Source organism: Shewanella sp. JNE2, from assembly GCF_023159115.1.
Lineage (GTDB): Bacteria > Pseudomonadota > Gammaproteobacteria > Enterobacterales > Shewanellaceae > Shewanella > Shewanella putrefaciens.
This window is the reverse complement of sequence record NZ_CP096169.1, coordinates 173,015-288,357: the sequence shown is the minus strand read 5'-3', so window position 1 is coordinate 288,357 and position 115,343 is coordinate 173,015. Positions and strand designations below refer to the sequence as shown.

Sequence of the window (115,343 nt, the reverse complement as noted above, 5' to 3'; positions counted from 1 at the left end):
AAAAAGCCACCACCACAGAACGCTTCTCTTTAGTGCGCCAGATATTATTAAGCGACTTATCGATAGCGGAAATCAGCATAATCGCCACCACAACAAGTGCCGCAATACCGACTGCGGTGCCCTTAGAAGCATTTCCTACAAATTCATTGATATAGATTTGCACTGTATCGCCAGCAGCGGGGAGAAAGTTCTCATAAACAAAGGCTTCAATCTGTCCACGTATTCCCTTAAATACAGGGAAGGCCGATAGCATAGACATAGTCACCGCCACCAAAGGAACAAGTGATAGCAAAGTGACATAGGCTAAATGTCCCGCCCGAATATTGATTTGATCTTCCACTAAGCGCAGCCTTAAATGCTGTAAAAAGCGCCAGATCCCAAGGAACAAGACTCGAATTTGTGCTACTTCTATCTTCTTAGTCACGGGTTTCTCTTGATTCTGTTGGTATAGACTCGTTATCTTCGTACAATAAACACTTAATTTACAAGTCTAAGGAGTGAATTGATGTCTCAACAAGGATCCGCTGGTAATGTTATCGCTGCCATCGCTAGTCTGTTTTTCCCCGGATTAGGCCAACTGCTACAGGGCAGAATAATAGCTGCACTGCTATTTTTTGTGATTACCGTTGTAGGTTACGCCCTGTGGTGGCTAATCGTACCCGCCGTTATAGGGGCAATCTTTCACCTATGGGCTATTATCGATGCGGCGAAATTTAAGGCTGACTAAGTTCACTTCGCAATAGTATAACCACTGAAAAGACTAATAACGTCAGTCTTAACTCAAAAGACAAACAAATCGAACAGCTATAATAAAGCTAAAAATCAATAAGTTAATAAATAAACATTAAATCCAAGCTGTTAGTTTCAAACCAAAACTAACGGCTTAGTCTGATCCATTTAAGGGCAAAAATGGATTGGTAAATAATCAAAACAATGAGTAACACTCTAGCCTCTAGCCTCTAGCCTCTAGCCTCTAGCCTCTAGCCTCTAGCCTCTAGCCTCTAGCCTCTAGCCTCTAGCCTCTAGCCTCTAGCAAATAAATTAGCTTTTCTCCCCCTGCAACTCATGTTGCTTTTGTGCAACCCTAAAATGCATAGCTTTGTGAGCTATCACGCGCTTTAGTGGGTTGATGGCGTAAATTTTGGATCTGCTGCACAATTTCGTTTAGTACTCAAAAACTTATCTTCCATCCACCCCTCATAGTTTGTACTTGTAACTTATTCGCTGTATTCATCACTATGACTTTTATCGAATCACTCACGTTGATGTTGGCATTGATGTATCTCGCTTCTCTTAGTTATTGGAGCGGCCAAAAGTGGGGAGCTATCGCCACCCTCTTGTGTAGTTTAGCTACCGTCGCCATTAGCCTATATTGGCCCTTAGCTCTAGGTTTACTGATTGCATTACCTGCGGCTTTTGCCGTTAACAAATTTGCACCAGACTCCTTAAAGCAAGAAATTAAAATCAATACCTTGCGTGAAGGTACTCAGCATCTTTTAGCACTGTCCTTACTCTTGGTCGCTATCCAATACACCATTAACACGATATTACTGAAACAAGGCATAACACCTTGGCTAATGCGTCCCGATGTGGTGGATGCTTTCTTACCCATAGCGGGTGGCATTGAGCTTAAGGCCATTATTAGTCTCAATTTGTGGGATCAAACCCATCCTGCGGCGGCGGTTATGTTGGCTGCAGTCTTAGTCACGGGTTTGCTCTGCAAGCGAGCATTTTGTGGATGGGCTTGCCCATTAGGTTTAGCAGGGGAATATCTCTATGCATTTAGAAAACGCTTTATTAAAGCGGAATTAGCCCCACCCGCTTGGCTCGATTGGCCACTGCGAATGCTCAAGTATCTCTTATTGTTCGCACTCTGCTATATCGTGATCGGCATGCCAGCCCAAACCATACCCTACTATCTTGAAGGGAATTACCATAAAATCGCCGACTTAAAGATGGCACTGTTTTTTATCACGCCAGGACTTGTCACCCTGTTATGCTTTGGATTGATCCTCGCGTTAGCCGCATGGCGTCGTCAGGGATTCTGCCGTTATTTGTGCCCCTATGGTGCCATGCTTGGGATTTTAAGCTTTGCAAGCCCACTTAAAATCCGCCGAGATACTCAGCACTGCTTGATCGACGCCAAAGGAATGAAATGTGATAAATGTACCCGCGCCTGCCCTGCAAATATCATAGTGCACACTAAAACTACGGTTCGCAGTGATGAGTGTCAGGCCTGTATGCGCTGCGTTGCCGCCTGCCCTAAATCAGCGGCGCTTGGCTTGAGTCTCAAATCTGGCCACCGATTGGGCCATAAAGGATTACTCGCACTGGTACTACTGGCATTATTTGCATTACCACTTGGGGCCTATTTAGGCGGTTTTTGGCATAGCCAAACTCCAGATAATATTCGGATGGAACTTATTAAAGTCATAGATAGAGTCGGGCATTAAGCTAAGTTTGACATAAAAAACAAGGTGCAGCTCAACTGCACCTTGTTTGTTTTATCTCAATACTCAGCCATTAAGCGAGGTCAAATCTGTCGGCATTCATCACCTTGGTCCATGCATTCACAAAGTCATGCACAAACTTCTCTTTGGCATCGTCTTGAGCATAAATTTCAGCGTAGGATCTCAGCACCGAATTAGAACCAAATACAAGATCGACTCGGGTAGCAGTCCATTTCACTGTTCCGGTTTTACGCTCAATAATCTGGTACAGATTATTGCCAGCAGGTTTCCAGTTGTAAGACATGTCAGTCAAATTAACAAAAAAGTCATTACTGAGTACACCCACACGATCCGTAAACACACCATGCGCGCTACCTGCATAGTTGGCACCTAATACCCTCATGCCACCAATCAACACTGTCATTTCGTGGGCTGTGAGTCCCATAAGCTGAGTGCGATCTAACATAAGTTCTTCAGGTTGAACAACATAATCCTTTTTCTGCCAGTTGCGATAGGCATCGTGTAAGGGCTCAAGCACGGCAAATGATTCTATATCCGTCATCTCCTGTGAAGCATCACCACGGCCAGAAGCGAATGGTACTCGAATATTCACCCCTGCATCTTGGGCCGCTTTTTCTACGGCTGCGGTTCCACCCAATACAATTAAGTCGGCAATACTGACTTTTTGACTCAAACCAGTCTGAATATCGGTTAGCACTTTGAGTACTTTTTGCAAACGGACGGGTTCATTACCTTCCCAATCCTTTTGTGGTGCGAGACGAATGCGGGCACCATTGGCACCACCGCGATAATCAGAGCCGCGGAAAGTGCGTGCGCTATCCCAAGCGGTTGTTACAAGCTCAGCAATACTCAATCCTGATGCCAAAATTTTCGCTTTTAATGCGGTAATGTCATCATCAGAGAGGCGGTAATCCACCTGTGGAATCGGGTCCTGCCAAATTAAATCTTCTGCAGGCACTTCTGGGCCGAGATAACGGCTTTTAGGACCTAAATCGCGGTGGGTCAATTTGAACCAAGCACGGGCAAAGACTTCAGAGAAATAAGCAGGATCTTTATAGAACTTCTCAGAAATTTTCCGATATTCAGGATCCATTTTCATCGCCATGTCGGCATCTGTCATTATTGGATTGTGGCGAATCGTCGGATCTTCAACATCGACAGGTTTATCTTCTTCTTTGATATTAATGGGTTCCCATTGCCACGCACCTGCAGGGCTCTTTTTCAGTTCCCAATCATAACCAAGTAACAATGAGAAATAGCCGTTGTCCCATTGGGTCGGATGGGTGGTCCAAGCCCCTTCAATACCGCTAGTGACAGTATTACGGCCAACGCCTCGACCGTGCTTATTAAGCCAACCTAAACCTTGGGCTTCAACATCCTCAGCCTCGGGCTCGGGACCAAGATTCTGCGCCTTACCATTACCATGGCATTTACCCACAGTATGTCCGCCCGCGGTCAGGGCAACCGTTTCTTCATCATCCATCGCCATACGAGCGAAGGTTATTCTTATATCTTGTGCGGTTCGAAGAGGATCAGGATTACCATCTACGCCTTCAGGATTCACATAAATTAGCCCCATCATCACAGCGGCCAATGGATTTTCGAGATCGCGCTCCCCAGAATAACGGCTGTTGGGATTATCGCTCGGTGCAAGCCATTGTTTTTCTGAGCCCCAGTAAATGTCTTTCTCTGGATGCCAAATATCGGCACGGCCACCTGCAAAACCATATGTTTTCAAACCCATAGACTCATAGGCAACATTACCTGCAAGTATGATCAAATCAGCCCAAGACAGCTTATTGCCGTATTTCTTCTTGATCGGCCAAAGTAAACGGCGAGCCTTGTCGAGGTTAGCGTTATCGGGCCAGCTATTAAGTGGAGCAAACCTTTGATTACCCGTACCTGCACCACCACGGCCATCGGCAATACGGTAAGTACCCGCAGAATGCCACGCCATACGGATCATTAATCCGCCGTAGTGTCCCCAGTCCGCTGGCCACCAGTCTTGGCTATCTGTCATTAAGGCATATAAATCTTGTTTTACCGCCGCAAGATCGAGCGTTTTAAATGCTTCGCTGTAATTAAAAGTAGGATCCATTGGATCCGTTTTTTTGTCGTGCTGATGCAAAATATCGAGATTTAATGCCTTAGGCCACCAGTCCATATTATTGGTTGTGACGGAGGTATTACCACCATGCATTACTGGGCATTTACCTTGAGAGCTGTGAGTCTTATCCATGAGATCTTCCTTTATTGATGACGAACGAAGGGCGTATAGCCTGAATCATTTTTGTGTAATCTAGACTAATCACTTTCTGCCACCCCCTAAAGCGACTTTAACAGTTTGTATTAATCTGTTTTTATGATTAGTGATACCGTCCATACTCTCGATAAATGGGGAGAATAAACGAGCATCATGACAAAAAAGCCTGAACTTAAGGAATAAAACTAGGTTACTTTCGCGAAAAGACAACACGATAGATCTAAAAAACACCATAACAAATGCGCAAGATCACTATCTGAGCTCCTAGTTTAGTTTTTACAAAACTATATTGATTTTAATCAGACTGCAGAACCATTTTATCGTCAATACTTATTCTATAAGGGTATCGAAAACACGTTATATCCTCTCATTTGGAGTGAGTCTATGCGACAGAGACGCCTGCAACTTATGCAATCACTTTTTGACGAATATATTGAGATGTACTCCTCACGGAATGACAAGCTCACGACGCGTTTTAGCGATAATTTTAGTGGTTATGCGGGCAGTAGTGATGTTCTGATCACGAATAAAGAAGAGTGGATACGAATTACTCGCCAAGACTTTGCACAAGTACCAGAGCGGATCCACATCGAAATGCTAGATTTATCATTGCAGGATCTTGCAGAGGATATCCTTGTTGTTACCGCTTTTTTCCATATACATTTGCCGATCCCTGAATCAATACTCTGCCAAGAAACCGCAAGGTTAGTGCTCATTTTTCATCAAGAAAACAAGGATTGGAAAATTGCCCATAGCGGCATATCTATCTCATATGGTTTAGCCAATAACGGGGAGATCTACCCCATGACGAGCCTAGAAGAAAGGAATCGCGAACTTGAGTCTATGATTGAAGCGCGCACCCGTGAATTGGCAGAAGCAAACAGCCGATTAGAAAAACTGAGTAACACAGACGGCTTAACCAATATTGGTAACCGTAGGCTCTTTGACCATATACTGCAAATGGAATGGAGCCGCGGACAACGCAGCAGTGCACCACTCGCGCTAATCATGCTCGATATTGACCACTTTAAATTGTTTAATGACCACTATGGTCATCTCGCTGGAGATGACTGCCTTAAACTACTGGCTAAGGGGTTATCTCAGTCAGGTCGTCGGGCGGGTGAATTGGTTGCACGCTATGGCGGTGAAGAATTTGTCATTTTACTCCCCAATACAGATCAGCAAACAGCACTCGATACGGCGCAATACATTCATCAACTTATCCAATCGCTTGCTATCCCCCATGTCAAAACCGACCTTGGTACAGTCACTGTGAGTCTTGGTGTCACCTGTATAGAGCCCTCAGAGCAACACAGCGCCTTAGAATTGGTACGCCAAGCAGATGCCGCGCTTTATCTTGCCAAATCGGCAGGTCGTAATTGTATACGTTATATGTCGCCATCAGTGAACAAGCTTGAAACGTAAAATAAAAAAGCCCCGTCAAATTTCTTTAACGGGGCTTTCATAAGGTGGCTCACCGAAGTAAGCCGCTCTTGTTAACCGCGGTTATTGCGCTTACGATCGTTTTCAGTCAAGTGTCTCTTACGAACACGGATGCTTTTCGGCGTCACTTCAACTAATTCGTCATCATCAATAAACTCAAGCGCTTGCTCAAGCGTCATGGTAATTGGCGTAGTCAGCACTTGCGCTTCGTCAGTACCAGAGGCGCGCATGTTGGTTAACTGCTTACCTTTCAAACAGTTAACTGTTAGATCGTTTGAGCGAGCGTGGATACCAACCACTTGGCCTTCGTAGACTTCAGCCGCATGGCCGATAAAGAGACGACCACGATCCTGTAGACCGAACAGTGCGAAGGTCAACGCCTTACCCGTTGCGTTAGAGATCAATACGCCGTTAGCGCGTTGACCAATATCGCCACCTTTATGTGGACCGTAATGGTCGAACGAGTGGTAGATTAAACCAGTACCTGAAGTAGCAGTCATAAACTCAGTTTGGAAACCAATCAAACCACGGCTTGGGATGATAAAGTCGATACGGACACGACCTTTACCATCAAGCTGCATATCTTTCATTTCAGCTTTACGGGTACCCAACTTCTCGATCACTGTGCCTTGATGTTCTTCTTCAACGTCAACGGTCAACGTTTCGAATGGTTCACACAGTTCACCGTCAATGGTTTTCAGAATCACTTCTGGACGTGATACGGCTAACTCGTAACCTTCGCGACGCATGTTTTCAATCAAAATTGATAAATGCAATTCACCACGGCCTGATACGCGGAAGCGATCTGGGCTGTCAGTTTCTTCAACACGCAGTGCCACGTTGTGGACTAATTCTTGTTGTAAACGCTCAAGAATGTTACGTGAAGTCACATACTTACCTTCTTTACCTGCGAAAGGTGAAGTGTTGACTTGGAAAGTCATGGTCAGTGTAGGCTCATCAACAGACAGTGGCGGCAGTGCTTCTACATTACCAGCGGCACAGACAGTATCAGAGATTTTCAGTTCGCCTAAACCCGTAATCGCCACGATATCGCCAGCATTAGCGACCTCAACCTCAGTACGGTCAAGGCCCATGTAACCTAATACTTGGCCCATTTTACCGTTACGCGTCTTACCATCGGCACCGATGATAGTCACTTGTTGGTTAGTTTTGATGCTACCACGATTGATACGGCCCACACCGATCACACCTACATAAGAGTTGTAATCGAGCTGTGAAATTTGCATCTGGAACGCGCCATCGGCGTCAGCATCAGGGAAAGAGACTTTTTCAACGATAGTTTGGAACAGTGGCGTCATATCTTCACTGACGACATCTGGATCTAAAGTTGCAAAACCGTTTAACGCTGAAGCGTAAACGATTGGGAAATCTAATTGTTCGTCGGTCGCACCTAAGTTGTCGAACAGGTCGAACACTTGGTCGATAACCCAATCAGGGCGAGCACCTGGACGGTCAATTTTGTTGATAACAACGATTGGCTTTAGGCCTTGGGCGAACGCTTTTTTGGTTACGAAGCGAGTCTGTGGCATTGGACCATCAACGGCATCAACCAGCAATAATACTGAGTCAACCATAGACAGAACACGCTCAACCTCACCACCGAAGTCGGCGTGGCCTGGGGTATCAACGATGTTGATACGATAATCGTTCCACTTGATGGCAGTATTCTTTGCCAGAATCGTGATTCCACGTTCCTTCTCAAGATCGTTGGAGTCCATCACCCGCTCAGTAGCTTCTCCCCGGGTTGCAAGGGTTCCTGATTGCGACAGCAACTTGTCTACCAGGGTCGTTTTGCCATGGTCAACGTGTGCAATAATGGCGATGTTACGTAAATTCTCTAGCACGGATAAACCTCTTACCATCAAACAAAAATAGGGGATATTACAATATTCGTTACAGCAATCTACGTTGAGTCGCCATAAAAAAGCGTGCCATTCTACTCCAGAGCGGCCTTGGCGCACAGGATTATTTTTGAACACTTATAAAACAATACACCTTGGCAAAGGGCTTCTCGTTTGGCAACACACTAAGCCGAATAGTCTAGTCGCACCGTAAAAGCGCAAATAAATGGCCGTTTTTGGCAAATACTCATAAGTTAAACAGCTGAATTCACTATTCTTCATCTTATGGCGCGCTCACAAGAGTACGCATTTCCATCGCAATATCCAGATACTGTCACACACTATTCCCAAAGATTTTGGAATGCTAAATCCGCAATGGCAGGGTATAGACAACAGATGAGTACACAGGTTAAATACACCGCATCTTTACAACTCGCCTTCCACAACATTTCATCTAAACGCTACTGGCTCATAAGCCATAAACTTATTTCGCTCTAGAGAACGAAGCTAGTGCTAATAACATGATCTTAAACACCTATTATAATTTTGCACACGGCTATGATTAGAACCTTAGCCTGTTACTTTCACATTATTTTATGACATTAATATGGCCAAAAAATAATCTCACAATAGGATTAGAATTAGCGCCCTGTTCTCTGTATGTTATGTGTAAGACCTATCATGCACACTGTCATAAAAGTAAATCTTGTTGTGTTGAGTCGTATTATTGAATGAGTCACTTAGATTCTAACCCGTGTCAGTAACATGCAAAAAAACGACAGTGCCGTTAGCATTAGGGCGTATTGCCACTGCGCACCAAAATAGATTTATGCACCAAAATGCCACACGCAAACGCACCATCATAGTGCATTTGTAAAATCAATTTAGTGCAATGTTTTTTATAGCCATTAATTATCAACACGTTACATTGTTGGCATGGATATCGCTATATAGCTCGTAAGTTTGGCTCAGTAATATACACTTGAGTTAAAAGATTATAAGAAGGGTCATCCCTTTACCCTACCGGAGGCTTGAGAATGTCAGTTAAATCAGTTTTAAAGCAACTTGAAGAATTAGAAGTTAAGTTTGTTGATTTACGTTTTACCGACACCAAAGGTAAAGAGCAGCATGTATCTATTCCTACTCATCAAGTAGATGCTGACTTCTTCGAAGACGGTAAAATGTTTGACGGCTCTTCAATTGCAGGCTGGAAAGGCATTAACGAATCAGACATGGTACTGATGCCAGATCCAACCACTTTTGTACTGGATCCCTTCACCGAAGAAACCACAGCCTTGATCCGCTGTGACATTCTAGAGCCAGGCACAATGACAGGTTACGACCGTGATCCACGTTCTATCGCTAAAAAAGCGGAAGAATACCTACGCTCTACCGGTATCGCTGACACTGTATTGATTGGCCCAGAACCAGAATTCTTCCTCTTTGACGATGTCCGTTTCGGTACTGACATGTCAGGTTGTTTCGTTAAGATCGACGCTAAAGAAGCGGCTTGGAACTCAGGTACAAGCTACGAAGGTGGCAACACAGGTCACCGTCCATTCGTTAAAGGCGGTTATTTCCCAGTTGCACCTGTTGACTCATCACAGGACTTACGTAGCGCTATGTGTTTAGTGCTTGAAGAAATGGGCCAAGTGGTTGAAGCGCATCACCACGAAGTGGCAACTGCGGGTCAAAACGAAATCGCCACTCGCTTCAACACACTGACTAAGAAAGCGGACGAAATCCAAATTCTGAAGTACGTAGTTCACAACATGGCACACGCCTACGGCAAGACTGCGACTTTCATGCCTAAGCCAATCGTTGGCGACAACGGTAGTGGCATGCACGTTCACCAATCTTTATCTAAAGATGGCGTTAACCTGTTCGCAGGTGACAAATACGCTGGTCTGAGTGAAACCGCTCTGTACTACATTGGCGGTATCATCAAGCACGCTCGCGCGCTGAACGCTTTCACTAACCCGAGCACTAACTCTTACAAGCGTTTAGTGCCACATTTTGAAGCACCTGTTATGTTGGCTTACTCTGCCCGTAACCGCTCTGCATCAATCCGAATTCCAGTGGTACCAAGCCCTAAAGGCCGCCGTATCGAAGCACGCTTCCCAGATCCACATGCAAACCCATACTTAGGTTTTGCTGCACTGCTGATGGCAGGTCTTGACGGTATCCAAAACAAGATCCACCCAGGCGAAGCGATGGACAAAGACTTGTACGATCTGCCAGCCGAAGAAGCGGCTGAAATCCCACAAGTGGCCACTTCATTAGAAAACGCCCTTGAAAACCTGCAAGCAGACCATGAGTTCTTAACCCGTGGCGGCGTATTCAGCGAAGATTTTATCCAGTCTTACATTGCACTGAAAACTGCTGAAGCTGAGCGTGTAGCACGTACAACTCACCCATTAGAGTTTGAAATGTACTACAGTCTGTAATGGCTAGCGCTATACAACCAGCTCGCTTTATGTAATTGATACAGAAAATATAAAAGCCTCGATAGCAACGCTATCGGGGCTTTTTGTATTTTGAAGGTATATACAACTTTGATTCTGATTCAATCATCGCGTTGTTCTCTAAATAGGCATCATCGCCAACCACTCTTTATCATTCAGAGAAGGCACGCCAGACACCGCGGCAACAGTAGAGATAGATGGTTAAAAAACAATCTAAATTAAACGGGTGTGCGGCATAAAACCACCTATATAGTCGAAAGTTAACTACCGCGCCATTGTTGTTAAGTGTCCACGCTTTATTCAACTAGGCTGGGGATTGTCAGGGGCGAAATCTGACAGTTGGGCAGGTTCGCCTGACTCAAATGACGCAAATGGTACGCCATCTAACACGCGCTCATTTTTAAATACACGGATTTCAGAATCAGGTAACTGCGTCATCAGCAATGACAAGATAGTGTGCATCTTATCCAATGGGCAATGAAGACGAATACTTGCACGTAAGCCCATTGTTCGTACATCCGATTGGCAGGCAATAAATGGACGATTCCGCGTTACCTTAATCAAATGACGATGCCCATTTTTTATAGGACTCTCGTAAGTAGTCTCTACATTTTTAAAACCAGTAAAGAAAAATGCCATCACGGCAAAACTACCTGCACCGACCAAGGCGGCCGGGCCTAAAAAGGCCACCCAGACAATACAAACCACCACTCCAAACCAAGCCAGCCCCCGCACTACCGCGTAGGCGGCATCCGGTATAACGTCATGATAGGTAGTAACTAAACCCTCGGTGGTAAGCCGATAATGGTACTGTTTGTCGGCCAACCAGAGGTAGCGGATAAATGGCGCAAAAATCAGTGCCATGAAAAAAAAACCATACCATTGGTCAGACTCATACCAGTACGCCACCAAGCCAATCAGCACCATTATCCCGCAGGGAATAATGACAACGAGCCACCCCATGGCATACACGGTCGCTACCTTAATATCCCACTCATAGAGGGTGGGCGCCTCGCGAACCCGCTGCTGACGTAGCTTATTGAGCCGGTCTTGCTCCTCTTGGGGTAATTGCAGGAACTCACTGCGCGGCAGGTCTTCATACCGACTGTCGTTCAACGGTTGTGTGTCTTGCTCTGTCGACGCCGACTGCTGCGGCGCTGCTCTCTTATTCATATAGCTATTCCTTTGCTGTACCCACAGACTGCACGGTCATCGTTAACCTACCCACACAGCTCGTACTTAATGTTTTCTCACTCTTGACGATCTTGCCGCTATAAGGCCTGTTAGCATCTTGGTGGCAAAGCTGCCACTGATGACACCGAATCTCACACCAATAACAGGCGCGAAAGAAAGCGTTAGACGGCATGGGTATTCTCAGGGGCAAAATCTGCCAGTTGGGCAGGTTCGCCTGACTCAAATGACGCAAATGGTACGCCATCTAACACGCGCTCATTTTTAAATACACGGATTTCAGAATCAGGTAACTGCGTCATCAGCAATGACAAGATAATGTGCATCTTATCCAATGGGCAATGAAGACGGATACTTGCACGTAAGCCCATTGTTCGTACATCCGATTGGCAGGCAATAAATGGACGATTCCGCGTTACCTTAATCAAATGACGATGCCCATTTTTTATAGGACTCTCATAAGTTGTCTCTATATTTTTAAAACCGGTGAAGAAAAATGCCATCACGGCAAAACCACCCGCGCCGACTAAGACGGCTGGGCCTAAAAAGGCCACCCCGACAATACAAACCACCACCCCAAACCAAGCCAGCCCCCGCACTACCGCGTAGGCGGCATCCGGTATAACGTCATGATAGGTAGTAACTAAACCCTCGGTGGTAAGCCGATAATGGTACTGTTTGTCGGCCAACCAGAGGTAGCGCATAAATGGCCCAAAAATCATCACTATGATGAGAAAATAATACCATTGCTCAAATCCATACCAGTATGTCACCAACCCAACTAGAGCCGTAATCCCGCACGGAATAAGGACCATGATCCACCCAATGCCATACACAGTCGCTACCTTAATATCCCACTCATAGAGGGTGGGCGCCTCGCGAACCCGCTGCTGACGTAGCTTATTGAGCCGGTCTTGCTCCTCTTGGGGTAATTGCAGGAACTCACTGCGCGGCAGATCTTCATACCGACTGTCGTCCAACGGTTGTGTCTCTTGCTCTGTCGACGCCGACTGCTGCGGCGCTACTTTATTGTTCATCCTGTTACCTCTCGGTAGACTCTACTTGTAGCGTGGCCATCGCCAAACAGTAAATCCAGCCATCCATTTTAAATCAGCAACATAATATGCTCTCGGCCTACCCTCAAACGAATATTTACTGAAACAGTTTTAAGGAAAGTAATAAAAGTCGCTAGATGGCCAGCGAGGGAAGTAGAGACTGATTTTAAAGAGTATGTTCAAAACTTATCAAAGTTCTGCGAGGGCGCGGCAAACAAACCTCCATGATTAATACCAATCGTATTAAATATCTGTTCATTCAGCGGGAGTTCAACGCACTTTAGACAAGGCGAAGGCTTGAAGGCATAGTGGTGCTCTGTCGAAAGCCTTAAACGCAGTATAAAGCGCGTTGAAACCCGCCCTTCGGGAGCCACACAAGCATCCCACTCCGGTGTTGCATTGACTTAAAAGGGAATACCATTTCTGCGTCAATGCGCCTTGGATTGAGATGCTTGTGAGGCTCTGAACTGATGAGATATTTAATGTGATTGGTATAATACTTATCCAAAACAAGAGTCGCCGTTAACAACTAGGTTATTGAGCTTGGTTGTCTCTCGTTTCTGTTGATGAATAATTGACAGATATAATCATATAGTTAGAATGCCAAGTTGTTGAAACAGAAAAGATTGGCATCGAATGAAATCAGATCTGGTTCCACACCACTGACGCTCTCAGTTGATCAAGTGAGTAGATCATACCGAAGCAATGCAGTTTTTCACATATAAACAATGGAGTGGTTATGCGTTGGTTGATTTGGTCGGTCGTGTGCTGTTCTCTGACTGGATGTGCGACAATAACATCGAGGATGGGAGAAAATTCAACTTGGGGTCATTCTTTCTCTAGTGTTCAGACGGCTGTTGATAATGGCGAGGAGTGTATGGTTATCTCCGCGTTGGCGGCCCCGCCCTTGCTGCTCTTTACCATCCCGCTGACTCTGGTGGATATGGGCAGTGCGCTGCTCGTCGACGCTGTTATGCTACCTGCAGATTTAGCGATCACGCCCAGCGATCCCAAGCTCCACACCCCACGACCTATGGTCTGCCGCTATGACTACAAGATTTAAGCATGATCGCACCCAATAAATAACCTCAAATCCAAGCACCGCTGCCTGTGTGACGATGAGTTAACGCCGCCATTTTAAATCATTTACGTTAGCGATGAGCCTTGATCACACTCAATAGCAACTGAATATCGGCTTTATCATTATAAATATGCGGCGAAATACGTATCCCCATACTACGAGCATCCACACTGATATTTGCCTTGGCAAGGGCTGCCATTATTTGCCCTTGTTGTTCACCAAATTGCAAAACTAAGGTGCCACTGCGTTTTTCTATCTCTCTAGGTGATACAAACTCTTGATCTAGCGCCTCGGCAACGATATCAATCAATAGCTGGTTCCCTTTACGCAATTGTTCAACCCCTATATCGGCAAAATAATGAATACTGTGGGCGGCAATGGCATAGGGCGCAATAGAGGGCGTTCCACCCCAAAAACGCAGTGCCGAGTTGTGATAACGAAAATCATGGATATTAAATTCAAAGGGATTTTCATGGCTAAACCAACCCACATCCTTAGGTTGGCAACTGTCTATAATGCTAGGGTTAACCCAAAGGTAAGCGGCTCCGGGGCCAGAGCAAAGCCACTTCACACTCGACCCTATCAAAAAGTCAGGTTGTAACTGAGCTAAATTAAGCGGAATAATTCCAGCGGATTGCGCAACATCGACCACACTTAAGCAGCCATATTGACGTGCCATCGCCAAGATATTCGCAAGCGGAGCCTGCTGCCCAGTATTGGAATATGCATGGCTAACAAACACTAAATCGATATCCGAGCCCATATGGGCATCCCATACATTGGCATCGGTTATATCTAACGTTTTAGGAATAAAACGCACTTCACAACTGGCGGGTAATGCCTTTTTAATAGCAAAACCCATGCTAGGGAAATCAATTTCACTCATCAACACCACGGCATGTTCGCGGTTTAGGCGTGCCAAAGACATCAGGATTTTTGCTAACGCACTCGACAAATTAACCTGAGGGCAAAAATCCTTTTGGTGACCGTTAAATAACTTAGATAAAGCAAAGGTAAAATCATCAATCACGCTTAACCATTGCCCCCAAGGTTCACGCCCAGAGTCCTGCCATGGTGCAAAAAATGCTTCTTTAAAGACTTGTTCGGTAGACTTAAGTGGACGCCCTACGGAGTGGCTCAACAAATAACCGGGATTGGCGAGACAAAAATCCTTTTTAAAATCGCTAAACATGGTATTACCTCAAACTCTCTTTTAAACAGTTAAGATCATCATAGCGGGTACGAATATCACTGCGTTTAGTGGCTGCACGCCTATCTCGAAGTTTTTCGAGGGAACCCAGCAGCACAGATAATGGTGGCCCACTTGCAGTGACCTTAGCCAGATGTTGTTGAGCCATAGTCTTAGAAGGCTCGGCAATATATTTAGTGACTAATTGATTATGGTGCTGAATTGCGGTCTCACCATGCAATTCACAAACCTCGATAAAGAGTTTAAGATTTTGCTGATACCAATCTTGGTTAACACTATTCTTTGCCTGCAAAAAATCATCCATTAAGTTAGGGCGGCGCATGCATTCCCGTAGTAGCTGCTGATCTTCTGGCATCATATATAAAAATTTATCCACCAGCATTTGCGAGTAGGAAGACTCGTTGGCAAAACAAAGCCCTAATGTCAGATCAATAACATTAATCCCCGCAAAATCCCCAGCATTTGCCCCACGATAAACAACGGAGCCTACACGATAAGGTTTGTAGTAAGGACGCACACAATAAAAGAAGCGGTCTGTATCTAATCGATTAAATAATTGGGTATTCGATTCAATTACATCCTGTAATGCCTGTTTAGCGACACGCAGTAAATCCAGACTTATTGGATGGGAAATTCCTAGCGGTTGGATCTTCAATAACGCATCCGCGGCACGTTTATAGGCTAAGATCCCCTTAGTGTTATAATCCACAAACAGTTTTTCATCAGGCAAATCGGTAAAACGCTTATAGATACCACGATGAGCACGATTGTGTGTGGTTAAATGCGCGGTGGCAAAGCGTGGCGTAACGCCAATGGAGGCACCAATATGCATCGCCAGTGCAGAGGCTTCGGCCAGTGGTGAGGTGGTTTCCCGCGACGGTTCGGTAATTTCATGGCGACGACAGGCCGCCATATACAGGCCAACATTACCGAGTAAATCAAATGCACTATCAAAGCCTTCATCGGTATTGCCTTCATCGAGCAAGGTTTTTATCAGTTCTCGCCCTTCAGATTCGAGCCGCTGTTTCGCTTCATCGCCGATATTGAGCACATTGGCGCGGTCTGATTGCAGGTAATAAAGCCGTTCAAGCTCGGAGTTTAGCTCGACGAAACGAGTGCGGATCCAATCATCGAACGCTTCGGTATTGTAGGTGGCAGGTTTCACTTGGACATCCTTGGATATTGTTATCGTTATTTTGGATGAGATGTTTTCAGTCTAACGGGTTTACACATTGCAATAAACTGAATTCACCGAGTCAAGTTAACAAGAATGCAACTTATCACCGTATGTTGCTAGAGCTTGGCCAAATTTGCTAAAGATCTAATGCCACTTTTTATTTACACCTTGTACTTAAGTATGAATCTCATCCCGTTAACGCCTTTCCCTAGACGCTCACACACTTAGAGCTTAAAATACTTGGGCGATGTATCTTACTGAATTTCAGATATTAATTTCTTGAGTTTGCCTTGTTAATGATTAAACGTATCTCCATTCTATTTTTGGGTTTAGGTATTCTCCTCAGTCTTATCTATTGTGCCTATCGTCTTATCACCCAGCATAACTTTAATACCAAATACCAAGTGGGTGACGTTATCGACTCCCTCAATGGTGTCGAGATCTATTATAACGGTGGTGTAAATACCAGTGATGGCCGCAATTTGTCTATCGATGGTTATAATTTAGGCATTAAATATCAATGTGTTGAATTTGTGAAACGTTACTTTTATCAGCGTCATCAACACAAAATGCCTGACACCTACGGTCATGCTCGCGACTTTTTTGATAACAGCTTGGCTGACGGTGCGTGGAATGAAAAACGTGCCATGCTGCAATATGTCAATGGCAGTCAATTAACGCCTCAGGCTGATGATCTACTCGTTTTTGCTCCATGGCTTTTTAATCCCTATGGCCATGTCGCTATTATTGCTGAGGTCCATGACCATCAGGTTGAAATTGTTCAGCAAAATCCAGGGCCTTTTGGACCTTCAAGAGAATATTTCCCACTAACTCAACACGATGGGCTCTGGTATATTGATGCTCCTCGGTTAAAAGGCTGGTTAAGATTGCAAACACCGACTATCGCGCCCTCGCTCTTTAGCAACCATGCTGTTGAGGAATAACACCAATGTCAGTGCTCGCTTGGTTTACCAAATGCGTTAACTTGATTAAATCATCCAAGCAAGACGTGGCATTGCCCGAGGTTTTTAATCAAATACAAATGCCCTGTATCACCATACCTCTGCAGCAGACTTATCCACTGGTGATGCCTATGGCACAGGACGATATTTATGATTATCAAATACATTGCTTACTCACACTCGAAGGGAAACAAGCCATCGATACCCTGATAAACAATGCAGGTTTTAAAGCACTGCCGGAGCACTCCGCTCCGTTTAATGGCTTAATAATGCATTCAAACCAATCGAGCTGTGTGTTTTTAAATCAATATGCAGACTTTGCAGGTATTTGCCTGAATTTAATCACTAACGATCAAACCCTACTTGAGCAACTAATTAGCTTCAAGTCACCATTACCTGATCCGTGGAAGAGTTTTCCTGATATCGATCCTGATACTCTCGGTAGCTTGCAAGGAAATCTCGATTTTTGGTGTCATTATTTTTGGCGCCCCTATTGGCTGTCACTCTCACAAAAAGAACGCTTACAATATCCCGAACCTTGGCGAGAGTTCAGCGAGTTCCATTAAAGTCTGAGGCATTTACAGAGGCTTAATTCAGGATAAATAATGAAATTGAAATATGTTGGATTAGCGCTAGTGTTACTGTTAATCAGCGGTTATCTGGTCCCTGAGTCACCCATCATCCCCGTGAAAGGCGCAAGTAGTAAAGATTGGAATAGTCAAACCTTCTGGTACGAGCCTTGGGGAGCTTCTGGCGTACATAAAGGGATAGATATTTTTGCCAAAAAAAATACCGCCGTGATAGCCCCTACACCGATGCTGATCATTTATCGAGGCGACTTCTTCCAAGGAGGTAAAGTCGTGGTAGGTCTTGGCCCTAAATGGCAAATTCACTATTTTGCCCATTTGGCGACAATTGCCACCGATACGGGGTTAATTATAACAAAGGGAGAGACTCTTGGCGCGGTTGGTGATACGGGGAATGCGCAGGGAAAACCGCCACATTTACACTATTCAATATTAAGTTTATTACCTAAACCTTGGTTGATAGATACATCGACTCAGGGATATAAAAAGGCATTTTATCAAAATCCTATCCGCTATTTAGAGGCGCAATAGTCTTTTTAAACAGGCATTAAGCAGCCGCATCACTAGGCTCTGATTCGGGTAACACTGCTGGCACTAATGCTTCCCTGTCTGCCTTAGCAATATATTTGGGTTTATTGCAGGTTTGCAGCTTAGCATTGGCTTTTTTAGCCTTATTCTTCAACGTTTGATTTATCTTCTTTTTGCGATTCATATCGACACCAATACAGCAGAAAGTGGGCAATTATATCCACTAGCTAACACTTGAGACAATCGAAAGAGCCCAAACGATGCTCAGGTGTTGCATCTAAACGTCTAAGCCCAAATAACCACTCGAAATAGTCGTTCATTATTTATAGATACTGCGACATAACAAAACGATTTCATTTACGACACGACTAGACAATCTATTCTTCCTCCCCTAGAATCTCGCCATTAACGAAAATCGTTATCATTTGCAATGTTATTTAACGGAATATGACCCATGCCAAGGAATCCGGTGTAACACTCTTACTCGCCTAGCAGGAAGTTATATGACGTTTAAAAGCTCACTTGTCGCCTTAGCAATATTGACTGCATTAACCCAATCCGCCGCCGCACAAGATGCCTCGGACAACAGTAATAAAGATCAAGAAATTGAAAAAATCACTGTCACCGCAAGCCGCATGGACAAATCCCCAAGTGCTATTCCAAATACAGTCACGATTATTGACCGCCTGCAGTTAGAGGAACAGTTCCGTACCACTAAGGATTTATCAACCATTATCGGTAACTTAGCCCCCAGCTTTTCCCCTAGTCGCCAAAAAATGAGTAACACTGGCGAAACACTGCGCGGTCGTCCTCCACTCATCATGATCGATGGCGTACCGCAATCTAATCCTTTGCGTAGCGGCGGGCGAGAAGGGCAAACCATAGATCCAGCCATGATTGAGCGTATTGAAATTATTCACGGTGCCAATGCAATGCACGGCCTAGGTGCACAGGGCGGGATTATCAACTACATCACGAAGAAACCCTCAGGCCATAATGAGCATGTGGTCAGTTTTGATGTCACCGTACCAGACTCAATGAAATCCAATGGCATGAGTTTTGGCACCAGCTATGCATTTTCTGGGGAGTCAGAATTGGTTGATATGCTAGGTTCGGTGAGTTATCGCAATAATGGCGTTTACTATGACGCTAACCATGATCTCGTGGGAGTCGATACAACACAAGGCGAGTCAATGGACAGCCAAAGTGCAGACTTCTTTATCAAGCTAGGCCATAACTTTGCCGAATCACGTATAGAGTTAATGGTTAACCACTACAACATGGATAACAATGGCGATTGGATGCCCATTGCTGGCGATAAACCTAATGGTGTACCAACAGGTGCAATAAAACAAAACCAACCTTGGGAAGCGGCTAACAACCAAGTGACGACTACTAGCTTAACTTATACCCACGAAAATATTGCAGGACAACAACTCAACCTCCAGCTTTTTAATCAAGACTTTAAAGCTGTGTATGGTGGCGGTTGTTTTGAAAGCTTCTACGATCCAGCCTTCGAGGGCAGCGACCAAGTTATCCAATGCGGCGTTGGTAGCAAAGGTGAAAGCTTGTATTATGACCAATCACGTAATTCTTCGGTCAAATGGGGCTTAAAAAGTGCGTTAATTGCTAAGGATATTGCTGGTTCAGGGATTGATGCGGCCTATGGTATCGACCTTTTCCGAGATACAACGGAGCAAGATTTAGTGAAAACAGGTTTTTCATGGGTGCCTGAAAGCACCTATGACAATATCGCCCCCTATTTACAGTTAGATTATGATTTAATTAAAAATTTAACCCTATCTACGGGCATTCGCTATGAACATGCCGAACTGAGTGTCGATGATTATAAAACCCTATGGGGGGCGGGCAATAAGCAAATCGCTGGGGGAGAAGCCTCCTTTAATAAAACCTTATTGAATATCGGCATATCCTACAAAATCACACCTGATATTCGTATTTATACTAGCTATAACGAAGGTTTTGGTATGCCTGATATAGGCCGCATTCTACGTGATGGTAAAAGCTTTCCTGGAGCAAATCCCAGTATCAGTGACTCACTTGCGCTCACGCCCATCGTTACAGATAACGTGGAAGTCGGTGCCGATTACCAAGGTAAATACCTGCGAGCTAAGATTTCCTACTACCGTTCGGCCACCGATTTCGGCTCACGTTTAGCCTTAAATAGTGATGGTTTTTACGATGTGAAACGGGAAAAAAGTGTTATCGATGGCATTGAAGCCAATGTGACCGCTTATTTGACCAGCAATGACGATTTAGGTATGAATATCGCTATCCAACAGGGCGAATACGATTCTAACGGCGATAATAAAGTGGATACCGATCTTGATGGTGCCAATATTGCTCCAAACCGTATCAACCTCTATTGGACGCATAATTTTGATAATGAAATGTCCACTCGCGTTCAAGCCAACTACTTTATGGACCGCGACTTTAAAAATGCTGCGGGAACGCAATATGCCGAATTTGATGGTTACACTACCGTCGATGCTTCCTTCTCTATGCCACTCTATACAGGCACTTTAAGCTTAGGCCTGCAAAACCTGCTAAATAAGGATTATTTCAACTATTACTCACAAACTATGGGGACAAATGATCGTTATTTCAAAGGGATGGGACGAACAGCGACCATAGGCTATACACTACCTTTTTAAACTGCTCTGATTTTTATCCATCAAAAAGCGCAATAAATATAGGTTGCGCTTTTTGATTGGGATATTGGGATCACTAATCCTTAGTAACAACCCACAGTGCGTGCAATAAACCGGGAAACCAGAAAAATAAACACAGAACGATGTTAATTAACAGATCCTTACCCGCTCCCGCTTTCAAGAATACCGCAACGGGCGGTAAGAGGATCGCAATAATAACTAAAAGTAATTTGTTTGTATCCATAGATAAGCTTGCTCCTGTAGAGGGGAAATCATTACACAGCTAACTTCGCAGGAAGACTCAGGATTTGCAAATACTTTATCCCAAAGCAGACTCATGTTCGCCAGTACTCGCTCTGTAAAGTTACTCCTTAGAGGGCCATGCCAGAGTCTCTGGCTTATGCCAAAGAGCCAGCGCGTCACTTACAGCCTCTAACTGAAAGGCTTCGCCCTGCTGTGATATATTCAGATAGGTATAATCCCGCCAACCAGTTACCGCATCCTGATAGCGGAAATGCAGGCAATAAGCGTGTAAATAGCAACGGTCAGCCACAGCACCACCATATAATTCATCGCCTAAAATCGGTACACCTAAGCTTGCCAATGCCACTCTCAATTGATGGGTTTTTCCCGAATGGGGTTTGAGAAGATAAAGTCGCAATCCATCTCCTACACTGACTGAAAAAAATTGGGTGATGGCAGGGTTTTCTTTGGTTCGCAACAGCTTAAACATACTACGGCGTGACTTTGCCATATCACCAATTACCCAGCCTTGTTTCTTTTTCGGCTTACCTTTTGCGAGGGCGAGGTAATATTTCTGCACTTTATGGGCGGTAAATAGCTCAGTAAATTGTTTTGCCGCGGCAGTACTCTTAGCCAGAATCAATAGACCAGATGTGGGCGTATCGAGTCGATGCACAGCAAAGAGCTTAATCCCTAAATCTTGCTCAACCTGTGCTACTACACCCGCGGTTCCGTCTTGACTGTGAAAGTGCACCTTAGGGAATTTTGAAATAACAAGAAAATCAGCCTCATCAGCTATGATTTGGTACATGGAACTCTCGACGCGGTAGTGCGGATCATTGACTTAGAATTGGATAGTAACGACTAAGCCGGGATGATTATCGCTAAGTTTAATTTGCGCATTGTGCCGTGAGAGAATCGCTTTGACCATAGATAATCCTAATCCTGTGCCCTGTAAATGTCGGCTAGGATCGAGTCGCACTAGGCGCTCAAACACTTTATCTTTACTCTCATCGGGTATCCCAGGGCCATTATCACGGATCTGAATTTGTGCGCCTGATTGAATAATATCAATCCGCGCACCCTGCCCAGAATATTTCATCGCATTGTCGACCAAATTATATAAAGCTTGGAATAATAAGTACTTATCACCCAACACTGTATGGTCTGATAACAAAGATAAACTCAATGTTTGTTCGTTTGACTCGGCAACCGCATCGGCCATTTCCAATAAATCGGTACAAAGTTGAGCTAGGCTTAGCTCCTGCAAGTCGAGAGTCTGCTGACCTTCCTCAATACGGGTGAGCGATAACATAGCATCAAATGTCGCCAAACAATGATCAAGCTCCTCAATTAAAATGGCACAACCTTCGCTGATATCATCATGTGACTTAGTGGCCAATTCTTCTAGCCCAATACGGATATGGGATAACGGTGTACGTAAATCATGGGCAATATTGTCAGTGGCTCCGCGCACTGCCATCAGATTATTTTCGAGAATATCCAGCACATTATTAAATTGCAGCGCCAACATATCAAACTCATCCTGACGCCAACTTAGCGGTAAACGCGTATCGTAATGACCGCGCTCAATCTGTTCACTCAATCGGTTGTACTGCACAAGCCGACGCAAAATGGCCTTAGAAAACAGATAGCCCAACGCTAAGGTTAATACTATAGTCAACATCACCGCGGTTGCAGCAGCACTGATAAATTTGTCGATTAATGTGGCTAAGTTATCGGTGCGAGTCGCAATCAACACTGGGCCGTAGCGGGTCATCACCAGACCGCCAGTGAGGATATGCAGTTTATCCGGGCCACCAGTTAAGATAGGAAAATCCCGCGTTTGCGGCAGCATGGGCATGCCTTCGGGCATAAAGCTCAAGGCACCGACCATATCGTAACTATTACGCCAAGCGATCAGAGCGGTTTGTGGATCGGCTGCGCGGATTTGAGCCGCAAAACTACGGCGATCAACAGTAAGGGCAAGCTGCTGATAGCGTTGGGTTTCAGACTCAAGATACTGAGTGACTTGATACTGCTGCTCGATGATCAGTTGTCGATAAAGCGCAAATAACAACGCACCTATAATCACAGTCACTAAGGTTGAAAAGACAATGGTGATGCGCCAAGCGCTACTTTGGTAAGGCTTAATGCCTTTGGCGTAAGCGATAACCCGCTCCCCTTACGGTTTCAATCAGCTCTCCGTGACCTAACTCCTCAAATTTACGCCGTAATTTTGCAATATGTACATCAATTACATTGGTGCGAGGGTCAAAGTGATAATCCCACACAGCTTCAAATAATAGTGTGCGGCTGATGACCTGATTAGCATGTTCCATCAAATACTTAAGCAACTGAAACTCTTTAGGTTGCAACATTAACTCCTGTCCGTCCAAGGTCACATTGCGGGTCAGTAATTCCATCTTGAGCCCACCAACCACTAAGTCGGTCGAAATGGGCGTGGATTGACCACGTTGCATCAGTTTTTCAGCGCGTACTAACAGTTCAGAAAAAGCAAACGGCTTAGTCATATAGTCATCACCGCCCGCCCGCAAACCTTTAACCCGTTCATCAACATGGGCTAAAGCCGACAAAATCAGCACAGGGGTTTGATTACCCGTAGCCCTTAAAGCCGCTAGTAATTTTAAGCCATCAAGCTGGGGTAACATTCGGTCGAGGATCACCAGATCATATTGACAGCTTGTGGCGAGAGATAAACCTTGGTGGCCATCATTCGCCGTTTCGATATTGTGCCCCTGCTCAAGAAATCCTTTGACGATGTAATCAATCGTCGTCGCATCATCTTCAACTAAAAGTATTTTCATCTGTATGTTGCGCTCCCCAATCGTCACGGATGCTGCGGGCATTAATCCCACTTGAGTAAAGGTAATTGACGTAAATTATCAACATCAAAAGCCAATTTATACTTACCTGTGTCATCCAGTAACTTAAGCTCTAAATAGCTAATGCCTAGATCATGATCCAATTTAGCATCAGTTAAGAAACCTTTATGATCTTTAATTGCCATGGTAATTAAACCTGAAAATGTCTGGTGTTTGCTCGTGATTAAGCGCGTTGCTTCAACTTCGCCTAAATCGTCAGCGCTAACCTTTCCTGCTTTTTGTTTCAATAACTTGCCATCTCGAGCACGATATTCAAAATGAGTAATCGCGTTAGCCAACGGGTTAATCAACTCAAACTGATAGACCAACTCACCTTCCTGCATTTCCATTTCAAACTCGGCAATCACGCCAGGAAAGTCTTTTTCAATCTGCTGCATCACTTTTAGTGGTGGCTGATACTGCCCACTCCCCAACATGGAATACAAGCTCTGGGCAGCAGAGACCGCCCCCGATACCAAGATGAATCCTAGCAACCATAATCTCATGGCCCCTCCATATAAATCAGCTAAGTTTGTATCTTATGAGACAATCAGTTAGAAGTCGATGGACCATATTGTCCCTCTCTTATCTTCCACCCTCACTGCATTAAATCCGTCAAAGATAGCCGCAAAATAGAGATAGTCTACCTAATGGCGACTAAAACACCGATGGAAACAAGATTAACCTTTGATCATCTAAAACATTTTGTGCTTAGAAAGGGACTATTCCAGAATATGAATTTGTTCAGATTTGAGTGCCACTGTGGTTTGCATTCCCTTAGTGAGAGCAAGCTTTTGGGCAAAATGCAGCGAGACTTCGGTGTTAATTTGTAATTGGGTGCCGGCGACATAGCAGATAAGCCGAACAGATTCGCCCATCACCAGCATAGCGTCTATCGTGACAGTTAACTTATTAAAACTGCGGCATAAACGTCCTTTGGATATCGAATTAAAACGAATACCTTGATTGGGGATAACCCAACGGACTCGACTTCCCACTGGGCGATCTTTACCATAATCGCAGGCAATTAACTGCTCACCAAACTTAAGCCAAGTGAGGTTTTTAGTGCTGTCTTGAAATACCACTTCACCATCAAAAATATTTCTTAGCCCCATCTGCCTAGCTACAGCTTCATTACGTGGTCGCGATAACACTTCAAATGGAGCCCCCTGCTGTAACATCTTGCCTTGGCTGATCAAAATCATCGAATCAGCCAGCAGCAAGGCTTCATTTAAGTCATGGGTGACCATAATCACTGGACAAAGTAACTGCTCTTTGAGGCGCGCAAGCTCAAGGTATAAACGCTCACGGGTTTCCCTGTCCACCGCAGAAAAAGGCTCATCCAACAATAAAACCGACGGTTCGCGTGCAAGTGCTCTTGCTAAGGCGACGCGCTGGCGCTGGCCGCCCGATAAATGTGCAGGTAATCTATCGGGTAATCCCTGTAGATTAACCCTTTCGAGCCAATCTTTCGCGCGCGGTATGCGCTCCGCCTTGGGAATATGATCAAGCCCTGCCACCACGTTTTCTAGGGCGGTAAGATTCGGAAATAAGCCAAAATGCTGCGGCATATAACCGATATGGCGTTGCTGCGGGCTTAAGGCGATACGCGCTTTATCATCAAACCAAGGCCGATCGCCAAAGTGGATTTGTCCCGTATCGGGATGATTCAACCCAGCGATCATCCGCAGTAGCGTGGTTTTTCCACCGCCAGATGGCCCTACCACAGCAAGTACTTCACCCGCTTTACAGCGAAAATCAGCGCTCAGATTAATGTGTTTATGATTTTGGATCTGACACTGCAGATCAGCGATGATTTGCGCCACGCTGACCTCCTAAACGCCGCGATAGACTGGTCGTGAGTGCTAAGGCCGTCACGGCAAACAGCAATAAGACTAATGACATAGTGCCTGCTGCATTAAAATCGAATGATTGCACACTGTCATAAATTGCAATCGAAATCGTTTTAGTCTCGCCAGCAATATTGCCGCCCATCATCAGCACAACGCCAAACTCGCCGAGCACATGGGAGAAACACAGCACTAAGGCAGTCAATACTCCCGGCCATACCATAGGCAGTTCAATTTTAAGTAAAATTTTAAGTCGACTCATGCCGCAACAAGCGGCTGCATCGCGAACATCATTAGGTACAGTTTCAAAGGCGCGCTGTATCGGCTGCACGGCAAAGGGAATGTTAACTAATACGGAGGCAATAACCAAACCAGAAAAGTGAAACACGAGTTGCTGACCAATGACTTGTTCAATCCATTGTCCGAGCCAACTTTGACTACCTAGCCCCACCAGCAAGTAATAGCCAATCACTGTTGGCGGTAATACCAAGGGCACCATGATCAGTGCTTCAACCCAGGATTTGCCGACAAATTGGCGATAGGCTAATGCCCGTCCAGCGAGAATAGCTAAGGGGATAAGCACTAAAACAGTGATGCCACTCAGCTTGACTGATAACCAAAGTGCCTGCCAATCCATCATGGTTGCTCTGGTAATGAAAAACCATAATCGGCCAAAATACGACGAGCGCTATCGGCTCTTAAATAATCATAAAAATGCTGGGCTGTTTCATCCGCCTTGGCCATTAATGCCATACGCTGAAACAGCGGAGTATGCATTTTTGCTGGCACTATGGCGTAATCACTCAGTTTAGAAAACGTGGGTGACATAGCTAAAGACAGTGCAATAATTCCACCCTGGGTTGAACCACTAATCGCAAACTGCCCGGCTTGGGACACATTTTCCCCGAGGATCAATTTAGGCTGAATGGCATCCCATAATTGCACAAACTGTAGCGCCTCTTTAGCCTTCTCGCCATAGGGAGCGTGGTCCGGATTGGCAATGGCAAAGCGGGTAATCTTTCCTGCTGCGAGTGCCTCACTTAACCCCTTTAACTCAGGGTCAACGGACAAACTCCCCGCTTTCGGTACAACAATCGCGAGTTGCCCTTGGGCATAAAGCACACCAGCATCGCGGGCGATACCGGCACTGTGCAATTGCTGAATATATTTTTCATCCGCAGATAAAAATAGTTCAAAGGGCGCACCATTTTGAATTTGAGTGGCAAAATTACCCGATGACCCATAGGAAATGTTAACTTTCAACCCCGTTTCATGGGTGAATTTTTGGCTAATCTCATCTAGGGCAAAACGTAAATCAGAGGCAGCGGCAATCGCGGGAACCGATGCGGTACTGGTATTCGTCGCCGCTTGGATGCTCAAAGATAAAGTAGATAATAAACAACAAACAGATAAAAAAACCGAGTTAAAAAAACGAGTTAAACCCACCATGTTGTCAATCTTCCATTAATTTGTGTTAGCAATATACACCTGTTTGTCGCCAGCTTTTATGCCTGCCACAATTTAGCCGCCTGCTCATCGGCATCTTTCGCCTCAACCCAACTTTTACCTTGCTCGCCCGCTTCTAATTTCCAGAAGGGTGCTTTGGTTTTTAAAAAGTCGATTAAGAATTCACAGGCAGCAAAAGCGGCCTTACGATGGGCACTCGTCACGCCGATAAATACAATTTGCTCGCCCAGCGACATAGTACCGACACGGTGGATAACAGTGACCCGATTCAACGGCCAACGGCTACGCGCTTCGGCAACAATTTGTTCGAGTACAGCTTCTGTCATGCCAGGGTAATGCTCTAAGGTTAAGTCAGTCACCGCGGCGCCATCGTTAAAATCACGCACTTTACCGACGAAAGTGACTACGGCACCATCGCTATCATCTTGGGCGAGTTGGCGATATTCGTCAGAAACACTAAAATCGACCTCTTGCACTCGAACTGCGGGTAGTAAACGCATATTAACCTCCTGTAACTGGTGGGAAAAAGGCGACTTCATCACCATCCTTTACCGGTGTATCCCATTGGCTAATGGTCTGATTTACCGCCACCAGCAATTTGTCAGAGGTTAATACTTTGGCCCATTTGTCGTCGGTGGCCGCCAGCGTTGCTCGTAACGCTTCGGCAGTTTGTGTCTGCTCGCTCGCCTCTAGACTTAATTTAGCTGTACCCAATAATTCTCGAACTTGAGCAAAAAACAACACGTTAATCATAGTCTTCTCTCATTTTTGATCCACTAAACCTTAAAATGTCCCGACTTGCCGCCACGCTTTTCCAACAGACGGACTTGGGAGATCACCATATCTTTTTGCACGGCCTTGCACATGTCATAGATAGTTAACGCCGCCACTGAAGCCGCAGTTAACGCTTCCATTTCTACACCCGTTTTACCGGATAATTTACACAGGCTAGTGATGCGCACACGGTTATGTTCAGGCTGCGCCTCTAAATCGACCTCCACTTTAGTGAGCATTAATGGATGGCATAAAGGGATAAGATCTGAGGTTTTTTTTGCGGCTTGGATACCCGCAATACGCGCGGTCGCAAACACATCACCTTTGTGGTGGCTGCCACTCATGATCATCTCGAGTGTCGTGCTCGCCATCTCAATAAAAGCTTCGGCGCGGGCTTCGCGTTCAGTGACGGCCTTTTCGGTCACATCGACCATATGGGCATTGCCATCGGCATTAATATGGGTAAATACATTGCTCATTGGAGCGATCCTTTCATGTGAGGTCAAAACAAAGTGCAAGGAAAATTGGGCTTATACTCGCGCTACATTAGCGATGACAAAACACCTAAATACAGATCTAGCCACCAATAGAGGCAAGATGCTGAGTGACACCCGTGATGCCTTGATGCAAGTAATGGGTTTCTTTCTTCTGGGCTAATTGGCCGTGCAGGCGTTCGATTAATTCCGCTTGCTGATCAGCATGCTGCAGTAGATCACGCAAATCGACACCGGACTCGGTAAAGAGGCATAAATGCAATTTCCCCTTTGCCGATACGCGTAAACGATTACAGGTAGCGCAGAAATTATTGGCATAGGGCATGATCAAGCCAATACGCCCCTTATAATCCGAGTGACTAAAGTTTTGCGCAGGACCATCGGAGGCGCTTGGCGTATCAAATTGCCAACCATCGGCAAGTAATTGAGCCTTAATATCGGCACCCGCTAAATGGTGTGCCTGAAAATACTCACGACCCAAACCCGTTTCCATCAGTTCGATAAAGCGTAGGTCAATTGGCGTGTGTTTAATCCAGTGTAAAAATCGCGGTAAATCTTTATCGTTTAAGCCTTTAAGCAGTACGGCATTAATTTTTACTCGCTCGAAACCTGCCGATAAAGCAGCATCAATCCCCCGCATCACTTCATCGAATTTATTTTCGCCCGTGATCTGGTAAAACATTTTGGGATCTAAGCTGTCAACGGACACATTAATACGACGTAAGCCCGCATCGAACCATTCTTTGGCATGCTTTTCGAGCCTATACCCATTAGTGGTAGTCGCAACAGTGTGAATACGCGGGTTATCGGCCACAACACGAATAATGTCGGTAAAATCTTTACGTAGGGTAGGCTCACCGCCCGTTATGCGGATTTTTTGAGTACCCACTTGGCTAAATGCAGACACGAGGTTTTCTATCTCATTAAGAGATAAGAATTTTGGTTTACCATCAGGATGATAACCATCGGGGAGACAGTAGCTACATTTGAAGTTACAAACGTCTGTAACAGACATCCGTAAATAGTGAAATTTTCGACCAAAGCTGTCTTGTAATTGAGACATGATCACCTTTCCAAGTGTGGGAGGTGAGAGCATTTCTTTACTCACCCCGGTGGCATTATTACCACGGCTACACCTCCATATCTATTGACGTAGGTAGGCAAGCTCGGAGAACCGTCGCTGATGATTATAAGCCTAAAGTCGTCCCTAGCTATACCCCTAAACAGGTATTTATTGGCCTAGATCAAACTAGCGTGAATAATCTGTGACAGTCCTCACCCAAAGATTTGTATTGAATTAGACTAAACAGCAGGTTGATAGACTGTGCCCTAAGCCCTTTTTAAGGTAAGGTGAACATCAGTAATAAAACGCCCGTTTACAAACTACAACACCCAATAAAAATTGGGGAAACGTGAAGGAAGAGGTGAACAGATGGAACGCGAATCAATGGAATTCGATGTTGTTATTGTCGGTGCAGGGCCTGCTGGCTTGGCAACTGCGTGTCGATTAATGCAAATATCACAGGATTCAGGTAAAGAAATCACTGTTTGCGTGGTCGAAAAAGGCTCAGAAGTGGGCGCGCATATTCTATCAGGCGCAGTGTTCGAGACAAAAGTGCTCGACGAGCTATTCAGCGACTGGCGCGAAAAAGATGCCCCAATAAAAACCGCTGTCACCCACGACGAAATCTACCTGCTCAGCTCAGCCACCAACGGCCGAGTCATGCCTAATGCTTTTGTGCCAAAAACCATGCACAACGACGGCAATTTTATTATCAGCGTCGGTAATCTGTCCCGCTGGCTAGCTAGCCGCGCAGAAGAACTCGGTGTCGAAATATTCCCAGGGTTTGCTGCAAGTGAGTTGTTATTTAACGAAGATAACAGCGTTAAAGGCATTTTAATTGGCGATATGGGCATAGGCGCTGACGGCGAGCCAAAAGATAGCTACATGCCAGGTATGGAGTTGCATGCTAAATATACTGTATTTTCTGAGGGTTGCCGTGGCCACTTAGGCAAGCAACTTATCGAAAAATACCATTTAGATAATGGTAAAACACCTCAGCATTATGGCTTAGGCTTTAAAGAAATTTGGAAAGTCCCCGCCGAGCAACACGAGCAAGGCAAAGTCGTTCACACTGGTGGCTGGCCATTAACCGAAGGCGCATCGGGTGGCGGCTTCCTTTATCACATGGAAGACAACCAAATTGCGGTCGGCCTTATTATTGATTTGAACTACAAAAATCCGCATCTGAGCCCATTTGACGAATTCCAGCGCTATAAAACCCACCCTGTGATTGCTAAGTATTTAACGGGTGGCGAACGCCTTAGTTATGGCGCCCGCGCGATTACTAAAGGCGGCTTAAACTCGCTACCTAAGATGAGCTTCCCCGGAGGCCTTATCATAGGTTGCAATGCGGGCACCTTGAACTTCGCTAAAATCAAAGGTACTCACACTGCGATGAAGAGTGGAATCGTTGCCGCTGAAACCTTAGCTACAGCCATGATGGCAGGCGTTGAGGGCGGTAAAGATCTTGACTGTTATCAAACTCACTTCGAAGAAAGCTGGCTGCACGAAGAATTGTATAAATCACGCAACTTTGGCCCTGCAATGCACAAGTTTGGCACCTATTTAGGCGGCGCCTTTAACTATATCGATCAAAACTGGTTTGGTGGAAAGTTCCCTATCACACTGCGTGATGAACACCCTGACTATGCGCAAATGGCACCTGTGAGCACTTACAGCAAGATTGATTATCCCAAACCCGATGGCAAACTCAGTTTCGATAAACTCTCCTCAGTATATCTGTCGAGCACTTACCATGAGGAAGATCAACCCTGCCATTTACGCCTAAAGGACAGCAGCATTCCACTGGGCATAAACCTCACCCAATTTAATGAGCCAGCACAGCGTTACTGCCCTGCCGGCGTATATGAAATTGTCGAAGAGGCGGGTCAGCCGAAGTTTGTGATCAATGCGCAAAACTGCATTCACTGCAAAACCTGCGATATCAAAGATCCCAGCCAAAACATCACTTGGGTTACGCCTGAGGGTGGTGGCGGCCCCAACTATCCGAATATGTAACAAATTAACAAAAAATGTAAACGAAGGCGTTCGATAGGGCGCCTTTTTTTCACCTTTAACACAAACAACTCACTTTTTTTGCTTGCCCTAACTCGCGACATTGGCCACAATTGCCGCACAAAAAGAGTGCGTTAAAAATCACCATTTCATTTCCGTCTATACTCTATATAATTAGATCTACCGCAAGACCAACAGTTTAGGTCAAATAAGTGTTCTATACGCTGTTTTATTCGGCAACTGACCCAGACTAAGGTTAACTTTTAACATTTCTGTCCGATAATAAATGTCGTACAAGAGTGCGTCGACCGATATCTCAAAACGTCCAACACAGGCATATTGATATTTATGATATTGAATAACCTCACTATTAAGCAGAAAATTCTGCTAACCGTGACATTTGCAGTACTGCTGTCGACCATACTCGTTGGAGTATTAAGCCAGAACAGTGCTAAGCGTGTCGTAGAACAACGTATGCTTGGGTCAGAAATGCCCAGCTTAATGATGCAAATCCGTAATAAAATTGAGTTGGATATCTCCAGCTTAATGAACGCCGCTGAACAACTCGCTAGCAGCCGCATGCTGCTTCAATGGCTAGAAAACGATCGACCTCAGGAGCAAGAAGCTCAAGTCGTTGCTCAGTTAAAGGACATCACCCTCCAATATAAGCTGGCACAAGCATCCTACGCCGACAGACAAACGGCGGCTTATTACACTCAGGATGGGTTTCTACGCGTACTCACTCCTGCACAAGACGGTTGGTTTTTTGGTTACCGAGACAGTGGCCAAGAACGTATGCTAAACGTCTTCACAGAGGCAAATGGCGAGGTAAAACTCTTTATTAACTACCAACAACCTAATGGTCGTGGTTTAGTTGGTCTAGCCAAATCCCTCGATGATATGGTGCGTTTGCTTGGATCTTTTAAGATTGAAAAGACAGGTTTTGTTTATCTTGTTGATGCCAAAGGTGAGGTAAAACTGCACCCAGATACCAGCCAAATTGGTAAGAGCACCCTAAACAATCTTTATAAAGATGCGAGTTCAAACTCCTTATTAAATCGCGGCGATTTCAATCTGATCAATACCAAGATCAATGGTAAAGATATGCTAGTTGCCAGTAGTTATATCGCATCTATGGATTGGTATTTAGTGGCACAAGTGCCTGAAGCAGAAGTCTTCGCACTATTAGCAGACGCCGCTTATCAGATCTTAATCTGGACTCTGCTCATTGCTGCTGGCTTTATTGTGCTTGCAATCGCTGTCGCAGGATCGGTCAGCCGCCCAATCGCCCAAGTTGCCGCCATGTTCCGTGATATTGGTGAAGGTGAAGGTGATTTACGCCAACGCTTACCCGTCAATGGTGAAGATGAAATTGCGCAGCTTGCCAAAGGATTTAATAGCTTTATCAGCAAGATTCAGGAGTCTGTCATCGAAGTAGCACAAACCAGCGAACAGCTTGGTTTCTCTGCGAAGGATGTCTCGAATCAGGCGCAGCAAACCTTAGAAGATAGCCACGAACAGAAAGATCGCACCATGATGGTGGTAACGGCGATTAATGAGATGGGGGCGACTGTTAACGAAATCGCCAGCAATGCTGCCCAAGCTGCGGTTGCAGCCAGAGATGCAGATACCGAAGCCAGCAGCGGCCAAGTGGTAGTAACCCGTGCTCGCGATACCATTAACCAATTGTCGAAAGACGTTGGCCAAGTGGGTGAAGTGATTGAGTCCCTCGCGACCCACACTAAATCCATCGGTGGTATTTTAGATGTGATCCGCGCTATCTCTGAGCAGACTAACTTGTTAGCCCTCAACGCAGCCATTGAAGCTGCACGTGCAGGTGAAGCCGGACGCGGTTTTGCGGTCGTGGCCGATGAAGTGCGTAACTTAGCATCACGTACTGCGGCATCGACCAATGAAGTACAAGGCATGATAGACAAGTTGCAATCAGAAGCAACCCGAGCCGTTAATGCGATGGCACAGAGTCGCACACGCTCCCACGAAGGTGTTGTAGCCGTTGATGAGGCAAGCCAATCTTTAGTTGGGATTAGTGATCGTATCGGCTTGATTAGCGATATGAATATCCAAGTGGCCGCCGCAACGGAAGAACAATCCACAGTGGTGGAGGATATCAACCGTAACGTCACTGAAATCAATGATATTACTCAACGTACCGCCAACACCGCACAAGCAGCGGCACAGGCAAGTTTAGCGTTAAACCAATTGGCCCATCGTTTAGATACTTTAGTGGCTAAGTTTAAGGTATAAACTTTATCCCATAAAAAACGCCTTAGATGGATGCATCTAAGGCGTTTTTCTTTGATGTCCAACAACATTAATCCATGGAAATAAATTTAATCGTGAGTGGATAGCGATACACTTGCCCTTCACTGGCTTTAATAATCCCAAGCACTGTACACACTAGATCCAAAATAGCGAGCACAATTAGGAAGATAAACCCAATACCGATAAAGGCCAGCACACCGCTGATAATCACATAAATCAGCAAACTCAATTTAAAGTTCAAACAACTACGACCACATTGATCGACAAATGCGGACTCTTCACGCTTCATCAGCCAAATGATCAAAGGACCAAGAATAGAGCCCAACGGCACTAAATACCCAATAAAACTCGACGCATACACGAGTAAGCCAAAATCTTTATCACTCTTTGTCACGGATTCAATCATAGGTCATCCCTGTTTTATCATTTTGAATATCAATACTTATATACCACTTGGCCCATATAAACGCATTTGCCAATCTTCTACTGTCTGCGAGGCTAAGCGGCGTTGCAAACTATTGATCCAACTCAGTGCCAATCCTTCGCATGAAGCTAAACGATCATAGGCACTGGCATTGAATGTTGGCGAAAAGTACAGTGACATAGCCTCGGCAACGCTGATATCAGTACGACGCTCAATCAATTCAATCCTATCGTGTAACTCAATAACCCCAGGAATTAAAATTCTATAAAACCAACCACATAATTGGCTTTGCTGCATGGCGAGAGCAAATTCTCTGTGACCAAATTGTAGATTCAACTTAAAGCAAGGTGAACGTGGTTGAGTCACTTGCACTTTTACCGCGCCAATCTGTAAGATATCGCCAATATTAACTTGGGTTTCGTTCAGTCCAACGGTACTGATATTTTCTCCCATACTGGGTGCATCTTCGAACTGAGTGATTAAATCCCAACGACGATATTGGCCGTAATGCTCTCGGGGAAAATGATGTAGTACGCGATCAAGCCCGCCATGGTGTTTTGGATCGGCCTGAGCGTCCCCTTCTACATGGTCGATATGCACTAACAGTTGTTGAGCAGCTTGCTTACCATCAATCCCCGTCGCGACTCCTGCGACTTCTTGAAGCTGGGTTCCTAAGTACAATCCTGACAATTTATTAATTAACAGCTTTGACATCTGCAACTCCCAATCCATGACTCCTTTCGCATAAAGTCAAAGTGTAAACCGCGACATAACAGTAGCACAATCAAGCAACGCAATAACCCTAAACGACTCAATATGACTCAAAGCAGCGCCGAACAGCATCATGGATGATTCAATACCACTTGATTTCGACCCGCTGCTTTTGCCTGATACAAGGCCAGATCGGCACGTTTGATAAGATCTTCCGCTGGCTCTTGTGCTTGGTGCTCTGCGACGCCAATACTGGCAGTAATAGAGATGTGCAATCCATTCACTTTGATTTCCCGCAGAGAGATAAGGTCACGGATCTGTTCCGCAAATTCTGCAGCCCGACTTAAGTCCATTTCTGGAAGCAAAATTAAAAACTCCTCACCACCCCATCGACATAGGATATCCTGCGGCTGTAGTAAACCACGTAGCATGTTAGCCATGGTTTTTAACACTAAGTCCCCCATTCCATGCCCATAACTGTCATTCACTTTTTTAAAGTGGTCGATATCCAGCAAGAGTATTGAAATGGGTGATTGTGTCAGCTTCGCTTTATCTAACGCCTGCCTAAAGTACTCCTCAAACACCTGACGGTTAGCGGCGCCAGTGAGCTTATCGGTAGACGCCATCATTTCTAGCTTGCGCTGATAACGACCTAAGGTCATGTTTGAGATAAATAAAATACCCATAGTCACAATCAAACTCAGCGCCAGATTTCCCCAAAAAGTGTTAAGTAAATCTTGCTCTTGGGGAGCATCTTCCTGCTCAACAATCAAATACCATTTAAATTCAGATACTAAACGACTATTGAGATAAACTGTTTTTCCATTTTTCTTATAACTAAATGCCGCACTCGGACTCGTTAAAATACGTGTCGCCAATTGTTCTAGCCCAGTACTGGTCTGGAGTGAATCCGAACCATCATAGGCATCACCATGTAATGTGACATTACCTAATCTATCCGTGAAAAAAACGCGGCGGTTATAACGTTTTTGATAAAGTTCTACCAGTAATTTGACTTTCTCAACGGCTAAGCCAACACCGGTCACCCGAATAAATTTACCTTCAAAATCAAAAACTTTATAGTTTACAAATACAGTTGTCTTACTACGGTCTGCCGTATCGGCATCGATATTAATCTCATAATATTCGGATTCAGGTAAAGATCGCACCCGAAAATACCAAGCATCATCCGGTTCAACATCTTGAATTTGTTTTAAAATACCCGTGGAATGGTAATAGTTTCGACTCTTCTCTGACACAAAAAAACTCGTAACTGTGCCGTATTTTTCTTGAATTTCCTTAAGGTAACGAATGAGTTTTTCAGGCTCTTGTTCATGGTTTAAGGTCCAATCACGGACAAAGGTATCCTGCGCCATCAAAGATGAAATAAAGATCGGTCATAACAAGTCCTGCTGAATTTCTGAGTAAATATTGTCACTCGTCAGAGGTAAAGTATTGCTCTCAATTTGTTGGCTGAGCGAATCGTGAGCCACTTTATAACTGATGCTACTGGTCACTAAAAAAGCAAATAATAACAATATAGATAAAAGCCAAATAAACTTCCTTCGCTCATTCCAAACATTATTGCCCATTCTCAACTCCAACCGCAGCGCGACACTTTGAGTAGCTTATTCTTTTTAACGCTTTTTCAGTTGCATAAATGTATCTCAATTGTGCAAGTACCGCACAACATTTCAGTAATGTGGATGTTCTGCGACAAAATCACTTTATTTTGTACAAAAAAATGCCCCGTTGGGGAAACGGGGCGAAACATGCGTACCACTAAGTGGGAGAGAAACACAGAAAAATGTTAAGGGACAATAGCGAATCGCCACTGTGGTCAAATTTACCAAGCCTAGATGACAAAAAGATGACTAATCCCAATCCATGCATCATTTATGACAAGGAGCCCTTAACCTCTAAATACCCTTTCAGTGCGTCCCCAGGGATAGAACTATCAGTTGCTACCGCAAATGCAGCCCATATAGCGCCCTCAGCCATTGCATCAGTGATCGATTGTCCGGAACACAGGCTGTGAATTAATCCGGCGGCATAAGCATCTCCTGCCCCCGTTGTGTCGACCACTTTTGCGGGGACCGCTTGGACATGTTGTACTTTATCTTTGGTATAAACATTTGCGCCATTAATACCATCCGTCACAATAAAATAACGTAATGAGTCACCGCCAATGCTTTTGCCATATTCCCAAAAGGCGCTATCACAACGCCCTTGCATATCACTCATCGATGCGAGTAGTACATGGCAGGGTCTAGGTCTATCATCTTTCGCTAACTGGGCAACAACGAGACAATGCTCTAACGCTGTCTTTGCCCAACTAACAGTACCCTCGGCCGAAGTATTAAAATACAACGCATCCCACTGCTGCCACTTAGGTGGAACAGACAATTCAAAAATAGGTCTTTGTGGACGAATAATCGTGCGTTCGCCATCAGGAGTCATAACAAGGAGCATTTCACAGGTATTTCCCGATCTTCGTTGCACTAAACGGCAATCGAGCCCTTGGGTGCTCGCTTCAGCAATGGCCCAATCTCCCATCTCGTCGCGCCCGACTTGACTGACCAGCGCCACTCGATGCCCAGCCCATACCAGTCCAAGCCCAGTATTAGCGCCTCCACCACCAAGCCTTTGACCACCATCTTGATAATGAAAGCGTCCTCCTGTTTTGAGTGGTTTATCCAGCAATAAAATTCGATCACAATTAAGATTTGCAACCAGTAAAATATTCGCCATTACAAGGCTCCATAGGACGATAAAGTAAAGCGCCTAAATGCAAGCCCCAATCTAGATCAAAACAGTGATAGGTACAATTCAATCCGTCACTGTGGATTTTACTGCGCCAACAAAACAGCCTAACACTATGACTAACATCGCTTTCGAGCGGCCTAAAACACACTTTCATCAATAAAATAGCCTATGCTCAATACTGGCTAATGGAGATATTGCATAACGAATAAAATCATGAGCGGTCGCGGTAATGATCTGCATGGTCAAAAAGAATATGATATGTCGAATAACAGAAAATAAGCATTTTTATCAATTTGTTAAATAAAACCAAAGAGCAGTCGGTCATAACTAAAGTAAACTAACTGCCCCTTGGAACCATTAACTAATCGACGGATGTGAGTGGCGATAACGAAGTAAACTTGACCTCTAATTGCCAATCAGAAATCGTCATCTCTGAAGGCTGCCAACTATCATCAACCCACTCATAGATTAAACCAGGATCTTCCTCTGCGTTAACCAACAAACGGCGCCCATCCTTCAATACAATTGTATAATCAAGGCCCTGTGCATCAACATTCTCTATATCCCCCAAAACAGCGTGATAAATGCTCGAAATGGCGCCTGTCGCTCTCACGGCATCGATATTTTCTGCACCACTGTAAAATCTTAATGCCCCATTGGTAGTAGGTTTATGAAATATAAACTCTTCAGTAACGCCCACAACGATCGACGGATCAAGTTCATACCAAGCGGGTATCCATAATGCGTTAATTGTCATCCCGTTATATCCTGCATAATAATTTTACGGACAGGTTCATTCTGCCTTAACCTCAACAGAGAAAATACTCTTCTGGGATAAAATAGTTTTTATTATTAAGCTCCGCTGTAAACCACAATTCCGTTATCTCACCTAGATAAATAACCCTTCTCTTAACCAAAACGGCTTATCTCTAAACCACTGGGTACAAACCCATTTATGTCCAGAAGTGACTTCACAGCCACGATGTAATGAGGAAGGAATCGGCTTGCCGGCTTGATCTGTATTGTCAAAAACCAAAATAGAGGCTGCCTCAGGTTTAACTTGAATATATGGTGCCTTGAACTCCGTTTCTCCCCCTTGAAAATCATCGTTAAGATACAAAATAGCCGTTCTAGATCTTTGACCAAAACGCTCCAACTCTGCTTGAATTTCATCCGTATATGCATGTATTGCATCATAATGCCATTGATAGAACTGGCCAGTTTCGTACCTTAGTACAACGATAGGTTCTGCAAATGCCAATTTAATCCCTGCAAATTTCGCAATCACTCTTTCTGCACACGCCAGTGCAATATTGTCATTAGGTATTGGGGTTGGGTAATGCATGTTGTTACGAACCCCTGTTTCGACACTCCCCTTCCCCTGATGTCCATATACAGTAATAGGCCGCAAATGGGGCAACGACAATCTCTTGATATCGTCCAATAAATTCACTGGGAGTTGAGTGTAGGATAGGGTTGCCGATTGCAGTTTTTTCCCTACAGATGTGGGCCTGCGATCAAAAGCTAATAACGCAGAAAACACACGTATCGCATCTGCATGACGAGGGGAGATCGTTTTTAGCCAAGGTAAAAAATAACAAAATTGCGTTTTAAAACTCTGCTCTTGCTGAAGATCTGCCATCACAACATAGGAACCCCAGAATGATTTTAAACTCGCCAGTTCTTCTAATTCCCACTCAGCACTAAAAAATAAGGCAATGGCAAGCTCTCTTTCAGAAACCATACTACGCAGGCAATGAACCAGCCAAAAACGGACAAAATCAGCCGACTCTGTTGCAAACTTGAGCACTAACGCCTCAGGTAACCGATTGAAATAACGCTCTTCTAATAATTGGACAAATAACTGCTGCATATAAAGACCTATTCACAATACAACTCTATTATGCTCATTAATAACTGAATCACACCAACGAAGAAACATTTTATTTACAATCAGCCGTTTTATCGCCTTCAAGTCTATCAATCTTGAGCAGATCTTGGCTTCATCTCAAGCTTGGTTTCTGTTAGCTTGAAAGCCCGAGTAAAGAGCAGCCACATTTTGTTGATAAAGTGATCCTATAACCAACTGTGACGTATTGAGCCTGACAACCCATGGCAACAACAATGGCACCCGCTTGCCCTATGGAGAAATCGAACATGCCTGTTTTGCAAACACTCAAACTTACGGGTGAGAATGAAACATTAAAACGTCAAGAGCTTAAGCAATACTTTAATCAGACATGGGCTTTATATGAGTCACTGTTTGACTTAATCCAAGATGATAGCGCCTATTACCTCAAAGCTGAGCCGCTGCGCCACCCGTTAATCTTTTATTTTGGCCATACAGCCACTTTCTATATCAACAAGCTAAAACTCGGCAAATTTCTCGATGAGCGTGTAAACGACAACTTCGAATCCATGTTCGCCATTGGTGTCGATGAGATGTCTTGGGATGATTTGAACGAACAACATTATCCGTGGCCAGATGTGGCAGAAGTGCGAAGCTATCGCCAGCAAGTTAACGCCGTCGTCAATCGCGTTATTGATGAAATGCCCCTGACGTTACCTATCACTCAAAATAGCCCAGCCTGGATCATTTTGATGGGCATTGAGCATGAACGTATTCATTTAGAAACCTCATCGGTGATCATACGCCAACTGCCGCTGGAATATGTCGCACCCAACCACCTCTGGCCTACGTGCCAAGACACCGCCCCTGCCGAGACCAACAGTTTATTGGCTGTAAAAGGGCAAAAAGTGACCTTAGGTAAAACCGAGCAAGACCAAACCTACGGCTGGGACAACGAATACGGCCATAAAATTTTTAACGTTAACGACTTTAAAGCGGCTAAATTCTTAGTATCAAATCAAGAGTATCTCGAATTCGTTGAGGCTGGCGGCTATCGCTCACCCCAATTTTGGAATGAAGAAGGCCAAGCTTGGCTTGCCTATACCCAAGCACAAATGCCGCGTTTTTGGCGCTTAAGACAAGATAAATGGTGGCAACGTAATTTAGCGGAAGAAATTCCGCTGCCATTAAACTGGCCTGTTGAAGTGAATCAGCTCGAAGCTAAAGCCTTCTGTAATTGGAAAGCCGAACAAAAGCAAAGCAATATACGTCTATTAACTGAAGCTGAGTGGTACATCTTACGCGAGAATGTGCCCGCCGATGCGCCCGATTGGCATGAAGTGCCGGGCAATATTGCTTTGGCTTATTACGCCTCTTCTTGCCCAGTGAATCGCTTCGAACATAATGGCTTTTTCGATATTGTCGGTAATGTTTGGCAATGGACAGAAACCGCAATCGACGGTTTTGACGGCTTCGCCGTACACCCACTTTACGATGATTTCTCCACCCCAACCTTCGATGGCAAACATAATCTCATCAAAGGCGGCTCGTGGATCTCTACGGGTAATGAGGCAATTGCTTCATCACGCTATGCGTTTCGTCGACATTTCTATCAACACGCGGGCTTTCGCTATGTGGAATCCACCCAAAATCCAGCTCAAATGGCCGAGGTCAATGTGTACGAAACGGATGAACTGATTTCCCAATACCTTGAATTCCACTATGGCGCCGAATATTTCGGGGTTGCTAACTTCTGCGTCAATGGTGTGCAGCAAGCGCTCAGTGAAATTCAGCTTAGCCATACCACCAAAGCTCTCGATATCGGCTGCTCCGTTGGTCGCGCGAGTTTCGAACTGGCAAAAGTGTTTGATCATGTTGATGGTATCGACTTCTCGGCGCGCTTTATTCAACAGGCCTATGCGCTGACAGAACAAGGTGAAAAACGTTACACCATACGTACCGAAGGCGACTTACAGGAATTTAAGAGCGCGAGTCTCGCGAAACTGGGATATGAGCTTGAGGCTAAAAAGGTTAACTTTATGCAAGGTGATGCCTGTAATTTAAAGCCCATCTACACAGGTTATGACTTGGTTTATGCCTCAAACCTTATCGACAGGTTGAACGATCCTAAGCACTTTTTAACCAGTATTTCCCAGCGGATTAATCACGGTGGATACCTTGTCATTGCCTCGCCATACACTTGGCTTGAAGATTATACGCCCAAGGATAAATGGTTAGGTGGCGTTAAGATCAAAGGGGAGAACTTCACCACCTTAGATGGCTTGACCGAAACCTTGATCGGCCAATTTGAGCTGGTCGCAGTGAAGGAAATCCCCTTCGTGATCCGCGAGACTAAACGTAAATTCCAACACTCCATTTCGGAAATGACAATTTGGCGTAAGCGTTCATAATTCTTTATTAGATAACTTAAAAGGTAAAAAATATCCGCCAGAGCTCCATTTCTGGCGGATATACAACATCGAGCTCAGTCACATTTACAGCACCAACTAAGGTGAGAACACTGTAAATGCAGCGAAAAATACCTACACCTTAAACTGTGCCGTTGTTAAACCAAGCTGATTTGCTAACCCCAACAGACTCCGCGTACTCGCTGCCACTTGGCTGATAGCCGCACTATTTTCCTCCGCCGCCACGCTTAAGCCAGCAATTCCCTGCGCAATCGTCGCTGAAACCGTTGTTTGTTCTTCCGCAGCGGTTGCGGTTTGAATCATTAATGCCTTTAAGGTTTCTAAGCGCAAAGCAATATCATCCACAGCCGCTTGCATTCCATCGGCATCTTCTGCAGTTTTAGAGGCTTCAGTGGAACACGTTACGCTATGCAACGCCAGCACACCTGACTGTTGCTGAATACCTTTTAACACTTGCCCAATATCCTGAGTTGCTAACTGAACCTTCACCGCTAACTGACGCACCTCATCGGCCACCACCGCAAATCCACGACCATGCTCGCCAGCTCTCGCAGCTTCAATCGCCGCATTAAGAGACAAGAGATTAGTTTGTTCTGCAATCGCATTTATCACCGCCAATACTGAACCGATTTTCTGACTATCCGCCTCAAGACTGCCCACCTGTTGATGAATAGTCGCAAAACTGTTCAAGGTTACTTTTAAGCTTTTACGAGTACTGGCTAAGTTTTGTGAAAGAATTTCACTCGAATGGGTACAGGCAGACACTTCATCGGAGGACCTCATCGTATTGGTGCTGATTTCGGCTGCGGCATAACTCATTTCTTCAACTGCAGTGGCCAACATATCGGTTTCTTTAGCCTGCATCTGAATACTGCAATCGGCTTGACTCATAGCTGCAGAGTTTTGTTCGGCGGCGGATTCAAGTTCATGCCCAACACCCACCAGCTGACTGATGATTTCTTTAAGCTTAGTTTGCATCCGCGCCAACCAACTCATCAGGTGATTATCCGTTTGAATATGCGGTAAATGATGAGTTAAATCACCAGAGGCGATCATACTGGTCAAGTTGCACATGTCCTCAGGCTCACCGCCGAGCGGCTTTAATACAAATCCTGTGACTAACTTAGCGGCAGCGAACGCCAACACTAAGGCGGCCACACATACAGATAAACCAATAAACAGCATGCGGTAGGCGGGAGCTGCAATTTCACTCACATCAATTTCAGCCATCAAACCCCAACGTAAACCAAGCTCAACGACGGGAGAATAAGCAGATAATACAGGATTATTATTGTAATCATTCACTTGCATCACCCCTGTTCTACCTGCCAGCGCCTCTTTGACCGCCTGTGTATCGACACCATTCTGAGCTACCGTTCCCGCAAAAGAAGCCGTAACAGTGCGATTAACTGGGTCGAGAAAAGAATCGGAGCGCATACGATTATTTGGACCTATGAGATAAGTTTCACCGCTTTGCCCCATACCTTCGCGAATTTGCATAACTCGATTAATGCGGTCGATGGATACCTGAGCCGCCACGACTAACCTTTGCTGATTAAACTGAATGGATTGTCCAATAAATGCCGCTGGTTGACCATTTGAAGGCGCGTATGCGGAAAAATCTTGCAACAATACAGTACCCGCCGATCCCAATGCCTTATTAAATAATTGTGCTAATCCAGAATCATGGAAGGGCCCTGTACGCAAATTGGTACCGAAATCAGACTCTTTCTCAACTGTATATAAAACGGTGCCATCATCACGAATAATAAACAGATCATAAAAACCGAGAGATTTATTTAAGGACTGCAAGGTTTGATCTATGTCGGTAAGAGTATCGAGGTTTTTTTGGCTGGCGATTACGGCGCTGACGGCCTGAAGATTATCGGAAAAGTCCTGAAACATACTCACAATTTGCCGCTGCTTGATCTCACGCACAGCCACTAAACGAGACTGAGCCTCGGCAAACAATTCATCCCGAGCAATATAAGTTACTATTGCTGTAGCAAAAATGAGGGGTAATAGGACAATTAATAAACTGATAAGCTGAATTTTACGAGTAAAACCCATGGAGGACTCCTTGTCATGCTTCGAATTCTATTCCTTCGCTCTTTACAGAATCAAACCTGCCATAACACTATAGAAGAATCTCAGCGAAACAAAGTAGTACCGACTATTTTCATCAAAAGCTGACTAAAATGCCTCCAAGTCATTATTTTTAAATGAAAATAATGATTAATAACTTTAAATGACAATCAACTGTCGTCGACCACTTCAACTAAAATAATAAAGTGGGAAATTGGCGATAAACCGGACATTAGCATCAACGTATATTGAATGCGTACATCCACGCGGCAAACAACGCATTGAAATTTATCAAAAATGCATATAAATTCATCTAAAGCCAATTTATAGAGGATTAATAATGAGTTTACTCGAGCAAGTGTCAGTATCGAAAAAAGCCAATATCTACTTTGACGGCAAAGTAGCTAGCCGTAGTGTATTTTTAGCCGATGGCAGTAAGCAAACCTTAGGTGTTGTATTACCCGGAGAATATGAGTTCTCGACTTCCCAAGGCGAAGTCATGGAAGTCACCAGTGGCCGCTTTGAGGTGTTGTTACCGGAGAGCACTGTATGGCAAGAGTTTAGTGAAGGAACGCAATTTGAGCTTGCCGCGAATGTTAGCTTCAAAATCCGCAATACTGCCATTGCTGAATATTGCTGTAGTTACCTCTAATCATCTTAATTAATTTCAATACTAATGGTTAATCGAACGCTCACAGTGAAAATTTTCTCTGCACTGTGAGTATGCTGCTCCACCCGACGATTTATCCTTTCCACAATTTCACCATCTGTATGCCTTATTTATCTGATATGCTATCAATCTGGTTGCTTTATTAAGTAACTGTTTTATTATGCAAAACTAGGTCAACGTAACACTCCCAACGTAAAGCTGGCTAATCGAGCGCGTTAACGTCACCGATAAAACCAATACTAGACGACCGGTCTAATTTGATTTATGCTAGGCGCCATGAAAACTGAAACTCAATCCACTCGCCAGCACATTCTGGACATCGGCTATAAGCTGATTGTACGAAAAGGCTTCTCCTGCGTCGGCCTCTCTTTGCTATTGCAAGAAGCCGAAGTGCCTAAAGGCTCGTTTTATCATTACTTCAAATCCAAAGAACAATTTGGTGAAGCACTCATCACTGATTATTTCGAAAAATATCAGTTAGATTTAGATACATTGTTTAATAACTCAACACTAACAGGCTATGAACGTTTGATGCAGTACTGGCAACAATGGTTGCATGTACAGACAGATGGATGCGTCGATCAAAAGTGTTTAGTCGTCAAACTCAGCGCCGAAGTGGCCGATTTATCCGAAGCCATGCGCCTGGCTTTACTTCAAGGTTCCGCAGGCATCATCGACAGGTTAACCACTTGTGTTCAAGTGGGCATAACCGATAAATCAATCGCCGAGCAAGATCCACAATCGACCGCTGAAATGTTATATCACATGTGGTTAGGCGCCAGCTTAATGAACAAATTAGGCCACAGTCCTGCCGCGCTCGAACGTGCACTCGTAACGACTGAAGCCATTTTAACACCCAAAACGGTTCCTTAATTTAAACCGACTCAAAACTAATATTGGCTGATATCGATTGGCCTAGATTTTTAAAGAATTTATTTTTACGCCCCTAAATTAGACGACTGGTCTACTAATATAAGGGGCAACTTATTAACGAAATAACAGGAATACATCATCCATGCTAAATTTTAACTACTACAACCCGACCCGCATCCGTTTTGGTAAAGACACTATCGCCGAAATTGATTCCTTAGTACCGAGCGATGCTAAAGTGATGATCCTCTTTGGTGGCAGTAGTGCTAGAAAAACAGGCACGTTAGACGAAGTTAAACAATCATTGGGTAATCGTTTCGTTGTCGAGTTCGATGGCATTGAGCCAAACCCAACCTATGAAACCTTAATGAAAGCCGTCGCCCAAGTGCGTGAGCAGAATATCGACTTCCTCCTCGCGGTTGGCGGTGGTTCGGTTATCGATGGCACTAAATTTGTTGCCGCTGCAGCGGTATTCGAAGGTGAACCTTGGGATATTCTCACGAGCTGGGGCGCAAAAGTGACTCAAGCCATGCCTTTTGGCTCAGTGTTAACCTTACCTGCGACTGGTTCCGAGATGAACAATGCCAGCGTAGTGACCCGTAAATCACTACAGGCTAAACTGCCATTCCGTAATGATTTAGTTTATCCACAATTCTCAATACTCGATCCAACGAAAACCTTCACTCTGCCAGAACGCCAAGTGGCTAACGGTGTGGTCGATGCTTTTGTACATATCACAGAGCAATACCTCACTTACCCAGTTAATGCCGCCGTGCAGGACAGATTTGCCGAAGGTCTTTTACAAACCTTGATTGAGCTTGGTCCACAAGTGCTAGTTCAACCCGAAGATTACGACATTCGCGCGAACTTAATGTGGGTTGCCACTATGGCACTCAACGGCACGATTGGCGTCGGCGTTCCTCACGACTGGGCAACACATATGATTGGCCATGAACTGACTGCACTTTACGATATCGACCATGCGCGTACATTGGCAATCGTATTGCCTGCTCTGCTGCAATGCACAAAAGAGGCTAAACGCGAAAAGTTACTCCAATACGCAGACCGAGTGTGGCACATCAACACAGGTACAGATGACGAACGTATCGATGCTGCCATTGCAAAAACTAAGGCTTTCTTCGAAGCCATGGGCATACCGACGCATCTATCTGCCTATGATCTTGATGCCAGCCACGTTGATACTGTCGTAAAACAGCTTGAACAGCACGGTATGGTGGCGCTTGGCGAACATGGCAACATTGACCCAACCATGAGCCATAAGATTTTGACCTTAGCCCTATAACGTCAAATGGTATCCTGATTGCACTAAACCCAAAGCTCACACATATTGATGTGAGAAACTAAGGTAAAGGTATGAAAATGAATATATTAATGGTACTCACGTCGCACGATAAACTCGGTGATACGGGTTTAAAAACCGGCTTTTGGCTAGAAGAATTCGCCTCACCTTTTTATGTTTTTAAAGATAAAGGTTTTGACATTACCTTAACCTCACCACTGGGCGGTCAACCACCACTCGATCCTAAAAGTGATGAGCCAGACTTTCAGACCGAAGCCACTGCGCGCTTTAGCAAAGATCCTGAGGCGCAAGCACTGCTAGCAAATACCACTCGCTTAAGTGCAATCAATGCAGCCGATTATGATGCGGTTTTCTATCCGGGCGGTCACGGCCCACTGTGGGATCTTGCCGAAGATAAACATTCTATCGCCTTGATTGAACAGTTTTATCAAGCCAATAAACCCCTAGGGCTCGTATGTCATGCGCCTGCTGCATTGCTGCACCCTAAAACCAGTGATGGCAAGCCATTGGTCAGCGGCAAGCGTGTTACCGGTTTCAGCAACTCTGAAGAAGAAGCCGTACAACTCACTCATGTCGTGCCATTTTTGGTTGAAGACATGCTGCAGAAAAAGGGTGGCAATTATGTCAAAGGTGATGATTGGACAAGCTTTGTCGTCGCAGATGGCCATTTGATCACAGGCCAAAATCCGGGATCATCCGAAGCCGTAGCCGAAACCATAGTTGCGCAATTGAATGCGAGAGGCTAAGCGATAAATACGCGACGCTCAGCTTAAAATGAACAAAGGCAGGCGCACAAGTGTACTAAATGCGTTAAAAAGGGCTATCGCACCATAATGGTGCGATAGCCAAAATGTACTCTCACTGTTCAAAGAAAAGCCCATGATCACCTTGCACCATCTCAATAAATCACGCTCTAAACGTATCATCTGGTTGCTAGAGGAACTCGGTCAACCTTATGAAATTAAGCGTTATCAACGTGATAGCCAGACTTTCCTCGCGCCACCGGAACTTAAGCAAATTCATCCGTTAGGCAAATCACCCATTATCGAAATAGACGGCCAAATGATCGCCGAGTCGGGTGCGATTACCGAATATCTTATTGAAAAATATGCGGCGGATACCTTAGCCCCCGCCAGAGACAGCGCAGACTATGTATACCCAAGCTACCTGAAGATACGAGTTTCAGAGCGCCTAGGGTGCTTCAATTCAAGGCGCATCAATGAAAGAATGTCGGCCACCTTTTGAATTGATGCAACACGGAAGTGGAGTGCCCTAGGCGCTCCGTCCCGGCGGGTTTTAACGCACTTTATACTGCGTTGGTTATTTTTAACTTAGCCCGCTAGGTCCGCAAATAACCGCCTTGCCTAAAGTGCGTTAAACTCCCGCTGAATTCTGCATCTTCAGGTTGTTTGGGTATAGTTATCTGCAATGGCTGCACTTTGCCGAAAGCTCAGCCATGCTGCCTTTGTTACTGCGTATGTTCGTGCAAAAGGACGGTTGTAAAACCAATTTCCTTGAAGGTTATGCTGCTATAGAAGTCAGTAAGATAAGTCATTACTTCAATGATATGTTGGCCGATAAAACCTACCTTGTTGCAGACAAGCTCACGGGTGCGGATATCATGATGTCCTTTGTGGTAGAGCTACTGGCAAACAGTGGCGTTCTCGATAAATTTGAACACATTCAACGCCATGCTATTCAATTATCTCAACATGCCGCTTGGGTCAAAGCAAATGAGATCGAGAAACAACTCGACGCAAGCCTTTAATCTATAACTCGAGTTCGGGTGCATGGTGCCCAAACTTCACCTCATTCAACCTAGTCAAGTTTCAGCACCTTTCCAGTCTCACTTTACACCTTCCATGTAACGATGCCGTACAACAAAACCATGATATTTGATGGAAAAGGGACTAATCTTGATTAACTCTATCTCAAGGCGACAAGGACTTTAGCATGATGCGTTCACTCACACTCATCGGCTTAGTGCTATTTAGCATGTTAGCGCAAGCGACGGTTTACAAATGGGTCGATAAAGATGGAAAAGTCCACTACTCAGATGAGCCTAGAGCCAATGCAGAAGTCGTTGAACTAAATGAAAAAACACTCAACCAAATTGCCTTACCTCCTGTAAAGATAGGATCAGATAATAACAATCAAGTGATTGAAGACATTCAGTATCAAATCAACATCATCTCTCCGGAAGAAGAAGCCACAGTTAGAGATAATAATGGGGATTTTGAAGTGGTTGCGACTGTCAGTCCAGAAATAAAAAGCCAATTCCTAATGCAGTTAAAACTCAATGGCCAAATCATTGCGCCCCCTCAAGTTGGCGGTAGATTTAAGTTGACCAACATTGATAGGGGCGAACACACCATTATTGTGGACGCCATGACTCAAAACGGCAAAGTCTTTGCATCAAGCTCACCAAGAAAGATATTTCTTCATCAAGCAGCAATGACTCCGCATCCAAAGAAACAACAAAAATCCAATTAAAACATATAATAACAACGGATTAGGTTACTCAGGAAAAATTGAACTGTTTGATGAAGTCGAGTTGCAGCTTGCACCAAATCGGTGCATCATGTTGATGCAACCCTATTTATAGGAACGGTCAATGGATAAAGAGACTCTGCTCAATCATTTAGTTACCGCTGTACTGGTTATAGATAAGGATCTCAAGCCTTGCTATGCCAATGCTGCAGCAGAACAACTACTGGGCGTTGGTAGCCATAGGCTTATAGAACAAGCTTTGCCAGCACACTATCAAATTCTCGGTATTGATACACAATTATTAAGTAGCGCAGTCAAAGCTAGCCAAGGATTAACGGTTAATACCGCAACCTTAGTCACCTTAGATGGTCAACATCACACTGTCGATCTTACCCTAGTACCACTCGAAGATGAGGCAGAGTTAAGTCTGCTCGAACTACGCCAAGTCGACCAGCAAAGACGTATCCACCAGCAACTGAGTCAAGATGCACAGCAACAAGCGGCGCAGTTTTTGGTACGTAACTTAGCCCACGAGATCAAAAACCCCTTAGGCGGCCTTCGTGGGGCGGCGCAGCTGTTATCGCGGGAACTTGACGATCCGGCACAAAAGGAATTTACCACGCTTATTATTGAACAAGCAGATCGTCTGCGTAACTTAGTTGACCGCTTACTCGGCCCCCAAAGGCCGACACAGCACAGCCTGCACAACATCCATAAAGTCGTGCAGAAGGTTTATAAGTTAGTTGAAATGGCGTTGCCCGCTAACATCCAACTCAAACGGGATTACGATCCATCCATTCCCGATATTGAGATGGATCCCGATCAAATGCAGCAAGCTGTGCTCAACATTTTGCAAAACGCAGTGCAAGCACTTGAACATACAGGTGGCGAAATTTTGATCCGCACTCGCACCCAGCATCAAGTCACCATAGGTTCACAGCGTCACAAGCTAGTGTTAACCCTATCGATTATCGACAACGGCCCCGGTATACCGCCTGAGCTAATGGACACATTATTTTATCCCATGGTGACAAGTCGCGAGCAAGGTTCAGGTTTAGGCCTCTCGATTGCCCATAATATTGCTCGTTTACACTCGGGCAGAATCGATTGCCTCTCCAGTGCAGGACATACCGAATTTACCATTTCGTTACCCATTTTAAATGCCAAATAATTTCACAGTACCTACCCATACCGTATGAGGAAGCAAGATGCGAATTAGTGAACAAGTGTGGATCCTCGACGATGATAGCTCGATACGTTGGGTGCTAGAAAAAGCACTTCAAGGGGCCAAACTCAGCACCGCCAGTTTTGCGGCGGCAGAATCCCTGTGGCAAGCCTTAGAAATATCCCAGCCTCGCGTAATAGTGTCGGATATTCGTATGCCGGGCACCGATGGGCTCAGCCTACTCGAACGGTTGCAAATCCATTACCCGCATATTCCCGTGATCATTATGACCGCACACTCTGATTTAGACAGCGCTGTAAGCGCCTATCAAGCAGGGGCTTTTGAGTATTTACCTAAACCCTTCGACATTGATGAAGCCATTTCCCTCGTCGAACGCGCCCTTACCCATGCCACTGAGCAAAGTCCTGCCCCAGTGCAAGAAACACAGGTAAAAACCCCTGAAATCATTGGTGAAGCACCTGCAATGCAAGAAGTGTTTCGCGCTATTGGCAGGTTATCTCGCTCGTCTATAAGTGTACTGATCAATGGTCAATCGGGTACGGGTAAAGAGTTGGTTGCTGGCGCATTACACAAGCACAGCCCGCGTAAAGATAAGCCGTTTATCGCGCTGAACATGGCTGCGATCCCTAAGGATTTGATCGAATCTGAGCTATTCGGCCACGAAAAAGGTGCCTTCACTGGCGCAGCCAATGTCCGCCAAGGTCGGTTCGAACAAGCTAACGGCGGTACCCTCTTTTTAGATGAAATCGGCGACATGCCGTTAGACGTGCAAACACGGTTACTCAGAGTGCTCGCCGATGGCCAATTCTACCGCGTCGGTGGTCATAACGCAGTGCAAGTCGATGTGCGTATTATTGCTGCAACACACCAAGATCTTGAGTTATTGGTACAAAAAGGTGGCTTTAGGGAAGACTTATTTCATCGACTCAATGTGATCCGCGTACACTTACCCCCACTATCACAACGGCGCGAGGATATTCCACAACTTGCGACTCATTTTCTTGCTTCTGCCGCCAAGGAAATCGGTGTTGAACCAAAAATCCTCACCAAAGAAACTGCAGCTAAACTTTCACAACTCCCTTGGCCAGGTAACGTACGACAACTTGAAAATACCTGTCGTTGGTTAACAGTAATGGCTTCAGGACAGGAAATTTTGCCACAGGATTTACCGCCTGAGTTACTTAAGGATCCCGTGAGCATCACTCACGCGACTAAAGTTGGCCAAGACTGGCAATCGGCGCTAACCGAGTGGATAGACCAAAAACTCTCTGAAGGAAATAGCGATTTATTAACCGAAGTACAACCGGCCTTCGAACGCATATTACTCGAAACAGCGCTGCGTCATACCCAAGGTCATAAACAAGAGGCGGCGAAACGTTTAGGCTGGGGGCGAAATACCCTAACGCGTAAATTAAAAGAACTGTCGATGGATTAATGGAGTGTTGATTTATAGCACTCTTCATATTTATCAGTGAAAAGCGATGAATACTCAGGACGGGACACATATTAAATAAAAAGGGATATTTCAATATCCCTTTTTCTATTTAATCTTATCGCCACTAAAATAGTAGCCGAAACAGATTTAGAATTGGTAATGAACACCAACGGCAAATTGCTTAATATCTGTGTCCATATCTTTAATGCCAACATAGCTATGGTCGGCATCTAAATCGCCCGTGGTAACATCATAACTGACTCTGATATTTAAGTGTTCGGTGACGGCTGCATTAATACCTGCACCATAGGTCCAACCAAAGCCGGTGAAATCTTCATCAAATCCAAAACCATCTACATTTACTGCCATAGAAGCGATACCCACTTTCGCATAGACAGAGAAAATGTCGTTGATTTGTGCTGTAAATTTGGGCGTAAAGCTTAGTGCTCCAGCACTCATATCCACATTTCTATCACCCAGATCACCAGTGGCAAACAGGTTGGCTTCTAATCCAAACCACTCATTAAAGTTATAACCACCATACACACCAAAACCCGTACCCGACTCAGAGTCCCCTAAGGCATCAAGTGTCACTCGATTAACAGCACCACCAACATAAAAACCCGTCTTATCTGTTTCGGCTGAAACTTGCGTCGCCACTAATGTTGATAATAGAGAGATAATAACAATTGATAACTTTTTCATCATAATTCCCATAATGATTTAACGAAGGTATTGAACAGCGTGGATATTACAATAAGCAATTTAGAAGTGTCATGGTTTAAATTATCAAAAGACAAACCATACAGGATTGATTCAGCTTGAGTAAAAAATAACGTTATTTTCTTTGCCACTAATCCAATCTGTGACTTTGCTTTTGCATCCATGCCATCATTTGCTCCTATTTTACGTTTCACTCTTCAAGTTTCACCGGATCTTGGTGAATAATGACCTCAGCATCCTCAAATGCAGCCTTGACTCGCAAGCCTGTGGTATCGGCGATACTGTGGGCTTCATTTAAACTTAAATTGCCATCGAGTTCTAAATGAAATTGAATAAAAACAGTTTTGCCTGCTTGACGAGTTCGTAAATCATGTAGCCCTTGCACCCGAGGATCCTCCTTCGCAATCTGCTTAATTTGCTGACGGGTTTCTTCGTCTAATTCTCGATCTAACAGTGCTTGAATTGAACGATAACCTAATCCAAAGGCTTGATGACCAATATAAAATGCAATCAGGACGGCAAATAAACCATCGGCCCACCACCAGCCATATTGGGATAACACTAATGCTAATAACACAGCGGCATTGAGGAATAAGTCGGACTTGTAGTGTAATGAATCTGCTTCCACCACTGTGCTATTAGTTGCGGCAAGCGCCCGTTTTTGCAACATGACCAGCGCCAATGTCAACGCTATAGCAACTACAGAAACCACAACCCCTAGGGTGGCATACTCCACTGGTGCAGGAGTAATAAGGCGTTCTCCGCCATAAAACAGCAACAAAAAGGCTGAACCCATAATAAAGGCTGACTGCGCAAGGGACGCTAAGGGCTCTGCTTTTCCATGACCATATCTGTGATCCTGATCGGCAGGAACGATTGCGTAACGAATAGCAATAAAATTAACAATAGAAGCAAGTGCATCAGCAAAGGAATCCGTCAAGGAAGCCAACATACTGGCAGAGCCTGAATATAACCAAGCTAAGAGTTTGATAATAATAAGGGTCAAAGCGGTAGCCACAGAGGCGCGGCTAGCCAATTTGACCCAAAAATCGTATTGGGAAGTTTGAGTCATAAAGGTCTATATCGGGAAGCGATGATCCTATTGTATATCAGCTTAGACACTTAACCGCGAGGTTCTTTACCAGCTTGTGCTTCAAATCGTGCTTTAAACTTCGCTTGTTGCTCTGGCGTCAGTAGATTATAAATTTGATTCTGAATCTTCATACGTTCAATTGCTTGCGCTTGGCGTTTATCTTGCCGAGCATTGAGTAATGCTTTAGCTTGAGTTTCATCGAAGGTGGCTGCGGTGATAACTGCTTGCATCTCATTACGATGTGCTAACAACTCTTCTTTCGTTGGACGTTCATCTGAACGAGACGATTTTTGCTCTGCAAAAAGTTTTTTAATATCCGCCTTTTGAGCATCTGTTAAATCAAGTCCTTCAAACATTTTATGCATACCGCCATGTTCCATTCTGTTGCCTTTTTTATGGAACTCACCCCTTGAATGATCACAGCCTTGGGTTGGCTCTGCACTGACCGTCGTCGCGAATACGGTTGAACTCGCTAAAATAGCAAATAAACCTGCTTTCAAAGGAGATAATGTTTTCATCATGTTAACCTCAATGTTTAGATAGATAAGACACAGTGACGACCCTTTTTCAAGCCGAATCACTTTCGACCATCACAGTCTATAGCGCTATACGTAAGCGAGGGCGTTGTCTGAGTAAATCACTGTAAAGTTGCGGCAATAACTCTATTCTTTACTTTGGCTTACATTGCTACACAGCAATTGACATCAAAACGGGTATACTCAGCCAAAGTACAACATTGCCAGTGATAAAAGCACATAAAGCCATATCACAAAGATTAAGGAACATTATGAGTCGGATATTATTGATCGATGACGATCTCGGTTTATCGGAATTACTCGGGCAGTTGCTTGAACTGGAAGGCTTTACCTTAACGTTAGCCTACGATGGTAAGAAAGGATTAGATCTTGCCCTCACAACCGATTTTGATCTGATTTTACTCGATGTCATGTTACCTAAATTAAATGGTTTTGAAGTGCTTCGAGCCCTGCGCCAACATAAACAAACTCCTGTATTGATGCTAACAGCCCGTGGCGATGAAATAGACCGCGTTGTGGGTCTTGAAATTGGCGCTGATGACTACCTGCCAAAACCCTTTAATGACCGAGAGTTAATCGCCCGTATTCGTGCAATTATCCGCCGTGCCCATTTAACCGCCCAAGAAATTCATGCGGCGCCAGCCCAAGAGTTTGGCGATTTGCGTTTAGACCCTTCACGCCAAGAAGCCTACTGTAATGAACAACTGATTATTCTTACGGGAACAGAGTTCACGCTATTGCATACCCTAGCATTACACGCTGGTGAGTTAATGAATAAAGAAGAGCTAAATGAAATTGTGCTTGGCAAAAAACTTATGCCCTTCGATCGCAGTTTAGATATGCACCTGTCCAATTTACGGAAAAAGCTCCCCGAGCGTAGCGATGGCAGACCGAGGGTAAAAACCATCCGAGGTAAAGGTTATATCTGGCTACCATAAGGGCGGAATATATTGTGCCTAATCGTTTATTTATCAAATTATTGCTCGGATTCTGGCTCTGTAGCTCACTGATCATTGCTTTGGTCGGCCTGTTGCCATTACTACAACAAAAGCACGATAGAGCACCGATTCCACCTCATCTTGAAAATGCGTTATCCAATATTGCGATACGATTCCAAGAAAATCCTTCCCTGTTCGAGTCTGACTTTTTACGTCGATGGGAAAGACAAAGAAATATGGAAGGAAAACCGCTCCGTATTTATCTCGCGAACAGCGAAGGGCAAGTGATTAATACCCAAAAAATTAGCCGTGGTGTTCGTAGCTTTATGCTGATGACAGATGAAGATAAACGACCCATTAGCCATCAATTTAAAGATGAATTGGTATTTGGCCCTTACCACTTCAATGTTAATGGTGAAACCTACTCATTATACGGCCGCTTGCCGGATCATCATCCACGGCCTTGGTTCTTCTTTTTTGTCGAAAACAAACTGTTAACCTTAAGTCTAGCAATTCTACTTTCGGGGTTACTCTGTGGTTTACTCGCGTGGCATTTAGGTAAAGCGCTAAATTCCCTTAAAAAAAGTGCTAATGCTCTCGCTGAGGGCGATTTAAGTAACCGTGTTGATAAAGCCACAACTAAACGTAATGATGAAATAGGCCAACTCGCCAGTGCCTTTAATAGCATGGCGGATTCTATTGAAACTATGGTTAAAAATCAGCAAAGGTTAATGGGAGATATCTCCCACGAATTACGCACCCCATTGACACGTTTACAATTATCTTTGGCACTTGCGCGCAAAAAAGGCCAGCAAACCACAGAAACTGACCGCATAGGTTATGAGGCCGAACAACTTGAAAAACTTATCGCGGAATTGCTAGAGCTCTCACGAGTCAAACTCAACACCAACGAAACCAAAGTGCGCTTAGGCCTAGCCGAATCCTTAAGCCAAGTACTAGACGATGCGGAATTTGAGGCCGATCAACAGGATAAAAAAATCACTATCGATATAGATGAAGATATTGAGTTAACACACTTTCCAAAATCGCTTTCCCGCGCCATCGAAAACCTGCTGCGTAACGCGATTCGTTATGCCAAAAACGATATCTATATACACGCCAACGCCACGGCTGATGAAGTCTATATCACCATTAAAGATGATGGGCCGGGCATTGATGCCTCTGAGCTTGATGCTATTTTTAAGCCTTTCTACCGTCCCGATTCGGCAAGACAGAGAGAAAGTGGTGGTTGGGGTTTAGGACTTGCCATTACCGAAGCTGCCATTACTGCCCATAAAGGAAAAATTAAGGCGAAGAATAGAGTACCACATGGGCTTGAAGTCAATATTACCCTACCCGTTTAAACCTTAAATCAATCGACATGGGATTAAAGCTTACCCTTATGGCTAAGCTTTAATTCCCATCTGTTTCAACTTACGATACAAGGCATTACGGCTGATCCCTAAGCGTTTAGCGCATTGGCTCACATTGCCATTACAGGCTTGGTATGCCTGCAGGACATTGCTATAAATCGCCTCATTTAGGGAATCCGATTGAACCTTTGTGACATTCGGCTCCACAGCGAACTTACCACTTGGCAGGGGTGATGCAGAACGTTGACGGCTTACCTCTTTAAATTCATCACATAAAGATGCAGCTTGTAACAGGTCTCCTTTTAACGGCTCGCATGTGAGTTTGGCCGCCAGATAATCGGGTAAATGTTGCCAATTGAGGGTATTGTCTCCTTCTGCCATCAAGCAAGCGACTTGCATGAGATTATCCAGCTCACGCAAATTCCCAGGCCAGTCGTATTGCATCATTTTCCCTAACAGTTCTGGGCAGATATCCTGCGCAGCGATACGATGTTTACGATGCAATTTATGGATAATACGCTCGATATCCTGCCGCTCACGCAGCGCAGGTAAACGTACTTGCAGACCATTCAATCGATAGAACAAATCCTGTCGAAACAGCCCTTGAGTCACCTGTTGTTCTAAATCCATATGGGTTGCGGCAATGATTTGGATATCGACTTTAAAGCTTTGATTACTGCCAACGGGTACCACTTCGCGCTCTTGCAATACTCTGAGTAAACGACTCTGGGCCGCCAGCGGCATTTCACCTATCTCATCTAAAAACAAAAAGCCACCGTGGGCTTGGCGAATTTTACCGATAAATCCGGTGCGGTTTGCCCCAGTAAAAGCGCCTGCCTGATAACCAAAAAGTTCAGATTCGACTAATTCAGCGGGCAATGCGGCGCAGTTCACTGCCACTAAAGGCTCGGTGCGACGTGCACTCTGGGCATGGAGCTTTTTAACAAATTGCTCTTTACCCACCCCAGTCTCACCGAGCACCAACAGCGGAATTTGCTTGGTGATCACCTTATTGGCATGTTGCCAAGCGCGTTCTAATTGAGGATCGCGAAACCGAACCCCCAATTGATTGAGCGATTTATTGCTAATCACAACTCGACCCTTAGCGCTGGGAATATTTAGGGATTGAGTCTGTAAATGCAAAGCTAAATGTTGATTAAAACCGCCCACACGGCTCCAATTATCGCCTAAGTACTGTTCGACAGCATCGCCCACCTTGGCATGGTTAAGCAATTGTTTCGCCATGGGATTACAACCCACGATGCGGCCATCGCTATCGGCAATCACTATACCCTGCCAACCCGAATTGAGCAGATTGGGCTGCGCCGCTAAATCGATTCGATAATGGCTATCGGGCAGATGGCACAAAAGCGCGGTCTCGACCTGCTGCGCCAAACTGGACACTAACATCAGCGTCTGCTGGGTGTGCCTTTGCTGCTCGCTGGTGATATCAATCACCCCGAGCATCTCACCTTGGGGGGAAAATATCGGGCAAGCAGTGCAACTCATAAAACGATTCTGGCGAATAAAATGTTGCTCACCCACCACAGATACTGCTTGTTTAGCGGTAAGTGCCGTCCCTATCGCATTGGTGCCCTTGTGCTGCTCAAGCCAATTCACCCCGATATCCAAAGCCACGTCTGCCAGTTTTGTAGAGTAACGGCTCACGCCCCAATGCCTAAGCACATAACCCTCGGCATCGGAGAGCAAGAGTCGGCTATTAGAATGCGCCATCAACTGATTGAACAAAGGCAAGGCATGGGATTGCACTAATGCGATGAGCATTTGATATTGCTCATGTTTCTGCTTTAGTTCACTGGCATCGAGCCTAAGCTCTTGGGGTAACTGAAACTCAGACAAGCCAGCGCCAATGCTGCGCTGCCACGAATCGGCAAGCCACGCCTGTGTCGATGGTAAATGCGGTTTAACTGTCATAACCGTGCTCCCCCGAGCTGTGTTCCGTTTCGGCACAATTGCTGTGTGCCACTCAATGACAAAGTAACCACTGGACACGCTCCTATCCCTGAGTGCCCATACTTATTCAAATCTGCAAAATTAGCTTTTCATCATACTGTTAGCGCAACAAGTGTACAACTCCTGCCAGTTTGGCACTCTCCTTGCGATATCCATTTGTATGCAACGCTAAAGTGTTACGCAAGAGAACACTAAGCCAATCAACAAGAAGGAATGATTCTATGATTTATGCTCAACCCGGAACCGCAGGTGCAATCGTTAACTTCAAAGAAAAATATGCCAACTTTATCGGTGGTAAATGGATCGCCCCAGTCAATGGTAAATACTTCGACAATCGCTCCCCCGTGAATGGCCAAAATTTTTGCCAAATCCCACGCTCCGATGCCCAAGATATTGAATTAGCATTAGATGCAGCCCACGCAGCGAAAGACGCTTGGGGTAAGACCTCAGTCACCGAGCGCTCAAACCTGTTACTGCGCATTGCCGATCGGGTCGAGCAAAATCTCGAATACTTAGCCGTTGCCGAAACCTGGGAAAACGGTAAAGCGGTGCGTGAAACCTTAAATGCCGATTTGCCCTTATTCGTCGATCACTTCCGCTACTTTGCGGGTTGTATCCGCGCACAGGAAGGCAGCGCTGCCGATATCGACGGCAACACAGTCAGCTATCACTTCCCAGAGCCTTTAGGCGTGGTCGGCCAGATCATTCCTTGGAACTTCCCGCTCTTAATGGCGGCATGGAAAATCGCCCCTGCGCTGGCGGCGGGTAACTGTGTGGTACTCAAGCCTGCGGAGCAGACACCGGTCTCGATTCTGGTCTTGCTCGAGCTGATTGAAGACCTATTACCCGCGGGTATTCTTAACGTAGTCAACGGCTTTGGTGCCGAAGCAGGACAAGCACTCGCCACCAGCAAACGCATCGCTAAGCTTGCGTTTACGGGCTCCACCGAAATTGGCTATCACATCTTAAAATGCGCCGCCGAATCCTTAATTCCATCGACCGTTGAGCTTGGCGGTAAGTCGCCTAACGTGTTTTTTGCCGATGTGATGGACCATGAAGACGAATATTTAAATAAGGCCGTCGAAGGCATGTTGCTGGCCTTCTTCAACCAAGGTGAAGTCTGTACTTGCCCATCACGGGTGTTAGTCCAAGAGTCGATTTTTGATCGCTTTATCGAAAAAGTGCTCGCCCGCGCGCAAACCATTAAGCAAGGCGATCCCTTAGATACCGACACTCAAGTTGGCGCTCAAGCCTCTAAAGAGCAGTTCGATAAGATCTTAAGTTACTTGGCTATAGGTAAGGCTGAGGGCGCAGAAGTGCTACTAGGCGGCACACTTTGCCAACTCGATGGCGGCCAAAGTGAAGGTTATTACATCAGCCCGACGATTATGAAAGGCCACAATAAGATGCGTATCTTCCAAGAGGAGATCTTCGGCCCCGTGATTTCGGTCACCACCTTTAAAGATGAAGCCGAAGCCTTAGCGATCGCGAACGATACTGAGTACGGCCTAGGCGCTGGCGTGTGGACGCGGGACATGAACACGGCTCAACGTATGGGACGTGGCATTCAAGCGGGCCGCGTGTGGATTAACTGTTACCACGCCTATCCAGCCCATGCCGCCTTTGGTGGATACAAAAAATCCGGCATCGGCCGCGAAACCCATAAGATGATGCTCAACCATTATCAAAATACCAAGAATCTCTTGGTGAGTTACGATGTGAATCCTTTAGGTTTCTTCTAAGGTTTTGGTGCTCAAACAAGCTGATGTGAGGGAGCTTTTATTAGGTTTTTAAACGTCTTTGTAAGCAAGCTTATAAAACTTTCCGCATGAGTAATAGATACAAGTGATAAACATGAAAGGGCGAATAGCCCTTTCTTTTTTAACTCAATTTAATTCAAACCTCACTCAGTTTATATTATCAATCCGCGCTAAACGCTGAGCTAATTCAGCAAGAGAGGAGGCTGTTTGTGGATCGCTTTGTGGATCGACAACTTCAACCAGTTTAAGTTTTGGCTGAAAAGGTAACCAAGAACTGCCCGTTGTAATCACTAAATCCAGCACAAACTGACCGTAATAGTGCAACCTCAGTCGGTTATCCGTCATAGGCCAATGGGCATAAAGCAGAAAAGAATCGTACATTTGCGCCAAAGAGGTTGTCGCAATGAGCTTAAACCCTTCATCAAGCAGACTAAACTCGGTCGATTCTTCGAAGGGACAATCAAAAGAAGTGATGACCAAATACCCCGAGGTTTTATTGGGTAAAACGCAGCGATATTGGCCTTCAATCACTAGGCCTGCAATAAAAGAGTGAGTAGGTTGGCCATTGAAATACAGGGGTATTTTCAGTGGATTAGGCTCAAACCCATCGGTATGATCTGTTAGCAGTGAAAACCCCGTTATCGGTTGCATCCCTTACCCCACTTATCTCGTCTACCTATCTCGCATTCCTATCCGCGGAAACACATGTCATGCGGCTCTTGCAAATTCAAATCACTAGGACTGACGGCTTTTCCAATAACAGCTCAGTAAGATCAAATAGCCGACAAAATACGCCACGAGATCGAGTGGATCAAAATGGCTACCTATCACTATTCGCGCCAAGCGATTTCCGCCCAAGCCTAGCTTGTCGACTAAACCCCAATACTGACCAAACTCGATAGCAAAGGCAAACAGCAATACCGAAAACGCCAACCAAGGAGTTTGAAAAAAACGCTTCATGCCCTCGCCTGTGTTTTGTGCTAGGGACTTTTCTGCTGGGCTGTCAACCGGAACGACAGCCCGCACCATACAAAACAGTAAGATCACTACTAGTACATCACCCACAAAACCACGAATAAAACCCGCAGGTGCATATAAAGCGATTAAGACTTCAGTCAAAAATAATAAAACGGCATAAATACAAAAGGATTTACGACTCGGATTGCGGCTGATAAAAGCGCGAATAACGGCGGTAGACATAAATAAGTTAATCCCTTCACTCGGTTTAGATGGCAGAGTTTACAGTAATATCAATAGGTTAACAAAAGATCTTACAGCACCTTTGTCATGCATAATAAGCCAACACCAGTGGCACTGCTAGTTCTGTATATCCCATGTAAAACGGTATACTCAGATCAATTTATCTCACTACCACATAGTACAGACAACCAAGTAAACTCAACGAATTGCATCCTTAACTTACACAACCCTAGAGATTTATATGAAAGTTGTCGACCTAAAATCGGCCCCGCAACACATTCCACAATTGGCGGAGTGGCATCATCAAGCATGGGCACATTTGAGTTCTGCGGATGCTTCAGTCACTACGTTGATTGAGGAAATGAACGAGTATTTAACTGACGCCGCCATCCCCAAGATGTTTATCTGCGAACAGGAAAATCAAGTGATGGGATCATCTTCATTAATCGTCGCAGATATGGACAGCCGAACTGACTTAAGCCCTTGGCTTGCCAATGTGTATGTGAATGCAAACCATCGAAATAAAGGATTAGGTAAGTTGCTCGTCAATGCCGTCATTGAGCATGCTAGAGCGATTGGTTTACAGAAAATCTATTTATTTACTGCAGATAAAGCCGATTTCTATCAAGCACTCGGCTGGTCAATGATTTCACAGGAAAATTATAAGGGCGAGATGGTTACGATAATGGAATATCAATTAATGCCCCAAGGAGATAGCAGCACTAATTAGAATATGCCGCCAGTTTTTGCTGGCTCGGCAATTTCCAGTTGTTTTGTTTTTGTGATAACAATTTAAGTTAATAAGGATAAATAAGTTACAAAAGCGCACTTAGTTTCAATATCGCCTACCCCCAGTTTTAGGATTTTTGCCGTTGTTATACTCACCTCGAAAATAAATCAGACGACAGATCCACTCAAGAAACATCATTTATTGATTGAGTTTTGATGATTCCGAGATACGAGTAAAAACGCGACCCTACCTATACCGTCCGTTTTGAACAGATAAACATCATTCCTGCTGGAGGGATAATTTTGAAAACCATAACCACAGATGTGGCGGTCATCGGCGCTGGTGGCGCGGGTCTTCGCGCAGCAATTGCTGCAGCAGAGGCGAATCCAAAGCTAAGTATCGCTCTCATTTCCAAAGTATATCCAATGCGCTCACATACCGTTGCTGCCGAAGGCGGCTCGGCTGCGGTAATTAAAGATGAAGACAGTTTGGATAACCATTTCAATGATACGGTTGCCGGTGGCGACTGGCTATGTGAACAGGACGTTGTCGAGTATTTCGTCGAGAATGCACTACGTGAAATGACCCAGTTAGAACTCTGGGGTTGTCCGTGGAGCCGAAAACCTAACGGTGAAATTAACGTGCGCCGCTTTGGTGGAATGAAGATTGAGCGAACTTGGTTTGCGGCCGATAAAACGGGTTTTCACATGCTACACACCCTTTTTCAAACATCAATGAAGTACAGCAATATCGTGCGCTATGACGAATTCTTCGTGCTGGATCTCATCGTTGTCGATAATGAAGTGCAAGGTGTTATCGCCCTGTGTATTGCTGAAGGCGAGCTCGTTTGCTTTAAAGCCAAATCGGTGATCCTAGCAACAGGTGGCGGTGGCCGTGTCTACCACTTCAACACCAATGGCGGCATAGTCACAGGTGATGGAATGGCGATTGCCTATCGTCATGGCGTGCCACTGCGTGATATGGAGTTTGTGCAATATCACCCAACGGGTTTACCCGGTACGGGGATTTTGATGACGGAAGGATGTCGCGGTGAAGGCGGTATCATGGTCAATAAAGATGGTTACCGTTATCTGCAGGATTATGGTCTAGGGCCAGAACCCCCCGTTGGTCAACCACAAAACAAATACATGGAATTAGGCCCTCGCGATAAGGTTTCTCAAGCATTTTGGCATGAGCAACGTAAGGGAAATACCATCAAACATCCTCTGGGAGATGTAGTTCACTTAGATTTACGCCACTTAGGTGAAGACTACCTCAAAGAGCGCTTACCTTTTATCTGTGAACTAGCAAAGGCCTATGTCAACGTAGACCCAGCGAAAGAACCCATTCCTATTCGCCCTACCGCCCATTACACCATGGGAGGTCTTGAAACCGATCCTCAAACTGAAACCCAAATTAAAGGCTTGTTTGCCGTTGGTGAATGTTCTTCAGTTGGCTTACACGGTGCTAACCGCCTTGGTTCTAACTCGCTAGCAGAGCTTGTTGTGTTTGGCCGATTAGCTGGTGAAACCGCGGCTAAGCGCGCCGCAGAATTTCAAGGATGGAACTACGATGCGATTAATGAACAAGCCGCAGCCGTTGAGGCCCGTCTCGATGCGCTATTAGCTCAGAAAGGTACAGAGAACTGGTCTGATGTACGTATTGAAATGTGTAAGAGCATGGAATCTGGTTGTGGCATCTACCGCGATGAAGCAGGTATGCAAGCAACGATAGATAAGCTCGCTGAGCTGCGCTTACGTTATAAAAACATCCAAATCACCGATAAAGGCAAAGTATTTAATACTGATTTGCTTTATGCCATTGAAGTCGGCTTTAGCTTAGATGTTGCCGAGGCCATGGCACACTCCGCAATTCAGCGCCGAGAATCACGCGGCGCCCATCAACGGCTCGACGAAGGCTGTAACTCGCGTAATGACAAGGATTATCTAAAACACTCCCTTGCACTCTATAACCCTAATTCTGTGCCAACCATCAAGTACAGCGAGGTGAAGATTACTAAGTCTCAACCTCAAGCTCGCCTGTATGGTGATGCCGCAAAACAGCAGGAGAAAGTCTAATGACAGAGCATAATATTCAGACGGTTAATATCCTTCGATATGATCCAGAAAGGGACAATGAACCCTTCTTGGAGACGTTCAAAGTCCCTGCGGATAACACAACCTCCATACAAGATGCATTAACTTACATTAAAGATCATATGGATAAATCTTTATCCTATCGCTGGTCTTGTCGCATGGCGATTTGCGGCTCTTGTGGCGTAATGGTTAACAAAGTGCCTAAATTGGCCTGTAAAACCTTTTTACGCGACTACCCAGAAGGTATCACACTTGAGCCACTCGCTAACTTCGCCATTGAGAAAGATCTGGTGGTCGACAAAGCCCCCTTCCTTGAGCGATTAGAAGCAATGAAACCTTATATCATTGGTAACGATCGCAAACCCGAAGATGGACCAAATCGACAAACGCCAGCACAAATGGCGAAATACAAGCAGTTTGCAGGCTGTATCAACTGTGGTTTGTGCTATGCAGCTTGTCCGCAATTTGGTTTGAACCCAGAATTTATCGGCCCAGCGGCCATTACGCTGGCCCACAGATATAACTTAGATAGTCGCGATCTGGGCAAAGTCGAACGGATGAAGCTTATCAACGGTAAAGACGGTGCTTGGGGTTGTACCTTCGTTGGATATTGTTCAAAGGTATGTCCAAAGCATGTCGATCCTGCGGCGGCCGTAAACCAGAGCAAGGTCGAATCAGCTAAAGACTTTCTCATTAATATGATAACGACAAAGGAGGCATAAGATGCAAAACCGCAAACCCTATGTTCGTCCTATGCAGAGAACTTGGTGGTCCGAGAATAACTTCTTCAGTTGGTATATGGTGCGAGAATTAACCATAGTACCGCTGATCCTATTCACACTTAATCTTTGCGCGGGTTTATTTGCGTTGGTCTCAAGCAGTGATGCTTGGAATAACTGGCTCTATTTTTCATCTCACCCTGTCATGTTACTTATCAATGTATTGGCATTGATCGGAGCACTTTATCATGCAAAGACATTTTTTGGCATGATGCCGCAGGTGATGCCAATTAAGCTGGGTGAAAAAGTCGTGCCAACGGGTGTCATCGTTACGGTTCAATGGCTACTGTTAGTGCTAGTGTCACTCGTGGCGATTGCTTGTATTTAGTAGGAGTACATTATGATCAATTATTCACCAAAACGCTCTGATGAACCCATTTGGTGGGGCCTGTTTGGCGCGGGGGGCGTTTGGTTTGCCATGATTACACCGGTAACCGTACTTCTGATGGGGATCCTGTTGCCCTTACATGGATTTGGAGTAGTGGATATCGGCTACGACAAAGTTTATGCATTTGTCAGTCACCCAATTGGTGGTGCGTTTACCGTGCTCTCTTTATCACTCCCTATGTGGCATGCCATGCACCGAGTTCATCACGGTTTACATGACTTACAAATTCATTTAGGTGCCGTTGGCAAGTATGCTTGCTACTTAGCCGCGGCATTGGTAACAGTACTGGCTACCGTTTGGGTGATACAACTAAGTTAACGATATCGTTAAGTTGATAATTTAAGAGGTATGATAGGCAGAATTTTTCTGCCTATTTCTGTTAACTAAACAGCCCCAAAATGAGATTTTCCGCATTTCGGGGTTGTTTCGTTGTTTAAAAATCCTAATCACAGGCAATAGCTAAGATATTATTGATGTAAACACTCACCCACAGGATGATCTATGCTTTCCACCAATAAGCGATTTGACTTAGTCAAACCGATGAAATTCAAGAAACATTTGATTACCAGTATTTTTATGGCAATGGTGTTGATCTTGACTATTATGGTGGCAGCCACTTTTCATCTCCTCAAATCCACCCATGATGAGAGCCTTAAGCAGCGAGGATTAGAGTTAGCCAGTATTCTTGCATTGGATCCCGTGGTCATTGACGCTGTTGAACGCGCCAATGTTACACCTGAAGTATCTATCCGATCGTATATTGAAAACCTGCGCGCTCAGACTAGTGTCTCTTTTATTGTCGTGGTCAATAAAGAGGGAATACGCTTAAGCCATCCAGAAGAATCAAAACTACACCATCCCTTTGTGGGAGATGATCTCAAACCCGTATTAAGTGAAGGCATTAAAGTCAGTACCTTTGCCGAAGGTTCGCTTGGCCCTGCCATTCGCAGTTTTTCCCCCGTCATGAGTAACGGTAAAGTCATTGGTGCAGTCGCTGTGGGCATTCTGACCAAAGAAGTCAGCCTGCTTTTTCTTCAAAGCCACGCCAATCTGCTTTTTGTCGTTATCTTAGTTTTAACGATTGCTGTATTGCTAATTATCGTAGTGTTATCAAAATTAAAACGTACCATGCAATACCTTGAACCAGAATTAGTGATGAAGCGATTGATGGAACATGATCGTATTTTCAATGCTATCCATGATCCCATTATTTCAGTCAGCAATGATTTTACGATCTCGGCCATCAATGATATCGCGACTCAAGTTTTACCTATGGGTAGCATGAGTAAGCAAGACTATATCGGACAGCCATTGGCACATTTTTCGGCGGCGCTAAGTCAAATAACCAAAGCGAGCCATAGAGAAGCCTCCTCCGAAAGGCTTCGCTTAGGAAAGCTTGATTACCGAGTATGTATATATCCATGGCAAATAAACCAAGAACAACATGGTTATGTGATTATTTTCCTCGCGGATATGGAACTTAACGACCTAAGAAAAGAATTACTTCATTATAAAAACTATTCTGAACAGTTACGTAGTAAAACCCACGAGTATTCAAACAAACTCAATGTATTATCTGGCATGCTACAGTTAAAGCATTATGATGAAGTCATAGAGTTTATTGACCGTGAGAGTAAGGGCCATCAACGTATTATCGGTAATATTGTACGCTCCATTCATAACAGTTTAGTGGCCTCTATCTTGCTGGCAAAATATAACAAAGCAACAGAAACCAACGTAAAATATGTATTAGATGAGGACAATAACCTTCTTAATTACAGTAAGTTAGTCTCTGAAAAGTTAGCCACCATACTGGGGAATCTTATCGACAATGCGATTGTTGCAGCTTGGAATAATCGCAGTAATGTGCCACCAGAAGTGCAGGTTTATGTCAGCGATCGTAGTCAGCATATTATTTTAGAAGTGCAAGATAGTGGTTCGGGCGTAATACCAGAGATAGCCGATACCATTTTTGACTTTGGGGTTACCAGTAAAACCGATCAGGAACAATCAGGAATAGGCTTATATCTGGTTAACGAACTTGTAAAACAGTTTAGTGGTAGCCTCGATTGGGAACGCACCGAGGATAACACCACTTTATTCTCCATTTACATTGAGAAGAGCGAAGTAAAACGCTATGAGGCAGAAAGTCACCACCATGATTATTGAGGATGATCCCAAGGCCAGTTATGCCTTGGAATCCATCATTCACCAACATCCAGATTTTGAAGTCGTTGTCGTCAGTGAAACCTATCAAGATGCTCTGATGCACTATGACCTCTATAAACCCCAGCTGGTTTTTGTGGACATCACCCTACCCGATGGCAGTGGCATAAATGTCATCAAACAACTGCGCAGTCAAGGCGCTAATTGTTATTTTATTATGACCACCGCTGAGCGCGAGGCCACAACCGTTGAGCAAGTCGTGCAACTCGGTGTGAGTGATTACCTTGTAAAACCACTGCGCATGTCGAGGGTTCGCCAAGCTCTTGATGATTACAAGCTGTATCGACAAAAATTGGCATGCCATGAAACCATGGACCAATGTGTGATTGACCATATCCTAGGCAAACGCACAAATCTCCCTATGCGGCGAACACCAAAAGGAATCGATGCCAATACTCTCGATACGCTAAATGATATCTTAAGAAAAGAACAACTCACTGAATTTTCTGGGGATGATATTAGTGATCGAATGAATGTTAGTCGCATCACTATCCGCCGCTATCTGGAATATCTTGAGACAGAGGGGGTGATAAAAATGGTATTGAACTATAAAACAGGTGGACGCCCCAGTAGAGTCTATCAATTAATTGATGTGGATTTGCTTGGCTAATAAAAAACGGTAACCAACAGATGTTTGTCTGTTGGTTACCGTTAGTATTACTTCTAACCGCCTAATTTGCAGGGGTAAATATATTAGGCAGTCATTTCGGCAATTTTGAGTTTCCAGGTTTGTGGCCCGGTTTCGTGCACATTTCCGCCGAGGCTGTCCACGGCGACAGTCACTGGCATATCTTCAACATCAAACTCGTAAATGGCTTCCATTCCAAGATCTTCAAAGGCGAGGATCTTGGCTGACTTAATCGCTTTTGCCACTAAGTATGCGGCGCCACCGACAGCCATCAAATACACGGCTTGATTTTTCTTAATCGACTCAACCGTAGCACCACCACGCTCCGATTTACCAATCATACCCATTAAGCCCGCTTGCTCTAGCATCATATCGGTGAACTTATCCATGCGGGTCGAGGTCGTTGGGCCTGCAGGGCCTACCACTTCATCACCTACAGCATCCACTGGACCGACGTAGTAGATAAAACGATTCTGGAAATCAACAGGGAAGGATTCTCCCCGTGCAAGCATGTCTTGAATGCGTTTATGGGCAGCATCACGACCGGTAAGAATTTTACCTGAGAGTAGGACGGTTTCACCAGAGCGCCACTCAGCGATATCGGCTTTTGTAAGTTTATTTACATCGACTCGGCGCACATTTTTACCGACTTCCCAGGTTACCTCTGGCCAATCGGCAAGCTTAGGTGGCGTTAACTTAGCAGGCCCATTGCCATCTAACGTAAAATGCGCGTGCCGCGTTGCCGCACAATTCGGAATAATACAGACCGGTTTGGATGCCGCATGTGTCGGTGCGGTTTTGATTTTGATATCCACAACAGTGGTCATCCCACCTAAACCTTGCGCGCCAATACCGAGTTTATTAACACGTTCAAAAATATCTAAGCGCAGCTCTTCTTCGGTAGTCTGTGCTCCCCGCGCCTGTAATTCGTGGATATCAACAGAGCCCATTAACGCTTCTTTAGCCATCAATGCCGCTTTTTCTGCCGTACCACCGATGCCAATACCCAACATGCCAGGAGGACACCAACCCGCGCCCATTAGCGGTACGGTTTTTTCCACCCATGCCGCAATATCATCCGATGGGTTTAGCATTGCCATTTTGGTCTTATTTTCTGAACCGCCGCCCTTGGCCGCGATCATAATATCAACCTTATCACCGGGAACCATTTCGATATGGACGACCGCAGGGCCATTGGTATTCGTATTTTTACGCGCGCCAGCGGGATCGGAGACAACCGACATCCGCAATGGATTAGTTACGCAGTTGTAGGCTCTTTTTGTGCCTTCATCAACCATTTCCTGTACCGTCATATCGGTATCCCACTGCACTTGCATACCAATTTTGACAAAACAAGTCACAATGCCCGTATCTTGGCAAATAGGACGCTTACCTTCTGCAGCCATTCTCGAATTAATCAATATTTGAGCAATAGCATCTTTAGCCGCGACACTTTTCTCGGCGTGGTACGCCTTTTCCATCGCACGAATAAAATCCAGTGGATGATAGTAAGAGATGTATTGAAGCGCATCTTCGATACTGTCAATAAAATCGACTTTCTTTATAGTTGTCATAACGTTCCCTTGTATTTATTTACAGCAAGCTAGAGCGGGGGAAAGAGTTACCCCGCCCGACACATGATTAATATAGCCCGATCACTTTCCACCAAATTCCGCCCACAAGGGTCCAAATGGCAATTTGTAAGAGCCCCATGGCAAAACCCACACTCCACCATTTAGGCAGCGACACATGACCCGCGCCAAAAAGGATAGGTGCAGGGCCTGTTCCGTAGTGAGTACCACACGCATATAAATTAGAAGTAAAACCAAAGATAAGCGCAGCTAAAAGACCAGGGGCCCCCAGCTGTATCGCCACAGCAAGAAACACAGAGTAAAGTGCAGCAACATGAGCGGTTGCAGATGCAAAGGCGTAATGGATATAAAAGTAGATTAATACCAACGAAAACAGTGCAACTGGCCAATCTAACCCGCTCAGGTTAGTCGCGATATTGGTGCCGAACCATGTGATTAAACCTAGTTTGTTTAGGAAGGTTGCCATCATCACCAACGCAGAAAACCAAACCAGCGTATTCCAAGCCCCTTTTTCCTTCAGCACATCATCCCAACTCAACACATTAGCAGTGACAAGTATAATTAAACCAACCATAGCAGCCGTTGTACCACTGACACCAAGTGCAGGACCACCAATCCACAGAGCAATCAAGGCAATAAAGGTCCCCAGTGTAACCCACTCAGTTAGCTTCATTTTGCCCATATCAGCAAGCGCTTTTGCAGCAATCTGAGGGGCTTGTGGAGTAGATGTAATGCTCGGTTTATTTAGCATGTAAGCAAATAATGGCATTAATATCAGTGCGATAATTCCTGGCACTAATGCAGCTAACGCCCATTGACCCCAAGTGATCTCCACTCCCATATCCGCAGCTAATTTAGCCGCGAGTGGATTCGCAGCCATACCAGTTAAAAACATAGCGCCAGTGATAGTGGTGCCATGAAAAACTGTTGTCATCAAGAAGCTGCCTAGCTTACCTGACGTCCCCTCTTCCGCTTTTGAACCATAAGCATCTGCGACTGAGTTTGCCAGAGGGAACACAATCCCACCTGTCCGAGCGGTATTAGATGGAATCGCTGGCGCTAAGATCAAATCTGTTAACAGCAAGCCATAGGATAGACTCAGTGTTTTTTTGCCAAGTAATCTCATAAATACAAAACCAATGCGCGCTCCCAGCCCGCTCTTGATAAACGCTCTTGAGATAAAAAAAGCTGTCACAATTAACCAAATAACATCATTAGAGAACCCAGTCAGCGAGTCTTTAATTGTTAATGTTCCAGTCAATGCCGTTATTGTTATTCCCCCGATAGCAACGGCACCCATTGGAATAGGCTCTAGGATAAGACCTAACACAGTTGCAGCGAAAATGGCTAACAAGTGCCAGGCAGTTGGATCAACGCCCGCTGGTACGGGAGTCAACCAAATTCCACCACCTACTGCCAATATAATCAGCCATGAGATGATTTTTTTATTCATGGTAAGCACCAATTTAAATTTATTTGAAGTTATTGCTGCACAATGGTGAAACATCATCGTTTTCCACTGCTACAACATAGGTTTGAGTTACGCTGTAACCTTAACCAAAATCGAAAATTAAATAGGCGAGGGGGAGTTTTATGTAACTTTGTTTGTTTTTTGTTTCTTAAAAGTAGTTATGTAACTTTTTATGAGGATTAAGAAGCCACAATGGCAGCCTTAACATAAAGATAATGCTTACACTTTACTGAATGGATTTTGGATCCTGATCGGGATCATTGGTATTGCAAGGGCCGGTGGGGTTATTCATTGAGATGCAAATAAGGTTGTTATCCTTGATGGTAATAGTGTGATCTATTCTTCGCGTCACAATCAAGATAACTTCAGTAGATTGCTAAAAATAGGCCCACACTCAATCACAGTCTGGGCCCTGAACATTATGACAAAATAATCGCTATGGCTACATTAGTCAATTTCGATATCCACACCGAAACGATTAGATAGTTGACGTTGCTCATGCAGAATTTCAATTCGCCGACGAGTATCTTGAGTCAACTTATCCTTAATCCGCAATCCACTGGCAATAGCGACTTTTTTAGCTTTTTTGCTCTTCATTGGCAAATCAGTTACCGTTACTCCAGTAGGACTCTCAATGACATGTGATTCGATAGACATGGCTAACTCCTTTAATTAAAGCCTCAATCGGCTCTTCCAGTAAATTTCTGCTCTAACGAACAAACAGGTCATTTTCAATGAGTCAACTCATCATTAAACCTTTAATGATTTAATTCGCTAAGAATATGACGACTCATAAACTTACGCCAAACATAACTCACCTAAGCAAACAAGATTGAAGCGCATGCTAACGGTGTACAAATGAACAAAACGTAAGGCATATGAAAAACAGCGCGTTAACTCATTGAGACAAAAGAGCCTTAGACTAGGCTCCAATTCATCGATGAAAAGCGGCATGCTACAGATAAAGAAAAAACAGGTGGTAATGCAGAAAGGTTGACAAACTCGAGCGGCAAAGCCGCTGTTGCACAACAATTAAGCCATGCAACAGTACTACATCTAGCCTAGATTTACGACTTATATGGCATAGCACCAAGGTAATCTTTCTTTCCAATTTCGACACCATTATGGCGCAAAATTGCGTAGGCTGTTGTTATATGAAAGTAAATGTTCGGGATAGCATGCTCAATGGCAAACTCATAACCTGTCAGATATTTTCCTTCCCAACGTGGTTGTGAAACATGAATTACCGCCGCATTAGCAAAATCCTCCGCTTTAAACGTCGCTAAGTAATCTAAAACTGAGCTAATACGTGCTTGTAACTCAGCTAGCGTCGTTTCGCTATCATCATGCTTTGGCACTGTATCCAAGTTATCTGTCAAACGTGCTACGCCAATTTTGGCTGTATCACAGGCAATTTGAACTTGGCGAATAAGGTTAAATTGATCTGGAGCTAAACGGGAGTTTAACAGCACCGCCATATCGACTTTCTTGAGGTTTGCGAAGCATTCGCCCTTTTCAAGAATAACGCTTAAGTTTTTTAGCATCTTGCTAAATTGTACAACCGTTAAATCATAAAGCATGGCATGGACCTCGGTGGTGGACGCTACAAAACTGCAGCACTTCATACTATCTTGGGGCAAATTACTCAATTTCAATTGTCTTTAGAATTTAAGTGTTCACTTAATTATAAAAGCATCAAGATAAACACAACAAAGAAAGCGAAACAATGAAAAGAGTTCGAAACTCACCCAAACCGATATAATCACTAGCTCGAGAAGGTAGAAAAATACAATATCAGCATAACCGATAATACTATCAAGGATAAAAGAGGGAACCTTGGGCACCTTATCGGTGCTCATTTTCATTTATTTTACAACGAAAAAAGCCTCATCTTTCGATGAGGCTTATCTCTTAATGTTGGCGGAGCGGACGGGACTCGAACCCGCGACCCCCGGCGTGACAGGCCGGTATTCTAACCAACTGAACTACCGCTCCTTTAGTCTAACGTTTGCACGTTAAGCTAAATTAGGCGCTTGGCGATGACCTACTCTCACATGGGGAGACCCCACACTACCATCGGCGCGATTGCGTTTCACTTCTGAGTTCGGGATGGGATCAGGTGGTTCCACAATGCTATTGTCACCAAGCATATTCGGTTTTAAACAAGACTCGAGAGCGCACTGCGTGCTGCTAGATTCTAGGTTCTAGGAACTAAAATCTGCTCTTATCTTATTTAATAATTCGGAAAACTGATTGCTTTTTGAGTCCACACTTCATTAAGTGTTTATATTCTGTCTAAGGCTTCTTTGTAAAACCCATCTGGGTTGTATGGTTAAGCCTCTCGAGTCATTAGTACATGTTAGCTCAACGCCTCACAACGCTTACACACCATGCCTATCAACGTCCTAGTCTCGAACGGCTCTTTAGTGGACTTATAGTCCAAGGGATGACTCATCTTGGGGCTCGCTTCCCGCTTAGATGCTTTCAGCGGTTATCGATTCCGAACGTAGCTACCGGGCAATGCCATTGGCATGACAACCCGAACACCAGCGGTTCGTTCACTCCGGTCCTCTCGTACTAGGAGCAACTCCCCTCAATCATCCAACGCCCACGGCAGATAGGGACCGAACTGTCTCACGACGTTCTGAACCCAGCTCGCGTACCACTTTAAATGGCGAACAGCCATACCCTTGGGACCGACTTCAGCCCCAGGATGTGATGAGCCGACATCGAGGTGCCAAACACCGCCGTCGATATGAACTCTTGGGCGGTATCAGCCTGTTATCCCCGGAGTACCTTTTATCCGTTGAGCGATGGCCCTTCCATTCAGAACCACCGGATCACTATGACCTACTTTCGTACCTGCTCGACGTGTATGTCTCGCAGTTAAGCTGGCTTATGCCATTGCACTAACCGTACGATGTCCGACCGTACTTAGCCAACCTTCGTGCTCCTCCGTTACTCTTTGGGAGGAGACCGCCCCAGTCAAACTACCCACCAGGCACTGTCCCTAACCCCGATTAGGGGTCTAGGTTAGAACATCAAAACTACAAGGGTGGTATTTCAAGGACGACTCCATCAGGACTAGCGTCCCAACTTCATAGTCTCCCACCTATCCTACACATGTAGGTTCAATGTTCAGTGCCAAGCTATAGTAAAGGTTCACGGGGTCTTTCCGTCTAGCCGCGGGTATACGGCATCTTCACCGCAATTTCAACTTCACTGAGTCTCGGCTGGAGACAGCGTGGCCATCATTACGCCATTCGTGCAGGTCGGAACTTACCCGACAAGGAATTTCGCTACCTTAGGACCGTTATAGTTACGGCCGCCGTTTACCGGGGCTTCGATCATGAGCTTCTCTTGCGATAACCCAATCAATTAACCTTCCGGCACCGGGCAGGCGTCACACCGTATACTTCCTCTTGCGAGTTTGCACAGTGCTGTGTTTTTGATAAACAGTTGCAGCCACCTGGTATCTGCGACTCCCGTCAGCTTAGAGAGCAAGTCTCATCACCAACAGGAGCGTACCTTCTCCCGAAGTTACGGTACCATTTTGCCTAGTTCCTTCAGCCGAGTTCTCTCAAGCGCCTTGGTATTCTCTACCCGACCACCTGTGTCGGTTTGGGGTACGATTCCCGCTAACCTGAAGCTTAGAAGATTTTCCTGGAAGCATGGCATCAACTACTTCAGTCCCTTAGGACCTCGTCATCAGCTCTCAGTGTATAGCAACCCGGATTTGCCTAAGTCACCCACCTACCACCTTAAACGCGGACTACCAACGCCGCGCTAGCCTAGCCTTCTCCGTCTCTCCATCGCAGTTAGCGGAAGTACAGAAATATTAATCTGTTTCCCATCGATTACGCCTTTCGGCCTCACCTTAGGGGTCGACTCACCCTGCCCCGATTAACGTTGGACAGGAACCCTTGGTCTTTCGGCGAGGGGGTTTTTCACCCCCTTTATCGTTACTCATGTCAGCATTCGCACTTCTGATACCTCCAGCGTGGGTTACCCCTTCACCTTCAACGGCTTACAGAACGCTCCTCTACCGCGCAACCCTAATGGGCTGCACCCGTAGCTTCGGTGGTATGTTTAGCCCCGTTACATCTTCCGCGCAGGCCGACTCGACTAGTGAGCTATTACGCTTTCTTTAAATGATGGCTGCTTCTAAGCCAACATCCTAGCTGTCTAAGCCTTCCCACATCGTTTCCCACTTAACATACACTTTGGGACCTTAGCTGACGGTCTGGGTTGTTTCCCTTTTGACGACGGACGTTAGCACCCGCCGTCTGTCTCCCGAGTAGTACTCATTGGTATTCGGAGTTTGCAAAGGGTTGGTAAGTCGGGATGACCCCCTAGCCTTAACAGTGCTCTACCCCCAATGGTATTCGCTCGAGGCGCTACCTAAATAGCTTTCGAGGAGAACCAGATATCTCCCGGTTTGATTGGCCTTTCACCCCCAGCCACAAGTCATCCGCTAATTTTTCAACATTAGTCGGTTCGGTCCTCCAGTTGATGTTACTCAACCTTCAACCTGCCCATGGCTAGATCACCGGGTTTCGGGTCTACACCTTGCAACTAAACGCGCAGTTAACACTCGGTTTCCCTACGGCTCCGCTATTCGCTTAACCTCGCTACAAAATGTAAGTCGCTGACCCATTATACAAAAGGTACGCAGTCACGGTCTCAAGGACCGCTCCCACTGCTTGTACGTATACGGTTTCAGGTTCTATTTCACTCCCCTCACAGGGGTTCTTTTCGCCTTTCCCTCACGGTACTGGTTCACTATCGGTCAGTCAGGAGTATTTAGCCTTGGAGGATGGTCCCCCCATATTCAAACAGGATGTCACGTGTCCCGCCTTACTCGTTTTCATCTACGGTTAGTTTTCGTGTACGGGGCTATCACCCTGTGCCGCTGGACTTTCCAGACCATTCCACTAACACCCCATAGACTTAAGGGCTAATCCCCGTTCGCTCGCCGCTACTAGGGGAATCTCGGTTGATTTCTTTTCCTAAGGGTACTTAGATGTTTCAGTTCCCCTCGTTCGCCTCATGTAGCTATGTATTCACTACATGATGACCGCTTATGCGGCCGGGTTCCCCCATTCGGACATCGTTAGCTCAAATGCTTGTTACTAGCTCGCCAACGCTTTTCGCAAGTTACTACGTCCTTCATCGCCTCTGACTGCCAAGGCATCCACCGTATACGCTTAGTCGCTTAACCATACAACCCAAATGAGTTTCACTTGAATTGTTGCGACCAGCTGGTTTTACTTGTCTCACTTCTGACCAAAGAAGTGGACGCGCCTTAGACTTGAATATTCAAGACACTTAATAAAGTGTTTGAGAACTCAATGTTCAATGCTTTCGCATTAAACTTTTTTCGTATCAACACAACGACAGACATCATTGTGTTTAATACTATCAGCTTTCCAAATTGTTAAAGAACTACATCGACCTGCTAGAGGGATGTTTCGCTCTACCCGTCCTAAGACAGGATAAACAAGCAATCTGTGTGAACACTCAAAAGCATCAAGTTAGTCGTATAGGTAAGGAGGTGATCCAGCCCCAGGTTCCCCTAGGGCTACCTTGTTACGACTTCACCCCAGTCATGAACCACAAAGTGGTGAGCGCTCCCCCGAAGGTTAAGCTACCCACTTCTTTTGCAGCCCACTCCCATGGTGTGACGGGCGGTGTGTACAAGGCCCGGGAACGTATTCACCGTGGCATTCTGATCCACGATTACTAGCGATTCCGACTTCATGGAGTCGAGTTGCAGACTCCAATCCGGACTACGACGAGCTTTGTGAGATTAGCTCCACCTCGCGGCTTTGCAACCCTCTGTACTCGCCATTGTAGCACGTGTGTAGCCCTACTCGTAAGGGCCATGATGACTTGACGTCGTCCCCACCTTCCTCCGGTTTATCACCGGCAGTCTCCCTAGAGTTCCCACCATTACGTGCTGGCAAATAAGGATAGGGGTTGCGCTCGTTGCGGGACTTAACCCAACATTTCACAACACGAGCTGACGACAGCCATGCAGCACCTGTCTCACGGTTCCCGAAGGCACTAAGCTATCTCTAGCCAATTCCGTGGATGTCAAGAGTAGGTAAGGTTCTTCGCGTTGCATCGAATTAAACCACATGCTCCACCGCTTGTGCGGGCCCCCGTCAATTCATTTGAGTTTTAACCTTGCGGCCGTACTCCCCAGGCGGTCTACTTAATGCGTTAGCTTGAGAGCCCAGTGTTCAAGACACCAAACTCCGAGTAGACATCGTTTACGGCGTGGACTACCAGGGTATCTAATCCTGTTTGCTCCCCACGCTTTCGTGCATGAGCGTCAGTCTTTGTCCAGGGGGCCGCCTTCGCCACCGGTATTCCTCCAGATCTCTACGCATTTCACCGCTACACCTGGAATTCTACCCCCCTCTACAAGACTCTAGTTCGCCAGTTCGAAATGCTATTCCTAGGTTGAGCCCAGGGCTTTCACATCTCGCTTAACAAACCGCCTGCGCACGCTTTACGCCCAGTAATTCCGATTAACGCTCGGACCCTCCGTATTACCGCGGCTGCTGGCACGGAGTTAGCCGGTCCTTCTTCTGTAGGTAACGTCACAGATGAGCCGTATTAAGACTCACCCTTTCCTCCCTACTGAAAGTGCTTTACAACCCGAAGGCCTTCTTCACACACGCGGCATGGCTGCATCAGGGTTTCCCCCATTGTGCAATATTCCCCACTGCTGCCTCCCGTAGGAGTCTGGGCCGTGTCTCAGTCCCAGTGTGGCTGATCATCCTCTCAGAACAGCTAGGGATCGTCGCCTTGGTGAGCCATTACCTCACCAACTAGCTAATCCCACCTAGGTTCATCCAATCGCGGAAGGCCCGAAGGTCCCCTCCTTTCCCCCGTAGGGCGTATGCGGTATTAGCAGTCGTTTCCAACTGTTATCCCCCTCGACTGGGCAGATCCCTAGGCATTACTCACCCGTCCGCCGCTCGCCACCTCAGGAGTAAACTCCCTTGTGCTGCCGCTCGACTTGCATGTGTTAGGCCTGCCGCCAGCGTTCAATCTGAGCCATGATCAAACTCTTCAATTAAAGTTTTGGTGCTTCCGTCTTGCGACTTCAGCGGCTCAATGAATTCTGTCATTTGTTTCCGCTTTTAAAAAAGCGAAATCAAAATTATGTACATATTGCTATGAACACTCATTGTTACATTGATTTAATTCTTTGACTGCCAACCCGAAGGCTAAGCAGTTTCGATTAACTCAACACCTGTGAGTGTCCACACAGATTTCTTGTTTTATCTTGTTAAAGAGCAACTCAACCTCGCAAGAGAAGGTGAGTACCACACTGAGCTCCGAACGCTTCCAGTTGGCTAGGGCTGCGTATTTTACGCATTTCCCGTTTCGCGTCAAGGAGTATTTTTCAACTTCTTGCTGCGCTTGAATTAAGTGCTTAAAAGCTACTCAATTCAACCTAACTCGTCAGCTGGCTTTCGCTGTCTGCCGTGTCAGTGGATGCGCATTATAGGCAGCGAAACTTTTTCTGCAAGCGCTTTTTAAAAGAAAAAGATCGCATGGCGATCTTTTAAACGATAGAGACTCTTTTTCCAGCAAATTGATGATTAATCAGGCTTGGCATGCCCTTTATCTATGAATCCTTGGATGAGTGTCACTGCCTTGGCGTCATCCCAATCAACAAATGATCGCACAAATGCAATAAGCTGACCGTTTTTATCCAGAATAAAGGTGGCAGGAATAGTATCAAGTGGAAATACTTGTCCTAGGTTTTGCTCAGGATCGTAATAAGAGTTAAACCCTGCCATCCCTAGTGTGTTCAAAAACGGTTGCACTTGTTGTTTACCATCAGCATCAATCGATATAGGTAAGAGTGCAAAATCCTCTGCTTTAAATTTAGTCGCTAATCTTTCGATCGCTGGTAACTCTCTGACACAAGGCGGACACCAAGTTGCCCACACATTAACCATGACAACCTTGCCCTTATATTGGCTGAAGTCGATGGCTTTACCATCGACATCATTAAAAGGCGCAGGCTCAATCGGAAAAGCTTTAGGTAAAACACTGATCAGATCAATTGTGGATGTTACTGGATTTGTTCCCTGTTGCATCCCAGGATAGGCATGCACAACTCCAACTGTAAATCCTAATAAAATAGATGACAGCATAAAAGCTGTCGCTAATTTATGCTTCATTTGCTATTACGCTTTAGTAAGGCATCTAATGCTTGTTGATCTTCAGCGCTGATCTCCTGAGGTGTGTTGCCACTGATGCGCTGTTTGCGGATAAAAATATAACCAATCGCTAAGCCGATGATTAACAAACCTATGGGCCCTAACCAAAGTATATAGGTTTTGGCTTCCATTTTAGGTTTATACAGCACAAACTCACCATAGCGACTTGTCATAAACTCAATGATTTCATCATCGCCTTTACCTTCATCGACCATTTTAAAAACTTCCAGCCGCAAATCACTGGCAACTGGAGAATTCGAATCAATTAAGTTTTGGTTTTGACACTGCGGACAACGCAAAGAGTGAGCGAGTGATAAAGCGCGCTTTTGATTATCCGGCGATTTAAATTCATAAGTATCGACAGGTGTAGCAATAGCACTGGTGACCATACTCAATACCAGCACTAACCCGCTTACTAATTTGAGTAATATTTTCACGATACATTATCCTTTGCTGCTTCTGCCTGTAATTGCTGGATCATTGGGAATAGTGTTTCACTCCAGACATTTTGATCAATAGGGCCTGCATAGCGGAAGCGAATAATACCGTTATGATCAACAATAAAACTTTCTGGAGCGCCATAAACGCCAAGGTCTAGACCCAAGCGTCCATCTTTATCAAAGATATTCAATGTATATGGGTCACCTTGGCGTCTCAGCTCAGCGATTGCAGGCGCACGCTCATCCCGATAGTTGATACCGTATATGGGTAGAATATTTTTCCGCGATAACATATTTAAAAAAGGGTGTTCATATTTACAAGATGGGCACCAAGTCGCCCATACGTTGAGTAATGCTACTTTCCCTTTTAACTGTTCATTGGTAATCAGCTCATCAGGTGTTTCTAGACGTTCTAGCTGGAAAGCCGGAATAGGCTTTCCTTCTAGTGCTGAATCCAATTTTTGAGGATTCAAAAACAACCCTTTATATAAAAATACTCCCATGGCAAGAAATAGCACCAGAGGGATAAATAGAACTAACTTCTTCATATATTCCTCAACTATTGAGCGGTTGCCAGTTTAGCTTTATCTACTTGTGGCTTAACAATCGCCGCCACTTTTGAGCGATAACGCTTATCTGATGCAGCGAAGAAACCACCAATCATCATAAAAATCGATCCAAACCACAACCAACGGACAAAGGGTTTATAGTTCAAACGTACCGCAAACTCTGTTGCACTGATAGGGTCACCCATAGTCACATACAAATCACGGAACAGACCCCAATCAATACCAGCTTCGGTCATATCCATGGTTCGCACATTGTATTGACGGCGATCAGGCTTTAGCAGTGTTAACAATTTGTCATCTTTATAGATTTCAATTTGCCCCTGCTGAGCTGTGTAATTTGGGCCAACGACATTTTTTGTCTCTAAATACTTAAAGGTATAACCAGCTAACTCCTGGCTAACCCCTGGTCCCATTCGGACACTTTTCTCAACTGAATAGTTAGATACCATAGTGGCACCAATAACAGAGACGGCAATGCCGAAGTGGGCCAAGATCATCCCAAATTGACTGCGCCCCATACGAGCAACACTAATATCACCTTCTTTAGGTTTAACAATATTATAAGCGGCTCTTGCCGTGGCAAGAATGATCCATACCGCCGCTGCAATACCAAATGCAACCCACGCGTTAAATGCACCATCAACTATAAATGGTGTCACTATCCCTATAGCGACAGAAACTAGAGCAGGGATCAGCAGTTGGCGTCTAAGCTCGCCGGCCTTCGATTTTTTCCAACGAATAATTGGACCTACACCCATAAAAGCAAACAACACTAAAACGATAGGCACAAATACAGCATTGAAATATGGAGGCCCTACAGAAATTTTACCCATACCAAGTGCATCAATCAGTAGTGGGTATAAAGTGCCTAATAACACAGTACCTGTAGCAACAGTCAACAGAACGTTACAAATCAGCAGCATAGTTTCTTTAGACTTCAACTCGAAACGTGCTGGGCTACTCATTTCGCTGGCACGGAAAGCAAAGAGTGTTAAAGAACCACCAATGGCTAAACCAAGTAACAACAGAATGAACATACCACGGCTGGGATCTGCCGCAAATGAATGCACTGAGGTTAATACGCCAGAGCGAACAATAAAGGTACCAAGCAAGCTTAAAGAGAAAGCAAAGATGGAAAGCAATACCGTCCAGTTACGGAAGGCGCCGCGTTTCTCGGTCACAATCAAAGAGTGCACAAGCGCAGTACCCACTAACCAAGGCATGAAAGAGGCGTTCTCAACAGGATCCCAGAACCACCAACCACCCCAGCCTAATTCGTAATATGCCCACCAAGAGCCTAAAGAAATACCGCCCGTGAGAAATACCCATGCAGCCAAGGTCCAAGGACGAGACCAACGAGCCCATGCAGAATCAAGACGTCCACTCATCAATGCAGCAATAGCAAAAGCAAAGCTTACAGAAAAACCAACATAGCCCAAATACAGCATAGGTGGATGGAATATTAAGCCCACATCCTGCAGCATTGGGTTTAAGTCACGACCTTCTGCAGGCATGGGAAATAAACGCTCAAATGGGCTTGATGTAAGCAGCATAAACAAACTAAAACCAATCACGATTACTGCCAGAACTGCAAGTACACGTGCGGTGAACACTTCTTCTAAACCTTTACTGAATAAAGCAACAGAAGCGGCCCAAGTTGCTAATGAAAACACCCAAAATAGCAGCGACCCTTCGTGACCGCCCCATACGGCCGCAATCTTAAAGAAGATAGGTAACTGGGAGTTGGAATGATGAGCCACATAAGCGACGGAGAAATCATCAACAGCAAAGCTATAACCAAGTGAAACAACGGATAAACTGATAAAAAAGAACATTCCGTAAGCTAACGGCCAAGCATACCTCACAAGATATTGATCTTTACGGGCAACACCAATAAGGGGAACGCTGACGAGCAGAAAGGCAAAAGCCACTCCGATTATCAACGAAAAGTGTCCAAGTTCTGGGATCATGGGTTTTCCTCAGTCTCTAATAATATGTTGATCTAGAACGACTCTACATCAACGCACAACATGTTATTCACACAAACGTACAAGATTTGGTTCATTTTAGTATTTGCTATTGTTCCTGTCTGCCTATTTCATACAAAACTGGGTGACTTGTCTCATTACTCAAATATTGAGAAAACCGCCGCATAGAACGATAGTTCTGCATGTGACAGATAAAAGGCACTTAAGTTTCATACAAAATTTACAATAAGAATCAATTTGTGAACCAGTGCCCAACTATAAGCTTTCAGTGCAATGAATGCCTTATATTACTGTTCAATGAATAATCTTTACGTATAATCTTGCTTCCAAGCCGGCGGTAACACCGCTTTTATGCAAACTAAAGTGAATATAGAAACAATGACAACATTTTGGATTTTTATTGCGCTTGTTGTGTTAGTCAGCCTAACGTTGATTTGGATCCCGCATTTCAGACAACAAAAGTTGTTACGTACTGAAGAAGCTGGCGTTCGTAAACAAACGAACCTCGAGTTATTCAATGAACGTCTTGCAACACTAGAAAAAGAACTGAGCGAAGAACTGCTCGATCAAACAGAATTTGATGCTCTTAAAAAAGAATTAGAAATCAGCTTACTGCAAGATATCAAACAGGCAGGAGATGATTCACTGGTTAATCAAATTAAACCCAAAACCATACTCTGGCCATCAATAATGTCAGTGGGTTTACTTGCTATTTCAGGTTACCTGTATCAGCACCTAGGTGCTTTCGAAAATATTGGAACAGCCCAACCCGCTAATCCACATGCTGGAATGGATACAGCCCAAATCATGGGGCAACGTATTCAGGCAATTGAAGCACAAGTACAAGCAGAACCTGAAAATAGCCAAGCTTGGTTTAGCCTAGGCCATGCATATATTTCTGCAAATCAATTCGATAAGGCAATTGCCGCTTTCGATAAAGTCATGGAATTAGTCGGTAAACATGCGGAGTTATTAGGTCCAAAAGCGACAGCTATGTACTACAAAGCTGGACAGCAGATGACGCCACAAATCCAAGCGATCATTGATGAATCCTTAGCGATGGATCCACAAGATCCTTCAACACTGCTACTCGTTGGAATGAATTCTTTCTTTCTCGCTGACTACAAAAAAGCAATTACCTCATGGCAAACCATTCTTGATAGCGACCGTACTGATGTGGATCGCGCAGCGTTAATGAATGCAATTGAAACAGCAAACCTACGCATGCAAGCAGAAACCACAGGTATGCCTGATGATGACGTGCATAAACAAGCTGCAGTGGGAAAAAAATCAGTCAGCATAGCAATTTCAATCTCTCCGGAACTTGCAGCTAAGGCGAGTCCAGAAGACACTATTTTTGTGTTTGCACGTGCAACTGAAGGTCCAAAAGTCCCCTTAGCAGCAACAAAAGTGAGCGCAAGCGCCTTACCCGTTACTGTAACGTTAGATGACAGCACTGGCATGGGAGGAGATGCAAAATTAAGTCAGGCGACTAGCGTTGAAGTGATCGCCGTACTTTCCAAGCATGGCAATATCAAACCTCAAGCTGGTGATATTCAAGGTAAGATCAGCAAAGTTATTGTAGGTGAAACAGCAAACCTCGTACTTGATACCCAAGTACAATAACCTATCGTTTATTTTTGGTATAAAAAAACCGGCTTGCACCGGTTTTTTTATACCAGAGTAATTACTTAGCTGTAGACATAAATTGGATAGCAGCTTTGTAATCATCATCAGTACAATCAGTACACATGCCACCTGGCGGCATAGCATTCAGACCGGTTTTAACACTGTGTAACAGCGTATCAATACCTTTAGCTAAGCGTGGTTCCCATTCAGCAGTATTGTGAGTTTTAGGAGCACCGGCAACACCCATGCTATGGCATACGGTACATGCCTTATTATAAATAGCCTCAGCTTCTTGAGCTGAAACGTTGACTGACATAGTCAAAGCAGCGACTGCAGTCATTGCTAACAGTTTTTTCATGTTCAATGTTCCTAATGCAAATACGTACAAAGCTCGACGCTGCCCTTGGTGGAGGCAGACTCATTATAGCGGGCTAAGATTACTACAAACTTCAATAAATCTCATCTTTTTGTGATTAGAATCTCAGCGTAACCGTTGTAAAGCGACAAGCGTGACAAATTCGTTAATATATTAGCAAGTCGTAAAAAAGTTCGATAAATATTGCGGTTATTGGAACCACATCAAATTGCTGACATCTAGAGTAAAGCAAGTGTAAACCCCGCAATAATGTTTGTGTTAGAATCACTTGTGTTTCCTTCCGGCTTGAGATAGAGGGTTCAGTGACAAATATAACTTCAGTAAACACACTGGTATCAGCGAGCAAGCTGACATGTATCCGCGAAGAACGTATCCTGTTTGATGAGTTAAGTTTTAATATTAATGCTGGTGATATCGTCCAAATTGAAGGCCCTAACGGCGCAGGTAAAACGAGCTTATTGCGTATTTTAGCGGGGCTTTCGCGTCCCTATGCAGGACAAACCTTTTATCTTAGTGAAGATATCAATCGTTGCCGTGACGAGTACAACGAAGACCTACTGTATTTAGGCCACCTTGCAGGCGTTAAATGTGAATTAACAGCCGAAGAGAACCTTAATTTCAATTTAAGAATCAGTGGTTATGATGAATTCGACACAGCCTCTATCTTAGCCAAAGTTAATTTAACTGGATTTGAAGAAGCTCTGGCTGGCCATTTATCTGCAGGTCAGCATCGTAGAACTGCACTGGCAAGACTTTGGCATAGCAACTGTAAAATTTGGATCCTTGACGAACCTTTTACCGCTATTGATAAAAAAGGTGTTGAAGAACTTGAGCAACTGTTTATTGAGCATGCAGATAATGGTGGATGCGTTATTCTTACCACTCACCAAGATATGAGCATTATCACAGATGATAGGCTTCGTAAAATTCGTCTAGATTATCGCTTCATATAAGGTCAAGCATAATGAAAAGAGGCATCAGCTTTACTCAGGCATTTTTTACCTTGTTACAGCGGGATCTAAAAATTGCCGTACGTCACCGCGGTGATATTTTTAACCCATTGTTATTTTTTATTATGGTTGTCACTCTATTCCCCCTTGGTATTGGTCCAGAGCCGCAAATGCTAGCACGCGTTGCTCCCGGTATTATTTGGGTTGCAGCATTATTAGCCTCCATGCTATCGCTTGAACGACTTTTTAAAGCAGATTTTAGCGATGGTAGCTTAGAGCAAATGCTGCTGAGTCCACAGCCATTATCAATTCTTGTATTAGCAAAAGTATTGGCACATTGGATATTGACTGGCGTTCCATTAATTATCATTGCACCGCTACTCGCGGTATTGCTAAATTTAGATACCAATAGCTATGGTGCACTGATTGCAACCTTAACGCTGGGCACACCTGTTTTATCACTATTAGGTGCGATTGGCGTAGCTCTAACCGTCGGATTACGCAAAGGCGGCGTTTTGCTCAGCCTACTGATTTTACCCCTGTATATCCCAGTTCTCATCTTCGCAACGAGTGCAATCGATGCGGCGGGAATGAATTTACCCTATGATGGTCAGCTCGCTATAATAGGCGCTATGTTGATCGGTTCGTTAACCTTAGCACCCTTTGCAATCGGTGCATCTCTGCGAGTGAGTACTAACTAAAATGTGGAAATGGTTACACCCTTATGCGGATCCTGAACGCGCATATAAATTATCAGGAACATTATTCCCATGGTTTGCAATCTTGGCTTGTCTGTTTATTGCAGTAGGGACTATTTGGGGATTAATCTTCGCCCCGACAGATTATCAACAGGGTGATAGTTATCGCATCATCTTTATCCATGTACCTGCAGCATCAATGTCAATGGCAGCCTACATGGGCATGGCAACTGCAGCATTTATTGGTCTGGTATGGCAAGTCAAGCTCGCTGATTGGGCCGCAGCATCTATTGCACCTATTGGTGCGGTGATTACTTTTATTGCACTGTTCACAGGAGCTGCATGGGGTAAGCCTATGTGGGGAACTTGGTGGGTATGGGATGCTCGTCTAACCTCAGAGCTTGTACTGCTCTTCTTATATTTAGGCGTAATCTCATTATATGCCTCATTCGAAGATAAAGTGCTTGCGGCTCGTGCTGCAGGGATCTTAGCGATCGTGGGTGTCATTAATATCCCTATTATCAAATACTCAGTTGAATGGTGGAGCTCATTACATCAGCCATCAACTATTCGCATTACTGAAAAATCAACGATGCCAGCAGAGATGTTGTATCCACTTTTAATCAATATTTTAGGTTTCGGCCTTATGATAGGCGCGATTACTATCGTCAGATTCAAAGCTGAAATTTTAGCAAGAAACGGAATGCGCCCTTGGGTGCGTGAACTTGCTAAGGCTGAGGAGGTCAAATAATGCAATTCGATTCTATCAGTGATTTTTTTAATATGGGCGGCTATGCATTCTATGTATGGCTTTCCTACGGAGTGACGTTCTTCTGCCTATCGGTACTCATCATAACAAGCGCACGCCAAAAGCGTAAGGTTCTGATTGAAATCGCTAAAAAGATGAATCGTGAAGAGCGCCTCAAAGAAACTAGGAGTACCAAATCGTGAACCCAAGACGCAAAAAAAGACTGACATTAGCGGTAGCATTAATTGGTGGTGTTGCTGCCATTGCATCGCTTCTACTGTATGCGCTCAACTCAAATTTAAATTTATTTTATACACCGTCAGAAATCGTGAATGGAAAGACCGATACAGGGGTCAAACCTGATGTTGGACAACGTATCCGTGTAGGTGGGATGGTAACCGTTGGCTCTATGGTGCGCGATCCAGATAGTCTACATGTACAGTTCGCTGTACATGATTCTTTAGGCGGTGAAATTTTAGTCACCTATGATGACCTATTACCAGATTTATTTCGTGAAGGACAAGGTATTGTTGCTCAAGGAGTATTAACAGCAGAAGGTAAACTTGAAGCAACTGAAGTATTAGCGAAGCATGATGAAAATTATATGCCACCAGAAGTAGCAGAAGCTATGGGGCAAAAACATGAAAAGCTCGACTACAGCCAACAAAAAGCACCTGATACTAAGTAGTAATATAAACCACCAATAAAGCCTCTTCGCGAGGCTTTTTTATTACCCTTACTCAGATGCTCACTCCTACTTATCCAAGGTTTGTTGCCTAAGACCGTGCAAAGATGAATATTAGTCATTTTTGACCAAGGTGAAACATCTAGCATTACCGCAGACTACATCAGTAACCAGCTATCACGTATACTGGGAGATGTGGAAGTCACTGTCTTCAACTTGCACGCCTAAAAGATTGGCAACAACATGTACTATCAGGTATAACGCCATAGTCGTCGCACTTGATCAGGCAGTGAAAGATGATGAAAATCAGTCAGTGAAGCGAATCAACTCATAAAATGGATAGCCAATAATACACCTGTACCTAATTTCGGCTTTTGTGACTTCAGTATCTCGGCTGAAGGGGGGACATTTGAGGCTACGTGCTTGAGGTTATAACCACTGCAAGATCGCAGCAGCTATGGCGGCAAGGATCCTTACAAGCGAAAAACCCGCATATATCTTCCCTGTTATAGATGGCCTTGGTAAGTTTGTGTTCAGTCGGCAAGGGCTCGCAAAATGGGAAATTACACTACCTCAATAAATTGAGAAACAACCCACTTGGGCAGAGGAGTTGTAAATAATTGACATAAAAAAACCGGGCAATTGCCCGGTTTTTTAATTATGTAACCTTAATTACTCAGCAGCTTCAACATCAACAGCTTGAGCAGCTTCTGGGCGACCAACTAGCTCGATGTAAGCCATAGGGGCTTTATCACCAGCACGTAAACCGCACTTAAGGATACGGGTATAGCCACCAGGACGTTCCTGGTAACGTGGACCCAACTCAGTAAATAACTTACCTACGACTTCAGCGTCGCGAGTACGTGCAAACGCTAAACGACGATTTGCAACGCTGTCACTCTTAGCAAGTGTTATCAGAGGCTCAACTACGCGACGCAGTTCTTTCGCTTTAGCTACGGTTGTCTTGATGATCTCATGACGAACCAGTGAGCTTGCCATGTTACGGAACATAGCTTGGCGGTGGCTGCTGTTGCGGTTAAGTTGACGACCACTCTTACGATGGCGCATGACCTAATCCTTATAACCTAAATCTGTACAAACCTGAGACTTATAGGTCGTCTGCTAAACTAGCTGGAGGCCAGTTTTCCAAACGCATACCTAACGACAGTCCGCGAGAAGCCAAAACGTCCTTAATTTCTGTAAGAGATTTCTTACCTAAGTTAGGGGTCTTCAGCAGCTCAACTTCAGTACGCTGTACCAGATCTCCGATGTAATGAATCGCTTCGGCTTTCAAGCAGTTAGCCGAACGTACAGTTAGCTCTAAATCGTCGACAGGACGCAACAGAATCGGATCGAACTCCGGCTTCTCTTCTTTCAATTCTGGCTCAGTCACGTCACGCAGCTCAACAAACGCATCTAGCTGTTCAGCTAAAATAGTTGCGGAACGGCGGATAGCTTCCTCAGGATCGATAGTACCATTAGTGGTCATATCGATAACAAGTTTATCCAAGTCAGTACGCTGTTCAACACGAGCTGCTTCTACATTGTAGGCAATACGTGCAACTGGCGAGAAAGAAGCATCAACCAGCAAACGGCCGATTGGGCGATCATCGTCTTCGGTCTGTGCACGAGCAGATGCTGGCACATAACCACGACCACGCTCAACGCGAATACGCATGCTGATATCATTGTTACCCGTCAAATGACAGATAACATGATCAGGATTCACGATAGTGACATCACCATCATGCGTGATATCTGCTGCGATGACAGGGCCTGCGCCGGACTTGCTCAACGTAAGCATAGCCTCGTCTTTACCCTCGATAGTCACTGCTAACCCTTTCAGGTTTAACAAGATCTCAAGGATATCTTCTTGTACGCCTTCCTTACTGCTGTATTCGTGCAGTACACCGTCAATCTCGACTTCGGTAACCGCGCAGCCGGGCATAGACGACAATAGGATGCGACGCAACGCGTTACCTAAAGTGTGGCCGAAACCACGCTCAAGTGGTTCCAATGTAACCTTGGCACGTGTTGAGTTAACCTGCTCGATATCAACGAGACGCGGTTTAAGAAATTCTGTAACAGAACCCTGCATTGTGTCCTCTCTTGTTTGTTAGCTTTACTTAGAGTAAAGCTCGACGATCAGCTGTTCGTTAATTTCCGCAGACAAATCGCTACGTTCTGGAACGCGCTTGAAAGCACCTTCCATTTTCGCGCTGTCGACTTCAACCCATGTAGGCTTCTCGCGTTGAGCTGCCACTTCTAAAGCCGCTTTAATACGAGCTTGAGTGCGTGACTTCTCGCGGATGCTCACAACATCATTCGCAGACACTTTGAATGACGGAATGTTAACAACACGACCGTTAACCATAACTGATTTATGGCTTACTAGCTGACGTGATTCTGCACGAGTTGCACCGAAGCCCATACGATAAACAACGTTATCTAAACGGGTTTCTAAAAGTTGCAACAGGTTTTCACCAGTGTTGCCTTTCAGACGTGCAGCATCTTTGTAATAGTTACGGAATTGTTTTTCTAACACACCGTAAATACGACGAACTTTTTGTTTTTCGCGTAACTGAGTACCATACTCAGACAGACGTGGCTTACGAGCGCCATGTTGTCCAGGTGCAGTTTCCAGTTTACACTTTGAATCGATTGCTCTCACACCGCTTTTTAAGAAAAGGTCTGTACCTTCTCGGCGGCTGAGCTTGAGCTTGGGACCCAAGTATCTTGCCATGATCTTTCTCCAACAATCCTAATGAAACGGCGTTATACACGACGCTTTTTAGGAGGACGACAACCATTATGAGGGATCGGCGTCACATCGGTAATGTTGGTAATTTTATAACCAACAGCGTTCAGCGCACGAATGGCTGACTCACGACCTGGACCTGGACCCTTCACAAACACTTCAAGGTTTTTTAAACCGTAGTCTTGAGCAGCAGCACCTGCACGCTCAGCAGCTACCTGTGCAGCAAATGGAGTAGATTTACGTGAACCACGGAAACCTGAACCACCTGAAGTAGCCCATGACAACGCATTACCTTGACGATCTGTAATGGTGACAATAGTGTTGTTGAAAGAAGCATGGATATGAGCCATGCCATCTGCAACCTGTTTACGTACGCGCTTACGCGGAGAACGTGACGGAACTTTAGCCATTGCTTTACCTTCCCGTTACTTTCTAATTGGTTTACGTGGACCTTTACGCGTACGCGCATTGGTCTTAGTACGTTGCCCACGGAGAGGCAGGCTACGACGATGGCGGAGACCACGATAACAACCAAGATCCATAAGACGCTTGATGTTCATTGAAATCTCACGACGTAAGTCACCTTCTACTAAGTATTTGGCAACTTCTTCGCGTAGTGTATCTATTTGAGCTTCGCTCAATTCCTTGATCTTAGCTGTTTCAGCGATTGCTGTAGCCGCGCAGATTGCTCTTGCACGAGTACGACCGATGCCGAAAATTGCAGTCAATGCAATGACTGTATGCTTTTGATCAGGAATGTTAATGCCAGCGATACGGGCCACTATGCACTCCTTAAGTTAAAGGCCAACTGCGAAAAGCCCGAAAGGATACTCGACAGTTGACAGATTTGCAAACAATATTTTGTTCAGCCCAAGATTGGGCTGAACAAATTTCTTTATTAGCCTTGACGCTGTTTGTGTTTTGGTTCAACACAGATAACGCGTACAACGCCACTACGCTTGACGATCTTGCAATTACGGCAGATCTTCTTCACGGAAGCTCGAACTTTCATTTCATCACTCCGTAAAGCTAATTAGCGACCAAAACGATCTAAATTCGCTTTGTTTACTAGGTTAGCTTTCTTCATCACAGACTCATACTGATGAGACATCATATGGGTCTGAACCTGAGCCATGAAGTCCATGATCACGACTACCATAATTAGTAGTGAAGTACCGCCAAAATAGAACTGTACTTTCCACGCAATTAACATGAACTCCGGAATTAAGCAGATAAAGGTTATGTATAACGCGCCTGCCAATGTCAAACGGGTCATTACTTTATCAATGTAACGCGAAGTCTGTTCTCCAGGACGGATCCCAGGGATGAATGCACCACTCTTCTTCAAGTTATCTGCAGTTTCACGTGGGTTAAACACCAACGCAGTATAGAAGAAACAGAAGAAAATAATTGCTGCTGCATACAATAATGAGTAAAGCGGTTGTCCAGGTGACACAGCCAGTGAAAAATCACTTAACCATGACATAGACTCATTTTGACCGAACCACTGAGCCAGTGTTCCAGGAAACAAAATGATGCTTGACGCAAAAATTGGGGGGATCACACCCGCCATGTTTATCTTTAGTGGTAAATGTGTACTTTGCGCAGCGAACACCTTACGGCCCTGCTGACGCTTAGCGTAGTTAACAACGATACGACGCTGACCACGCTCCACAAATACGACAAAATAAGTCACGGCAAATACAATGACCGCGAGCAACAACAATACTAACACATTCAAGTCACCTTGACGCGCCTGCTCAGCCGTTTGGCCGATAGCGGAAGGTAATCCAGCAACAATACCTGCGAAAATAAGAATCGAGATACCGTTACCTATACCACGTTCGGTAATTTGCTCACCTAGCCACATTAGGAACATCGTTCCCGTCACTAAGCTCACAACCGCAACAAAGTAGAATCCAAAACCAATGTTGACCACAAGGCCAGGCACTAAATTCGGTAACCCAGTTGCAATACCGACCGACTGGAATGTACCCAGCACTAAGGTACCCCATCTTGTATATTGACTGATTTTCTTACGTCCTGATTCGCCTTCTTTTTTCAATTCAGCGAGTGCAGGATGTACGACTGTCAATAACTGCATAATGATAGATGCCGAAATGTACGGCATAATACCTAATGCAAAGATAGAAGCACGCTCAAGGGCACCACCCGAAAACATGTTAAACATGCTTAGGATGGTCCCGCTTTGCTGAGCAAACAGCTCTGCTAATACAGCTGCGTCAATACCAGGAATTGGCACAAACGAACCGGCCCTAAAGACGATAATCGCACCAATCACGAACAGGAGGCGAGCTTTCAGTTCTGAAAATCCGCCTTTCGCGCTTTTTAAATCAAGTCCTGGTTTTGCCATCGACGTATTATTCCTCGATCTTACCGCCAGCAGCTTCAATTGCTGCACGTGCACCTTTGGTTACCTTTAGACCTTTGACAGTCACTGGGCGCTCAATGGTACCTGAAAGAACAATTTTCGCAAACTGGATGTTGCGAGTAATAACGTTCGCATCTTTCAGAGCGTTTAAGTCGATAACATCACCGTTAACTTTTGCCAGTTCGAGTACACGAACTTCAGCTGTTACCATAGCGCGACGCGAGGTAAAACCAAATTTAGGTAAACGAATCTTCAGTGGCATTTGACCACCCTCGAATCCAGGACGTACACCGCCACCAGAACGAGATTTTTGGCCTTTATGACCACGACCCGCAGTTTTACCTAAGCCTGAACCCATACCACGGCCTACGCGCTTTGGTGCATGCTTAGAGCCTGCAGCTGGAGATAGAGTATTTAAACGCATCTATTAATCCTCCACCTTAACCATGTAGTAGACCTTGTTGATCATACCGCGAACAGAAGGAGTATCTTCTAATTCAACAGTGTGACCAATGCGACGCAGACCTAAACCTGTTAAGGTTGCACGGTGCTTCGGTAAACGACCGATACCGCTCTTAGTCTGAGTAACTTTTACAGTTTTAGTTGCCATGGTGCATTACCCCCGAATTTCGTCAACATTCAGGCCACGCTTAGCTGCGATTTGCGATGGTGACTTCATGTGCACCAATGCATCGACAGTCGCGCGAACGATGTTGATCGGGTTAGTAGAACCGTATGCTTTTGACAGAACGTTATGAACGCCTGCTACTTCCAATACGGCACGCATTGCGCCACCGGCAATAATACCGGTACCCTGTGATGCTGGTTGCATGTATACACGTGAACCAGTATGACGACCTTTAACTGGGTGATGCAGAGTACCTGCGTTCAACTCCACGGTCACCATGTTACGACGGGCTTTTTCCATAGCTTTTTGAATTGCTGCTGGAACTTCGCGCGCTTTACCATAGCCATAGCCGATCTTACCGTTACCATCACCCACTACTGTTAGTGCTGTGAAGCTAAAGATACGACCGCCCTTAACTACTTTAGAAACACGATTAACTGCAATCAATTTTTCTTGCAGATCGTCTTTTTGCTGAGCTTCTAATTTAGCCATTTTTATAACCCCTTAGAACTGGAGGCCAGCTTCACGAGCAGCATCTGCTAGAGCAGCTACACGACCGTGATACTTGAAACCAGAACGATCGAACGCAACAGAAGTTACGCCTTTTTCGATCGCGCGCTCAGCAACAAATTTACCTACTGCTTTCGCCGCGTCTACGTTACCGGTACTCTTCAGTTGCTCTTTAACCGCTTTTTCCACGGTTGAAGCAGCTGCCACCACCTGAGCTTCAGGATTGATCACCTGAGCATAAATGTGACGCGGTGTACGATGTACAACCAGACGGTTCACGCCCAGCTCTTGGATCTTCTTACGAGCGCGAATAGCGCGACGTAAGCGAGATGTTTTCTTATCCATATCGCGTTACCTACTTCTTCTTAGCCTCTTTACGGCGTACTTCTTCGTCGTCATAGCGAACACCTTTGCCTTTATACGGCTCTGGTGGACGGTATCCGCGAATCTCAGCAGCGACTTGACCAATTAACTGTTTATCAACGCCACGAAGGACGATATCAGTTTGGCTAGGGCACTCTGCAGTAACGCCTGCGGGCAGTTTGTGTACTAACGGATGAGAGAAACCTAGAGTCAGGTCAATATCAGCTCCGACGAGTTTCGCACGGTAACCAACACCAACTAACTTCAGTTTACGCTCAAAACCTTGAGATACACCAACAACCATGTTGTTTACTAATGCACGAGTAGTACCAGCCTGTGCCCAAGCGTTAACAACGCCTTCAACAGGAAGAAACTTAACTACGCCATCTTCAATAACAACATTGACCGCATTGTTGATCACTCGAGTCAGACTACCTTTCGCGCCTTTGACGGTCAGGGTCTGTTCGTTTAAGGTCACCTCTACGCCAGCTGGAATAGATACTGGTGCTTTTGCTACACGAGACATTCCTAGCTCCTTATGCTACGTAGCAGATAACCTCGCCACCCATGCCAGCAAGGCGGGCGGCACGATCAGTCATCAAGCCTTTAGAAGTGGACACAATTGCGACACCCAGTCCGCCCATCACCTTTGGAAGTTCGTTTTTACCTTTGTAAATACGAAGACCAGGACGACTTACGCGCTGGATAGTCTCAACGACTGGTTGGCCTTGGAAATACTTTAACGTAATTTCCAGTTCAGGCTTGGCTTCATCTGCTACGGCGTAATCAGCGATGTAACCTTCTTCTTTAAGCAGTTTCGCAATAGCGACTTTCAACTTAGCAGAAGGCATCTTCACAGATACTTTGTTAGCAGCTTGGCCGTTACGAATACGGGTTAACATATCCGCAATAGGATCTTGCATGCTCATATTAGCTTACTCCGTGACAAGTGCTTACCAGCTAGCCTTACGTAGGCCAGGAACTTCACCACGCATGGTTGCTTCACGTAACTTAATACGGCTTAAGCCGAATTTACGTAGGAAACCATGTGGGCGACCAGTTTGATTACAGCGATTGCGTTTACGCGAAGCGCTGGAATCACGTGGTAAAGCTTGCAGCTTTAATACTGCATCCCAACGATCTTCATCAGAAGAAGCTGGGCTGACAATAATAGCTTTCAGAGCGGCACGCTTTTCAGCATACTTAGCTACGAGCTGTGCACGTTTAACTTCACGTGCTTTCATTGATGTTTTTGCCATTACGCTACCCTTATTTCTTGAATGGGAAGTTAAAAGCGTCTAACAAAGCACGACCTTCTTCATCAGTCTTCGCAGAGGTAGTGATAACAATATCCATACCGCGAATTTTATCGATTTTATCGTAATCGATCTCTGGGAAAATGATCTGCTCACGCACGCCCATCGCGTAGTTACCACGGCCGTCAAACGCTTTAGCGCTTAAGCCACGGAAGTCACGAATACGTGGGATTGCGATATCGACTAAACGCTCTAAGAATTCCCACATACGCTCACCGCGTAGGGTCACTTTACAGCCAATAGGGTAGCCTTCACGGATTTTAAAACCAGCAACTGATTTACGAGCAACAGTTACAACTGGCTTTTGACCAGCGATCGCAGTCATATCACGGAGCGCGTGCTCCATAACTTTTTTATCTGCAACAGCTTCGCCAACACCCATATTCAGGGTGATTTTCTCAATCCGAGGGACTTGCATGACACTGGTATAACCGAACTTTTTAGCAAGTTCAGCGACAACAGTCTCTTGGTATTTATCATGCAGTTTCGCCATCGTTTACTCCAATTACTTAACGAGTTCACTGTTCGATTTGAAGAAACGCACTTTTTTGCCGTCTTCAAAGCGGAAACCAACGCGATCAGCTTTGCCAGTGGCAGAGTTGAAAATCGCTACATTTGATGCTTGTATTGGCGCTTCTTTCTCAACAATACCGCCAGCTACACCCAATTGTGGGTTTGGCTTTTGGTGTTTTTTGACAAGATTGATGCCTTCAAGAATCAATTTACCAGTAGGAAGGACTTGAGAAACTTTTGCACGTTTACCCTTGTCTTTACCTGCTAATACAATCACTTCGTCTTCACGACGTATTTTAGCTGCCATTATGAAGCTCCTTACAGTACTTCTGGTGCCAGCGAGACAATTTTCATGAATTGTTCATTACGCAATTCACGTGTCACTGGTCCAAAGATACGAGTACCAATCGGCTGCAGGTTGTTGTTCAAAAGAACCGCTGCATTCCGATCGAAGCGAATGACAGAACCGTCTGGACGACGTACGCCTTTCTTAGTACGGACTACCACCGCGTTATACACATCACCTTTCTTCGCTTTAGCGCGAGGAATCGCTTCTTTTACAGAAACTTTGATAATGTCGCCGATACCGGCATAACGACGATGAGAGCCACCCAAGACCTTAATACACTGAACTCTGCGTGCGCCGCTGTTACATGCGACGTCAAGAGTCGATTGCATTTGGATCATTTTAAGTGCTCCGCTATCGTTACTACACAATTCCCACTATGGGACTATAAACGCCAATTTTTGCTATGAATTTAGTCAAAAATGGCGCGCAAATATACCACCATAAAAGTGGAATGTATAGTATTAAAAAACAAACGGCCCCACATTCTGGAGCCGTTTACCTAAATACCTAATTAACTTAGGCCTTTGATACTACTTCAACCAGGGTCCAAGATTTAGTCTTAGACAAAGGACGACATTCGCGAATCGCTACTAAATCGCCTTCATTGCACTGATTAGTTTCGTCATGTGCATGGATCTTAGTCGTACGCTTAATGTATTTCCCATAAATTGGGTGTTTCACTTGGCGTTCGATAGCAACAGTAATGGACTTGTCCATTTTGTTGCTAGTTACACGACCCTGCAAAGTACGGATTTTATCAGACATTATGCACCCGCCTTAGAAGTAATAATGGTCTTAACGCGCGCAATATTACGGCGCACTAATTTCAGTTGATGAGTCTGAGTCAACTGACCAGTGGCGTGTTGCATACGCAGGTTGAACTGCTCACGCAGCAGACCAAGTAGTTCAGCGTTCAGTTCTTCAACGCTCTTTTCTCTTAGTTCGCTCGCTTTCATTACATCACCGTCTTAGTTACGAAGGTAGTCTTAATTGGAAGCTTGGCAGCAGCTAAGGCAAACGCTTCACGAGCGATCACTTCAGAAACACCATTCATCTCATAAAGAACCTTACCAGGTTGAATCTGACATACCCAGTATTCAACGTTACCTTTACCTTTACCCATACGCACTTCAAGAGGCTTAGAGGTAATCGGCTTGTCCGGGAAAACTCGAATCCAAATTTGTCCCTGACGCTTAATGTGACGTGTCATGGCACGACGTGCAGATTCGATCTGACGTGCAGTTAAACGGCCACGGCCGACTGCTTTCAGACCAAATGTACCAAAGCTAACTTCGGTACCGTTCGCTAGACCGCGGTTGCGGCCTTTGAACATCTTGCGAAACTTCATACGTTTAGGTTGCAGCATTGCCGGCTCTCCTATTTACCACGAGGCTTGCGCTTAGGTTGCTGCTGCTTCGGCTCTTCAATCTGTGGCAGCATTCCATCTAGAACTTCACCTTTGAAGATCCAAACTTTAACGCCAATCACACCGTATTGAGTGTGACTTTCAGATGTTGAATAGTCGATATCAGCACGCAAAGTATGTAAAGGTACGCGACCTTCACGATACCACTCATCACGCGCAATCTCAGCTCCGCCTAAACGGCCACTAACTTGAACTTTGATACCTTGAGCACCAATACGCATTGCGTTTTGTACTGCGCGCTTCATAGCACGACGGAACATTACGCGACGCTCTAATTGCTGTGCAATTGAATCAGCAACTAACTTGGCATCTAGCTCAGGTTTACGGATCTCAGCGATGTTAATTTGAGCAGGAGTACCAGCCAGCTTTGACACTGCGGCACGCAATACTTCAACGTCTTCACCTTTCTTACCAATCACAACGCCTGGACGGGCAGTGTGAATCGTAACGCGGATGCTTTTCGCTGGACGTTCGATAACAATCTTAGATACTGACGCAGCTTGTAACTTCTCTACAAGAAACTTACGCACTTCCCAGTCGCTGTTCAGATTATTTGCATAATCTGACTTATCTGCGTACCAGGTAGAGATCCAAGGCTTGGTGATACCCAGACGGATACCATTAGGATGTACTTTCTGTCCCATTGCTCTCTCCTAGCGATCTGATACAACCACAGTAATGTGGCTGGTACGCTTCATGATACGATCAGCGCGGCCTTTAGCACGTGGCATGATACGCTTCATAGTTGGACCCTCGTCTACAAAGACGGCTCCTACTTTTAGCTCATCAATATCCGCACCTTCGTTGTGTTCGGCGTTTGCGATAGCTGAGTCAAGTACTTTTTTAACCAGTACGGCGGCTTTTTTCGGGCTGAAAGTCAATATTTCGAGGGCCTTAGCAACAGGCAAACCACGAATTTGATCGGCAACCAGACGGGCCTTCTGCGCAGACGTACGGGCAAAACGATGTTTAGCTAAAACTTCCATCTTATTCCTCCCGTATTAGCGCTTCTTCGCTTTCTTATCTGCAGCATGGCCGCGATAAGTGCGAGTTGGTGAAAATTCACCAAGTTTGTGGCCGATCATTTCGTCAGTTACGAACACAGGAACGTGCTGACGACCATTATGGACAGCGATGGTCAAACCAATCATATTTGGAATGATCATAGAGCGACGTGACCAAGTCTTAATAGGCTTTTTGTCACCGGCTTCCATCGCTTTCTCTACCTTCTTCAGCAAGTGCAGGTCAATGAAGGGACCTTTCTTGAGAGAACGTGGCATGGCGAATCCTCTTACTATTTATTACGACGACGTACGATGTACTTGTCAGTGCGCTTGTTACTACGAGTTTTATAACCCTTAGTTGGCACACCCCATGGAGTCACTGGGTGACGACCACCAGAAGTACGGCCTTCACCACCACCGTGTGGATGGTCTACTGGGTTCATTGCAACACCACGCACTGTAGGACGTATGCCTCTCCAGCGCTTAGCACCTGCTTTACCTAACTGGCGTAGCATGTGTTCAGCATTACCAACTTCACCAAATGTCGCGCGGCAATCAACTGGCACTTTACGCATTTCGCCAGAGCGAAGACGTAGAGTGGCATATGCACCATCACGAGCAACAACTTGTACATAAGCACCTGCAGAACGAGCGATCTGAGCACCTTTACCAGGCTTCATTTCTACTGCGTGTACTACAGAACCTACTGGGATGTTGCGCAGTGGCATTGCGTTACCGGTTTTAATTTCGGCTTCAACACCAGACTGGATCTTATCGCCAGCTTGCATACCTTTAGCAGCAAGGATGTAACGACGCTCACCATCCGCATACAATACTAACGCGATGTTAGCTGTGCGGTTTGGATCGTATTCCAGACGCTCAATCTTTGCAGGGATACCGTCTTTATCGCGTTTGAAGTCGATTAGACGATAATGCTGCTTATGACCACCACCTACGTGACGGACAGTGATACGGCCAGTATTGTTACGGCCACCACTTTTAGATTTTTTCGCCAACAGGCCAGCAAAGGGTTTACCCTTATGCAGGTCAGTGTTCACCACTTTAACTACGTGGCGACGACCTGGAGAGGTTGGCTTACACTTAATAACTGCCATGATAATTCTCCTTTGCTTACTCAGCGCCGCCGACGAAATCGATGTCAGCACCAGCAGCAAGAGTTACATAGGCTTTTTTCCAATCGCTACGACGACCAGTACGGCCACCAGTGCGTTTAGTTTTGCCTTTGCTCACTAAAGTGCGAACAGAATCAACTTCAACTTCAAATAGCTTGGCAACAGCAGCTTTAATTTCAGCTTTAGTTGCGTCGATAGCTACACGGAAAACAACAGTGTTGTGCTTCTCAGCGTTCACAGTGCTCTTTTCAGAGATATGTGGAGCGAGAATAACTTTTAGCAAACGTTCTTCGCGGATCATCATGCTAGCATCTCCTCGATTTGCTTCACTGCGTCAGCAGTCACAAGCACAGTGTTGAACGCGATCAGACTTACAGGGTCTAGACCCGCTACGTCACGAACGTCAACCTTGTACAGGTTACGAGCTGCTAAGAATAAATTCTCATCAACTTCTGCAGTCACAATTAGAACGTCTTCTAAGTTCATTGCTTTTAATTTCGCTTTCAGCTCTTTAGTTTTAGGAGCCTCAACACCGAAAGATTCAACAACAACTAAACGCTCTTGACGTACCAATTCAGACAGAATGCTTTTCAGCGCGCCGCGGTACATCTTTTTGTTAACTTTTTGGCTATGATCTTGGGTTTTAGCAGCGAATGTTACGCCACCGCCACGCCAGATTGGGCCTTTAACAGAACCAGCACGAGCACGGCCAGTTCCTTTTTGGCGCCAAGGCTTTTTGCCTGAGCCAGTTACTTCCGCACGAGTCTTTTGAGCACGAGTGCCCTGACGCGCGTTTGCAGCGTATGCTACAACTACCTGATGAACCAGTGCCTCGTTAAAGTCACGGCCGAAGGTAGTTTCGGAAACTTCAAGAGCGCTTTGCGCGTCTTTCAATACCAATTCCATTACTATCTCCTCAGACCTTAAGCTTTAACGGCAGGCTTGATAATCAAGTCGCCATTGGTAGCGCCAGGAACAGCGCCACGGACTAGTAGCAGGTTACGCTCAACATCTACACGAACTACAACTAGATTTTGAGTAGTAACACGCTCGGCACCCATATGGCCTGACATTTTCTTGCCTTTGAATACGCGACCAGGCGTTTGGTTCTGACCAATAGAACCATTCGAGCGGTGCGACAAAGAGTTACCGTGAGTCATATCTTGAGTACGGAAGTTCCAACGCTTAACGCCGCCTTGGAAACCTTTACCTTTTGATTGACCAGTAACATCAACTTTCGCTACATCAGCGAAAATATCAACATTTAGCTCAGCACCAACTTCAATGCCCTCGCCTTCACCGTCTTCCAGACGCACTTCCCACAATCCACGACCGGCTTCAACACCGCTCTTGGCAAAGTGACCTGCTTCTGGTTTAGTAATGCGATTGGCTTTTTTGGTACCAGTAGTAACTTGAAGCGCGCGGTAGCCGTCAGTTTCTAAAGTTTTCACTTGAGTAACACGGTTGCCAGCAACTTCAATTACTGTAACAGGTATTGAAACACCATCTTCAGTAAAGATGCGAGTCATACCAACTTTACGACCAATAAGACCGATAGCCATCTCTCAAACCTCTTCTAAGGATCTCAATTAACCCAAGCTAATCTGTACGTCGACACCAGCCGCAAGATCTAAACGCATTAGAGCGTCTACAGTCTTTTCAGTTGGCTCTACGATGTCAACCAGGCGCTTGTGTGTACGTAATTCATACTGGTCACGAGCATCTTTATTAACGTGCGGAGAGATCAAAATGGTATAACGCTCTTTACGCGTAGGTAGTGGAATTGGACCACGTACTTGAGCGCCTGTACGCTTAGCAGTTTCAACGATTTCCGCTGTAGATTGATCAATTAAGCGATGATCAAATCCCTTTAAGCGGATACGGATTCTTTGGTTCTGCATTGACCAGAGCTCCTAAAATGGACATATAAAAAATCACCCTCTAGCTTCTTCTAAATAGAAAAGCAGAGCGAGATGATTTAACCGTTCGACTCCCAATCGGAGCCGCTATGATAATGATTAACTTAATTGACTAATCATTTAATTCGTAGACCTAGGTCAACGAGGGGGCAATTATACTCATCTAAATCGAGATATCAAGCCCGCTGTGTAAATAGTCATCAAAAAACTATTTAACGTCAGAGTGGCGAGCATTTTACACAAATTTATGGATAAAACTAGCCCTTAAACAAAAAAGGAAGCCGAAGCTTCCTTTTCACACTAATCTCTATCGCTATTAAGCAATGATTTTAGCTACTACACCAGCACCCACTGTACGACCACCTTCACGGATTGCGAAGCGTAAACCTTCGTCCATCGCGATTGGGCAAATCAGTGTCACTACCATCTTGATGTTGTCGCCTGGCATTACCATCTCTACGCCTTCTGGCAGTTCGATAGTACCGGTTACGTCAGTTGTACGGAAGTAGAACTGTGGACGGTAGCCTTTGAAGAATGGCGTGTGACGGCCACCTTCTTCTTTTGACAGAACATAAACTTCTGATTCAAAAGTGGTGTGTGGGTTGATTGAACCTGGCTTCGCTAATACTTGACCACGTTCTACGTCATCACGCTTAGTTCCACGTAACAAAATACCACAGTTCTCACCTGCACGACCTTCGTCAAGCAGTTTACGGAACATTTCTACACCAGTACATGTTGTCTTAGTGGTTGCACGTACACCAACGATTTCTACTTCGTCGCCTACGCGTACAATACCACGCTCAACACGACCTGTTACTACTGTACCACGGCCTGAAATTGAGAATACGTCTTCGATTGGCAGTAGGAACGGCTTATCGATGTCACGTTGTGGTTCTGGAATGTAAGAATCCAGAGCTTCAGCAAGTTCGATAATCTTAGCTTCCCACTCTGGCTCGCCTTCTAGCGCTTTCAGAGCTGAACCTTGGATTACCGGTAAGTCATCACCTGGGAAATCGTATTCTGATAACAGTTCACGCACTTCCATCTCAACTAGCTCTAACAGCTCTTCGTCATCTACCATGTCACATTTGTTCATGAATACGATGATGAATGGTACGCCAACCTGACGAGAAAGCAGGATGTGCTCACGAGTCTGTGGCATTGGACCGTCTGTTGAAGCGACTACCAGAATCGCGCCGTCCATCTGTGCAGCACCAGTGATCATGTTTTTAACATAGTCAGCGTGGCCTGGGCAGTCTACGTGGGCGTAGTGGCGTGATGGCGTATCATATTCGATGTGAGAGGTATTGATGGTAATACCGCGCTCACGCTCTTCTGGAGCGTTATCGATTTGAGAGAAGTCTTTAGCTTCGCCACCGTAGGTCTTAGCCAGTACGTGAGAGATAGCTGCAGTCAGAGTGGTTTTACCATGGTCAACGTGACCAATGGTGCCCACGTTTACGTGAGGCTTAATACGTTCAAATTTAGCTTTTGCCACGATATATTCCTTTCTTTTCAGAATAGTCCAGTCAAAGCTGGACCATAATAACATTTATGTCGTAACTGGAAATTAGCTACGAGATTCAATAATCGCTTTCGCAATGTTTTGCGGTGCATCAGAGTACTTCAAGAACTCCATGGAGTACGAAGCACGCCCCTGAGTTGCAGAGCGCAAATCAGTTGCATAACCAAACATTTCAGAAAGAGGCACCACAGCATGGACTATTTTGATGCCACCAAAGCCATCATCCATACCTTCAATCAAACCACGACGACGATTTAAATCACCAACTACGTCGCCCATGTAGTTCTCAGGAGTAGTTACTTCTACTTTCATGCAAGGTTCGAGCAGCACAGGATTCGCTTCAAGCGCACCCTTTTTGAAGCCCATAGAACCCGCAATTTTGAACGCCATTTCATTCGAGTCCACATCATGATATGAACCGTCGAACAGAGTGACCTTCACGTCCAACACAGGGAAGCCAGCGAGAACGCCATTCTTCATCTGTTCTTGGATACCTTTATCAACCGCAGGTATAAATTCACGAGGAACTACACCTCCCACAATAGCATTGATAAATTCGTAACCAGCACCTTCTTCATTAGGCTCTAGTTTTAACCAAACGTGACCGAATTGTCCACGACCACCTGATTGGCGTACAAATTTACCTTCAGCTTCAACTGATCCTCGGATAGTTTCACGGTAGGCCACTTGTGGCTTACCGACGTTACATTCGACACCAAACTCGCGACGCATACGGTCTACAATGATGTCTAAGTGTAACTCACCCATACCGGAAATAAGTGTTTGTGATGATTCTTCGTCTGTTTCAACCCTGAATGATGGATCTTCAGCTGCAAGTTTTTGCAGCGCAATCCCCATTTTATCTTGGTCTGCTTTAGACTTGGGCTCAACGGCAATGGTAATTACTGGCTCAGGGAACTCCATACGTTCCAAGATCACTCTATGATCGTTATCACAAAGCGTATCACCCGTAGTGACTTCTTTTAACCCTATCGCCGCGGCAATATCACCGGCACGAACCTCTTTCAGCTCTGTTCGATCATTGGCATGCATTTGCACGATACGACCTATACGTTCCCGCTTCTGTTTAACAGAATTGTAAACGCCTGAGCCTGACTCAAGTACGCCGGAGTACACACGGATAAAAGTTAACGTCCCTACGAATGGATCTGTAGCAATTTTAAATGCCAATGCAGCAAAAGGCGCATTGTCATCTGATGGGCGCTCAACTTCTTGCTCATTCTCATCAATGCCCTTAATTGGAGGCACATCAATAGGCGCTGGCAAAAATTCCACGACCGCATCAAGTACCGCTTGAACGCCTTTGTTCTTAAATGCAGAACCACAAGTCGCTAAAACGATTTCATTATTTATAGTACGCTGACGCAGTGCTTTCTTAATCTCTTCTTCTGATAGCGTGCCTTCTTCAAGGTACTTATCCATCAGTTCATCAGAGGATTCAGCCGCTACTTCAACCAGATACTCATGCATTTCAGCCGCTTTAGCCGCTAATTCTGCAGGGATCTCCTCATGAGTAAAAGTCATACCCTGGTCTTCTTCATTCCAGTTAATGGCTTTCATCTTGATTAAGTCGATCACGCCTCTAAAGTTTTCTTCTGAGCCAATATTCAATTGAATAGGCACACAAGTTGCTCCAAGGCGAGTTCTGATTTGCTTCACTACACGTTCAAAGTCCGCACCTGCGCGATCCATTTTATTGACGAATACTAAGCGTGGAACACGGTATTTGTCAGCTTGACGCCACACGGTTTCAGATTGGGGTTCAACACCTGAAGAACCACAAAAAACCACAACAGCGCCGTCAAGAACGCGCAAAGAACGCTCAACTTCAATAGTGAAGTCAACGTGACCTGGGGTATCGATGATATTGATGCGGTGTTCAGTGAATTGAGCATCCATACCACGCCAGAATGTGGTTACCGCAGCAGAGGTGATAGTGATACCACGCTCTTGCTCTTGAACCATCCAGTCTGTGGTCGCGGCGCCGTCATGCACCTCACCGATTTTATGAGACAAACCGGTATAGAACAGAACACGTTCTGTTGTGGTGGTTTTACCTGCGTCCACATGAGCACAAATACCGATATTACGATAACGCTCAATTGGGGTTATACGAGCCACGATTATACCCTCTCCACCAAGACAATTGCCTTGGCAATATCAACAACAATGGTGTGGGCCTAAGCCCACACCATCAAATTACCAGCGGTAATGAGCAAAGGCTTTGTTAGCTTCAGCCATGCGATGCACGTCTTCACGCTTCTTAACAGCAGTACCTTTGTTTTCAGACGCATCTAGCATTTCACCTGCTAGACGTAAAGCCATAGATTTTTCACCACGCTTACGAGCAGCTTCAACTAACCAGCGCATCGCCAGTGCGTTACGACGCACTGGACGAACTTCACATGGTACCTGGTACGTAGAACCACCAACGCGACGAGATTTAACTTCGACTGATGGGCGAACATTGTCCAGGGCTGCTTCAAGGATCACTAAATGGTTTTCGCTTTTCTTTTCAGCGACAACATCTAATGCCTTGTAGATAATTTTTTCTGCAGTCGACTTTTTGCCGTCCTGCATAATGACGTTGATGAACTTAGCCAACAACTCACTGTGAAACTTTGGATCTGGTAGGATTTTACGTTGTCCTACAACGCGACGTCTTGGCATAACAATTCTCCGTATGCTTCAGGGATTTCCAAAACTGGAATTCTCAAAATAAACTAGCTTGGCCTTACTTAACGGATACGTTAAGACTTAGGACGTTTTGCACCGTACTTAGAACGACCTTGGCGACGTGAGCTCACGCCAGCACAGTCTAGTGCGCCACGAACAGTGTGATAGCGAACACCTGGTAAGTCTTTAACACGACCACCACGGATTAAGATCACGCTGTGTTCCTGCAGGTTGTGGCCTTCACCGCCGATGTACGAAGTTACTTCGAAACCGTTAGTTAGACGCACACGAGCTACTTTACGTAGTGCAGAGTTAGGTTTTTTAGGGGTAGTAGTGTACACACGTGTACAAACACCACGCTTTTGTGGGCACGCATTCAACGCAGGCACGTTAGTCTTGTCGACTTTTGGCGCGCGTGGCTTACGTACCAACTGGTTTACAGTTGCCATGTATAGCTCCGAGTCAGTTGAATCAAACTCAACGATAAGGTGTGAAAAATCTATATCCCACAATAGTGGGACGCGGAATTTTAGAAAGGTAATGCCTGACTGTCAAGAAATAGCCAACTTTTGCGGCATTTTACAATAAAAAAGGCGCCATTGGCGCCTTTTTGTTACAAACTGATTACTTAATCTTGGCTACCGGCCATGTTTAAGAGATCAGCGAGGTTCTGTTCAGCTTCACTAGCAGTGACTTTATTCACAACAACTGGCTCGTCTTTCTTAGCGCGAGCATCATTGCGGGTCTTGTGATAAGCATAACCTGTACCGGCTGGGATCAAACGACCAACGATAACGTTTTCTTTCAGACCACGTAGTTGATCACTCTTACCACCTACGGCGGCTTCAGTCAGTACGCGCGTAGTTTCTTGGAACGACGCTGCAGAGATAAACGATTCTGTTGCCAGAGACGCTTTAGTAATACCTAGCAGTTCACGTTCGAAGGTCGCAGGTACTTTACCCTGTGCGATAAGTTCGCGGTTTGCGATCTTAACGCGAGACACTTCAACTTGCTCACCTTCTAAGAACTCTGTGTCACCCGCAGAAGTGATCAAGCACTTACGTAGCATTTGACGGATGATGACTTCGATATGCTTATCGTTGATCTTCACGCCTTGCAGACGGTAAACGTCTTGAACTTCGTTCACAATGTAGTTTGCTACATTGTGGATACCGCGCAGACGCAGAATGTCATGTGCCGCTTCTGGACCGTCAGCGATAACTTCACCACGTTCGACTTTTTCACCTTCGAACACGTTTAAGTTACGCCATTTAGGGATCATCTCTTCATATTGATCGCCGCCATCAGCAGGTGTAATGACCAAACGACGCTTACCTTTGGTCTCTTTACCAAACGAGATGGTACCAGAGATTTCTGCCAGAATAGCAGGCTCTTTTGGCTTACGCGCTTCGAACAGGTCAGCAACGCGTGGCAGACCACCGGTGATGTCGCGTGTTTTAGACGATTCCTGTGGAATACGTGCTAAAGCGTCACCTACGGCAATTTGCGCGTTGTCGTCAAGGTTAACAATCGCACTACCAGGTAAGAAGTACTGTGCTGGCACTTCTGTACCAGGGATCATCAGATCGCTACCATTAGCGCCAAGCAGACGGATCATTGGGCGCATTTCTTTACCCGCTGTACCACGCTGACCGACGTCAAGGATCACGATTGATGATAGACCCGTTAGTTCGTCTGTTTGACGTGTCATAGTGACACCGTCAATCATATCGACGAACTTGATACTACCCGCCACTTCAGAAATGATTGGGTGAGTATGTGGATCCCAGTTAGCGATAATATCGCCCGCTTCAACCGCAGCTTCTTCCAATTTCTCAAGCACAGTACCGTATGGCACTTTGTAACGCTCTTTCTCACGACCTAACTCATCGATGATGGCCAGCTCAGAAGAACGAGAAACGATAACCAGTTTGCCGTCGCTGTTAGTAACATGCTTAGCATTATGCAGTTTCAATGAACCCGAGTTTTTCACTTGGACATTGTTTTCTGCAGACGCACGAGATGCCGCACCACCGATGTGGAACGTACGCATCGTTAACTGTGTACCTGGTTCACCGATAGATTGTGCTGCCACAACACCGATGGCCTCACCATGGTTGATGATATGACCACGGGCCAAGTCACGTCCATAACAGGCTGCACAGACACCGAAATCGGTATCACAGGTAATCACAGAACGCACAATCACTTCATCGATTGAATGCTCTTCTAACTTGTCACACCATGCTTCGTCGAGCAGCGTGTTACGTGGTGCTAGTACATCTTCGGTGCCTGGATAGAACACATCAACGGCAACCACACGACCCAGTACGCGTTCACGTAACGGCTCAACCACATCACCACCTTCAATCAGCGGTTTCATGGTTAGACCTTCGTGAGTACCACAATCGTCTTCGATAACCACTAAATCTTGTGCAACGTCTACAAGACGACGAGTCAGGTAACCCGAGTTCGCTGTCTTCAATGCGGTATCGGCTAGACCTTTACGCGCACCGTGAGTAGAAATAAAGTACTGGAGTACGTTTAGACCTTCACGGAAGTTAGCGGTAATTGGCGTTTCGATGATTGAGCCGTCAGGTTTCGCCATCAGACCACGCATACCCGCCAACTGACGGATCTGTGCAGCACTACCACGAGCGCCTGAGTCAGCCATCATATAGATGCTGTTAAACGAGGCTTGTTTCTCTTCAACGCCATCACGGTTAATCACTGTCTCAGTTGACAGGTTTTCCATCATAGCTTTAGAAACTTTTTCGTTGGCACTTGCCCAGATATCGATAACTTTGTTGTAACGCTCACCGGCTGTGACTAGACCAGATTGGAACTGCTCTTGAATTTCAAGAACTTCAGCTTCTGCATCAGCAACTAAGGTGTATTTCTCGTCTGGAATAACCATGTCATCGATACCGACAGAGGCACCAGAGATGGTTGCAAAACGGAAACCGGTATACATCAATTGGTCAGCGAAGATAACAGTATCTTTCAGACCCAGTTGACGATAACAGGTGTTCAACAGTTTAGAGATCTGCTTTTTGCCCATGTTCTGGTTAACCAGATCAAATGACAAACCTGCTGGCAGAATAAGTGACAGCAGAGCACGACCCACAGTCGTATCAACGATACGGCGTTGTTCAGTGCGCTCACCATCATCACCAATAATGGTTTCAGTGATACGAACTTTAACGCGGGCATGCAGTTCAGCAGCGCCAGTTGCGTAAGCTTTTTCAACTTCAGCAACAGACATAAATGCCATACCTTCACCACGGCCGTTAATACGCTCACGGCTGGTGTAGTACAGACCCAATACCACGTCTTGAGACGGGGTGATAACAGGCTCGCCGTTGGCTGGTGACAGGATGTTGTTGGTAGACATCATCAGGGCACGGGCTTCAAGCTGCGCTTCCAGTGTTAACGGTACGTGTACCGCCATTTGGTCACCGTCGAAGTCGGCGTTGTATGCCGCACAAACGAGTGGGTGTAACTGGATGGCTTTACCTTCAATCAGTACAGGTTCGAACGCTTGAATACCTAATCTGTGCAGTGTTGGTGCACGGTTAAGCATTACTGGATGTTCGCGGATCACTTCATCCAGAACGTCCCAAACTTCCGCCACTTCACGCTCAACCATCTTCTTAGCCGCTTTGATGGTAGTCGCTAAGCCACGACCTTCCAGCTTGCCATAGATAAATGGTTTGAACAGTTCCAGTGCCATCTTCTTAGGAAGACCACATTGGTGCAGACGTAAAGTAGGACCTACGGTAATGACCGAACGACCAGAATAGTCAACGCGCTTACCCAACAAGTTCTGACGGAAACGACCTTGTTTACCTTTGATCATATCGGCCAAAGATTTCAGAGGACGCTTGTTAGAACCGGTAATTGCACGACCACGACGACCGTTATCTAATAGCGCATCAACAGACTCTTGTAACATACGCTTTTCGTTGCGTACGATAATGTCTGGCGCAGCTAAATCTAACAGACGCTTCAAACGGTTGTTACGGTTGATCACGCGGCGATACAGGTCGTTAAGATCTGAAGTCGCGAAGCGGCCGCCATCGAGCGGTACCAGCGGACGTAAGTCAGGCGGTAACACAGGCAGTACTTTTAAGATCATCCATTCAGGCTTGTTGCCTGAAGTGAAGAAGGCTTCCATCAACTTAAGACGTTTAGTCACTTTCTTGCGACGAGTCTCAGAGTTGATTGAAGGTAATTCTTCACGCATTTGTTCGATTTCTTTCGCTAAATCGATAGCGCGCAGCAGTTCTAGAACAGCTTCGGCACCCATTTTCGCTTCGAACTCATCACCGTATTCTTCTAACGCATCCAGATACGTTTCTTCTGTCAGCATTTGGCCACGTTCAAGGCTGGTCATGCCAGGCTCGATCACGACGAATGATTCAAAATACAGTACGCGTTCGATATCACGCAGCGTCATATCCAGCATTAAACCGATACGGGACGGCAGTGATTTTAAGAACCAAATGTGCGCGACTGGGCTAGCCAGTTCGATGTGACCCATACGCTCACGACGTACTTTAGTCTGCGTGACTTCAACGCCACACTTTTCACAAATAACACCACGGTGCTTCAGACGTTTGTACTTACCGCACAAACATTCGTAATCTTTGACTGGGCCAAAGATACGCGCACAGAACAGACCTTCACGCTCAGGCTTGAAGGTACGGTAGTTGATGGTTTCTGGCTTCTTAACTTCACCAAAAGACCAAGAACGGATCAGATCAGGCGATGCCAGACCAATTTTGATGCCGTTAAATTCTTCAGTCTTGCTTTGCTGTTTCAGAAACTTTAATAAGTCTTTCACGTTTCTCTCCTGAAGGAGTTAAACCGGGTACTCCGCGACTGCGGAGTACCATTCTGTTGCCAAACGTTGCCTTTGGGCGACGCTTATTCCTGATCCAACTCGATATTAATACCGAGTGAACGGATCTCCTTCAGTAACACGTTGAAGGACTCTGGCATGCCAGGTTGCATCTGATGGTTACCGTCGACGATGTTCTTATACATCTGAGTACGACCGTTAACGTCATCCGATTTCACGGTGAGCATTTCTTGAAGCGTATAAGCGGCACCGTATGCTTCTAGTGCCCACACTTCCATCTCACCGAAACGCTGACCACCGAACTGAGCTTTACCGCCCAGTGGTTGTTGAGTCACTAAGCTGTACGAACCGGTAGAACGGGCGTGCATCTTGTCATCAACTAAGTGGTTCAGTTTGAGCATGTACATGTAACCAACGGTTACTTGACGCTCAAATTCGTTACCAGTACGACCATCATACAACTTCAGCTGACCAGAGGTTGGCAAGCCTGCAAGCTCAAGCATCTGCTTGATCTCTTTCTCTTTAGCACCGTCGAATGCAGGAGTCGCAATCGGGATACCACCCTTCAAGTTTTGGGCAAGACGCATCACTTCATCATCGGTGAATGAATCGATATCGACGCGCTGCTGCACTTCGTCACCTAACTCATACACTTGCTTGATGTAACCGCGTACTTCAGCCAGCTCGCGCTGTTCTTCAAGCATTGCAGTGATCTTGTTACCAATACCTTTAGCGGCGGCGCCCATATGGACTTCAAGTACCTGACCAATGTTCATCCGTGACGGAACACCTAGTGGGTTCAATACGATGTCTACTGGGTTACCTTGTTCGTCATATGGCATGTCTTCGATTGGGCAAATCTTAGAGATAACACCCTTGTTACCATGACGACCCGCCATCTTGTCACCAGGTTGGATAGTACGCTTAACCGCTAAGTAAACCTTAACGATCTTCAGTACGCCTGGCGCCAAGTCATCACCTTGGGTGATCTTGCGACGTTTAATTTCAAACTTCTTATCGAAGTCTGCTTTCAGCTCTTCATGCTGCTCAGCTAATTGCTCAAGTTCAGTTTGTTTTGCTTCATCGTCAATAACTTGAACCAATACATCCTTACGTGGCATAGCTGCGATTTGTGTTTCTGTGAAACCTGCACCTAACAATAGGTTACGAGCACGGCTCAATACACCTTCTTCAAGGATCTTGAACTCTTCGCTTAAGTCTTTACGTGCTTGAGCGATGTGCATCTCTTCGATTTCAACTGCACGTTTATCTTTTTCAACGCCGTCACGGGTAAATACCTGAACGTCGATGATAGTGCCCTTAACAGAGTTAGGTACACGCAGTGAGCTGTCTTTCACATCAGACGCTTTCTCACCGAAGATAGCACGGAGTAACTTCTCTTCTGGTGTTAGCTGAGTTTCGCCTTTTGGCGTCACTTTACCGACCAGAATATCGCCACCCTTCACTTCTGCACCAATATAAACGATACCTGATTCGTCGAGTTTCGACAGAGCAGATTCACCTACGTTTGGAATATCAGCGGTGATTTCTTCGCTACCCAGTTTGGTATCACGAGCAATACAAGACAGCTCTTGGATGTGGATAGTGGTGAAACGGTCTTCCTGTGCTACGCGCTCAGAAATTAAGATCGAGTCTTCGAAGTTGTAACCGTTCCAAGGCATGAACGCGATGCGCATGTTCTGGCCAAGAGCTAAGTCACCTAAGTCAGTAGACGGACCGTCTGCTAACACGTCACCACGAACTACTGGCTCACCAACTGCACAACAAGGGCGCTGGTTGATACAAGTATTTTGGTTAGAACGGGTGTATTTAGTCAGGTTATAAATGTCGATACCCGCTTCGCCTGGACGTAGCTCATCTTCATTGACTTTAACAACGATACGGCTCGCATCAACGTAGTCGATATAACCACCACGCTTAGCAACAACTACTACACCAGAATCAACAGCTAGCGTACGTTCAATACCAGTACCGACTAACGGCTTTTCAGAGCGCAGTGTGGGTACGGCTTGACGTTGCATGTTCGCACCCATCAATGCACGGTTAGCGTCGTCGTGTTCTAAGAACGGGATCAGTGATGCAGCAACAGAAATAATCTGTTGTGGCGATACGTCCATGTATTGAATATCAGATGCGCGCATAAAGGTCGATTCACCTTTATGACGACAGGCGATCTGCTCTTCAACCATGCGGCCATTTGCATCAACTTCGATGTTTGCCTGTGCAATGACATAACGACCTTCTTCAATCGCTGACAAGTATTCCACTTCGTCAGTAATCACGCCGTCAATCACCTTGCGGTATGGCGTTTCTAAGAAGCCGTATGAGTTAGTACGGGCAAAACTTGCTAATGAGTTGATTAGACCAATGTTTGGACCTTCAGGGGTCTCAATTGGACATAAACGACCATAATGCGTTGGATGTACGTCACGGACTTCAAAGCCTGCACGTTCACGGGTCAAACCACCAGGGCCAAGAGCAGAAATACGACGCTTATGCGTGACTTCTGACAGCGGGTTGTTTTGGTCCATGAATTGTGACAGCTGAGAAGAACCGAAGAACTCTTTCACTGCAGCAGAAATTGGCTTAGCGTTGATTAAGTCTTGTGGCATCAGCTCATTCAGATCGCCTAAAGATAGACGTTCACGCACAGCGCGCTCAACACGGACTAAACCAACACGGAATTGGTTTTCAGCCATTTCACCGACGCTACGAATACGACGGTTACCTAAGTGATCGATGTCATCGACTTCGTCGAAACCGTTACGGATATGAATGATGTTCTTCATTACCGCGACGATGTCTTCTTTAGACAATACACCGCTACCTTCGTCATCAGGAATGCTGAGGCGACGGTTGAACTTCATACGACCGACTTTAGACAGGTCATAACGCTCTTCACTGAAGAACAAGTTCTGGAATAGTGCTTCAGCCGCATCTTTGGTTGGTGGCTCACCAGGACGCATCATGCGATAGATCTCAACCAGTGCTTCTAAGCGGTTAGTGGTTGAATCGATACGCAGCGTATCTGAAATATAAGCACCATGATCTAGCTCGTTGATATACAACGTGCTGATATCTTTAATGCCAGCAAGTGATAATTTCGCTAAGTCTTCTAAGCTGATTTCACTGTTTGCAGACACTAAAACTTCACCCGTGTCCGGATCGATATAATCTTGAGCAGCATATTTGCCCACGATATATTCAACTGGCACTTCGAGTTCAGTGGTATTAGTCTTTTCTAACTGGCGAATATGGCGCGCAGTAATACGACGGCCCGCTTCAACCAGCACAGAACCTTCAGCATCCTTGATGTCATAGCTGGCAGTTTCGCCACGCAGACGCTCAGGAACTAACGCCATGACTAACGTATCTTTCTTGATCTTGAACTCAACACGTTCGAAGAACAGGTCGAGGATCTCTTGAGTAGAGTATTCTAATGCACGCAGAATGATGGTCGCTGGTAATTTACGGCGACGGTCAATACGTACGAAAAGTGCATCTTTAGGATCGAATTCAAAGTCAAGCCATGAACCACGGTAAGGAATAATACGTGCGTTATACAGCACCTTACCCGATGAGTGGGTTTTACCACGGTCATGATCGAAGAACACGCCAGGGCTACGGTGTAATTGAGATACGATTACACGCTCAGTACCGTTGATAACAAAGGTACCGTTATCCGTCATCAATGGGATATCGCCCATGTAGACTTCTTGCTCTTTAATATCTTTTACAGTGCCTGCCGCTGCTTCACGGTCATACAACACCATGCGTAATTTAACGCGTAGTGGTGCTGAATACGTAA

General features: G+C 45.3%; 112 protein-coding genes, 1 tRNA gene, 3 rRNA genes, 2 pseudogenes and 1 riboswitch (2 of these 119 running past the window's edge). Of the genes and pseudogenes, 37 read left to right on the top strand and 81 right to left on the bottom strand.

All coding sequences use genetic code 11. The features are described 5' to 3' along the window. Window positions 1-424, bottom strand: the 5' portion of a protein-coding gene (locus tag MZ182_RS01370) for a virulence factor BrkB family protein (protein ID WP_014609646.1). It extends 461 nt beyond the left edge of the window; 424 of the gene's 885 nt are visible here — the first part of the coding sequence; its start codon is at window positions 422-424; its stop codon lies off the left edge, out of view. An 81-nt stretch (window positions 425-505) separates the two neighbouring features. Between MZ182_RS01370 and MZ182_RS01365 the strand changes: the two genes are divergently transcribed. Both MZ182_RS01365 and MZ182_RS01360 read left to right on the top strand, forming a co-directional pair. Further along, entirely contained in the window at window positions 506-727 is a 222-nt protein-coding gene (locus MZ182_RS01365; RefSeq protein ID WP_014609645.1) for a hypothetical protein, read from the top strand. Window positions 728-1,238: 511 nt separating this feature from the next. Next, on the top strand, window positions 1,239-2,453 hold the full coding sequence (locus MZ182_RS01360; RefSeq protein ID WP_248068241.1) for a 4Fe-4S binding protein: 1,215 nt from the start codon (window positions 1,239-1,241) through the stop codon (window positions 2,451-2,453). A 70-nt stretch (window positions 2,454-2,523) separates the two neighbouring features. Here the strand turns inward: MZ182_RS01360 and katG are convergent, their stop codons facing one another. Continuing rightward, the gene (gene katG, locus MZ182_RS01355) at window positions 2,524-4,710 is read right to left on the bottom strand and encodes a catalase/peroxidase HPI (protein ID WP_011787666.1); all 2,187 of its coding nucleotides are present in this window, start codon (window positions 4,708-4,710) and stop codon (window positions 2,524-2,526) included. Window positions 4,711-5,118: 408 nt separating this feature from the next. Between katG and MZ182_RS01350 the strand changes: the two genes are divergently transcribed. Next, on the top strand, window positions 5,119-6,159 hold the full coding sequence (locus tag MZ182_RS01350; RefSeq protein WP_248068244.1) for a GGDEF domain-containing protein: 1,041 nt from the start codon (window positions 5,119-5,121) through the stop codon (window positions 6,157-6,159). A gap of 71 nt (window positions 6,160-6,230) precedes the next feature. Here MZ182_RS01350 and typA read toward each other — a convergent pair whose 3' ends face one another. Then, complete coding sequence (gene typA / locus MZ182_RS01345) at window positions 6,231-8,042, bottom strand: translational GTPase TypA (RefSeq protein ID WP_011787664.1); 1,812 nt, start codon at window positions 8,040-8,042, stop codon at window positions 6,231-6,233. Window positions 8,043-9,076: 1,034 nt separating this feature from the next. Here typA and glnA point away from each other — a divergent pair. Next, on the top strand, window positions 9,077-10,486 hold the full coding sequence (gene glnA / locus MZ182_RS01340; protein ID WP_248068247.1) for a glutamate--ammonia ligase: 1,410 nt from the start codon (window positions 9,077-9,079) through the stop codon (window positions 10,484-10,486). A gap of 318 nt (window positions 10,487-10,804) precedes the next feature. On the opposite strand, the gene MZ182_RS01335 is transcribed toward glnA, so the two are convergent. The 3 genes from MZ182_RS01335 to MZ182_RS01325 form a co-directional block, all read right to left on the bottom strand. Next, the gene (locus MZ182_RS01335) at window positions 10,805-11,677 is read right to left on the bottom strand and encodes a hypothetical protein (protein ID WP_248084769.1); all 873 of its coding nucleotides are present in this window, start codon (window positions 11,675-11,677) and stop codon (window positions 10,805-10,807) included. Window positions 11,678-11,859: 182 nt separating this feature from the next. Beyond that, entirely contained in the window at window positions 11,860-12,732 is an 873-nt protein-coding gene (locus tag MZ182_RS01330) for a hypothetical protein (protein ID WP_248114735.1), read from the bottom strand. A gap of 197 nt (window positions 12,733-12,929) precedes the next feature. Beyond that, entirely contained in the window at window positions 12,930-13,124 is a 195-nt protein-coding gene (locus MZ182_RS01325) for a hypothetical protein (protein WP_011918503.1), read from the bottom strand. Between the two features lie 365 nt (window positions 13,125-13,489). Between MZ182_RS01325 and MZ182_RS01320 the strand changes: the two genes are divergently transcribed. Beyond that, complete coding sequence (locus MZ182_RS01320) at window positions 13,490-13,813, top strand: YceK/YidQ family lipoprotein (protein ID WP_011787659.1); 324 nt, start codon at window positions 13,490-13,492, stop codon at window positions 13,811-13,813. Window positions 13,814-13,901: 88 nt separating this feature from the next. Here MZ182_RS01320 and MZ182_RS01315 read toward each other — a convergent pair whose 3' ends face one another. Then, window positions 13,902-15,023, bottom strand: a complete 1,122-nt coding sequence (locus MZ182_RS01315) for an aminotransferase class V-fold PLP-dependent enzyme (protein ID WP_011787658.1) — start codon at window positions 15,021-15,023, stop codon at window positions 13,902-13,904. Window positions 15,024-15,027: 4 nt separating this feature from the next. Then, window positions 15,028-16,206 (bottom strand): PrnB family protein, encoded by a 1,179-nt coding sequence (locus tag MZ182_RS01310; protein ID WP_248068255.1) that lies wholly within the window; start codon window positions 16,204-16,206, stop codon window positions 15,028-15,030. 308 nt (window positions 16,207-16,514) lie between these two features. On the opposite strand from MZ182_RS01310, the gene MZ182_RS01305 reads away from it, so the two are divergent. Genes MZ182_RS01305 through MZ182_RS01295 form a run of 3 tightly spaced genes read left to right on the top strand, consistent with a single transcriptional unit; the run spans window position 16,515 to window position 18,298 of the window. Continuing rightward, window positions 16,515-17,162 carry a CHAP domain-containing protein gene (locus tag MZ182_RS01305; RefSeq protein WP_248068258.1) on the top strand — a complete coding sequence of 216 codons (648 nt, stop codon included), beginning with the start codon at window positions 16,515-16,517 and terminating at the stop codon, window positions 17,160-17,162. 5 nt (window positions 17,163-17,167) lie between these two features. Next, on the top strand, window positions 17,168-17,746 hold the full coding sequence (locus MZ182_RS01300; protein ID WP_248068261.1) for a hypothetical protein: 579 nt from the start codon (window positions 17,168-17,170) through the stop codon (window positions 17,744-17,746). A gap of 39 nt (window positions 17,747-17,785) precedes the next feature. Further along, the gene (locus tag MZ182_RS01295) at window positions 17,786-18,298 is read left to right on the top strand and encodes a M23 family metallopeptidase (protein ID WP_248068264.1); all 513 of its coding nucleotides are present in this window, start codon (window positions 17,786-17,788) and stop codon (window positions 18,296-18,298) included. Between the two features lie 16 nt (window positions 18,299-18,314). On the opposite strand, the gene MZ182_RS01290 is transcribed toward MZ182_RS01295, so the two are convergent. Further along, on the bottom strand, window positions 18,315-18,479 hold the full coding sequence (locus MZ182_RS01290) for a DUF2986 domain-containing protein (protein ID WP_011787653.1): 165 nt from the start codon (window positions 18,477-18,479) through the stop codon (window positions 18,315-18,317). A gap of 319 nt (window positions 18,480-18,798) precedes the next feature. Here MZ182_RS01290 and MZ182_RS01285 point away from each other — a divergent pair, with 319 nt between their 5' ends. Beyond that, window positions 18,799-20,970, top strand: a complete 2,172-nt coding sequence (locus MZ182_RS01285; protein WP_011787652.1) for a TonB-dependent receptor — start codon at window positions 18,799-18,801, stop codon at window positions 20,968-20,970. Between the two features lie 73 nt (window positions 20,971-21,043). Here MZ182_RS01285 and MZ182_RS01280 read toward each other — a convergent pair whose 3' ends face one another. From MZ182_RS01280 to moaA, 12 genes are all read right to left on the bottom strand, one after another. Then, window positions 21,044-21,211, bottom strand: a complete 168-nt coding sequence (locus MZ182_RS01280) for a YqaE/Pmp3 family membrane protein (RefSeq protein WP_011787651.1) — start codon at window positions 21,209-21,211, stop codon at window positions 21,044-21,046. 120 nt (window positions 21,212-21,331) lie between these two features. Continuing rightward, complete coding sequence (locus MZ182_RS01275; RefSeq protein WP_011787650.1) at window positions 21,332-22,021, bottom strand: TIGR01621 family pseudouridine synthase; 690 nt, start codon at window positions 22,019-22,021, stop codon at window positions 21,332-21,334. A gap of 33 nt (window positions 22,022-22,054) precedes the next feature. Continuing rightward, window positions 22,055-23,311 (bottom strand): HAMP domain-containing histidine kinase, encoded by a 1,257-nt coding sequence (locus tag MZ182_RS01270; RefSeq protein WP_011787649.1) that lies wholly within the window; start codon window positions 23,309-23,311, stop codon window positions 22,055-22,057. 49 nt (window positions 23,312-23,360) lie between these two features. Next, the gene (locus tag MZ182_RS01265) at window positions 23,361-24,038 is read right to left on the bottom strand and encodes a response regulator transcription factor (RefSeq protein ID WP_011787648.1); all 678 of its coding nucleotides are present in this window, start codon (window positions 24,036-24,038) and stop codon (window positions 23,361-23,363) included. A 41-nt stretch (window positions 24,039-24,079) separates the two neighbouring features. Further along, window positions 24,080-24,601, bottom strand: coding sequence for a PepSY domain-containing protein (locus tag MZ182_RS01260; protein WP_011787647.1), 522 nt, complete (start codon window positions 24,599-24,601; stop codon window positions 24,080-24,082). Window positions 24,602-24,817: 216 nt separating this feature from the next. Next, window positions 24,818-25,921: an ABC transporter ATP-binding protein gene (locus tag MZ182_RS01255; RefSeq protein WP_011787646.1), complete on the bottom strand. Its 1,104-nt coding sequence runs from the start codon at window positions 25,919-25,921 to the stop codon at window positions 24,818-24,820. Beyond that, window positions 25,902-26,582, bottom strand: a complete 681-nt coding sequence (gene modB / locus MZ182_RS01250) for a molybdate ABC transporter permease subunit (RefSeq protein WP_025008018.1) — start codon at window positions 26,580-26,582, stop codon at window positions 25,902-25,904. Before modB ends, MZ182_RS01255 begins: the two co-directional genes overlap by 20 nt. After that, on the bottom strand, window positions 26,582-27,394 hold the full coding sequence (gene modA / locus MZ182_RS01245) for a molybdate ABC transporter substrate-binding protein (RefSeq protein ID WP_248068266.1): 813 nt from the start codon (window positions 27,392-27,394) through the stop codon (window positions 26,582-26,584). Before modA ends, modB begins: the two co-directional genes overlap by 1 nt. Before the next feature lie 56 nt (window positions 27,395-27,450). Then, window positions 27,451-27,912, bottom strand: a complete 462-nt coding sequence (moaE, locus tag MZ182_RS01240; protein WP_011787643.1) for a molybdopterin synthase catalytic subunit MoaE — start codon at window positions 27,910-27,912, stop codon at window positions 27,451-27,453. A gap of 1 nt (window position 27,913) precedes the next feature. Beyond that, entirely contained in the window at window positions 27,914-28,165 is a 252-nt protein-coding gene (gene moaD, locus MZ182_RS01235; protein ID WP_011787642.1) for a molybdopterin synthase sulfur carrier subunit, read from the bottom strand. Window positions 28,166-28,188: 23 nt separating this feature from the next. After that, window positions 28,189-28,665 (bottom strand): cyclic pyranopterin monophosphate synthase MoaC, encoded by a 477-nt coding sequence (moaC, locus tag MZ182_RS01230; protein ID WP_006079755.1) that lies wholly within the window; start codon window positions 28,663-28,665, stop codon window positions 28,189-28,191. Window positions 28,666-28,762: 97 nt separating this feature from the next. After that, entirely contained in the window at window positions 28,763-29,743 is a 981-nt protein-coding gene (gene moaA, locus MZ182_RS01225) for a GTP 3',8-cyclase MoaA (RefSeq protein WP_041407870.1), read from the bottom strand. After that, a riboswitch (molybdenum cofactor riboswitch) is annotated at window positions 29,731-29,864 on the bottom strand. Its footprint overlaps the gene before it by 13 nt. 248 nt (window positions 29,865-30,112) lie before the next feature. On the opposite strand from moaA, the gene MZ182_RS01220 reads away from it, so the two are divergent. After that, window positions 30,113-31,762, top strand: a complete 1,650-nt coding sequence (locus MZ182_RS01220; RefSeq protein WP_115016518.1) for an electron transfer flavoprotein-ubiquinone oxidoreductase — start codon at window positions 30,113-30,115, stop codon at window positions 31,760-31,762. A gap of 345 nt (window positions 31,763-32,107) precedes the next feature. Continuing rightward, window positions 32,108-34,024, top strand: coding sequence for a methyl-accepting chemotaxis protein (locus tag MZ182_RS01215; RefSeq protein ID WP_011787639.1), 1,917 nt, complete (start codon window positions 32,108-32,110; stop codon window positions 34,022-34,024). A gap of 67 nt (window positions 34,025-34,091) precedes the next feature. Here the strand turns inward: MZ182_RS01215 and MZ182_RS01210 are convergent, their stop codons facing one another. From MZ182_RS01210 to MZ182_RS01185, 6 genes and pseudogenes are all read right to left on the bottom strand, one after another. Beyond that, a complete protein-coding gene (locus MZ182_RS01210; RefSeq protein WP_011787638.1) occupies window positions 34,092-34,448 on the bottom strand; it encodes a DUF4870 domain-containing protein in 357 nt (118 codons plus the stop codon). 36 nt (window positions 34,449-34,484) lie between these two features. Next, window positions 34,485-35,180 carry an MOSC domain-containing protein gene (locus MZ182_RS01205; RefSeq protein WP_248068269.1) on the bottom strand — a complete coding sequence of 232 codons (696 nt, stop codon included), beginning with the start codon at window positions 35,178-35,180 and terminating at the stop codon, window positions 34,485-34,487. Window positions 35,181-35,308: 128 nt separating this feature from the next. Beyond that, window positions 35,309-36,769, bottom strand: a pseudogene (locus MZ182_RS01200) (diguanylate cyclase). A 304-nt stretch (window positions 36,770-37,073) separates the two neighbouring features. Further along, window positions 37,074-37,928, bottom strand: coding sequence for a PfkB family carbohydrate kinase (locus tag MZ182_RS01195; RefSeq protein WP_011787635.1), 855 nt, complete (start codon window positions 37,926-37,928; stop codon window positions 37,074-37,076). 376 nt (window positions 37,929-38,304) lie between these two features. Continuing rightward, window positions 38,305-38,700 (bottom strand): hypothetical protein, encoded by a 396-nt coding sequence (locus tag MZ182_RS01190; protein WP_248068272.1) that lies wholly within the window; start codon window positions 38,698-38,700, stop codon window positions 38,305-38,307. A 132-nt stretch (window positions 38,701-38,832) separates the two neighbouring features. Then, window positions 38,833-39,816, bottom strand: a complete 984-nt coding sequence (locus MZ182_RS01185) for a prolyl hydroxylase family protein (RefSeq protein ID WP_014609622.1) — start codon at window positions 39,814-39,816, stop codon at window positions 38,833-38,835. Between the two features lie 284 nt (window positions 39,817-40,100). Between MZ182_RS01185 and ovoA the strand changes: the two genes are divergently transcribed. Further along, window positions 40,101-42,203, top strand: a complete 2,103-nt coding sequence (ovoA, locus tag MZ182_RS01180; RefSeq protein WP_248068275.1) for a 5-histidylcysteine sulfoxide synthase — start codon at window positions 40,101-40,103, stop codon at window positions 42,201-42,203. Window positions 42,204-42,335: 132 nt separating this feature from the next. Here the strand turns inward: ovoA and MZ182_RS01175 are convergent, their stop codons facing one another. After that, window positions 42,336-44,291, bottom strand: a complete 1,956-nt coding sequence (locus MZ182_RS01175) for a methyl-accepting chemotaxis protein (protein WP_248068278.1) — start codon at window positions 44,289-44,291, stop codon at window positions 42,336-42,338. A gap of 355 nt (window positions 44,292-44,646) precedes the next feature. On the opposite strand from MZ182_RS01175, the gene MZ182_RS01170 reads away from it, so the two are divergent. From MZ182_RS01170 to glnG, 9 genes and pseudogenes are all read left to right on the top strand, one after another. Further along, window positions 44,647-44,958, top strand: coding sequence for a pyrimidine/purine nucleoside phosphorylase (locus MZ182_RS01170; protein ID WP_011787628.1), 312 nt, complete (start codon window positions 44,647-44,649; stop codon window positions 44,956-44,958). A 294-nt stretch (window positions 44,959-45,252) separates the two neighbouring features. Continuing rightward, window positions 45,253-45,849, top strand: a complete 597-nt coding sequence (locus MZ182_RS01165) for a TetR/AcrR family transcriptional regulator (RefSeq protein WP_014609619.1) — start codon at window positions 45,253-45,255, stop codon at window positions 45,847-45,849. A gap of 142 nt (window positions 45,850-45,991) precedes the next feature. Next, window positions 45,992-47,149 (top strand): iron-containing alcohol dehydrogenase, encoded by a 1,158-nt coding sequence (locus MZ182_RS01160; protein ID WP_011918488.1) that lies wholly within the window; start codon window positions 45,992-45,994, stop codon window positions 47,147-47,149. Between the two features lie 71 nt (window positions 47,150-47,220). After that, entirely contained in the window at window positions 47,221-47,913 is a 693-nt protein-coding gene (locus MZ182_RS01155; protein ID WP_248068281.1) for a type 1 glutamine amidotransferase domain-containing protein, read from the top strand. 133 nt (window positions 47,914-48,046) lie between these two features. Next, a pseudogene (locus tag MZ182_RS01150) lies at window positions 48,047-48,325 on the top strand (glutathione S-transferase N-terminal domain-containing protein); the annotation flags it as partial. Window positions 48,326-48,623: 298 nt separating this feature from the next. After that, the gene (locus MZ182_RS01145; protein ID WP_248068284.1) at window positions 48,624-48,935 is read left to right on the top strand and encodes a glutathione S-transferase family protein; all 312 of its coding nucleotides are present in this window, start codon (window positions 48,624-48,626) and stop codon (window positions 48,933-48,935) included. A gap of 188 nt (window positions 48,936-49,123) precedes the next feature. Beyond that, window positions 49,124-49,660 (top strand): DUF4124 domain-containing protein, encoded by a 537-nt coding sequence (locus MZ182_RS01140; protein WP_248068321.1) that lies wholly within the window; start codon window positions 49,124-49,126, stop codon window positions 49,658-49,660. Window positions 49,661-49,781: 121 nt separating this feature from the next. Beyond that, the gene (gene glnL, locus MZ182_RS01135) at window positions 49,782-50,828 is read left to right on the top strand and encodes a nitrogen regulation protein NR(II) (protein WP_011787621.1); all 1,047 of its coding nucleotides are present in this window, start codon (window positions 49,782-49,784) and stop codon (window positions 50,826-50,828) included. Window positions 50,829-50,865: 37 nt separating this feature from the next. Further along, window positions 50,866-52,278 (top strand): nitrogen regulation protein NR(I), encoded by a 1,413-nt coding sequence (gene glnG / locus MZ182_RS01130; protein WP_011787620.1) that lies wholly within the window; start codon window positions 50,866-50,868, stop codon window positions 52,276-52,278. Window positions 52,279-52,425: 147 nt separating this feature from the next. On the opposite strand, the gene MZ182_RS01125 is transcribed toward glnG, so the two are convergent. The 3 genes from MZ182_RS01125 to MZ182_RS01115 all read right to left on the bottom strand — a co-directional run bounded on the left by MZ182_RS01125 (window position 52,426) and on the right by MZ182_RS01115 (window position 54,612). Beyond that, a complete protein-coding gene (locus tag MZ182_RS01125; protein ID WP_025008012.1) occupies window positions 52,426-52,983 on the bottom strand; it encodes a porin family protein in 558 nt (185 codons plus the stop codon). Window positions 52,984-53,191: 208 nt separating this feature from the next. Beyond that, on the bottom strand, window positions 53,192-54,073 hold the full coding sequence (locus MZ182_RS01120; protein WP_011787618.1) for a cation diffusion facilitator family transporter: 882 nt from the start codon (window positions 54,071-54,073) through the stop codon (window positions 53,192-53,194). 50 nt (window positions 54,074-54,123) lie between these two features. Further along, window positions 54,124-54,612, bottom strand: a complete 489-nt coding sequence (locus MZ182_RS01115; protein ID WP_049824083.1) for a Spy/CpxP family protein refolding chaperone — start codon at window positions 54,610-54,612, stop codon at window positions 54,124-54,126. 269 nt (window positions 54,613-54,881) lie between these two features. Between MZ182_RS01115 and MZ182_RS01110 the strand changes: the two genes are divergently transcribed. Further along, a complete protein-coding gene (locus tag MZ182_RS01110) occupies window positions 54,882-55,568 on the top strand; it encodes a response regulator (RefSeq protein ID WP_011787616.1) in 687 nt (228 codons plus the stop codon). 14 nt (window positions 55,569-55,582) lie between these two features. Further along, window positions 55,583-56,932: an ATP-binding protein gene (locus MZ182_RS01105; protein WP_014609613.1), complete on the top strand. Its 1,350-nt coding sequence runs from the start codon at window positions 55,583-55,585 to the stop codon at window positions 56,930-56,932. Window positions 56,933-56,974: 42 nt separating this feature from the next. Here the strand turns inward: MZ182_RS01105 and MZ182_RS01100 are convergent, their stop codons facing one another. After that, window positions 56,975-58,876, bottom strand: coding sequence for a sigma-54-dependent Fis family transcriptional regulator (locus MZ182_RS01100; RefSeq protein WP_248068297.1), 1,902 nt, complete (start codon window positions 58,874-58,876; stop codon window positions 56,975-56,977). Between the two features lie 260 nt (window positions 58,877-59,136). Here MZ182_RS01100 and MZ182_RS01095 point away from each other — a divergent pair, with 260 nt between their 5' ends. Next, on the top strand, window positions 59,137-60,657 hold the full coding sequence (locus MZ182_RS01095; protein WP_011918478.1) for an aldehyde dehydrogenase family protein: 1,521 nt from the start codon (window positions 59,137-59,139) through the stop codon (window positions 60,655-60,657). Window positions 60,658-60,822: 165 nt separating this feature from the next. Here MZ182_RS01095 and MZ182_RS01090 read toward each other — a convergent pair whose 3' ends face one another. After that, on the bottom strand, window positions 60,823-61,326 hold the full coding sequence (locus tag MZ182_RS01090) for a hypothetical protein (RefSeq protein ID WP_248068300.1): 504 nt from the start codon (window positions 61,324-61,326) through the stop codon (window positions 60,823-60,825). Between the two features lie 84 nt (window positions 61,327-61,410). Beyond that, complete coding sequence (locus MZ182_RS01085; protein ID WP_248068303.1) at window positions 61,411-61,875, bottom strand: DUF2809 domain-containing protein; 465 nt, start codon at window positions 61,873-61,875, stop codon at window positions 61,411-61,413. A gap of 241 nt (window positions 61,876-62,116) precedes the next feature. On the opposite strand from MZ182_RS01085, the gene MZ182_RS01080 reads away from it, so the two are divergent. From MZ182_RS01080 to MZ182_RS01050, 7 genes are all read left to right on the top strand, one after another. Beyond that, window positions 62,117-62,605: a GNAT family N-acetyltransferase gene (locus MZ182_RS01080; protein WP_248068305.1), complete on the top strand. Its 489-nt coding sequence runs from the start codon at window positions 62,117-62,119 to the stop codon at window positions 62,603-62,605. 302 nt (window positions 62,606-62,907) lie between these two features. After that, the gene (gene frdA, locus MZ182_RS01075; protein WP_248068308.1) at window positions 62,908-64,683 is read left to right on the top strand and encodes a fumarate reductase (quinol) flavoprotein subunit; all 1,776 of its coding nucleotides are present in this window, start codon (window positions 62,908-62,910) and stop codon (window positions 64,681-64,683) included. Further along, window positions 64,683-65,423, top strand: coding sequence for a succinate dehydrogenase/fumarate reductase iron-sulfur subunit (locus tag MZ182_RS01070; RefSeq protein WP_011787602.1), 741 nt, complete (start codon window positions 64,683-64,685; stop codon window positions 65,421-65,423). The genes frdA and MZ182_RS01070 overlap by 1 nt, the downstream gene beginning before the upstream one ends. A 1-nt stretch (window position 65,424) precedes the next feature. After that, on the top strand, window positions 65,425-65,808 hold the full coding sequence (gene frdC, locus MZ182_RS01065; RefSeq protein ID WP_014609602.1) for a fumarate reductase subunit FrdC: 384 nt from the start codon (window positions 65,425-65,427) through the stop codon (window positions 65,806-65,808). A 12-nt stretch (window positions 65,809-65,820) separates the two neighbouring features. Further along, on the top strand, window positions 65,821-66,186 hold the full coding sequence (gene frdD / locus MZ182_RS01060; protein WP_248068311.1) for a fumarate reductase subunit FrdD: 366 nt from the start codon (window positions 65,821-65,823) through the stop codon (window positions 66,184-66,186). Between the two features lie 183 nt (window positions 66,187-66,369). After that, window positions 66,370-68,037 (top strand): sensor histidine kinase, encoded by a 1,668-nt coding sequence (locus tag MZ182_RS01055; RefSeq protein WP_014609601.1) that lies wholly within the window; start codon window positions 66,370-66,372, stop codon window positions 68,035-68,037. Beyond that, the gene (locus MZ182_RS01050; protein ID WP_248068314.1) at window positions 68,006-68,704 is read left to right on the top strand and encodes a response regulator; all 699 of its coding nucleotides are present in this window, start codon (window positions 68,006-68,008) and stop codon (window positions 68,702-68,704) included. The genes MZ182_RS01055 and MZ182_RS01050 overlap by 32 nt, the downstream gene beginning before the upstream one ends. 83 nt (window positions 68,705-68,787) lie before the next feature. On the opposite strand, the gene MZ182_RS01045 is transcribed toward MZ182_RS01050, so the two are convergent. The 12 genes from MZ182_RS01045 to MZ182_RS00990 form a co-directional block, all read right to left on the bottom strand. Continuing rightward, window positions 68,788-70,296 (bottom strand): fumarate hydratase, encoded by a 1,509-nt coding sequence (locus MZ182_RS01045; RefSeq protein WP_248068318.1) that lies wholly within the window; start codon window positions 70,294-70,296, stop codon window positions 68,788-68,790. A 67-nt stretch (window positions 70,297-70,363) separates the two neighbouring features. Continuing rightward, window positions 70,364-71,767: an anion permease gene (locus tag MZ182_RS01040; RefSeq protein ID WP_011787596.1), complete on the bottom strand. Its 1,404-nt coding sequence runs from the start codon at window positions 71,765-71,767 to the stop codon at window positions 70,364-70,366. 465 nt (window positions 71,768-72,232) lie between these two features. Then, entirely contained in the window at window positions 72,233-72,442 is a 210-nt protein-coding gene (locus tag MZ182_RS01035; RefSeq protein ID WP_011787595.1) for a hypothetical protein, read from the bottom strand. Between the two features lie 410 nt (window positions 72,443-72,852). Then, window positions 72,853-73,365, bottom strand: coding sequence for a DUF1993 family protein (locus MZ182_RS01030; RefSeq protein ID WP_014609597.1), 513 nt, complete (start codon window positions 73,363-73,365; stop codon window positions 72,853-72,855). A gap of 338 nt (window positions 73,366-73,703) precedes the next feature. Beyond that, window positions 73,704-73,780: transfer RNA gene (locus MZ182_RS01025), tRNA-Asp, on the bottom strand. Window positions 73,781-73,816: 36 nt separating this feature from the next. Continuing rightward, window positions 73,817-73,932, bottom strand: a 5S ribosomal RNA gene (gene rrf, locus MZ182_RS01020). Between the two features lie 181 nt (window positions 73,933-74,113). Beyond that, window positions 74,114-77,006 (bottom strand): 23S ribosomal RNA (locus MZ182_RS01015). A gap of 326 nt (window positions 77,007-77,332) precedes the next feature. Beyond that, window positions 77,333-78,875: ribosomal RNA gene (locus MZ182_RS01010) — 16S ribosomal RNA — on the bottom strand. The 16S, 23S and 5S rRNA genes sit together here with 1 tRNA gene alongside, the layout of an rRNA operon. Before the next feature lie 529 nt (window positions 78,876-79,404). Beyond that, on the bottom strand, window positions 79,405-79,992 hold the full coding sequence (locus MZ182_RS01005) for a TlpA disulfide reductase family protein (RefSeq protein WP_248069338.1): 588 nt from the start codon (window positions 79,990-79,992) through the stop codon (window positions 79,405-79,407). Next, window positions 79,989-80,468 (bottom strand): heme lyase NrfEFG subunit NrfF, encoded by a 480-nt coding sequence (gene nrfF, locus MZ182_RS01000; RefSeq protein ID WP_011787592.1) that lies wholly within the window; start codon window positions 80,466-80,468, stop codon window positions 79,989-79,991. Before nrfF ends, MZ182_RS01005 begins: the two co-directional genes overlap by 4 nt. Then, a complete protein-coding gene (locus MZ182_RS00995; protein ID WP_011787591.1) occupies window positions 80,465-81,019 on the bottom strand; it encodes a DsbE family thiol:disulfide interchange protein in 555 nt (184 codons plus the stop codon). Before MZ182_RS00995 ends, nrfF begins: the two co-directional genes overlap by 4 nt. Window positions 81,020-81,030: 11 nt before the next feature. Continuing rightward, a complete protein-coding gene (locus tag MZ182_RS00990; protein WP_014609595.1) occupies window positions 81,031-83,010 on the bottom strand; it encodes a heme lyase CcmF/NrfE family subunit in 1,980 nt (659 codons plus the stop codon). Window positions 83,011-83,406: 396 nt separating this feature from the next. On the opposite strand from MZ182_RS00990, the gene ccmI reads away from it, so the two are divergent. Continuing rightward, window positions 83,407-84,654 (top strand): c-type cytochrome biogenesis protein CcmI, encoded by a 1,248-nt coding sequence (gene ccmI / locus MZ182_RS00985; protein ID WP_011787589.1) that lies wholly within the window; start codon window positions 83,407-83,409, stop codon window positions 84,652-84,654. Between the two features lie 61 nt (window positions 84,655-84,715). Here ccmI and MZ182_RS00980 read toward each other — a convergent pair whose 3' ends face one another. Beyond that, the gene (locus MZ182_RS00980) at window positions 84,716-85,015 is read right to left on the bottom strand and encodes a c-type cytochrome (RefSeq protein ID WP_011787588.1); all 300 of its coding nucleotides are present in this window, start codon (window positions 85,013-85,015) and stop codon (window positions 84,716-84,718) included. A 320-nt stretch (window positions 85,016-85,335) separates the two neighbouring features. Between MZ182_RS00980 and ccmA the strand changes: the two genes are divergently transcribed. Genes ccmA through ccmE form a run of 5 tightly spaced genes read left to right on the top strand, consistent with a single transcriptional unit; the run spans window position 85,336 to window position 88,117 of the window. Beyond that, the gene (gene ccmA / locus MZ182_RS00975) at window positions 85,336-85,986 is read left to right on the top strand and encodes a cytochrome c biogenesis heme-transporting ATPase CcmA (protein WP_011787587.1); all 651 of its coding nucleotides are present in this window, start codon (window positions 85,336-85,338) and stop codon (window positions 85,984-85,986) included. Window positions 85,987-85,997: 11 nt separating this feature from the next. Then, complete coding sequence (ccmB, locus tag MZ182_RS00970; protein WP_011787586.1) at window positions 85,998-86,684, top strand: heme exporter protein CcmB; 687 nt, start codon at window positions 85,998-86,000, stop codon at window positions 86,682-86,684. A gap of 1 nt (window position 86,685) precedes the next feature. Next, window positions 86,686-87,432: a heme ABC transporter permease gene (locus MZ182_RS00965; protein WP_011787585.1), complete on the top strand. Its 747-nt coding sequence runs from the start codon at window positions 86,686-86,688 to the stop codon at window positions 87,430-87,432. After that, the gene (gene ccmD, locus MZ182_RS00960) at window positions 87,432-87,632 is read left to right on the top strand and encodes a heme exporter protein CcmD (RefSeq protein ID WP_011787584.1); all 201 of its coding nucleotides are present in this window, start codon (window positions 87,432-87,434) and stop codon (window positions 87,630-87,632) included. Before MZ182_RS00965 ends, ccmD begins: the two co-directional genes overlap by 1 nt. Beyond that, window positions 87,629-88,117, top strand: coding sequence for a cytochrome c maturation protein CcmE (gene ccmE / locus MZ182_RS00955; protein WP_011787583.1), 489 nt, complete (start codon window positions 87,629-87,631; stop codon window positions 88,115-88,117). The genes ccmD and ccmE overlap by 4 nt, the downstream gene beginning before the upstream one ends. Window positions 88,118-88,786: 669 nt before the next feature. On the opposite strand, the gene rplQ is transcribed toward ccmE, so the two are convergent. The 34 genes from rplQ to rpoB all read right to left on the bottom strand — a co-directional run. Then, window positions 88,787-89,182 (bottom strand): 50S ribosomal protein L17, encoded by a 396-nt coding sequence (gene rplQ / locus MZ182_RS00950; RefSeq protein ID WP_007644470.1) that lies wholly within the window; start codon window positions 89,180-89,182, stop codon window positions 88,787-88,789. Between the two features lie 40 nt (window positions 89,183-89,222). Then, on the bottom strand, window positions 89,223-90,212 hold the full coding sequence (locus MZ182_RS00945) for a DNA-directed RNA polymerase subunit alpha (protein WP_007644468.1): 990 nt from the start codon (window positions 90,210-90,212) through the stop codon (window positions 89,223-89,225). 24 nt (window positions 90,213-90,236) lie between these two features. Beyond that, a complete protein-coding gene (gene rpsD, locus MZ182_RS00940; RefSeq protein ID WP_011787582.1) occupies window positions 90,237-90,857 on the bottom strand; it encodes a 30S ribosomal protein S4 in 621 nt (206 codons plus the stop codon). A gap of 32 nt (window positions 90,858-90,889) precedes the next feature. Further along, window positions 90,890-91,282 (bottom strand): 30S ribosomal protein S11, encoded by a 393-nt coding sequence (gene rpsK / locus MZ182_RS00935; protein WP_006083577.1) that lies wholly within the window; start codon window positions 91,280-91,282, stop codon window positions 90,890-90,892. A gap of 15 nt (window positions 91,283-91,297) precedes the next feature. Continuing rightward, window positions 91,298-91,654 (bottom strand): 30S ribosomal protein S13, encoded by a 357-nt coding sequence (gene rpsM / locus MZ182_RS00930; RefSeq protein ID WP_011787581.1) that lies wholly within the window; start codon window positions 91,652-91,654, stop codon window positions 91,298-91,300. Between the two features lie 116 nt (window positions 91,655-91,770). After that, complete coding sequence (gene rpmJ, locus MZ182_RS00925; RefSeq protein WP_006083579.1) at window positions 91,771-91,884, bottom strand: 50S ribosomal protein L36; 114 nt, start codon at window positions 91,882-91,884, stop codon at window positions 91,771-91,773. Window positions 91,885-91,905: 21 nt separating this feature from the next. Further along, window positions 91,906-93,246, bottom strand: a complete 1,341-nt coding sequence (gene secY, locus MZ182_RS00920; protein ID WP_011787580.1) for a preprotein translocase subunit SecY — start codon at window positions 93,244-93,246, stop codon at window positions 91,906-91,908. 7 nt (window positions 93,247-93,253) lie between these two features. Next, window positions 93,254-93,688, bottom strand: coding sequence for a 50S ribosomal protein L15 (gene rplO, locus MZ182_RS00915; RefSeq protein WP_006083581.1), 435 nt, complete (start codon window positions 93,686-93,688; stop codon window positions 93,254-93,256). Window positions 93,689-93,691: 3 nt separating this feature from the next. Further along, on the bottom strand, window positions 93,692-93,874 hold the full coding sequence (gene rpmD / locus MZ182_RS00910; RefSeq protein ID WP_006083582.1) for a 50S ribosomal protein L30: 183 nt from the start codon (window positions 93,872-93,874) through the stop codon (window positions 93,692-93,694). Window positions 93,875-93,880: 6 nt separating this feature from the next. After that, entirely contained in the window at window positions 93,881-94,384 is a 504-nt protein-coding gene (gene rpsE, locus MZ182_RS00905; protein WP_011787579.1) for a 30S ribosomal protein S5, read from the bottom strand. 12 nt (window positions 94,385-94,396) lie between these two features. Then, on the bottom strand, window positions 94,397-94,747 hold the full coding sequence (rplR, locus tag MZ182_RS00900; RefSeq protein WP_007644436.1) for a 50S ribosomal protein L18: 351 nt from the start codon (window positions 94,745-94,747) through the stop codon (window positions 94,397-94,399). 10 nt (window positions 94,748-94,757) lie between these two features. Further along, window positions 94,758-95,291 carry a 50S ribosomal protein L6 gene (gene rplF / locus MZ182_RS00895; protein WP_011787578.1) on the bottom strand — a complete coding sequence of 178 codons (534 nt, stop codon included), beginning with the start codon at window positions 95,289-95,291 and terminating at the stop codon, window positions 94,758-94,760. A gap of 10 nt (window positions 95,292-95,301) precedes the next feature. After that, complete coding sequence (gene rpsH / locus MZ182_RS00890; protein ID WP_007644434.1) at window positions 95,302-95,694, bottom strand: 30S ribosomal protein S8; 393 nt, start codon at window positions 95,692-95,694, stop codon at window positions 95,302-95,304. A gap of 24 nt (window positions 95,695-95,718) precedes the next feature. Further along, window positions 95,719-96,024, bottom strand: a complete 306-nt coding sequence (gene rpsN / locus MZ182_RS00885; RefSeq protein WP_011787577.1) for a 30S ribosomal protein S14 — start codon at window positions 96,022-96,024, stop codon at window positions 95,719-95,721. 10 nt (window positions 96,025-96,034) lie between these two features. Then, complete coding sequence (gene rplE / locus MZ182_RS00880; protein ID WP_011787576.1) at window positions 96,035-96,574, bottom strand: 50S ribosomal protein L5; 540 nt, start codon at window positions 96,572-96,574, stop codon at window positions 96,035-96,037. Between the two features lie 12 nt (window positions 96,575-96,586). Further along, entirely contained in the window at window positions 96,587-96,901 is a 315-nt protein-coding gene (rplX, locus tag MZ182_RS00875; protein WP_011787575.1) for a 50S ribosomal protein L24, read from the bottom strand. Window positions 96,902-96,912: 11 nt separating this feature from the next. Further along, window positions 96,913-97,281 (bottom strand): 50S ribosomal protein L14, encoded by a 369-nt coding sequence (gene rplN / locus MZ182_RS00870; protein ID WP_006083590.1) that lies wholly within the window; start codon window positions 97,279-97,281, stop codon window positions 96,913-96,915. 178 nt (window positions 97,282-97,459) lie between these two features. Then, window positions 97,460-97,708 (bottom strand): 30S ribosomal protein S17, encoded by a 249-nt coding sequence (rpsQ, locus tag MZ182_RS00865; RefSeq protein WP_006083591.1) that lies wholly within the window; start codon window positions 97,706-97,708, stop codon window positions 97,460-97,462. Next, a complete protein-coding gene (gene rpmC, locus MZ182_RS00860) occupies window positions 97,708-97,899 on the bottom strand; it encodes a 50S ribosomal protein L29 (protein WP_007644429.1) in 192 nt (63 codons plus the stop codon). Before rpmC ends, rpsQ begins: the two co-directional genes overlap by 1 nt. After that, window positions 97,899-98,309, bottom strand: coding sequence for a 50S ribosomal protein L16 (gene rplP / locus MZ182_RS00855; protein ID WP_006083593.1), 411 nt, complete (start codon window positions 98,307-98,309; stop codon window positions 97,899-97,901). The genes rpmC and rplP overlap by 1 nt, the downstream gene beginning before the upstream one ends. A gap of 11 nt (window positions 98,310-98,320) precedes the next feature. Continuing rightward, window positions 98,321-99,013 carry a 30S ribosomal protein S3 gene (gene rpsC / locus MZ182_RS00850; protein ID WP_011787574.1) on the bottom strand — a complete coding sequence of 231 codons (693 nt, stop codon included), beginning with the start codon at window positions 99,011-99,013 and terminating at the stop codon, window positions 98,321-98,323. Window positions 99,014-99,022: 9 nt separating this feature from the next. Then, window positions 99,023-99,355 (bottom strand): 50S ribosomal protein L22, encoded by a 333-nt coding sequence (rplV, locus tag MZ182_RS00845; protein ID WP_006083595.1) that lies wholly within the window; start codon window positions 99,353-99,355, stop codon window positions 99,023-99,025. A 15-nt stretch (window positions 99,356-99,370) separates the two neighbouring features. Then, entirely contained in the window at window positions 99,371-99,649 is a 279-nt protein-coding gene (gene rpsS / locus MZ182_RS00840) for a 30S ribosomal protein S19 (protein ID WP_006083596.1), read from the bottom strand. Between the two features lie 14 nt (window positions 99,650-99,663). Beyond that, the gene (gene rplB / locus MZ182_RS00835) at window positions 99,664-100,488 is read right to left on the bottom strand and encodes a 50S ribosomal protein L2 (protein ID WP_011787573.1); all 825 of its coding nucleotides are present in this window, start codon (window positions 100,486-100,488) and stop codon (window positions 99,664-99,666) included. A gap of 16 nt (window positions 100,489-100,504) precedes the next feature. After that, on the bottom strand, window positions 100,505-100,807 hold the full coding sequence (gene rplW, locus MZ182_RS00830; RefSeq protein ID WP_025008843.1) for a 50S ribosomal protein L23: 303 nt from the start codon (window positions 100,805-100,807) through the stop codon (window positions 100,505-100,507). Further along, window positions 100,807-101,412, bottom strand: a complete 606-nt coding sequence (gene rplD, locus MZ182_RS00825; RefSeq protein WP_006083599.1) for a 50S ribosomal protein L4 — start codon at window positions 101,410-101,412, stop codon at window positions 100,807-100,809. Before rplD ends, rplW begins: the two co-directional genes overlap by 1 nt. 17 nt (window positions 101,413-101,429) lie before the next feature. Further along, window positions 101,430-102,068, bottom strand: coding sequence for a 50S ribosomal protein L3 (gene rplC, locus MZ182_RS00820; RefSeq protein ID WP_011787572.1), 639 nt, complete (start codon window positions 102,066-102,068; stop codon window positions 101,430-101,432). Window positions 102,069-102,095: 27 nt separating this feature from the next. Beyond that, the gene (gene rpsJ, locus MZ182_RS00815) at window positions 102,096-102,407 is read right to left on the bottom strand and encodes a 30S ribosomal protein S10 (RefSeq protein ID WP_006083601.1); all 312 of its coding nucleotides are present in this window, start codon (window positions 102,405-102,407) and stop codon (window positions 102,096-102,098) included. 334 nt (window positions 102,408-102,741) lie between these two features. Beyond that, window positions 102,742-103,926 carry an elongation factor Tu gene (gene tuf, locus MZ182_RS00810; protein WP_248069340.1) on the bottom strand — a complete coding sequence of 395 codons (1,185 nt, stop codon included), beginning with the start codon at window positions 103,924-103,926 and terminating at the stop codon, window positions 102,742-102,744. A 72-nt stretch (window positions 103,927-103,998) separates the two neighbouring features. After that, complete coding sequence (fusA, locus tag MZ182_RS00805) at window positions 103,999-106,095, bottom strand: elongation factor G (protein WP_011787571.1); 2,097 nt, start codon at window positions 106,093-106,095, stop codon at window positions 103,999-104,001. Window positions 106,096-106,173: 78 nt separating this feature from the next. Beyond that, window positions 106,174-106,644 carry a 30S ribosomal protein S7 gene (gene rpsG / locus MZ182_RS00800; protein ID WP_011787570.1) on the bottom strand — a complete coding sequence of 157 codons (471 nt, stop codon included), beginning with the start codon at window positions 106,642-106,644 and terminating at the stop codon, window positions 106,174-106,176. A gap of 80 nt (window positions 106,645-106,724) precedes the next feature. After that, complete coding sequence (gene rpsL / locus MZ182_RS00795) at window positions 106,725-107,099, bottom strand: 30S ribosomal protein S12 (protein WP_011787569.1); 375 nt, start codon at window positions 107,097-107,099, stop codon at window positions 106,725-106,727. A gap of 179 nt (window positions 107,100-107,278) precedes the next feature. Then, window positions 107,279-111,496, bottom strand: a complete 4,218-nt coding sequence (rpoC, locus tag MZ182_RS00790; protein ID WP_011787568.1) for a DNA-directed RNA polymerase subunit beta' — start codon at window positions 111,494-111,496, stop codon at window positions 107,279-107,281. 83 nt (window positions 111,497-111,579) lie between these two features. Next, window positions 111,580-115,343: the 3' portion of a DNA-directed RNA polymerase subunit beta gene (rpoB, locus tag MZ182_RS00785; RefSeq protein ID WP_011787567.1), read on the bottom strand. Its footprint extends 268 nt past the window's final position; the window shows 3,764 of its 4,032 coding nt (coding positions 269-4,032); the start codon falls outside the window, past its right edge — the gene reads right to left on this strand; it ends in the stop codon at window positions 111,580-111,582.

Coding starts and splice junctions, on each gene's coding strand:
- MZ182_RS01365 (WP_014609645.1), top strand. CDS start 506: ATGTCTCAACAAGGATCCGCTGGTAATGTTATCGCTGCCATCGCTAGT.
- MZ182_RS01360 (WP_248068241.1), top strand. CDS start 1,239: ATGACTTTTATCGAATCACTCACGTTGATGTTGGCATTGATGTATCTC.
- katG (WP_011787666.1), bottom strand. CDS start 4,710: ATGGATAAGACTCACAGCTCTCAAGGTAAATGCCCAGTAATGCATGGT.
- MZ182_RS01350 (WP_248068244.1), top strand. CDS start 5,119: ATGCGACAGAGACGCCTGCAACTTATGCAATCACTTTTTGACGAATAT.
- glnA (WP_248068247.1), top strand. CDS start 9,077: ATGTCAGTTAAATCAGTTTTAAAGCAACTTGAAGAATTAGAAGTTAAG.
- MZ182_RS01335 (WP_248084769.1), bottom strand. CDS start 11,677: ATGAATAAGAGAGCAGCGCCGCAGCAGTCGGCGTCGACAGAGCAAGAC.
- MZ182_RS01330 (WP_248114735.1), bottom strand. CDS start 12,732: ATGAACAATAAAGTAGCGCCGCAGCAGTCGGCGTCGACAGAGCAAGAG.
- MZ182_RS01320 (WP_011787659.1), top strand. CDS start 13,490: ATGCGTTGGTTGATTTGGTCGGTCGTGTGCTGTTCTCTGACTGGATGT.
- MZ182_RS01315 (WP_011787658.1), bottom strand. CDS start 15,023: ATGTTTAGCGATTTTAAAAAGGATTTTTGTCTCGCCAATCCCGGTTAT.
- MZ182_RS01305 (WP_248068258.1), top strand. CDS start 16,515: ATGATTAAACGTATCTCCATTCTATTTTTGGGTTTAGGTATTCTCCTC.
- MZ182_RS01300 (WP_248068261.1), top strand. CDS start 17,168: ATGTCAGTGCTCGCTTGGTTTACCAAATGCGTTAACTTGATTAAATCA.
- MZ182_RS01295 (WP_248068264.1), top strand. CDS start 17,786: ATGAAATTGAAATATGTTGGATTAGCGCTAGTGTTACTGTTAATCAGC.
- MZ182_RS01290 (WP_011787653.1), bottom strand. CDS start 18,479: ATGAATCGCAAAAAGAAGATAAATCAAACGTTGAAGAATAAGGCTAAA.
- MZ182_RS01285 (WP_011787652.1), top strand. CDS start 18,799: ATGACGTTTAAAAGCTCACTTGTCGCCTTAGCAATATTGACTGCATTA.
- MZ182_RS01280 (WP_011787651.1), bottom strand. CDS start 21,211: ATGGATACAAACAAATTACTTTTAGTTATTATTGCGATCCTCTTACCG.
- MZ182_RS01275 (WP_011787650.1), bottom strand. CDS start 22,021: ATGTACCAAATCATAGCTGATGAGGCTGATTTTCTTGTTATTTCAAAA.
- MZ182_RS01265 (WP_011787648.1), bottom strand. CDS start 24,038: ATGAAAATACTTTTAGTTGAAGATGATGCGACGACGATTGATTACATC.
- MZ182_RS01260 (WP_011787647.1), bottom strand. CDS start 24,601: ATGAGATTATGGTTGCTAGGATTCATCTTGGTATCGGGGGCGGTCTCT.
- modB (WP_025008018.1), bottom strand. CDS start 26,582: ATGGATTGGCAGGCACTTTGGTTATCAGTCAAGCTGAGTGGCATCACT.
- modA (WP_248068266.1), bottom strand. CDS start 27,394: ATGGTGGGTTTAACTCGTTTTTTTAACTCGGTTTTTTTATCTGTTTGT.
- moaE (WP_011787643.1), bottom strand. CDS start 27,912: ATGCGTTTACTACCCGCAGTTCGAGTGCAAGAGGTCGATTTTAGTGTT.
- moaD (WP_011787642.1), bottom strand. CDS start 28,165: ATGATTAACGTGTTGTTTTTTGCTCAAGTTCGAGAATTATTGGGTACA.
- moaC (WP_006079755.1), bottom strand. CDS start 28,665: ATGAGCAATGTATTTACCCATATTAATGCCGATGGCAATGCCCATATG.
- moaA (WP_041407870.1), bottom strand. CDS start 29,743: ATGTCTCAATTACAAGACAGCTTTGGTCGAAAATTTCACTATTTACGG.
- MZ182_RS01220 (WP_115016518.1), top strand. CDS start 30,113: ATGGAACGCGAATCAATGGAATTCGATGTTGTTATTGTCGGTGCAGGG.
- MZ182_RS01215 (WP_011787639.1), top strand. CDS start 32,108: ATGATATTGAATAACCTCACTATTAAGCAGAAAATTCTGCTAACCGTG.
- MZ182_RS01210 (WP_011787638.1), bottom strand. CDS start 34,448: ATGATTGAATCCGTGACAAAGAGTGATAAAGATTTTGGCTTACTCGTG.
- MZ182_RS01205 (WP_248068269.1), bottom strand. CDS start 35,180: ATGTCAAAGCTGTTAATTAATAAATTGTCAGGATTGTACTTAGGAACC.
- MZ182_RS01195 (WP_011787635.1), bottom strand. CDS start 37,928: ATGGCGAATATTTTACTGGTTGCAAATCTTAATTGTGATCGAATTTTA.
- MZ182_RS01190 (WP_248068272.1), bottom strand. CDS start 38,700: ATGACAATTAACGCATTATGGATACCCGCTTGGTATGAACTTGATCCG.
- MZ182_RS01185 (WP_014609622.1), bottom strand. CDS start 39,816: ATGCAGCAGTTATTTGTCCAATTATTAGAAGAGCGTTATTTCAATCGG.
- ovoA (WP_248068275.1), top strand. CDS start 40,101: ATGCCTGTTTTGCAAACACTCAAACTTACGGGTGAGAATGAAACATTA.
- MZ182_RS01175 (WP_248068278.1), bottom strand. CDS start 44,291: ATGGGTTTTACTCGTAAAATTCAGCTTATCAGTTTATTAATTGTCCTA.
- MZ182_RS01170 (WP_011787628.1), top strand. CDS start 44,647: ATGAGTTTACTCGAGCAAGTGTCAGTATCGAAAAAAGCCAATATCTAC.
- MZ182_RS01165 (WP_014609619.1), top strand. CDS start 45,253: ATGAAAACTGAAACTCAATCCACTCGCCAGCACATTCTGGACATCGGC.
- MZ182_RS01160 (WP_011918488.1), top strand. CDS start 45,992: ATGCTAAATTTTAACTACTACAACCCGACCCGCATCCGTTTTGGTAAA.
- MZ182_RS01155 (WP_248068281.1), top strand. CDS start 47,221: ATGAAAATGAATATATTAATGGTACTCACGTCGCACGATAAACTCGGT.
- MZ182_RS01145 (WP_248068284.1), top strand. CDS start 48,624: ATGCTGCCTTTGTTACTGCGTATGTTCGTGCAAAAGGACGGTTGTAAA.
- MZ182_RS01140 (WP_248068321.1), top strand. CDS start 49,124: ATGCGTTCACTCACACTCATCGGCTTAGTGCTATTTAGCATGTTAGCG.
- glnL (WP_011787621.1), top strand. CDS start 49,782: ATGGATAAAGAGACTCTGCTCAATCATTTAGTTACCGCTGTACTGGTT.
- glnG (WP_011787620.1), top strand. CDS start 50,866: ATGCGAATTAGTGAACAAGTGTGGATCCTCGACGATGATAGCTCGATA.
- MZ182_RS01125 (WP_025008012.1), bottom strand. CDS start 52,983: ATGAAAAAGTTATCAATTGTTATTATCTCTCTATTATCAACATTAGTG.
- MZ182_RS01120 (WP_011787618.1), bottom strand. CDS start 54,073: ATGACTCAAACTTCCCAATACGATTTTTGGGTCAAATTGGCTAGCCGC.
- MZ182_RS01115 (WP_049824083.1), bottom strand. CDS start 54,612: ATGAAAACATTATCTCCTTTGAAAGCAGGTTTATTTGCTATTTTAGCG.
- MZ182_RS01110 (WP_011787616.1), top strand. CDS start 54,882: ATGAGTCGGATATTATTGATCGATGACGATCTCGGTTTATCGGAATTA.
- MZ182_RS01100 (WP_248068297.1), bottom strand. CDS start 58,876: ATGACAGTTAAACCGCATTTACCATCGACACAGGCGTGGCTTGCCGAT.
- MZ182_RS01095 (WP_011918478.1), top strand. CDS start 59,137: ATGATTTATGCTCAACCCGGAACCGCAGGTGCAATCGTTAACTTCAAA.
- MZ182_RS01090 (WP_248068300.1), bottom strand. CDS start 61,326: ATGCAACCGATAACGGGGTTTTCACTGCTAACAGATCATACCGATGGG.
- MZ182_RS01085 (WP_248068303.1), bottom strand. CDS start 61,875: ATGTCTACCGCCGTTATTCGCGCTTTTATCAGCCGCAATCCGAGTCGT.
- MZ182_RS01080 (WP_248068305.1), top strand. CDS start 62,117: ATGAAAGTTGTCGACCTAAAATCGGCCCCGCAACACATTCCACAATTG.
- MZ182_RS01070 (WP_011787602.1), top strand. CDS start 64,683: ATGACAGAGCATAATATTCAGACGGTTAATATCCTTCGATATGATCCA.
- frdC (WP_014609602.1), top strand. CDS start 65,425: ATGCAAAACCGCAAACCCTATGTTCGTCCTATGCAGAGAACTTGGTGG.
- frdD (WP_248068311.1), top strand. CDS start 65,821: ATGATCAATTATTCACCAAAACGCTCTGATGAACCCATTTGGTGGGGC.
- MZ182_RS01055 (WP_014609601.1), top strand. CDS start 66,370: ATGCTTTCCACCAATAAGCGATTTGACTTAGTCAAACCGATGAAATTC.
- MZ182_RS01050 (WP_248068314.1), top strand. CDS start 68,006: ATGAGGCAGAAAGTCACCACCATGATTATTGAGGATGATCCCAAGGCC.
- MZ182_RS01045 (WP_248068318.1), bottom strand. CDS start 70,296: ATGACAACTATAAAGAAAGTCGATTTTATTGACAGTATCGAAGATGCG.
- MZ182_RS01040 (WP_011787596.1), bottom strand. CDS start 71,767: ATGAATAAAAAAATCATCTCATGGCTGATTATATTGGCAGTAGGTGGT.
- MZ182_RS01035 (WP_011787595.1), bottom strand. CDS start 72,442: ATGTCTATCGAATCACATGTCATTGAGAGTCCTACTGGAGTAACGGTA.
- MZ182_RS01030 (WP_014609597.1), bottom strand. CDS start 73,365: ATGCTTTATGATTTAACGGTTGTACAATTTAGCAAGATGCTAAAAAAC.
- MZ182_RS01005 (WP_248069338.1), bottom strand. CDS start 79,992: ATGAAGCATAAATTAGCGACAGCTTTTATGCTGTCATCTATTTTATTA.
- MZ182_RS00995 (WP_011787591.1), bottom strand. CDS start 81,019: ATGAAGAAGTTAGTTCTATTTATCCCTCTGGTGCTATTTCTTGCCATG.
- MZ182_RS00990 (WP_014609595.1), bottom strand. CDS start 83,010: ATGATCCCAGAACTTGGACACTTTTCGTTGATAATCGGAGTGGCTTTT.
- ccmI (WP_011787589.1), top strand. CDS start 83,407: ATGACAACATTTTGGATTTTTATTGCGCTTGTTGTGTTAGTCAGCCTA.
- MZ182_RS00980 (WP_011787588.1), bottom strand. CDS start 85,015: ATGAAAAAACTGTTAGCAATGACTGCAGTCGCTGCTTTGACTATGTCA.
- ccmB (WP_011787586.1), top strand. CDS start 85,998: ATGAAAAGAGGCATCAGCTTTACTCAGGCATTTTTTACCTTGTTACAG.
- MZ182_RS00965 (WP_011787585.1), top strand. CDS start 86,686: ATGTGGAAATGGTTACACCCTTATGCGGATCCTGAACGCGCATATAAA.
- ccmD (WP_011787584.1), top strand. CDS start 87,432: ATGCAATTCGATTCTATCAGTGATTTTTTTAATATGGGCGGCTATGCA.
- rplQ (WP_007644470.1), bottom strand. CDS start 89,182: ATGCGCCATCGTAAGAGTGGTCGTCAACTTAACCGCAACAGCAGCCAC.
- MZ182_RS00945 (WP_007644468.1), bottom strand. CDS start 90,212: ATGCAGGGTTCTGTTACAGAATTTCTTAAACCGCGTCTCGTTGATATC.
- rpsD (WP_011787582.1), bottom strand. CDS start 90,857: ATGGCAAGATACTTGGGTCCCAAGCTCAAGCTCAGCCGCCGAGAAGGT.
- rpsK (WP_006083577.1), bottom strand. CDS start 91,282: ATGGCTAAAGTTCCGTCACGTTCTCCGCGTAAGCGCGTACGTAAACAG.
- rpmJ (WP_006083579.1), bottom strand. CDS start 91,884: ATGAAAGTTCGAGCTTCCGTGAAGAAGATCTGCCGTAATTGCAAGATC.
- secY (WP_011787580.1), bottom strand. CDS start 93,246: ATGGCAAAACCAGGACTTGATTTAAAAAGCGCGAAAGGCGGATTTTCA.
- rplO (WP_006083581.1), bottom strand. CDS start 93,688: ATGCGTTTAAATACTCTATCTCCAGCTGCAGGCTCTAAGCATGCACCA.
- rpmD (WP_006083582.1), bottom strand. CDS start 93,874: ATGGCAACTAAAACTGTAAAAGTTACTCAGACTAAGAGCGGTATCGGT.
- rpsE (WP_011787579.1), bottom strand. CDS start 94,384: ATGGCTAAATTAGAAGCTCAGCAAAAAGACGATCTGCAAGAAAAATTG.
- rplR (WP_007644436.1), bottom strand. CDS start 94,747: ATGGATAAGAAAACATCTCGCTTACGTCGCGCTATTCGCGCTCGTAAG.
- rplF (WP_011787578.1), bottom strand. CDS start 95,291: ATGTCTCGTGTAGCAAAAGCACCAGTATCTATTCCAGCTGGCGTAGAG.
- rpsH (WP_007644434.1), bottom strand. CDS start 95,694: ATGAGCATGCAAGATCCTATTGCGGATATGTTAACCCGTATTCGTAAC.
- rpsN (WP_011787577.1), bottom strand. CDS start 96,024: ATGGCAAAAACATCAATGAAAGCACGTGAAGTTAAACGTGCACAGCTC.
- rplE (WP_011787576.1), bottom strand. CDS start 96,574: ATGGCGAAACTGCATGATAAATACCAAGAGACTGTTGTCGCTGAACTT.
- rplX (WP_011787575.1), bottom strand. CDS start 96,901: ATGGCAGCTAAAATACGTCGTGAAGACGAAGTGATTGTATTAGCAGGT.
- rplN (WP_006083590.1), bottom strand. CDS start 97,281: ATGATCCAAATGCAATCGACTCTTGACGTCGCATGTAACAGCGGCGCA.
- rpsQ (WP_006083591.1), bottom strand. CDS start 97,708: ATGTCTGATAAAATCCGTACTTTGCAGGGTCGTGTAACTAGCAACAAA.
- rpmC (WP_007644429.1), bottom strand. CDS start 97,899: ATGAAAGCGAGCGAACTAAGAGAAAAGAGCGTTGAAGAACTGAACGCT.
- rplP (WP_006083593.1), bottom strand. CDS start 98,309: ATGCTGCAACCTAAACGTATGAAGTTTCGCAAGATGTTCAAAGGCCGC.
- rpsC (WP_011787574.1), bottom strand. CDS start 99,013: ATGGGACAGAAAGTACATCCTAATGGTATCCGTCTGGGTATCACCAAG.
- rplV (WP_006083595.1), bottom strand. CDS start 99,355: ATGGAAGTTTTAGCTAAACATCGTTTTGCCCGTACGTCTGCGCAGAAG.
- rpsS (WP_006083596.1), bottom strand. CDS start 99,649: ATGCCACGTTCTCTCAAGAAAGGTCCCTTCATTGACCTGCACTTGCTG.
- rplB (WP_011787573.1), bottom strand. CDS start 100,488: ATGGCAGTTATTAAGTGTAAGCCAACCTCTCCAGGTCGTCGCCACGTA.
- rplW (WP_025008843.1), bottom strand. CDS start 100,807: ATGATCCGCGAAGAACGTTTGCTAAAAGTTATTCTCGCTCCACATATC.
- rplD (WP_006083599.1), bottom strand. CDS start 101,412: ATGGAATTGGTATTGAAAGACGCGCAAAGCGCTCTTGAAGTTTCCGAA.
- rplC (WP_011787572.1), bottom strand. CDS start 102,068: ATGGCTATCGGTCTTATTGGTCGTAAAGTTGGTATGACTCGCATCTTT.
- rpsJ (WP_006083601.1), bottom strand. CDS start 102,407: ATGCAGAACCAAAGAATCCGTATCCGCTTAAAGGGATTTGATCATCGC.
- rpsG (WP_011787570.1), bottom strand. CDS start 106,644: ATGCCAAGACGTCGCGTTGTAGGACAACGTAAAATCCTACCAGATCCA.
- rpsL (WP_011787569.1), bottom strand. CDS start 107,099: ATGGCAACTGTAAACCAGTTGGTACGTAAGCCACGCGCGCCAAAAGTC.